The following is a 96,111-nucleotide window of genomic DNA, read 5'->3' on the forward strand; positions in this document are numbered from 1 at the left end:
AAGCAGGCCGAAGAACCGTCCATCCGGCTTGCGGCCAATATGTACACCACGATCTTTCGTGGCCTGCCCGAGCTGCTCACGCTGTTTCTCGTCTATTTCGGCGCGCAGATCGGCATCCAGAAGCTCGGCGTGCTCTTGGGTTTTGCCGGAACCATTGAAATCAACTCGTTTCTGGCCGGCATGTTCGCCATGGGCGCCGTGTTTTCATCCTATGCCAGCGAGGTTTTTCTGTCCGCATTCCGCGCCATCCCGCGCGGCCAGTATGAGGGCGGTTATGCCATCGGCCTTTCCTACGGCCAGACGATGTGGAAAGTGGTCCTGCCGCAACTGATCCGTGTCGCCCTGCCCGGCCTTTCCAACCTCTGGATGATCCTTTTGAAGGATACCGCGCTGGTATCCGCCATCGGACTGGCCGATATCCTGCGCCAGACCGGCGTCGCTGCGCGCGTGACCAAGCACGCCTTCCTGTTCTACGGCACGGCGTGCCTGATCTACCTGGTGCTCGCCATTCTCTCGTCCTTCGTGATCAATGCCATTGAACGGCGCACGACAGCCAGTGGAGTGCGGCGATGACCGAAAGCTTCCTCAACGCCCGCACGGCCGTCGTGTCGCGTCCGCCCGCCCCGGCGAAACGCTGGACACGGACACGGATCATCGGCCATGTGCTTGTCGCATTCTGGGCCGCGCTGATCATCGGGCTCCTGCTCGATCTCTATGCCGCCTGGGATATCGTGCTCATCCAGACCTATGGCCCGAAATACTGGCAGGGCCTCGTCACCACGCTGACCCTGGTGTTCAGCTCCATTATTTTCGGGGCCATCCTGTCGGTCCCCGTGGCCTATGGCCGGATGACCAAGAACAGGATCGGCTCGGCGATCGCCTATGCCTATGTCTATTTCTTCCGCGGCACGCCGCTGATCGCCCAGGTTTTCCTGATGTATTACGGCGTCAGCGAGTTTCGCGGTTTCCTCGAAACAATCGGGCTGTGGTGGTTCTTCCGCGAAGCCTGGTATTGCGGCTTCCTGGCCTTCGCGCTCAATACGGCGGCCTATCAGGCGGAAATATTACGGGGCGCCATCCAGAGCGTGTCGGTCGGGCAATGGGAAGGCGCGGCCTCCCTCGGCATCTCCAAATTCGTCACATTCCGCAAGGTCATCCTGCCGCAGGCGCTGATCGTTGCCCTGCGCCCCTACGGCAACGAGGTCATCCTGATGATCAAGGGGTCGGCCATCGTCGCCCTGATCACCGTCTACGATCTCATGGGCTACACCAAACTCGCCTATTCACGGACTTTCGATTTCCAGGCCTATCTCTGGGCCGCTATCATCTATCTGCTGCTGGTGGAAATACTGCGTCACATCTGGGACTGGATGGAACGCCGCATCACCCGCCATCTCATACGCTGATTCAACTGACCGAAAAGAAACAACGATGCTGAAAATCTGGGGCCGCGGTAACTCGACCAATGTCAAAAAGGCGCTTTGGGCGGCAGAAGAACTGTCGATTCCCTATGAAAACATTCCCGCTGGCGGTGCCCATGGCATTGTGGCCAGCCCGGAATACCGCGCCATCAACCCCAACAGCCGCGTGCCCGCCATTGAAGACGACGGCTTCGCCCTGTGGGAAAGCAACACGATCGTGCGCTATCTCGCGGCCAAATACGGTGAGGCCCGCCTGCTCATCGCAGACCCCGCCGCCCGCGCCAGCGCCGAGAAATGGATGGATTGGACGACCTCAAGCATAGCCGGCCCCTTCCGCGACGTGTTCTGGAATACCGTCAGACTTGCGCCCGACCAGCAGGATCACGCCGCCAAGGCCAAGGGTCTTTCCGAATGCAGCGCAATGTTCGAAATCGCCGATGCGGCGCTGGCTTCCCAGCCCTATCTCTCCGGGGAAGACTTCGGTGTCGGCGACATCCCGCTCGGCTGTTTTGCCTATGCCTGGTTCGAGATGCCGATCACGCGCCCCGATCATCCGCATCTGTTCGCATGGTATGAACGCCTCAAGGCCCGCCCGGCTTACCGGAAGGCCGTGATGATACCGCTCACCTGACCGGCTTACTGCGGCTTCAACCGCCAGATCCCCAGCAATCCGTCCTGATAGGCCTTTTCGTCCGTCGGGATAGTAATTCCCTGCGTATCGGCCCATTTCTGCGCAAAATCGCGATAATTGGCTGAAAACACATTGCCGGACTGGCCGGTGGTCTGGATATAGGTCGACCGGTTGAGATCGGCCAGATCGAACAGCCCGCGATAGCTGCTGCCATGGGTGGCGCGGTACGGATTGCTTTCATCCGTGAGTTGCGACTTGGCCCGGTCGAGCGTGAAAGCCCCGCCGGAGGCCGGTACGTCCACATTGAAGAGGCGGTCAAGCGGGCTGACCTGCGCAAACGGCCGGTGCGCTCCATAGGCATAGTGCAGCGCACCCCAGTTCCATTTCGAGCGGTCCGCGCCGAGGCGCCCGTCGAGATCTTTCAGGGCATCGGCCAGTGCCAGGGCAAGCACGTCACCGCAGCTTTCCTTCTCCGGCGTCCGCCCGTCGTCACACCAGTCGCGCGCCGGATTGGGCCCGAGCCAGCGCAGCATCGCCGATACCCGGACCTGCCAGTAGGTTGGGAATGCCTCGCCGAGATCATCCTCGACAATCCGTTTGGTGGCCGCGCGCAGCCAGGCATTGAACAGCAAGGGCTCGATGCGGTTGCGGTCCTCCACATAATCCCATTGGCTCAACTGTTTGAACGCGGCCTGATCGATGTCTTTTCGCCCTTCGATCAGCTTGAGCATCACTGGCCCCAGCACCGCATAGGCGTTGGAATAGGCATCGCCCTGCGCCTTGCGGTTGCTCTCCATCGATTGTCTGTCCGCGCCATAGATCAGCGCCTTGATCCGGTCCAGCCGCCATGTCTCGTCCCAGTCGAACGTCAGGAAATGCGGATAGGCGGCGTCCACCATCTTGGTATTGGCCGTGCCGATGACATTCTCCGGTGGATTATAGCGGCGGGGCAGCTCCTCATAGGGAATGGTGCCCTTCCAGTCATAGGTTGCATCCCAGCCCGGCGACGGCGCACGCCCCATGATCCGGTTGGCCGGATCGCGAACCGGCACCCTGCCCGGTGCGATCAGTCCGATATTGCCGTCGACGTCGGCAATCACGATCGATTGCATCGGCGTGACGAAATCGCGCATCCCGTTCTGGAAATCCGCCACGCTGGCAAAGTCCCAGAGTTTCAGGCCAGCCGATATGGTTCTGTCGTCCTCGGCAAGGGCGGTCCATGCCAGCGCTGCAACCGTGTTGTCAGGCAGATAATGATCAAGACCACGGTAATCCGCAGGCAGCACCGGCCCATGCCGCGTGACCAGCCGGTCGAAGGTCACATCACTGCCGCCCTTGACCTTGATGGTGACAGGCTGCTTGCGGAACGGCGCAAAGCCCTCCGGTGTCTGATATTCGTTGCGATTGGCCGGATTGATCCGTTCGACAAAAATATCCTGAACGTCGGCGCCGGTATTGGTGAAACCCCAGGCAATGCGATCATTGCGCCCCAGCAGAACCAAAGGCACGCCCGGAAGCGTCACGCCGACGAGATTCTTGCTGCTGCCATCGGCATTCTTCACCTCCAGATGCGCCAGGTACCAGACGGCAGGCGCCGTCAGCCCGAGGTGCGGATCGTTCTCCAGGATGGGCTTGCCGGTTTCGGTTTTCGCCCCGCCCACCACCCAGTTGTTCGATGCGCCGGTCGACATGACGGCGTTGAGCGAAGCAAACTGCTGTTCGGCTTGCAAAGCGCCTGTCCTGATCGGTCCGCTTGGCAGGCCCAGAAGCTGCTTCAGGTCCGGCAGCGGCGGCGGTGCGTCATCGGCCACGGGCGGCAAGAGATCGGTGATTTCCGCGTCCGTCATTCCCAGCCGGGCAAATTTGAGGCGCGAAACCTCCTGATCGATATTGGCCGCCAAGGTCACGGACATCATCTTCAGCGTCACGATCACATCGGCGGCTGTCCATTCATCCGGCTTGTAGCCGAGAATGACAAATTCAGGCGAATATTTCGAGGCGAACGGGCGCCCCTTGCTGTTGATGAAGGCGTTGATGCCGCGCACATAGGCATCGATGCGCTTGCGGTCGGCCGGATCGAGCGAAGCGACGGAGGCGGCAGCCGATTCATAGACGCCGAGCGAGCGCAGAAACCGGTCCGTGGAAACCGTCTTGTCGCCGAACATTTCTGACAGGCGCCCCTGCCCGGCCATACGGGTCACCTCCATCTGCCACAGGCGTTCCTGCGCATGGACAAAGCCGAGAGCGGTCAGGACATCCTCGACATTGCTGCCGACGATATGCGGCACCGCGTTCTTGTCCCGCGTCACCGTGACGGGCGCCGCAAGGTCCGTCAGCACCATCTCGCCGGTGGCCGGGGCCACCGAGCGCGCCAGCCAGACGTAACCCGCGCCTCCTGCGATCAGGGCGAGCGGTATGAGCGAAAAAACAATCCACAATAGGCCTTTGATGATCCGCCGCATTGTCCTAACCTCTCCCGCAATCCTTCGAACACATAGCCTATCTGACAGAGGAAATTACGGAATGGCAACAGTCACATTTATCGGTCTTGGCGTCATGGGTTACCCGATGGCGGGTCACCTGAAGACTCGGGGGGGCCATGACGTCACCGTCTTCAACCGCAATGGCGAAAAGGCGAAGAAGTGGGCTGATGCGTTTCAAGGCAACCATGCACCAACCCCCGGAGAAGCCGCTGCGGACAAGGATTTTGTCTTCTGCTGCGTCGGAAACGATGACGATCTGCGGGCTGTCACCACAGGCGAGAACGGCGCTTTCCATACGATGAAGAAGGGCGCTATCTTTGTCGATCACACCACCGCGTCGGCGGAAGTGGCGCGTGAACTCGATGCGGAAGCGCGCAAGCGCGGCTTCCATTTTCTCGACGCGCCGGTCTCCGGCGGCCAGGCAGGCGCTGAAAATGGTGTCCTCACCGTCATGGTTGGCGGCGAATCGGACGCCTTCGACCGGGCAAAGCCGGTCATCGAATCCTTTGCCAGAATGGTCGGCCTCATGGGCCCAGCCGGGGCGGGCCAACTCACCAAGATGATCAACCAGATCTGCATTGCCGGTCTGGTGCAGGGGCTGGCCGAAGGCATTCATTTCGGCAAGAAAGCTGGCCTTGATATCGAGAAGGTCATCGAGGTCATTTCCAAGGGCGCCGCAGGCTCATGGCAGATGGAAAACCGCCACAAGACCATGAACGCCGGCAAATACGATTTCGGCTTTGCCGTCGACTGGATGCGCAAGGATCTGGGCATCTGCCTCGACGAGGCCGACCGCAACGGCGCGCAGCTGCCCGTCACCGCATTGGTCGACCAGTTCTACAAGCAGGTGCAGACCATGGGCGGGAACCGCTGGGATACATCGTCCCTGCTCGCACGGCTGGAGAAATAGCCGGACCGGGACATCGGCCTGAGAGATCGGGCCGATTCCCAGGCAGCGCCTACCGGGCGCGCGAAATATGCGCCGCCAGATCAAGGCAACGGCAGGCATAGCCCCATTCGTTGTCGTCCAGGCGACGAGCTTGGTCAACCCGCCCTCGATCTGCATGCCGGCAAGCGCGTCGAAGATCGACGAATGCGGATTGCCGCGCATGTCGGTGGAGACGACGGGTTCGTCGCAATAGGCGAGAATTCCGGCCATCGCATTCGCCGCCTGCGTGCGGATCATCGCGCAGATGTCCTTGTAGGACACGTTTTCCCTGAGACGGCATGTGAGATCGATCATCGATACGTCAGACACCGGCACACGCACCGCCATGCCGTTGATCCGCCCATTCAATTCGGGCACCACCCTGCCGACCATGCGCGCCGCACCTGTTGTCGCAGGGATGATGTTCTCGAGGATGCCGCGCCCGAAACGCCAGTCCTTGCGCGCCACGCCGTCGACCGTGTTCTGGCTTGACGTTGTGGCGTGAACCGTCAGCATCAGCGCTTCTTCGAGCCCGAAAGCGTCGTTTACCGCCTTGGCGAGTGGTGCCACGCAATTGGTCGTGCAAGAGGCGTTCGAGACAATGCTCTGACCGGCATAGCCGGCCGCGTTGACGCCCATGACGAAGACCGGTGTGTCGTCCTCCGGCGGTGCCGAAAGCAGGACCTTGCCCGCACCTGCGGAAAGGTGTCCTTCCGCGGCTTTTCCTGTCAGAAACCGGCCGGTCGCTTCGATGACCAGATCGACACCCGCCTCGCCCCAGCCGATCGCGCCCGGCTCCCGTTCGCTGAACGCCCTGACCGTGCGGCCATTGATATCAAGCGCGCCGTCTGCGGCACTTATACTGCCCCGGAAACCGCCATGCACGCTGTCATATTTGAGGAGATAAGCAAGATGATCGGTTGGCAGCAGGTCGTTGATCGCCACGATCTCAACGTCGTCGCGCGCCATCGCGGCCCGCAGAACCGTCCGGCCAATGCGGCCGAACCCGTTGATGCCGATACGGATTTTGTCAGTCATCGATTGTCCCTTTTGTCCAGGCGGAGAAATGGCGCGCTTCTTCTTTGAAGAGGGATTGCTTTCCGTGCCGCTGAATTTTAGACTACTTCGCATAAAAATATTTGCAACGAATTTATTGCGATACGGTACAGAAATGAAAGAGAAGTCCGCCCGCGGCCGTCCGCGCCAATATGATGCCAAGGCTGCGCTCGGTGCGGCACTGCTCGAATTCCGGCATCGCGGCTACACCGCCACATCGCTCGACCACCTGTCGGAGGCGACGAAAATGGCGCGGCCAAGCCTTTATGCCGCCTTCGGCAACAAGCGCGCCATCTATCTGCGGGCCGTAGCCCATTATGTCGATGACAGTGCCGAGCGCTGGAACCGCGCCCTCTTTGGCGAACCCTCGCTGGCAAAGGCGCTCAATGACTATTTTTTGATGATTGTTGCCATCTATTCGGAAGGTGACGACCGCCCGCTCGGCTGCCCGGTGCTCAGCGTCATCACCGGCGAGGCCACAGCCGACCCATTGATCGGCGCCGAACTGTTTGCTGCTCTCGCACGCACCGACGCGCGTTTCCGCGACCGGATCGCGGCGGCGCGCGATGACGCCCAATTGCCTGAAGCGACCGACATCGATGCCATCGCCGACATGCTTGCTGCCCTGCAGCACAGCCTTGCACAGCGCGCCCGCGCCGGGACGATCCGGGCCGACCTTGAGCGCATCGCCCGCAACAGCATCGCGCTGATCCTCAAGGCCGCAGGCGCGACCACGGCGCCGTAGGCGCCATGACGGGCCTATGCGCCCGCAGCGATCAGGCCGATTCCTTTTCGATGCTCATGTAATCGAGCGGTAGTTCCGTCGTGTACTTGATCTGCTCCATGGCAAAGGCCGAGGACACGTCGCGAATGTCGATCTTGGCGATCAGGCGCTTGTACACGGCATCATAGGCGGCAATGTCAGGCACGACGACCCGCAGGAGATAATCGACATCGCCGCTCATGCGGTAGAACTCGACCACTTCGGGAAACTCCTGCACCACTTCGGAAAAACGCTTCAGCCATTCATTGTTGTGCGCCCCGGTACGGATCGACACGAACACCGTGACACGCGTATTGACGCGGACCGGATCAAGGATGGCAACGCGGCGCTGGATCACGCCATCCTCTTCCAGTTTCTGGATACGGCGCCAGCACGGCGTCGTCGACAACCCTACCTTCTTGGCGACATCAGCCACCGCAAGCGTTGCATCCTCCTGGAGGAGGCGAAGAATTTTTCGGTCGAGTCTGTCCATGATCTCTTGTCCCTTTGGAATGGGATACTTTATGGTCCGTAATTCCCCCACCGTACAAGAAAATTATTCTAAACTTTATAAATCTGAAAAAAATTTCATCCGTAAACCTGTCAAATTAGAATCCTGACCTTCTGCCGGAGCACAGGGAGAACGTTCTGCTCGAACCAGGGATTCCGCCGCAGCCAGCCGCTGTTGCGCCAGGACGGGTGCGGCAGGGGCAGAATGGCCGGTCCGGACGCCGCATCGAAATAGTCCTGCCAGTGAAAAACCGTATCGGTCATGCTGGCGCGCCGGCGCTTTCCCAGATGGTAGGCCTGTGCATACTGGCCGATTGTCAGGATAAGCTCGACTTGGCGCATGGCGGCGAAAACCCGGTCGTGCCAGACATGGCGGCACTCCCTGCGCGGCGGCAGATCGCCGCCATGCGCATCATAGCCGGGGAAACAGAACCCCATCGGCACGATGGCAAATTTGTCCGGATCGTAAAATGCGGCGCGATCAACCCCGAGCCAGTCGCGCAGCCGGTCGCCCGAGGGATCGTTGAACGGAAGTCCGCTGTTGTGAACCCGGATACCGGGCGCCTGCCCGCAGATGACGATGCGCGCGGTCTGCGACAGCACGCAGACCGGATTGGGCTCATGCGGCAAAGGCGGCAGATAATGTGGCGCATCCCGGCACAGGCGGCACGCCTTGATCTGCGCTGCAAGGACGTCAAGCGCTGCGGCTGGCATGCTCAGCGCCTCATGCCTTGGCACTCGGGCGGCTTGAAACGGCGTCGTACCAGCGTTTCACATGGGTGACATGGCCCGGCATCTCAATCCGGGCAGGCTTGAAGAAGTCGATGGCCACGAGCCCGGTAATATCGGCGATGGAATAGTCATCGCCCGCGATGAAAGCGCTGGTCGCAAGCTGCCTGTCCAGAATATCCAGGAATGCCAGGGCCTTTGGCTTGTTTGCTTCGCCCCATGCGGGAATTTGCGGCACCTCCCATTCGATCATCGCCGGGTGGATATGGCGAAAGGCCGCGGCAACGCTGGCAAACAGGTGCAGTTCCACCCGCCGCTGCCACATTTCCACCAGCGCCTTGCCAACCGCACCCCGGCCGAACAGGGCAGGTTCGGGATAGATTTCCTCAAAATAGCGGGAGATCGCCACGGACTCGGTGATGACAGTGCCGTCATTGAGTTCAAGCACGGGCAGACGCTGCATGGGATTGAGCGCGGTCACTTCGGCCGAGCGGTGCCCCAGCGCGCCCATGTCGACAGGCACGAGCGGCACCTCGACACCCTTCTCCGCCAAAAATATGCGCACGCGCCGCGGGTTCGGCGCCCGTCCTCCATCATATAGTTTCACCAGATCTCTCCCAATTTCTGACGCACCCAGTCATAGACGCCATTGACGATATCGGCCAGCCGGTTCCGCGCTTCCGGCGGTGTTTCGATGTCCTGCTGGTGCAGTTTCCGCCAATCCTGCGGCCTGTCGAAAGAACTTTTCCACAGACCCTTTCGTTCCGTCCGCGCCTGCATTTCCGCGTCGCGGTAGCCGCCATAGGCAACGGCCTGTCCGGTCTCGACCATGGCGCGGTTGAGATCGGCATCACCTGCAAAACAGGTAGCGAGATCGCGCCTGTACTTGTCCTTCCCGCTTGTCTCACAGCGGATGAACCGGCCATCGATCAGCCTGACCAGCGCCTGCCGCGCCTCCTGCCCGCAGGCATAGCCGCCCTGCCCTTCGCCGCAACGCTGGGCAAGTTCCGGCGCATCGATCCCCTTGAGGCGGACATGCTGCCCCGTCACGACCACCGTGTCGCCATCGATGACATAGGCCCTGCCGGTTATCTCCCGCACCTCGCGCGGCACCGACAACCGCGCCGCCAACAGCGCCACCAGAGCGAAGAACACCAGCATCAGCAGATAGTCGGCCAGTTTCCTCGCCAGCGAACGCGGCGGCTGCGCGGGACGCCTCCAGCGCTGGCGGTAGCGGCCAAAACGCCCGTTCATCGCAGCCTCACATCCATGCCGGTTGATTCTCCTCGCCGATTTGGCAGATTTGAAGGTCTTTTAATCATTTATGAATAGGCTTGCGATGCAATGCTGCCGGAGTGCAGACAAAACGGCGATCTGGAACGGGGCGCATGGCATTACTCGACGCAATCAGTGCAGACAAAAACATTGTTGACCGGCGAAAACTGCCGCGCAACAAGGATTTGTCCGTTGTGGTTCGCCGTGCCCGCGACCGTCTGATGGAACATGCGGGCATCAGGCATTTCGAACGCGAACTGCTGTTCATGCATACCCGCGCGCTGATCGTCAATGCGGCGATGCTGCCGCTGTTCATCACGCTGATCGCCGTGGCCGGCGTCCTCGCCGGCTTTGGCCGGGACGTGGTGGTCTGGGCCGGCATCACGATTGGCCTCTATGTGATCCTGGGCCTTCTCGCCCGCCGGCTTGAGAAAATCGGCATCACCAATGAACAGGTCAAGAACTGGCAGATCATCTATCTCGGCGGCCACTTCCTTACCAGCATGGGCTGGGCCTATTTTTCATTTCTGAGCTGTTCCACCTGCGGTATCAGCCTGTTTCCGGTCATTCAGGCGGTCGTCCTGATCCTGGCCATGGCCATCACCGCCATCATCTGCTCCGCCCTGCGCGCCGCCATTCTCGCGGCATTCACCGTGCCGGTCATCACCTACACGATCCTCGCCACGAGCCATCTGCAGAGCCCGATACAGGCGACGATGGTTGTCATGCTGTTTGCGGGGCTGGCCTTCTTCTATCTTGTGGCGACACGGCTCAACCGCTCGGTATCCGTCTCTCTTGCCCTGCAGGCGGAGAAGGATGCCCTGATTGCCGAACTTGAAACGGCCAACGCCATGTCCGACGAAGGCCGCCGCCGCGCCGAGGAAGCCAATCTGGCCAAATCCCGCTTCCTCGCCTCCATGAGCCACGAGTTGCGCACGCCGCTCAACGCCATCCTCGGCTTTTCCGAAGTCATGGCCAAGGAAGTGCTCGGGCCCATCCAGAACAGCACCTATCGCGAATATGCCGGGGATATCCATGCCTCGGGCGTCCATCTGCTCAATCTCATCAACGAGATCCTCGATCTGAGCCGGATCGAAGCCGGCCGCTACTCCATCAATGAGGAGCCGCTGCTCCTGACCGACATCGCCGAAGAATGCATCCACATGATGGATCTGAAAGCCCGCAACAAGGGCATACGGCTGCTGCCGCAATTCGAAACCGGCATGTGGCCGATGCAAGCCGATGAGCGTTCGCTGCGGCAGATCATCCTCAACCTTCTGGCCAATGCAGTGAAATTCACTCCGCAGAACGGTCGCATCGACATCAAGGTCGGCTGGACGGCGGGTGGCGGGCAGTATGTCTCGGTGCGCGACAACGGCCCTGGCATCCCGCCGGAGGAAATCCCGGTGGTCCTGTCCGCCTTCGGACAGGGCTCCATCGCCATCAAGAACGCCGAACAGGGCACGGGCCTTGGCCTGCCCATCGTGCAGGCGCTTGTGCACATGCATGACGGCGAGTTCCACCTCTTCTCCAAATTGCGCGAAGGCACGGAAGCGCTTGCGGTTTTCCCGCGCGCGCGGGTCCTGCAAAACATGGATTCCGCACCGAAATCCGCCGCCGCCAAAAAAGTCGCCTAAAACACTCAGGTTCAATTTATTGTCATTTGCGCGTTATACGGCACCCCGCCATTGCTGGCCCATTGCAACAGGTTCACATGGGGAAGCTTTATGAACGCAAATGGAAACAACCGTCCTCTGATCATTCCGGCCCTTGGCGGGATCTACACCGGCCTCGCACAAGTCTCGGAAACCCTTCTGCGCGTCATCACAGGCGGCGCGCTTGTCGTGCACGGTTCAGGCAAGATCACCAGCCCGTTCGGCGCCGTCGACATGGTCGAGGGGCTGGGCTTTTATCCCGGCGTGTTCTGGTCGCCCTTGCTGGCGGCGACGGAGTTTTTCGGCGGCATCCTGCTGGTGCTCGGTTTGCTGACACGCCCGGCAGCCTTCGCCACCACAATCGTGCTGGCCGTGACGGTCTATTTCCACTGGATCGTGCAGGGACAGGGCTGGGCAGGGTCGGAAAAGTCCATCCTGTGGACGGCAATCCTGTTCTTCTTCGTCATCCGCGGCGCCAGCAATCATTCGGTCGACGCAAAAATCGGCAAGGAATTCTAGCCGCCATTATACCACCGGCACGCGCCTCGCGTGCCGGTGGCATCGTGCCGTTCACTCAGGCGGCAAACCGCGCGATCACCATGCAGACGGCGGTGACCGCCAGCAGACCGGCTGCGATGCGGTGGGATATCTCCGGCCTTCTGCGCAATGCACCCTGCACACCCGCAGCGGCAATGGCGGTGAATATGCCGATCCCGAGAACCGTCTCCGAGCCCGACAGCCAGCTGCCGTGGTAAAGCACCAGCAGCGTGGCGCCGCTCAGAAAGGCCACGGTTGCCGCGCCCATTTGCGGCCGGAAGAACTGCTGGCTCCCCGCACCGCCGGTGCGCGCAAGCGTAAATGTCGACCCCGCCCAAAAGATTGATGACAAGACGTGAATGGCAAGCAAAATCATCAGAAAGACTGGCATGATGAACCTCCCTGTTGGTGATTGACGCGCTTGGGTACCTTGATGGACGCGTCCGGATAGTATATAGATATCTAATCATTCGATGTCAAAGGAATATGATGGAACCCGCACACACACCCATCGGATTGCTGCTGGCGCGCGCCGCCAAAACCGCCTCCCGCGCCTTCGATGACGCTCTGGCTGCAGAGGGCGGGTCGATACCGGTCTGGCTCGTCCTGCTGGCGCTGATGCGTGGCGGGCACCGGATGCAATCGGAACTGGCCGATGAGGTCGGCATCCAGGGACCGACGCTGACGCATCATTTGAATGGCATGGAGAATGCAGGTCTTTTGCTGCGCCAGCGCGCGCCGGACAACCGGCGTATCCACCGGATCGAGCTGACCGATACCGGGCGCGCCATGTTTCATCGCCTGCGGGGTGTGGCCATGGCCTATGATGCGCGGCTGCGCTCCGGCTTTACGGAAGTGGAACTGGACACGTTGCGGAATTTGCTGGAGCGGCTGGCGGCAAAGCAGGTATCCTGACATGGACCGCTTGAGGACGCCGCACTATGGCAAACCCAAGGGTCAATCTTCATTGCCCTTTGTTTGCTGATTGTGCATTCTTGATCGCGCCCGGTTAATCTGCCCGCCGTGATCCGTAATTTCTACTATCGGGAATAGAATGCGAATACCAAGCACAACCTTAAGCATGTAATTCTATGGATTTTCCGCCACGGACAGCAAAAACGGCGCAGGTTTTTCCAGGTTGCGCTTGAACTTCGCGTACTATTGTGAATTTGTAACTCTAGATTGCATATTACGACTGTTTTCCGACTGTATTTTTCGTTTCGACTGACACCTGTATTGGGAACAATGTTTATTGGAAGTTATATTTCATGTCTTTTCACGCCGCAGTTGCGACCGTATTCGCACGTTTGACGCGCAGCTTTAGATTTCGCAACCATCTCCTGCACAGTGGATGCGCCGCCTTGCTGCTGGCCGGGTCAGGGGCGATCGCGCGGGCTGACAGCAGAATTGTCGGCATGAACGATGTGCTGCGGATCAATGCCATTGACACAGCAGAGACCGTCACGGTCAATGCCGGCGGCCAGCTGGAGATTGAAGCTGAAGGCAAAGTCAGCGACGTCATCCTGAACGGCCGTTACACCGGCGCTGTCGGCGAAATCAACAATGGGGATGGTTATGCAGTGATCAGAGCCAAGGGAGCGGCAGAAAGCGTCACCATCAACATTGGCGGCAAGCTGGACGTCGAGGCCGGAGGACAAGCAGGCGACGTTACGGTGAATAGCGGCGATGTGTCTGTCTGGGGCAAAATCGGCACGAGCACGATCTATATGGGCGGCAAGCTCGCCGTCCTGACCGGAGGCATAGCCGACAACGTCATCGTGCACCAAGGCGGCCTGCTTGAAAGCAAGGGTAAAATCAACACGGTTACGATCGGTTCGGGCGGCTTGTTGCGGGTTCTGGCCGGGGGCGTCGTCGATGACATCACCGTGCACGGCGCGGGCGGCGCGTATATCACCGGCCGGATCGGAAAGAGCAGTGTCGATGATAAGGGCGTATTGAAGATCAAGGCCAAGGGAATGGCGGGCTCCATCACGGTCAATCCGGGTGGCAGGTTGAATGTCGAGACCAGCGGCGGGGCGGGCGATGTCACGCTGACCGGCGGCGCCTCAGATACCAATGCGAGCCATGCGGTTGTCAACGGCACCGCGGGCGACATCACACTCGGCGGGAACAGCACGCTCAGCGGCACCGGTCATATCCGCAATCTGCGGGTGCTTGCGGGCGGCACGGTTTCGCCGGGCAATTCGGCCGGGACATTGCATGCGGACGGCAATGTCCATTTTGACCAGCGCAGCACCTTCAATGTCGAGCTGTCGCCAGACCTGAGCCACTCGGACCAGCTGGCCGTAACCGGCAGTGCAACTCTGCTGGGCGGGGTGGTCGAAGTTCGCATGGAAGGCGCCGGGACATTGCTGAGCCAGGAGCAGAGCGAGAACCTCTTCGACAAACACTTTATCATCCTGACGGCCGAAAAAGGTGTGACCGGGCGGTTCGACGCTGTCTTTCCGCATTATAATTACATCACGCCGTCGCTTGCCTATACCGACAAGACCGTCAGCGTGACATTTGAGCTGACAGCCCCCGCCCGTCCCGAAACGGCAGAAAAACCGGCAGTCGCATTAACACCCGAACCGGTGGAAGCTGACGGCTTGAAAGTAGATCTGCAGGAGGCCGAAATCGCCCCTGCCGAGGCAAAGACACAACCGCGCGAGGAGCAGATCAAAAACATCGTTCTTGTCGATGCGGTCACGCCGAACCAGAAAAGCACCGGCCATGCTGTCCTGCAGCTTGGCCTCGGCAACCGCCTGCTTGACACCGTGCTGTTGTCGAAGAAGGGCGACGTGCTCAACTATGACGCCCTGTCGGGTGAAGCCCATGCCAGCCTGCGCGGCGCACTGTTGCAGGATGCCGGGCTGGTCAGCGCGGCAGCGTCCGGCCGGATACGCGCCGTGCCAACCACGGCGCTGTGGGGACAGGCCTATGGCGGATGGAGCCATGGCGCCAGCGATGGCAATGCCGCAGCCTATGACCGGAACACCGGCGGGTTCGTCACCGGTGTGGATTCTCTGATCGCCGGAACATGGCGGCTGGGCGTGCTCGCCGGTTACGGGTCGACATCGCTGCACGGCGCGGGGTCGTCCACCTCCGCCGACAGCTATCAGCTTGGAGTCTATGGCGGCACGGCCATCGATGCGCTGAGCTTGAGCCTCGGCACAGTGCTGGCGCATCACGCCATCGCCACACACCGTTCGGTGACCTTCGGTACGCTTGATGAGACGGAAAGTGCCGGTTATGCCGCCAACACGGTGCACATTTTCGGCGAGGCCGCCTATCGCATCGATACGGCCTATGCCGCCTTCGAACCCTTTGCCGCGGCCGCCTATACCCGTCTGAAGACCGATGGTTTTAGCGAGACCGGCGGTATCGCTGCCCTGTCGGCGCCAGCGGCAACGACAGAACTGACCACGACGACGCTGGGGCTGCGCGCCTCGCGCGCCTTCACGCTTGGCAATGCCACCACCGTCACGGCGCGCGGCATGGCGGGCTGGCGCCATGCCTATGGCGATGTGGCACCAGAGGCGCAGTTTGCCTTTGCCAGCGGCGGCGAAAGCTTTGCCGTCAGCGGCCAGCCGATTGCCGCCGACACCGCGCTCATCGAAGCCGGACTTGCCTTCGATGTCGGCAAAGCCACCACCATCGGCCTCACCTATACCGGCGCGTTTTCCGCCCGCGCCAGCGACAATGCCGTCAAGGCCGATTTGACGATAAGGTTCTGAGGCGGGAGCCGAATATCGGCTGTCAATCCCGGTTGCTGACACCCGCCTGGTCGAATGTCGCCATGCCGCTGTGGCAGAGCGCCGCCGCCTTGACGATCCCCGCCGCCAGCGCCGCGCCCGTCCCCTCGCCCAGCCGCATGCCAAGGTCGAGCAGCGGCTTCTTGCCCAGCTTTTCCAGAACCTTGCGATGGCCGGGTTCCGCCGAGACATGCCCGAACAGGCAGTGATCGATTGCTTCCGGGTTGGCCGCATGCAGGATCGCAGCGGCCGAGGTGGCGACATAGCCATCGATGATGACGGGGATTCGTTCCGCACGCGTCGCCAGGATGGCACCGGCCATCGCCGCGATTTCGCGCCCGCCCAGACGGCGCAGCACTTCCAGCGGGTCCTTCAGGTGCGCGCCATGCAGCGCCACCGCCGTGCGCACCGCTTCGGCCTTGCGCTTCATGCCGTCCGTGGTCGCGCCCGTGCCGGGTCCGACCCATTCCTCCGCCGTTCCACCATAGAGCGCATGGAAAATCGCCGCTGCAATGGTGGTGTTGCCAATGCCCATCTCGCCGATGCACAGAAGGTCCGTACCACCCGCGATGGATTCCATGCCGAAGGCCATGGTGGCGGCACAGGTCTTTTCGTCCATGGCCGCTTCTTCGGTGATGTCGGCGGTGGGATACTCCAGCGCCAGATCAAAAATTTTCAGGCCGAGATCATTGGCAATGCAGATCTGGTTGATTGCGGCACCGCCCGCCGCGAAATTTTCCACCATCTGCGCCGTCACCGACGACGGATAGGGCGAAACGCCCTTGGCGGTCACGCCATGATTGCCGGCAAAAACCGCCACCAGCGGCCGCGTCACCTGTGGACGCGAACGGCCGGTCCATGCGGCCAGCCACTCGACGATCTCTTCCATGCGGCCCAGCGCGCCCGGCGGCTTGGTCAGCGTCGAATCGCGCTTGCGCACGGCAGCGACAGCCGCCTCGTCCGGTCCGGGCAGGGTTTCGATGAGGGTGCGAAAATCGTCAAATGGCAGGCCAGTGGTCATGATATTCCTTGCAACCAAGTCTTCATGGCAAATTATCGATGCACGTCCTATAAGCTTTGGCAGACAAAACGCAAAGGCCATCGGGCGGCATTGAATGTCGCGCCCCCGGCCGCTGGCTTTGCTGAACGGGAACAGGTCATGGAACTGGTGAAGGAAACAATGCGGGCGCTGGCCTTTCTGTCGCGCTGGCCCGTCTCGCCGCAATGGTTCGAGAATTATCAGGGGTCACTGCACGACACCGTGCGCGGCTTTCCGCTGGCCGGGGTGCTGATTGCCCTGCCCGCCGCGGTGGTCATCCTTGTCGGACACACCCTCGACCTGCCGGAATTCGTCACCGCGCTGCTGCTGGTCACCGTCTCGATCATGGTCACCGGCGCGCTGCACGAGGACGGCCTTGCCGACGTTGCCGACGGCTTCTATGGCGGGAAAACCAGCGCACGGCGGCTGGAGATCATGAAGGATTCGGCCATCGGCTCCTATGGCACGCTCGCGCTGATCCTCTCCGTGCTTCTGCGCGTTGCCTTCTATATGGATATTCTCAGCGATCTCAGCCCCCTTGCCTCCATCGCCGTTCTGGTGGCAACGGAGGCAGCCAGCCGGGCCATCCTGGTCAAATTCTGGCAGATGCTCCCCTCCGCCCGCTCCGGCGGCGTTGCCGATAGCGCGGGCACGCCGACCGAAGACGCCGCCAATTTCAGCCTGATCATCGGCGGGGTCATTCTCGTGATCGGCTATGGCGCAGCCGGCGGAGCTTTTGCCGTGATTGTTCCCGCCTGCCTGGCCGGATTGGTGTTTTATGGTTTTGCAGCCCTCTGCCGCGACAAGATCGGCGGGCAGACCGGCGATACATTGGGCGCCATGCAGCAACTGGCAACGATTTCGCTTTTGCTCGGGCTTGTGATTGCGGTCTAACTGTACCAAATCTGGGATATGAGCACCATCGAGTCACCCTGCATCCTCGTCTGCGCCATCGACATGAAGACCGGCTATTGTTTCGGCTGCGGGCGCACGCGCGAGGAGATAGGCGCATGGCTGACGATGACGCCGGATGACCGCCGGACTGTCATGGCCGGCCTTGCCGCCCGTCTCGACAGCATCGAACGCCGCCCGCGCCGCGAAACCCGGCGCACCCGCATGGCCCGCGAAAAGGAGGGTGGCATCTGATGCCCCGCCTGTTCTGGATCATCATCGCCCTCATCGCCGGAACGACCCTGCTTCTCATCGCCAACACTGGCAGCGGCACGACGCTGGGGCTGGCCAATGACCAGTTCGCCCGCCTTGCCTATATGAGCATCTGGGGCATCGTGATTGCCGCGGGCCTGCTCGGGTCCGGCATTCCGCTCAGCCATTTCCTGCGCAATATGGCCATGTGGCTGGTTATCCTGATGGCCCTGGTTGCCGGTTACCAGTATCGCTATGAACTGCAGGACATCGGCCACCGCGTCACGGCGGGGCTCGTTCCCGGCAGCCCGGTTTCCGCAAGGGACGGCGATGGCGGCGTGACAGTGACGCTGGCCAAGGCGGAAAACGGCCATTTCGAGGTCAAGGGCTCGGTCAACAGCGCGTCTGTCAGCTTCATGGTTGATACCGGCGCGTCGTCCATCGTGCTCTCCTATGACGATGCGCGGCGGGCGGGCCTTAATCCGGACAAGCTGGCCTACAGGACGCCGATCATGACGGCGAACGGTTCTGCCACCGCTGCCATCGTCATGCTGGACGAAATCCGCATTGGCGCCATCGTGCGGCGCAACATCCGTGCCATGGTCGCGCAGGAGGGCCGCATGGACGGCAGCCTGCTCGGCATGAATTTCCTCAACACCCTCAGCGGTTTTTCCGTGCGCGGCGATCGCCTGATCCTGTCGGAATAGAACGCAATCAGGCGGCCTGATCAGCCGATCCGGCCTGCACGGCCGCATAGGCACGGCGGATGACGCCGCTGTCCGCATCCGGCCTGTTGGCTTCCGTCGACAGAATCTGGCGCCAGCGCCGCGCACCGGCCGCGCCGTGAAACATGCCGACCATGTGGCGGGCTATATGCGAGACGCGTCCGCCCTGCCGCACATGCGCGTCCGCATAGGCGCACATATGGTCGATGATCGCATCGACGGGTGCCGCCGGACGGGTATCGCCATAAATCGCCCTGTCGACGTCGGCGAGCAGCATGGGATTGTTGTAGGCGGCGCGGCCGAGCATGACCCCATCCACATGATTCAAATGATGAAGCGCTTCATCGAGCGTCTGAATGCCGCCATTGATCCCGATGAATTGACTCGGGTTTTGCCGCTTGAGCCGGTAGACGCGGTCATAATCCAGCGGCGGAGTATCCCGGTTCTCCTTCGGTGAAAGCCCCTTGAGCCAAGCCTTGCGTGCATGCACCCACAGGGCGTCCGCACCGGCCGCGAACACGCCGCCAGCCAGATCGTCGAGCGCCGGTTCGATATCCTGATCATCGACACCGATGCGGCATTTGACCGTCACGGGAATGGATACCGACCGCTTCATCGCCGCGACGCAGTCGGCCACCAGACCGGGCGTCTTCATCAGGCAGGCACCGAAGGTGCCGGACTGCACGCGGTCCGATGGACAGCCGACATTCAGGTTGATCTCGCGGTAGCCAAAGGCTTCCCCCACCCGCGCCGCCTCGGCGAGCTTGGCCGGATCGGAGCCGCCGAGCTGCAGGGCAACGGGATGCTCAGCGCTGGAAAAGCCCAGCAGGCGGTCACGGTTGCCGTGGATGGCCGCATCCGCGACGATCATTTCGGTGTAGAGCAAGGCATGACGCGTGAACTGGCGGTGCAGCGTCCGGCAATGGCGATCAGTCCAATCGATCATCGGCGCAACCGCAAAGCGGTTGTGCGTGTAGCCATTGTTCTGTTCAGCCATCATTGCCACGTCCGCATGCTCTCGATTGGTTGTCTGGTCTGCCAGCGCAATTCACGATTGCGCGGCGTGGCGGTCAAAGGGGCGGGATTTTCGCCGCCGCCGCCACGGTTTGCGCCGCCTCTCATAATGCCCGGCAGCCGTTTTGTCCACCGGAGCACGGCTTTCGCACAGCAGCGCCAGCAACCGGCATCGCAATCTTAGTAGCGTGATAAAACCGCAACAAGGTCTATCGAACCGCCGGTTCGGCATTTTTTCAGTTTTACACCGCCGTAAAAAACGGCCTAAAACAGATTTATCGATTTGGATGGAGGTTCTCGATGAACATCAAAGGTTTTCTTCTTGGCTCAGCAGCAGCATTGATTGCCGTTACTGGCGCCCGCGCAGCGGATGCTATCGTCGTGGCAGAGCCGGAACCAGTTGAGTATGTTCGCGTCTGCGATGCTTATGGCAAGGGCTTCTTCTACATCCCCGGCACTGAAACCTGCCTGAAGATTGGCGGTTATCTGCGTTACGACGTTGGCGCAGGCGACAACGTCTACAGCGGTGGCGAGTTCGGCACCTGGAACAAGCATCTGCGCACCGAAATCCGCTTCGATGCCCGTTCGGAAACCGAACTCGGCACATTGCGCTCCTACATCCAGACCCGTTTCGAATACACCAATGGCGTGAACAGCGGCGGCACCATTCCGCAGGCCTTCATCGAGCTTGGCGGCTTCCGCATCGGTGTTGCCGATGAAATCTTCGGCTCGTGGACCAATTATGCCGGCAACATCATCAATGACGATGTGATCAACTACAACAGCTGGGCAAGCAATCAGGTCAGCTATACCTATGCTGCGGGCAATGGCTTGTCGCTGATCGTCGCCGCCGAACAGGGTTCGACCAATGACGGCTATTCCGGCTATGTCATCGACAGCTACCTGCCGCACCTGATGGGCGGTGTGAAGTTCGAGCAGGGCTGGGGCGGCGTCAGTGCCATCGGCGGTTATGACTCCAATGTGGAAGAATTCGCCGGCAAGCTGCGCTTTGACCTCAAGTTCACCGACACGTTCTCGGCTTTCGTCATGGGCGGCTATCAGTCCGGCTACGACACCACACGCGTCAACCGCAACTTCCTTGCGCCATGGCATGGTGACTGGGCTGCCTGGGGCGGACTGGCCGCCAAGGTTTCCGACAAGGCAACCGTCAATGGCCTCGTGGGCTACGAATCGGAAGGCACCGTCGCTGCGGCTTTGAACGTTGCCTACGAACTCGTCCCCGGCTTCACGATCACGCCGGAAGTGAACTACACCAAGTTTGACGGCGACCGGAAGGACACCTCGCTGGCCAATGGCGGCAAGGATGATGCTTTCGGCGGCACGATCCGCTTCCAGCGCAATTTCTAAGGCGGCTGAAGAATAGAAAAACCGGGGGCTTGCCCCCGGTTTTTGCTTTTCTCGGTGAGTCTTGTTCAGATCTGCTCGGAAACGGCGGCAAATGCCGATGATTTCCTCAGCACAGCGACGAAGGCGCTGCCCGCAACGGCAACCTCGCCCGAATTGTCGATCATGACCGCATCGGAGGGATCGCACGGATTGGGTGCTGCCCGCATCAGCCGGCGCTTGATTTCCTCGGCATCCTCGCGGCCGCGCGCGGCCAGACGCTGCGCCAGAACCTCGGGCGACGCGGTAATGTGCACGACGATGAAGTTGGCATAGGACTGGCGCAAGGCGGGCAGCACGCCGCGCGACACATTGGCAATGGCCACTGCGCCCTGTTCCACCTTCTGATCCACCGAGACGGGCAAGCCATAGCGCAAACCATGCGCTTCCCAGCAATGGCAGAACGCCCCTGCCCGCTGCGCAGCCAGAAACTCTTCCTCACCCAGGCTGTCATGGTCTTCCGCATCGACCGTTGACGGCCGTGTCACCACGCGGCGCACGAAATGAAAATCCGGCTGACCGCGCAGCGCGTCGCGGGCAAAATCCATGATCGTGTCCTTGCCTGCGCCGCTCGGGCCGACAACGGCGACAAACACGCCGTTGCGCAACGGCGCCGATGCCGGGTTGAGTGCGCGCTCGATCGTTGCCGCTGCCATCAGACCACCCGGCGGCCTTCGCGCCACACCGTGCGGACGACCGGAATGTGCTCGTCAACGCGGACCCGCACCAGATCGGCGCGCTTGCCGATTTCGATGACGCCACGGTCGTCAAAACCAACCGCCTCGGCCGGGTTCTTGGTCACCAGCCGCACCGCATCCGGCAGGGTAATCCCCTCGACCACGTCGCTCAGGAAGAATGTCGACTGGATCAGGCTGAACGGAATGTAGTCGGAAGACAGGATGTCGAGGTGGCCATGTTCGACCAGCTCGCGCGCCGAGACATTGCCGGAATGCGAACCGCCGCGCACGACATTCGGCGCGCCCATCAGCACGGCAAGGCCCGCCTGCTTGGAGGCAGCCGCCGCTTCCAGCGTCGTCGGGAATTCCGCCACGTGGATGCCCTGCTCTACAGCCTCGTCCACATGGGCTGTCGTCGCGTCGTCATGGCTGGCGAGCACGATGCCGCGCTCGCGGCACAATTCGGAAATGGCTTTCCGGTGAGGTGCGGAATGGCGCGCCGATTCCTCCATGCGCTGTTCGCAGAACACGTTGAACTCGAGATCGGACAGCTTCAGCTTGCGCTGGTAGTAATAGGCATAGGTTTCCAGGTCGACGAACTGGCGCTGGCCCGGCGCATGATCCATCAGCGAGGCCAGCCGCACCCGGCTGTCATTGTCGAAGAATTTGAAGCCATCGAGACAATCGGCCACCGACACTTCGCAGCGCAGGTGGAAATAGTGATCGGCGCGCAGGCGATCCTGCTGCACGCTGTCTTCGATCGCGTCGGCCAGCTTGCGGATTTCTTCGGCGGACATATCAGCATCGCGGTCGAGACCGATGCGCAGCGCATCGAGCACCGTGGTGATGCCCGACGTGGCGATCTGGGCGTCATGGGCGAGAACCGCGGCAATCGGGTTCCAGCGCACGCGCGGACGCGGCGCATAATGGCCTTCCAGATGGTCCGTGTGCAGCTCGACAAGTCCCGGAATGAGATAGTCACCGTCAAAATCTTCACCGCCCGCTGCGGTCCCCGTCGAGATATCGGCAATCTTGCCGTCACGGATCAGCACGGACCCCTTGATGACGTCATTTTCGAGCACGATTTGCGCGTTGTTCAGGATCAATTCGGCGGACATGATCAGGCAGTCTTTCTTCTGTTGGTTCCGGCCAGCGGATGCAGCGAGTGAATTTCAAAGGGGAAGCCCGGCTCGGCTTCCGTAAACAAAGCGAGATTGTTGATTTCGACTGGCTCTTCGAGGACTGGCTCCAAGAATTCACTCAGAATACGTTCGATTTTGGGCCGGTCACGCTCGGGAACCGGACCAGTCAGGGTCATGTGGAAGCGAAAGTCCTCGAAAACATAGGGATAGCCCCATTGCTCCAGATTGCGGCGCTGGGCCGGCGACAGGTTTTCCGGGTTGCGGCGCTTGATTTCGGCTTCGCTCGGCGGCGCACGAAACCGGTCGAAAGCCACCGTCACGTCATTGGCCAGCTGGTTCAGCTTCTCCAGCGGTTCTTCGGGCACGAGGGCAAAAAAACCGTCAAGATTGGCGATGGTCAACTTGGGGATTTCCACCGGCTCGATCGAGGAGGCAAAATGCATGAGCGCCGAAAGAAGCTCGCGCTCTTCGATCCTCTCAGCCAGATGGAACGGCGCCTTCAGCGTTGCGTGAAAACCGTAGCGGCGCGCCGACTCCGTGAGCTGGGCAAAATCCTCATGCGCCAGATCGCGGATCTGCGGCGGCCGTACCGGCTGGCCGGTAAAGGCGTTGCGGCCAAGCCAGTTTGCAGCCACCTTCAATAGCGGGTCGGCCGATGGCGGCGTGAAATAGATTGCATAGCGCATGGATGATTCCTCTGGAACAGTCTCGCGTTACGCTTCAAATATGACAAGCCTTTGAACGTCGAGATTGAGAGCAAGTTTTATTTATTCGGAGCCATTCTGCCGGGTGAATAAAACTTGCTCTAATGTTGGTTCTTTCCGGTCAAACGCGAGCGCAGCGCATTCGATATGCCGTCAAAGATGAATATCACGACGAGGATCAGGACAACCATATAGGCAACATTGTGCCAGTTGGTGTTGGTGCGCATCGCTTCCCACAATTTCAGGCCGATGCCGCCCGCCCCCATGGCACCGATGATGGTGGCCGAGCGGGTGTTGGATTCCCAGAAATACAGCGCCTGGCTGGCAAAAACCGGCAATACCTGCGGCAGGACACCGTAGCGCTGCACATTGGCCGGCGACGCGCCGACGGATTTGACGCCCTCGCGCTGCTTGTCATCGATGTTTTCAAGTGTTTCCGAATAGACCTTGCCGAGCGTGCCGGTGTCGGTGAAGAAGATCGCCGAGATACCGGCGAGCGGTCCGGGACCGAAAGCGCGGGTGAAGAACAGCGCCCAGATCAGCATATCAACCGAACGCAGGAAGTCGAAGAAGCGCTTGGTGATCTGGTTGGCGAAGACATTCGGCGTGATGTTGCGCGCGGCTATGAAGGCCAGCGGAAACGACAGCAGCGATGCCATCAGCGTGCCCATGAAGGCCATGACGATGGTCTGCAACAGTTTTGTCCAGACATCGCCGTGCTGCCATGAGGAGTTGAACCAGATATTATCGAAGGCAAGCGATGCATTCGACATTTCGGGCTTGATGCGCTCGCCGCTGACGATCAGCGAGGCCACCTCGCCGAAGGATTTCCCCCAGAACGGCGAACTCGTATCGAAGACGAAATTCGCCCAGCCGAGGAACCGGCGGCTCACCACGACCCGCTGCGGAATGATGTCGGCCTGCCCGGCAAAGCCGAAACTCACCGTCACCTGGTCTTCCTTGAGGGTTGCCCAGCCCGGCAGCGGCCCCTGCGGCTTGGCGCCGTCTGCCGCCAGCAGCACCGTCAGGGTCTCGCCGCCCCGCGTGGCGATGACGCGCTGATCGTTGATGTCGAGCTTCTTGTCCGAACCGAAGAGGATGGCGACATTGTTGCCGTCCTTCACCACCCAGCTCGGGTTCGGATTGTCGCCCAGCTCGGAGAACCGGGGATAGCTGACGGTCGCGCCCGTCGGCCCCGGCCGAACCGTGGTCTTGATGGCATAGGACACCCAGTCGCGGGCATAGAGTTCGGCACGTTGCCACTGGCCGCTGGCAAGCACGGTGCCGATGGAAAAGAACCACCAGCAATAAAACACATAGGCCACGATGCCCGCCGCAATCAGCACAGGCATGAAACGGCGCCAGAACGGCGGGTTGAAAACGGCGGGATACCGGGTTTCGAAATCGGCAATGGTGTCGGCTGTGATAGCGCTCATGATAATATCCTAACCACCGGCAGTGAAGGCCTGCTCGCCAACGAGGCGGCGGCGCAGCCATGCGGAAAACTGATCCACGGCAATGATGGTGACGAACAGGAGCAGGATGATCGCCAGCGTCTTGGCCTGGTGACCGCGCCCGATGGACAGGCGCAGCTCCTCGCCGATACCACCGCCGCCAACGGCGCCGATGATGGTCGAGGCGCGCACATTGATCTCAAGCCGCAGCAGCGCATAGGACATGAAATTCGGCATGACCTGCGGCACGATGCCGAAGCCGACGCGCTCGAACCAGTTGGCGCCGACAGCGCGCAATCCCTCATCCGCCTTCATGTCGGCATTCTCGACGACTTCGAAGAACAGTTTGCCGAGCGCACCGATCGTGTGGATGCCGACGGCGAACATGGCTGGAATTGGCCCGAGCGACAGGATGGCGGCGAAGAAGCCGGCAATGACGATTTCCGGAAAGGCGCGCAGGATTTCCATATAACGGCGCGCGGCAAACCGGATGAAGCGGTTCTTCACGAGATTCTTGGCCGCCAGAAAGCAGATCATGAAGCCGAAGATGAAACCGGCGAGTGTCGCCAAAATCGCAATATTGAGCGTTTCCAGCATCTTGTAGAAATATTCGGGCATATAGAAGCTGCCGAAGAGATAGACCCGCCCTTCCGGGTAGTCGTACTTCAGGCTTCCGTCGAAATAGGGCGACGGCAGGTCGAACATGGCGCGCCAGACTTCCCATCCGTCGCGCGGGATCAGATCCCCGGCAAAATCGAAGAGATGCGGCAAACGGTCGAAAAACTTGCCTGCATTGGATTCATTGGCAAACCACAGCGACCCGGCAATCGTCACCAGCAGCCCTATGGCGATGATCCAGCTATAGGCACGGCGGCGGCCGGCAAGCTCCTGCCAGTGCCGTTCGATCTGGATGCCGTCGGACGACAACTCAGGGGAAGCGGTTCTGCTCATTGCACACGTCCTTCAAGGTGCCCGCAAACAAAATCACGGCCAGATCCGCAGAACTGGCCGTGATGATGCGTGACAGGCTTATCCGCCGATCTGCGCTTTGCGGGCGTCGATGATGGGCTGATAGAACTGGGTGTTGACCTCAGTATAGCTCTTGAAATCGCCGCCCATGGTGGCTGCGAAGCAGGCAGGATCGCTCTTCGGCAGGTCGAGCATGAAGGCCTTGAACTTGTTCTTCAGGTCGGCATCCAGCGAGGTGCGGATAACGATCGGGCCGTTCGGGATCAGCGGCGACTTCCAGAGTTCAACGAAATCCTTCATGTCGATCAGGCCCTTGTCGACCATCTTGCGCAGATTGCCTGACGTGTAGCCTTCATCGAAGGAACCGACGCCGGAGCCGAATGTCGTGCCGGCATCGAACTTGCCGTCCTTGACGGCGAGAACGAGGTTTTCATGGCCGCCGCCAAAACCGGTTTCGGAAAAATACTCCTTGACCGAGGTCTTGATGTCTTTCGGCAGCGAAGTCACCGGAATGAGGTAGCCGGACGTGGAATCCGGATCGGCAAAGCCGAGCTTCTTGCCCTTCATGTCGGCCAGCGTCTTGATGCCGCTGTCCTTGCGGGCAACCATGATCGAGTAGTAACCGGTCGCGCCATCGGTCTGGACGGTGGTCAGGATCGGCTCGACAGCCTTCGGATTGGTCAGATAGATTTTGGCAAAGCCAGAAGCGCCCAGTTCCGCATAGTCGAGGGTGCCGCCGAGCAGGCCCTGGATGACGCCATCATAATCCGTCGCCGGGAACAGTTTGACGTCCTTGACGCCGAGAACCTTTGGCAGCTTGTCGACGATGCACTGGTAGTTGCGCAGACGGTCTGCTTCGTTTTCGCCGCCGATGATACCGACGCGAAAGGTTTCAAGGTTTTCGGCACGAGCCATCGAGCCTGCAAACATGGCGCTGATTGCAATCGCACCCATAAGGGCTTTCTTAAGCAACATGACTATCTCTCCTGTCAAAGCTTCCAGAGTTTTTTATGTGGACTTGGGCCCGTTACGTGGGCAAGCCGATCCATTTGCTCTGCATTTTCCGGCCTGATGGCCGGAAAATGCTCAACGCGCGGCCAAAATGGCCTCTAATTCGGGGATGGGTGTCGGCGCATGGCGCGCAATGCTTGTCGATGTGATAGCTTCCGAGAAAGCATCCTTCAGGCCATCAGCACCATAGATGCGGCGGGCGGCAGCCTCGGTCAGATCGTCGGGTGTCCCGTCAAAAACCACCTTGCCGCCCTGCATGCCGATGATGCGCTCGCAGAAATGCCGCGCCGTATCGAGCGTATGCAGGTTGGTGATGACGGTAAGACCCTCTTTCTCATTGATATCACGCAAGGATTCCATCACCACCTGCGCATTGCGCGGATCAAGCGAGGCGATGGGTTCGTCGGCGAGAATGACTTTGGGGTTCTGCATCAGCGCCCGGGCGATGGCGACCCGCTGCTGCTGTCCGCCGGAGAGCGTTCCGGCCCGCTGCAGGGCGGTTTTGGCAATATCGAGCCGCTCAAGGGCGGCGATTGCCATGGCACGTTCTTCGCGTGAGAATATGCCGAGAAGGCTTTTGATGGTGGACCGGTGGTTCAGGCGTCCAAGGAGGACATTGGTCAGGACATCGAGGCGGGGAACAAGGTTGAACTGCTGAAAGATCATCGCGCAATCGCGTTGCCAGTTTCGCAGCGCCGAGCCGTTGAGCTTGGCCACATCCTTGCCGTCGAAAATGATCGACCCTTCCGAAGGGTCGATCAGGCGGTTGATCATGCGCAGCAGCGTCGACTTGCCGGCACCCGAGCGACCGATGACTCCGACCATCTGCCCCTGCGGGATTTCAACATTGACATTGTCGATGGCAATATTGCTGCCAAAGCGACGTGTCACGTTTTCAATCTTCAGCATAGGCCAATCCTTGTTGGTATTGCCCTGTCCTAAAGCCCTAGTGTGAAGGTGCGATGGCACTTTTGTTGCACTTACATGACAATTGTTGACAGCAGAAATCAGCCTGAATGTTTTTCGAGAAATGCCTCGATATCGAGGGCGCGAAAATCATCCAGAGCACCACGCAGGCGTGCATGATCCCAGTCCCACCATGCCAGTGTTTGCAGGCGTTCTGCCGTGTTTTTGTCGAAACGGTCGCGGATCTTGCGGGCGGGTACACCGCCGACAATCGTATAGGGATCAACATCGCGTGAAACGACCGCCCCTGCCCCGATCACCGCGCCATTGCCGACGGTAACACCGGGCAAAACCGTTGCGCCATGGCCGATCCAGACGTCATGGCCGATACGCACCTGATTGGTGCGGCGCCATTCAAAAAATGACTCCTCCGGACCCGCATCGTCCCAGTAGTCACCGGCACGATAGGTGAAGTGATGCAGCGTTGCCCGCCATGTCGGATGGTTGGTCGCGTTGATGCGCACGCTCGCCGCTATATTGGCGAACTTGCCGATCGTGGCGCACCAGACGGCACCGTCCTGCATGATGTAGGAATAGTCGTCGAGTTTCGTCTCGCTGATCCGGCAGCGCTCGGAAATCTCCGTATAGCGGCCGAGTTCGCTGTCCTCGACGTGCGCAGTCGCGTGAATGAGCGGTGTTGGGGAAAGCCGGGTCATGCCGCCTCGCTCTGCACGGCAAATGCAGTCACATCGATGATGCGGTCGGCCACGGCCTCGCGCACATCCTCGTCGTGGAAAATCCCGAGCATGGCGATCCCCGCCGCCTTCTTGCCGCGGATCATCGAAACGACCACTTCGCGGTTTTTGGCATCGAGCGAAGCGGTGGGCTCGTCCAGAAGCAGGATCGGGTGATCGGTGATGAAACCGCGCGCAATGTTGACGCGCTGCTGTTCACCGCCGGAGAAGGTGGCAGGCGGCAGCGACCAGAGGCGTTCTGGCAGATTGAGCCCGGCAAGCAGGGCCGCGGCCTTGTCGCGGGCTTCGGTGCGGTCGATGCCGCGCGCCACCAGCGGTTCGGCGACCACATCGAGCGCCGACACGCGCGGCACGGTGCGCAGGAACTGGCTGACATAGCCGATCATGTCGCGGCGCACGCCGAGAACCGTACGCGGATCGGCGGTGGCAAGATCGACCAGCCGGTCGCCATAGGGCACGATGATCTGGCCGTGATCCACGGCATAATTGCCATAGACCATTTTGAGGATCGAGCTTTTGCCCGCTCCGGACGGACCGCCGAGAACGGCGCATTCACCCGCCTTGATGGAAAACGAGACATTCGCCACCACGGGCAGACGGATACCGTCGCGCAGATGCATGGTGAAGCTCTTGGCGACATCGGAAACAACGAGAGGTGTTGGCATGATGCTAGACCTGCAGAATGGAGGAAACGAGAAGCTGGGTGTAAGGCGCCTGCGGATCGTCAAGCACCCGGTCGGTCAGACCGGTTTCAACGATATGGCCGTCCTTCATCACCATCATCCGGTGCGAGAGCAGCCGGGCGACGGCGAGATCGTGGGTGACGACGATGGCCGCAAGCCCGAGATCGCTCACCAGCCCGCGCAACAGATCAAGTAGACGCGCCTGCACCGACACGTCGAGACCGCCGGTCGGCTCATCCATGAACACGAGCCGGGGATTGGTGACGAGGTTGCGCGCAATCTGCAGGCGCTGGCGCATGCCGCCGGAAAAGGCGCGCGGCTGGTCATCGATGCGGTCGGAGGCGATTTCCACCCGGCCCAGCCAATCCGTCGCCGTCGCACGGATATTGCCATAATGCCGGTCGCCGATGGCCATCAGCCGCTCGCCAACATTGGCGCCGGCGGAAACGGTCATCCGCAACCCATCGGCCGGATTCTGATGCACGAAACCCCAGTCGGTGCGCATGAGAAAGCGGCGTTCCGCCTCGCTCAAGCGGTAGAGATCGCGGAACTGGCCGTCGCGCATGCGGTACTCCACCGAACCGGCCGATGGGGCAAGACGCGTGGCCAGGCAGTTGAGCAAGGTGGTCTTGCCCGATCCGGATTCGCCGACAATCGCCAGCACTTCGCCCGGCCACAGCTCGAACGAGACATTCTGGCAGCCGATGCGGCTGCCGTAGAATTTCGAAAGGTCCCTGACCTTCAAAAGGGGTGTATCGCTCATGATTATTCCGCTGCCTCCGCAGTATCTGCCGCCAGTGCACCGCGGTGCCCCTTGGCCTGCCGGTCTTCACAAAAATCCGTATCCGAACAGACGAACATGCTGCCGCCCTTGTCATCGAGAATGACCTCGTCCAGATAGCTGCCCTTCGCCCCGCACAGGGCACACGGCTGGGAAAATGTCTGGATTTCAAAGGGATGATCCTCGAAATCGAGGCTGACGACTTCCGTATGGGGCGGAACCGCATAGATGCGCTTTTCGCGCCCTGCCCCGAAAAGCTGCAATGCCGGGGACATATGCATCTTCGGATTGTCGAACTTCGGCGTCGGCGACGGGTCCATCACATAGCGGCCCTCGACCTTTACCGGATAGGCATAGGTGGTGGCGATATGGCCGTGGCGGGCAATGTCCTCATAGAGCTTGACATGCATCAGGCCATATTCTTCGAGCGCATGCATCTTGCGGGTTTCGGTCTCGCGCGGCTCCAGGAACCGCAGCGGCTCGGGGATCGGCACCTGATAGACGAGGATTTGTCCCGCCTGCAGCTGCGCTTCGGGAATGCGGTGGCGCGTCTGGATGATCGTTGCTTCAGCCGTTTTCGTGGTCACGCGGACATTGGCGACTTTCTGGAAGAAAGCCCGGATCGACACGGCATTGGTCGTGTCATCGGCACCCTGATCTATCACCTTCAACGTATCGTCCGGCCCAAGAACGGCGGCGGTCACCTGCACGCCGCCGGTGCCCCAGCCATAGGGCATTGGCATTTCGCGCGAGGCGAACGGCACCTGATATCCCGGAATGGCAATGGCTTTCAGGATGGCGCGGCGGATCATCCGCTTGGTCTGTTCATCCAGATAGGCAAAATTATAGGTCGCTAGATCGGTCATTCTGCTGCCTCTTTGGTTTCGACGCCGGCGAGCCGGTTGCGCTCATGTTCAGCGCGCATGCGCCGGATGAGATCGAGTTCGGCCTGGAAATCCACATAGTGCGGCAATTTCAGGTGCTCGACGAAGCCCGTCGACTGCACGTTGTCACTGTGGGAAATGACGAATTCCTCGTCCTGCGCGGTGGCGGTGATGTCTTCGCCCAGCTCCCTTGCCCGCAGGGCACGGTCGCACAGCGACATCGACATCGCCTTGCGCTCGCTCTGGCCGAACACCAGGCCGTAGCCGCGGGTGAACTGCGGCGGCTGCTTTGCCGATCCCTTGAACTGGTTGACCATCTGGCATTCCGTCACCCGGATGGTGCCGAGCGTCAGCGGGAAATCCAGCTCCGCGACTTCAAGTTCAACCTCGACCTCGCCGATGCGGATTTCACCGACGAAGGGATGGCTGCGGGCATAACCGCGCTGGGTCGAATAGGCGAGCCCCAGCAGAAAACCTTCATCGCCGCGTGCCAGCGCCTGCAGGCGCAGATCGCGCTCCAGCGGGAAGGTCAGCGGTTCGCGGGTCAAATCCCCGGCGACTGCGCCTTCCGGCAGCTCGCCATCTTCCTCGATCATGCCGTCATGGCCGAGAATATCGGTAACCCGCGGCGTGAAAACCTCCGGCTCATCACGCTGGCCGGGTGTTTCAATCGGTGCATCCACGGCAAGCTCAGGATCGAGCAGGCGGTGGGTGTAATCGAATGTCGGGCCCAGAAGCTGCCCGCCGGGAAGATCCTTGAACGTGGCGGAAATGCGCCGTTCGATCTGCATCTGCGCCGTTTCCAGCGCCTTGGTATAGCCGAAACGGGGCAATGTGGTCCGGTAGGCACGCACCAGGAAGATCGCCTCGATCAGATCGCCGCGCGCCTGCTTGATGGCGAGCGCCGCCAGTTCCGGATCGTAAAGCGAGCCCTCGGCCATGACCCGGTCGACGGCGAGCGACAGCTGCTCGACAATCTGGTCGAGCTGGACGGGCGCAACATCCCGGTCGCCGCGGCGCCGGTCGGCCAGAAGCTTGTGCGCATTGCGAATGGCGGCTTCACCGCCCTTGACTGCAACATACATGGTTCAGGCCTCCGTCTTCTTGATGCGCGTGGTGCGGGGCAGCGCGGCAAGCGCCCCCTTGCCGGCGAAGATCAGGTCGACACCGCGCGGGAAGGCCGCGCGGTTGGCGATCCATTGATCGATGAACATTTTCGGCAGCTGGCTGGGAGAGAAGGCCATGGAACCCTTGATCCCCGGCCCTTCCAGAACAAGCGTGTCCGCGCCGTCGAAACCATCGATCTGCAGGATCAGCGTGGTCGAACGGTCGGGATATTCCGACGTGCCGCGGCAGAAGGATTCAAGCGACGGCATGGTTGCCACATCGCTGATCAGGGCAAAATCCGCATCCGCCGGCTCACCGGTCAGTTCGAGACCCGTATGGAATTTCAGCCATCCGGTGCACGCCGCCGAACCGCTGATCGCCCGATCACACCACACGGTTGCGTCGTGATCGAACAGAGTTGCGGCAATCGACGCAGCCAGGGGAGTGAGCGGCGCAGGCGGCACGGCGAGATCATCAACCGCGACAATCCTGCCGGGATTGGCCATCGCATCCATCAGTGCGCGAAAAACGCTCTGCGCATTGAGCACGCTGTCGCTGAAACCGCCCTCGAAGATTTGTGTGTCCGAATGCATCAGTCGTCACCCCGTACCATTGTGAAAAAATCGACCTTGGTCGCAGCGGTCTCGGCGCGCTTCGACGTGCGGTCGCGTTCAAGACGATCGGCAATCGGCGCAAGCACCGCACGCTCCACCGCATCGCGGCACTCCGGCTGCTGCCACAGCGCATCGAAAACCGCGGCAAGCCGCACCTTCTCGCGGTGGCGGCCAAGCGCATAGGCGTGGCCGACGGCACCATTGCCGAGCCGCACCGTTGCGCGCGTCACGGTCGCCTCGCCCAGGTTGAACGGCGCGCCGCCGCCGCCGATACGGCCGCGCAGCATGACGAGGCCGGTCTCCGGGCCGCGCAGGGTTTCGACATCGGGCTTGTCGCCCCATCCGGCCCACAGGGCCGTAATTTCAGGCGCCGTCGCCTGCGCCAGAAGAGCCATGGCGGCCTTGCGCTGCAGATCCGGCGCGCTGCCGGTTTGCGTGGACTGTATATTTTCTTTGATCATTGACATCTCGCTCAGATTTGTCTATTTATCTATACAACTAGACAATAAACATACCTATAAATGCCGTCAATGACAGGAGCATGACAAAACGTGAAATCCGCGCGATTCATCACCCGCAACAGCGGCGTTGCCATCTGGCGGCAGATTGCCGACCAGATCCGCGGCGACATCACCGCGGGAAAAATGCCAAGCGGCGCCAAGCTGCCGCCGGAGGTCACCCTGGCCGAGCGCTTCGCGGTCAACCGCCACACCATCCGCAGCGCCATCGCCGCCCTGACCAAGGAAGGCGTGCTGCGCGCCGAACAGGGCCGCGGCACATTCGTGGCCAACAGCAGGAAACTGACCTACCGCATCGGCGAGCGGACGCGGTTTTCCGAAATCCTGTCGACGCAGGTGCGCGAGACCAGAGGCATATTGCTGGGGCACCGCATCGAGGACGCTGAGGGAGAAGTTGCCGCAGCCCTTGGCATGACCGGCGGCCAGGTGATCAGGATCGATTCCATGCACACGGCGGACGGCAATCCCGTTTCCTGCGCCACCGCATGGTTCGACGCGGCGCGGGTGCCCAATGTGGTCGAGGATTACCGGGTGTCAGGTTCCATCACCGCCGCCCTCAAGGCGGCCGGGATTGACGATTATCTGCGCAAATCGACCATCATCGCCGCGCGCCACGCGGATGCGGAGGATTTGCGGCACCTGCGCCTGTCGCCGGGCGCCATCGTTCTCGTCTCGACGGCGATCAATGTCGATATGGACGGCCATCCCATTGAATACGCCAGAAGCCGCTTTGCCGCCGACCGGATGGAGATCGCAATCGACGGCAAGTCGATGGTCTGACTAATCCGTCACCGACCCGCACCAGCCCGGCAGATAACCGGCGGCATCGCCCTTGGCTTCCTTGAGGGCACGGTTGAGAGCGGCGTCAAAATCCGATTCCACCGTCTTGCGGCCTATCCTGCGCCGCAGAAAATCCGCCCAGAGGAACTCGCTGAACGGCGTGGTGTCCTTGGCATAGCCGCCGGCACGGCGCAGCTCACCCGCAAGGCTGCGGAACGGATCGTCGTCGAGATCCTTGATCGCCTTGGGAATGGCCGCATAGTCACGGCGCTTGCCCTCCGCATCAAAGGGATGCATCCAGCCGCGATTGTCGAGAACCACCATGAACGCGTCCTTCTCGAGGGAAGACAGGTCGCTGACGACAGTCACGAGAATGTCCTTGACCCCCTCCTCATGCAGCGCGCGCGCCAGATGGTGATGGTCAATGACGTAATTGCGCCTGTTCGGTCCAAGCACCACCGGGATCATGTGCTCGCCGAGAAACTTGCCGCCCTTCTCGCCCTTCTGCTGGCGCCATTTCTTGCGTTTTTCATCCACTTCGCGCATCCCGACGGTGATCTGGGTCGGCCGCAGATCCTTGATCGCAACCGGCGTTACAATGGGTTCTCTTGCTCCGGATATCTGCATCATCGTTCCCCTTGGTTCGGTGCCAGTTTTCGGATGGCATCATCGACACTGTGAAAGATGTTGTCCTGTCCGAGCAAAGCGATAAGCCCGAACCGGGACAGGGCCTTCTGCGCCCGGACGGATTCCAGCCGGGCTATGGCAAATTTCACGTCGGCGTTCCGGCAGTAGTTTATCACGTCGGTCAGGGCTTGCGATGCCGTATAATCGATCTCGATGATGCTGCTGGCTTCAAGGACGACAAGGTTGAGCGCCGGTCCGCTCGCATCGATGGTGCTGCACAGACCGCGCTTGAAATCATCGGCATTGACAAAGGAAAGCGGCGCCTGGAACGCCACGACCAGCACACCGGGTATCTTCTCGCCGTCCTTGGCTGCGCCCGGCGGCCACCAGATCGAACTGCCGGGCACCTTTTCGAACTCGATGGGGCGGGCGCGCATCACAGCCCACAGGCCATGCAGCAGCGACAGCCCGATGCCGATGGTCACCCCCGATTCAATGGGCAAGGCGACGATCGCTGCCATGGTGATGAGGATCAGGCCGAATTCGCCTCGCGCTTCCCGGTAGACGGCGATGATCGTCGGCCAGCGGATGATCCTCTGGGCGACAAAGAGCAGGATGCCCGCCAGGGCAGCGTGCGGCACGCTCGCCAGCAGCTGGCCGCCAAACGCCACGAGCGCCAGGACAATCGCCGCCGCAATCAGGCCGCTGACCTGCGATGTCCCGCCGGTTTCCGTGACAATTGCCGTGCGCGGCGGACTGGCATTGACCGGAAAGGCGCCAAAAAGCCCCGACAGAATGCTGCCCGCCCCCACGCCGACGAAATCGCGGTTGACGTCAGGCGCCTCGCCGTTTTTTGCAACGAAGGAGCGCGTGGTGGCTGCCGTCTGCACCATCACCACCACCGCGACCAGCAATGCGAGGGGCAGCAGGCTGCGCAATTGCTCAAAACCGATTGTGGGCAGGGAAACATGCGGCAGGCTGTTGGGAAGCGGGCCGAGAACCGTCACGCCGCGGCTTTGCAGGCCGAGCAGCACCACCGCAAGGGTGGAGATGACAAGTCCCAGCAGCGCGCCGGGTATCCGCGCATTGATCCGCTCCGACAGGAACACGATCAGGAACACGCCTGCCCCGATGGCAACGCTGTACGGGTTGATCTGTCCGGCGCTGACAATGGTTGCCGAGACGCGCTGAAACACATCGCCCGACTGCGCGGCGATGCCCAGGAGGCCGGGCAATTGCGAGATGATGATGTGGATGGAAATACCGGCAAGAAACCCCGTCGTGACCGGCACCGACAGAAGATCGGCAATCCAGCCGAGCCGGAAAATGCCGCTTGCCACGACGATCAGCCCGACGAGCAAACCGAGTGCCGCCGCCAAAAGGCCGAATTCGGGCGAGCCGCTGGTGGCCAGCAATGCAAGGCTGCCGGCAAAGATCGGCGTGATGGTTGAATCGGCCCCGGCGGAGAGATGTCGGCTGGCTCCGAAGATGGCAAAGGCCAGCGAACCGGCAATGAAGGCGAAAAACCCGATCTCGGGGGCAAAACCGCCGAGACGCGCCGTTGCCATCTGCTCGGGGATGGCGATGGCCGCCAGCGTCAGGCCTGCAATGACATCGCCGTTGAGGTCAGACGGCCTCCATCCCGCAAGCGAGCGGAACGGCAGCCAGTTCCTGCCGCTTGTCACCGTGTTGGAGGCACCCGCCTGTTTCATTGAACGCCTCCATTGGATTGATGTGGTCTACCACATGGTTTTGGCTGCGCGTGCGGCCCATTCGCTGTCATAGGTGTCACCGCCCACGCGGTTTTCGCTCAGCGCCGCCAGCATCTGGCCCGGCGTCGGGAATTCCTTCGGCGAGCGGAATTTCTCCGGATTCCACAGTTCCGAGCGTATGAGGGCCCGCGCGCACTGAAAATAGGCTTCCTCGACTTCCATGACGAGCACGGAGCGCGGCGCCTTGCCATCCATGATGAAACTGTCCAGCAGCGCCTGATCCGTATCGATGAATGCGCGGCCGTTGACGCGGAACGTCGTGTTGAGGCCCGGTATGAGGAACAGCAGGGCAATGCGCGGATCGCGCACGATGTTGCGCAGCGAATCGATGCGGTTGTTGCCGCGCCGGTCGGGCATCATCAGCGTCCACTCGTCATGGATGCGGATGAATCCGGCCAGATCGCCGCGCGGCGAGCAGTCGAGCCCTTCCGGCCCGCTCGATGCGAGCGCCACGAAGGGCGAGCCCTCGATCAACGGGCGGTATTCCGGAATGATGCGGTCCGTCACCTTGGCGGTCGATGCCACCGCCACCGCCCCATTGCCGTAAATGGCTTCAAGTTCGTCAATTGTCGTAACGCGAGACAACGAAACCTCCTTCTGGATCGTTCAAATGCGTTTGCCGCCTAACATTGCACGATTAAGCTACGATGACATCAGGCATTTTTTACAAATGACACAGCTGCCGCACTCGTATATCAGTCGCACCGAATGCATGTAGAGGAGGTTTTCATGGGCGGGTTTGCAGCCATCGGCGAGTGTATGATCGAGCTGTCGGGAGCCAATGGCGATCAATGGCGCATGGGATTTGCCGGGGATACGCTCAACACCAGCTGGTATGTGCGCGCCCTCACCGACGCCGACTTTGCCGTCGATTACGTCACCGCCTTCGGCGACGATCCCTTCTCGCTCAAGCAGCGGACCTTTCTAGCGGAAAACGGCATCAACACCGCCCATAGCCCGGTTATAACAGGCGCACGCCCGGGCCTTTATGCGATCACGCTGACAGACGCCGAACGCTCCTTCACCTATTGGCGCAACGATTCCGCCGCCCGCCATCTCGGCGACGATCCGCATGCCCTGGCGCTCAGCCTCGATGGGCGCAAGATCATCTATTTCTCCGGCATCACCATGGGCATCTTGAGCCCGAAGAGCCGCCAGAACGTGCTGAACGCCGTCAGCAATGCGCGCCGGCAGGGCACGCTCGTCGCCTTCGACGCCAATTACCGCCCGCGCCTGTGGGAAAACGCCGAGACGGCCAAACAGGCGCTGATCGATGCCTATCACGTCGCCGATATTGCCCTGCCAACCTTCCCCGACGAAAATGCCCTTTTCGGCGACGCGACGCCGGAAGAAACCGCCGCGCGCATCGCCAGCTATGGCGTGCGGGAAATCGTGGTGAAGGATGGCACGGAACCGGCGCTCGTCGTCGCCGGCGACCAGCAAAGCCGCGTCCCCGCCGTCCGCGCCAATGCCGTGGACACGACCGGGGCCGGCGACAGTTTCAACGGCGGTTACATCGCCTCGCGTCTGGCCGGTCTTGAGCCGGTTGACGCCGCCGCCCGCGCCCACCGGGTCGCGGCGCGAGTCGTTGAGTTCCACGGCGCGCTGGCGCCGATGGGTGAAGCACGCAAGGCATTCAGCAGCTAGAGCGGTTTGCGACCACGCACCACGACCTAAACCTTGTTTTTCCTGAAGGTGTAGCGGGTCATCTGGCTGTATGTGTCGTCCGGCCGCAGGATCGACTGCGGAAAATACGGAAAATGCGTCGAATCCGGCCAGTTCTGCGCTTCAAAGCAGAAACCGGCATAATTGGCATAGGTCTGCCCCGTCAGGCCGAGCGGCGGCCGTCCGCCCAGCGTATTGGCCGCGTAGAACTGCACACCCGGCTCCGTGGTCAGCACCTGCATCTCGATATTGCTGCGCGCACCCTTGGCCGATGCCACCCATTGCAGCGGCCGGCGCTGGCTGGATACGCAGAAATTGTTGTCATAGACAACCTGCCTGCCGTCCTCTTCGCGCCGGATCGTCCGGTATGCGCGGAAATCATGCGCCGTTCCCGCCACGGGCAGGACGCGCCCGTCCGGAAGCAGGTCGCCATTGACGGCGAGGTAAGCCTCGGCGCCGATCTTGACCTGATGATCCAGCACGTCGGTCAGGCCGCCATCGTCGAGATTGAAATAGCTGTGATGCGCCAGATTGCAGATCGTCGGCTTGTCGGTCACCGCATCGAGGCGGATGGCCAGCGTCCCCTTGGATTCCAGCATATAGGTGCAGGTGATGGTCAGGTTGCCGGGAAAGCCCATCTCGCCATCGCCAAGCATGATCGTCAGCGTGACGTAGTCAGGACCGACGGTCACGACATTCCAGGTACGCCGCCCCGCCCCTGCATCGCCGCCATGGATGTTGTGGATGCCATGGAAATTGCGCTGCAGGGCAAAGGTCTGGCCGTCAATGACGAGTTCGCCATCGCGTATCCGATTGACCGTCCGCCCGATGGTCGCCCCGAGATAGGGCGAATGGGCGGGATAATCGGCGAAATCCCGATAGCCGAGAACCAGCGGATGATCGTGATCCCTGAGGCGCAGATCCTGGATGACTGCGCCCCAGGTCAGGATTTTGGCGGTCAGCCCGCCGCCGGAGATGGTGATGCGGTGAACTGCCTCGCCATCGGGCGTGTGGCCGAAAATTTCGGTATGCATCGGACTTACAGCCCCAGTCCGCCGACGCAGACATATTTGGTGTCGAGATAGTCTTCGATGCCCTGATGTCCGCCTTCCTTGCCGAGACCGGATTCCTTCAGGCCGCCAAACGGTGCTTCCACCGTGGTGATAATGCCTTCATTGACGCCAACCATGCCGTATTTCAGGCCCTCGGAAACCCGGAACACCCGTCCAAGGTCCTGCGTGTAGAAGTAGGAGGCAAGGCCGAACTGGGTGTTGTTGGCCAGATCGATCGCTTCCTGTTCCGTCTCGAATTTGTAGATGGGCGCTACAGGGCCGAAAATCTCTTCCGTGGTGAAGAGCATGTCCGGCGTGGCGTCGCCGATCACCGTCGGTTCGAAGAAGCTGCCGCCCAGCGCATGGCGCTTGCCGCCGGTCACGATCCGGCCGCCCTTCTCCTTGGCGTCGGCAATGAATTCCTCGACTTTGGCGACGGCCTTGTCATCGATCAGCGGGCCCTGCTGCGTCCCCGCATCGAGACCGTTGCCGACCTTCAGCTTGTCCGTTGCCTCAGCAAATTTCTCGACAAAGGCATCATAGATGCCGGACTGCACGAGGAAACGGTTGGTGCATACGCAGGTCTGGCCGGAATTGCGGAATTTCGCCGCGATGGCACCCTCCACGGCGCGGTTCAGATCCGCATCGTTGAACACGATGAACGGCGCATTGCCGCCCAATTCCATCGACACCTTCTTTACGGTGTCGGCCGCCTGCTTGATCAGGATCTTGCCGATCTCCGTCGATCCGGTGAAGGTGATCTTGCGCACCAGCGGATTGCTGGTGATCTCGCCCCCGATTTCCGAGGCCGAACCGGTGAGAATATTCACGACACCCTTGGGAATGCCGACTTCTTCGCACAGTGCGCCCCACACCAGGCCGGAATAGGGTGTCTGGGTTGCCGGCTTGACCACGGCCGTGCAGCCGGACGCCAGCGCCGGGCCGATCTTGCGGGCAAGCATGGAGGACGGGAAATTCCATGGCGTGATCGCGCCGATGACGCCAAGCGGCTCTTTCGTCACGAGAATGCGCCGGTCGGCCCACGGAGACGGCACCACGTCGCCATAGGTGCGGCGCGCCTCTTCCGCATACCAGAGGATATAGGCCGCCGACATGCCGATCTCGCCCTTGGCTTCGGTCAGCGACTTGCCCTGCTCCAGCGTCAGAAGCTCAGCCAGCGCGTCCTGATTGTCGAGGAGGGCATCGTGCAGCTTGCGCATCAGCTTGGAGCGTTCGAGCACGGATGTCTTGCGCCATGTCTTGAAGGCTTCGGCGGCGGCGTCGATGGCGCGCCGCGTTTCCGCCTTGCCGGAATTGGGGACGGTGCCGATCTTCAGGCCGGTTGCAGGGTTGATGACGTCAATCGTCTTGCCGGAATCTGCGGCCACCCATTCGCCATTGATCAGATTGGCCTGTTTCATGAACTGGCTGGATTTCTGCAACATCATGTTTCTCCCTGAAATGTAAGGCGGAGCGTTTGGTCCACTGATTTTGTGAGTTCCGTGAGCGGCGGCCCGGAATGGCGCCCGTGGCCGTCACCCTGCTCCTTTTTGGCAAAAGCTGCAACAGGCTTTGACTAACCGAAAACGTGCGTTGCGACGGTCACCCAGAACACCATTGTCACCGCCGACAGCGCCGTGGCAATGACCATGGAGTTGGAAGCCAGGGCCTCGGCTGTCCTGAACTTGGTCGCAATGAGGTACGAATTCACGCCTGCCGGCAATGCTGCCGACACCACGGCGATCTTGGCGGTAAACGGCGGCAGGCCGATGACCAGCGCCAGTGCCAGAACAATGGCGGGCATGATGAAAAGCTTGATCATCGCAATGACCAGCGACGCGGCGAGATGTCCGGATATGCCGAATTTCTTCAGGCCCATGCCCATGGCGAACAGCGCCACCGGCCCGGCAACGCTGCCCAGAAGCTGTACCAGCGCATCGACGACGGACGGCAGATGCAGGCCGGTCGAGCGCCACAACCACCCCGCGAGAATGCCGAGAACGAAGGGATTGCGCAGGAGGCTGCGGAAAAACGAAATGACGACCGTGCGCAGGCTCCCCTCTCCCTGGAACACGCCGTCCCGCCGCAGGGCGATCTCGTGCAGCGTGATCGAGGCGGCCATGACACTTGGCATGTGGATGGCGACGATCAGCGACAGGATGGCAAAACCCTCCTGGCCGTAGGCCCCGAGCATGAGCGGCATGCCAAGAAACACCAGGTTGGAAAAGGCGCCGGAAACCCCGGCGACGACCCCTGCCCGGTTATCCCGGCCAAAAACCACCTTGATCGCCAGATCGGACAGCGCCCAGGCGGCGGCAAGCCCGCTGAAATAGGCGGTCCACAGGCCCCACGGCGCCACGCCGTGAAAATCTGCCGTCGCCATGGTGCGGAACAGCAGCATGGGGGCGGCGATCATGAAAACGAACTCGGAAAGCCCGTCTCCCACCCGTTCATCGAGCAGCTTGAAGTGCGCCGCGGCATAGGCGACGGCAATCACTCCAAAAACCACGATGATCGTTTGAACGAGACCCATTGTCTCCGCAATAAGCCCGCCGCACCGGCCGTGCAAGGCAATCAAACTCCTTCACTTTATTTTTTTTGGCCAAAGCCCCATCTCCACTGCTAAGGAGAACGAATGTTGAAGCAATTGCGATTTTACGTCCTTACGTCACTCTCGCTCGTTCTGGGCGTATTCCTGTCCATTCCAACGGCATCGGCAACCGATGCAGCCTGGGCGAGGCTGGCTCGCGGCGGCTATACCGTTCTGCTGCAGGGTGCCGATGCGTCGGGCGCTTTGAGCCCCTCGACGGACACCTCCACCGGCTGCGCGCAGGTCCGCACGCTGTCCGACCGCGGCCATCAGCTGGCGCAGAAGCTCGGCGCCCGTTTTGCCGCAAAGGCGGTGCGAATCGACAAGGTCCTGACCAGCCCCGTCTGCAATGCGCAGGAAACCGCCCGGCTGGCGTTCGGTGCAGCACCCGTTGAAATTGTCAGCGCGCTTGGACCTTTGGCGGATGACGACGCGGCGAAACAATCGCAGATTGATCAAATTCGCGCCATGATTGCGGAATTCAAAAGTTCCGGCAATCTGGTAATGATGACCGACCGTGCCAATATAACGGCACTGACCGGCATTGTTCCGCGCCCGACGGAAGCGGTGGTGGTCTCGCCACCCGAAGCGGGTGAAACGGTTCATATTGCGGGCAGGATCATTTTCGACTGACGGCGGAATATGCTGGAGTAACAAGGGACAGGGCAATTCGGTCTTTCCCTTGGCCATGAAAAACGCTAGATACCGCGTCATCAGACATCAGTGCCCTTCCGGGGGCACCGGAAGCAAAAGGAAACTGAATTGACCTCAACATTTGACAAGGTCGCCGATATCATCGCTGAAACCAGTGAAATCGACCGCGATTCCATCACGCCGGAAAGCCACACGATTGACGATCTCGGCATCGATAGCCTTGACTTCCTCGACATCGTTTTTGCCATCGACAAGGCCTTCGGTATCAAGATCCCGCTCGAGCAGTGGACGCAGGAAGTCAATGACGGCAAGGTTCCGACCGAGGAATATTTCGTGTTGAAGAATCTGTGCGCCAAGATCGACGAACTCGTCGCCGCCAAGAAGGCCTGATTTCCGGATATCCATTCCAGTGGTCCGATTCTGACATTTTCGTTCCACTAGACTGATCCCATCCACCTAACCGGGTGCACCGTATAAGCGGTGTTGCGAGACAATGCAGAACAACACCGTCGTTATCACTGGCATCGGACTGATTTCATCCCTGGGTGAAGGCGCCGATGCCCATTGGCAGGCACTGAACGGTTCCGCCGGTCCGCGTATCGATAGCGAGACGTTCAAGCCCTATACGGTTCACCCGCTCGGTGAGGTCGACTGGAACAACCAGATCCCGAAGCGCGGCGATCAGCGTCAGATGGAGACCTGGCAGCGCCTGGGAACCTATGCTGCCGGCCTCGCCCTGCAGGACGCGGGCATCAAGGACGACGATGCCCTTTGCTCGACCATGGATATGGTTGTTGCCGCCGGCGGCGGCGAACGCGATGTCACCGTCGACACCCAGATTCTTGCCGAAGCGCGCGTGCGCAACGATCTCGGCACCATGCTCAACGAGAAGCTGACGACGGAACTGCGTCCGACGCTGTTCCTGGCGCAATTGTCCAACCTGCTCGCCGGCAATATTTCAATCGTTCACAAAGTGACCGGCTCCTCGCGCACATTCATGGGCGAAGAAGGTGCGGGCATTTCCGCGCTCGATACGGCTGCCGCGCGCATCCGCTCCGGCCAGAGCACGCATGCGCTTGTCGGCGGCTCCTACAATTCCGAACATCCCGACATGCTGCTCGGCTACGAACTCAACGGCATGCTGAAGGCCGACGGCTGGGCACCGCTCTGGCAGCGTGAAGGCACGTCTGGCGGCGGCATCGTCACCGGTTCCGGCGGCGCATTCCTCGTTCTGGAAAGCGCCGAGCATGCGGCCAAGCGCGGCGCCCGCGTCTATGCGGCCATCGACGGCATCTACAGCGCGCAGATCCGCCGCAAGCGCGAAGACCTGAAGGAAACCATTGCCAAGCTGGTCGGTGCTGCCAGCGCCGACAAGCCCGCCGGACTGATCGTATCCGGCGCAACCGGTGCGCACGGCATCACCGCAACGGAAAAGGCAGCGCTCGATGTGTTCGCCTCGGCCGCTGTGCGCGGCGTTGCCGGCAGGATCGGCCATCTGCGCGAAGCACAGTTCCCGCTCGCCGTCGGCCTCGCTGCCCTCAGCCTGTTTCATGGCGCGGTGTTCCCGCCCATCGATGCGGCGAATGAAAAGGCCGCCTCAGGCGGTCTCGACACGGCACTGGCGACTTCGATCGGCGCAACCCGGGGCGAAGGCGTCGCTCGCCTCGTCAAAGTTTGAGAGACTGGCACATGTCCAAATATACTGACCATCTAGGCCGCCCCCTCGTTGCCGTCACCGGTCTTGGCGTCGTCTCCTCGCTCGGACAGGGCAAGGAAGATAACTGGGCCGCGCTGACATCGGGCACATCAGGCATTCACACGATCACCCGTTTTGCCCTCGACAATCTGCGCACGCAGATCGCCGGTACCGTGGACTTCCTCAAGGAAAGCGACGAAGGCGCGTCGGCGCTGTCGGAAAAACTGGCCTCGCTTGCCGCCGAGGAAGCCATCGCGCAGGCCGGTTTCGACACGGAGAATTTCGGCGGACCGCTCTTCCTCGCCGCTCCGCCGGTGGAACTCGAATGGCGCAACCGCTTCGCGCTCGACGCATTGGTGAAGAGCGAGGGCGAGCCGGGCTATGACCTGCTTCTCGCCGCCTGCCGCCGCGGAACGCAGGAAGCCATGTTCCATACCACCGAATTCGGCTATATCGCCGAGCGCCTTGCCGACACGTTCGGCACGCGCGGCCTGCCGATCACGCTGTCGACCGCCTGTGCATCGGGTGCCACCGCCATTCAGCTCGGCGTCGAGGCCATCCGGCGCGGTGAAAGCGACCGCGTCCTGTCCATCGGCACGGACGGTTCGGTCTCCGCCGAAGCGCTGGTGCGCTTCTCCCTGCTGTCGGCGCTGTCCACCCAGAACAATCCGGCCCACAAGGCGGCAAAGCCCTTCTCGAAGGATCGCGACGGTTTTGTCATGGCCGAAGGCTCCGGCGCGCTGGTCATGGAATCGCTGGAATCAGCCATTGCGCGCGGCGCCAACATTCTCGGCATCATGCGCGGCTGCGGCGAAAAGGCCGATGATTTCCACCGCACCCGGTCGAAGCCCGATGGCTCGCCCGCCATCGGTGCGGTGCGCGCCGCGCTTGACGATGCGGGCATCAAGGAAGATGCGATCGACTACATCAATGCGCATGGCACCTCGACGCCCGAGAACGACAAGATGGAATATCTCGCGCTCTCGACCGTCTTCGGCGAGCGCATTTCCACGCTGCCGCTCTCGTCCAACAAATCGATGATCGGCCATACGCTGACGGCTGCCGGTGCGATTGAAGCCGTGTTCTCGATGCTGACCATCGGGACGGGTACCATCCCGCCGACGATCAACTACGACAATCCGGATCCCGCCATCGTTCTCGATGTGGTGCCCAATGTGAAGCGCGAAGCCAGCGTCTCCGCCGTGCTTTCCAGCTCTTTTGGCTTCGGCGGGCAAAATACGTGTCTTGTCATGACGGCAGAACCGCACTAATCCGGGGCCTGAATTAGGAAAACGGATATGCGCGCATTACAGCTGATTGAAGACCGCAAGCTCGAGATTGTCGACATTGCCCCCCCGCCCCCGCCCGGTCCCGGTGAAGTAACGGTCAATATCAGGGCTGTCGCGCTCAACCATATCGACGTCTGGGGCTGGCGCGGCATGGCTTTCGCCAAGCGCAAGATGCCGCTCACCATCGGCGCCGAAGCATCCGGCGTGGTCGATGCCATCGGTCCCGGCGTTGCCAATCTTTTGCCCGGCCAGCTCGTGTCGATCTATGGCGCGCAGACCTGCGGACTGTGCCGTCCCTGCCGCGAAGGCCGTGACAATCTCTGCGAGCATGTCTCCGGCGTGCACGGCTTCCATCTCGATGGTTTTGCCCAGGAAAAGGTGAACCTCAAGGCCCGCCTGCTGGTTCCCGCCCCTCCCGGTGTCGACGAGATCGGTGCAGCCGTTGCGCCCGTCACCTTCGGTACGGTCGAACATATGCTGTTCGACAATGCCAAGTTGGAGCCCGGCGAGACCATTCTCGTGCATGCGGGCGGTTCCGGCATCGGTTCGGCGGCGATCCAGCTCGCCAAGAAGATCGGCTGCACGGTCATCACCACCGTCGGCTCCGACGAAAAGATCGAAAGGGCCAAGGCACTTGGCGCCGATCATGTCATCAACTACCGCGAAGACCGCTTTGAAGGCGTCGTGCGCAAGCTGACCAAAAAGAAGGGCGTTGACGTCGTCTTCGAGCATGTCGGTGCCGATACCTGGGCCGGGTCCATGCTGTCGCTGCGGCGCGGCGGGCGCCTTGTCACCTGTGGTTCGACCTCGGGCGTTTCCACCAGCATGAACCTGATGATGCTGTTCCAGCAGCAGCTGAAGCTGCTCGGCTCCTTCGGCTGCCGCATGGAAAACATGGCCGATGCCATGCAGAAGATGGCGCGCGGTCTGGTCCATCCGGTCATCGACACGCAAGTCGGTTTCGATGATATCGATACGGCATTGAAGCGGATGGAAGGCCGGGACGTCTTCGGCAAGATCATCCTGCGCGTCAACTGAGCCGCGCATGAATCTGAAATTCAAACTTGCCCTGTTCCGCTGGGGCCAGAAGCTGAAGACATTCAACTACTGGCTGTCGGCGCATGCGATTTTCGGCGTGCTGTTCCTCCTGCGGCTGCTGCCGGCGAAGGCGGCAACCAATTTCATCGATGCTTCGGCACGCCGCATAGGCCCGCTGATGGGGCGTCATCGCGTCGCCATGACCAATCTGCGCCTGGCCTATCCGGAAAAACCGGAAGAAGAGCTGCAGCTCATCGCCCGCGACATGTGGAGCAGCATGGCCCGCCTCACCGCGGAGTATGTCTTTCTCGATGCAATCTTCGATTATGATCCGCACAGCGACACGCCGGGTCTGATCGAGGTGCAGGGCCGCGAAATCTTTGAACGCATTCGCGATGAGAGCGACCGCCCGCATATCTTCTTCACCGCTCACACCGGCAATTTCGAGCTGTTGCCGATCTGCGCCGCGACGTTCGATCTCAATGTCACCGCGCTGTTCCGCCCGCCGAACAATCCCTATGTCGCGAAGAAAATCCTCAGCGCGCGCCGCACCAATATGGGCCATCTCGTGCCGTCCAAGGCCGGTGCCGCATGGTCGCTGGCGAGCGTCCTCAACACCAATGGCAATGTCGGCATGCTGGTCGACCAGAAATTCCACCGCGGCATAGCCTCGACCTTCTTCAACCGCCCCTGCAAGACCAATCCGCTTCTGGCCAAGCTGGCACGGCAGTATGATTGCGATGTCTACCCGGCGCGCTGCGTCCGCCTGCCCGGCGGCCGTTTCCGGCTGGAACTGGAAGAAAAGATGGAGCTGCCGCGCGATGAAACCGGCGCGGTCGATATCGCCCGCACGGTTCAGCTGGTCAATGACAAGGTCGAGACCTGGGTACGGGAATATCCCGGCCAATGGATGTGGTTCCACAAGCGCTGGAACGCCTAAGCCGGCGGCACCCGCCGCTCGCACCATCAGTAATAATTCATCACCGCGTGTTTCGCCTCGGCGAAAAACAGCCAGCGCTCGATGAACAGCCCGAGGAGATGGGTGAGAACGGCAAGGGCCGTCAGGCACAGGCCGGGCACACCGCCAACGGCCATTGCCATCAGCAGCGCCAGAAGCGGCAACACAATGCCGCTGGCAAAGGCGATGACCCAGAGTTTTTCAGCGTGTTTGCGCGCAACGCGAAATCCCATTTCCCGGGTGAGATAATTGTCCAGCGCATGCGGGCGTTCGAGCAGCCGCACTTTACCGATACTGCCCAGTCCGGTGGCGCTTTCCGGTGTTGACAGCGGAACCAGCGTCCTTGCCCGCTTGCGCCAGACCATTTTTGCGGCAAGCGCCAGAAGCAGAAGCAGCAGCGCCAGAAGCTGCAGCGGCAGTCCGTTCGCTCCCAAAAAAAGGGCAGCCAGCAGTGCCCCGCCAGCAAGGGAAAACAGCAAGAAGCAGAGCGGTGTAAGCCGCGTATGCCAGGAATCCACGGTTTTCAGCGAGGCATAGATCATCGAGGTGCAATAGACGGTCACCAGCGCGCCGAGCACGGTGATCAGGCCGAGAATGCCATCCTGCCGGTTCATGAACAGGCAGAGAGCGGCGTTTGATGTCAGCGGCACGAACGTGGCAATCGCCATCACGCCTTCGCGCGACAGCCAGCTTGACCGCCATTGGCTCAGCGCCCGCCATGCGCGCTGCGGGTTGCCGAGATGCAGGAGCGATGACAGGAGCCCGGTGCTGATCAGCGCGAGGGCCGCGAGATAGGCGATTTTGGTGGTTGGAGCTGATGGGTCGAGAAACCCCAGCCCCAGCATGACGGCAAGGCCATAGCCAAGCCCCGACAGCGTGGTGAAGATAATGATCGAATAGGCCGGATGCATTCAGCGCATCCTCGGGGATGAATATTCACCCCCCTCTGTCCTGCCGATGTGATCTCCCCCCTTGTGGGGGAGATGGGCGGCAGGACAGAGGGGGGTGTCAAAAAACAAATGCATGTTCAAATCCGGTCCAGCGTTTTGTCGAGCCAGGCAAAAAAGCCGCGTGCGCCTTCGGTGTTTTCAGCGAGCGGGATCATCGGCGCGGCGCTGGCCAGCGATGTGCGGGCGCGCGGCGGCAGATATTTGTTGGTCGGCCGCGTCTCCTGCTCCGGCATCAGGTCAAAACCGCCCCGTTCCGCCACCATAACAGACACATGGGACGTGGGATCACCGAGATCGCCGTAGTGGCGGGCATTGGCCGGGCATGTGCGCACGCAGGACGGCACCCGGTCCTCCTGCTGCAGGGTTTCATTGTAGATGCGGTCGACGCACAGCGTGCATTTCTTCATCACGCCCGCCGCCAGGTCCATTTCGCGTGCCCCGTAGGCACAGGACCACGCGCACAGGCCGCAGCCGATGCACTTGTCCTCGTCGACTAGCACGATGCCATCCCCGGCGCGCTTGTAGGACGCGCCGGTCGGACAGACGGTGACACAGGGTGCATCCTCGCAATGCAGGCAGGATTTCGGAAAATGCACCACCCGCGCCTCGCCCGCCTCGCCGATCACCTGTCCGCCTTCAGGCACCACCTCAAAACTATGAATGCGGTTGAGAAAAGTGCCGGAAACATCGTCGCCATAGGGGTGCTGATCCGACAGCGCATTGCCATAGGCGCCGGTGTTCCACTCCTTGCAACTGATGACGCAGGCATGGCAGCCGACACAGACATCGAGATCGATGACAAGGCCAAGTTTTTTGGCACTGCGGGTTTGCGGCAGACTGGTCATGCCGTCCACTCCTGTCCGTAGCGTAGCTGGTCCACCGGTTCCGGCTGGCTGCCGGGCCGATGCAAGGTGCTGAAATGCGGCTCGCTCACCGCGTCCCCCGCCTCCGCCTTCTCGATGCGCACGCGCAAATCGTACCAGGCTGCCTGCCCGGTGATCGGATCGGAATTCGACCAGCGCATGCCGTCGGCTTTCGGCGGCAGCAGTTCATGGATGAGATGGTTGAGCAGAAAGCCCTTGGTCGCCTCCGGTGCATTTTTATCAAGCGCCCAGGCACCGCTGCGCTTGCCGATGGCGTTCCAGGTCCACATGGTCTGGCCGTTCACCGCGTCGGTACGCGCGATCTCGCACTTGATGCGTCCGTGATGCGACGTCAGCCAGACCCAGTCACCATCCTTGAGCCCCAGCTCATCGCAAATGCCGCCGGGCACATAAAGCGGGTTCTTGGTGTGAATCTGCCGCAGCCAGGCATTCTGCGAACCCCAGGAGTGATACATCGCCATGGGGCGCTGCGTGATCGCATGGTACGGAAAAGCCCCGGTATCGACACCCTGTTCCTCGAACGGCCGGTACCACAGGGGCAGCGGATCAAAACATTCGAGCAGCCGCTGCCGGTATTGTTCCGGTGCGACCGGCTGGCGGACGCCCAGCGCCGACAGCCGGAATTTTTGCAGCGTCTCCACATAGAGCTGGATCGTCACCGGCTGCGGCGTATCGAAGAAGCCCGTATCGATGGCGAATTGCTGGTAGGCGGCATTGTGATGCTTGAAATACAGCGCCTCCTCCGGGATATGCTTCATCCAGAAGGCGCCGTTATCGATATAGTTTTTCAGCTGGTCCGGGTTCGGCGCACCGCGCCCCTCACCGGCTCCATCCGTATCGCGCCAACCCGACAGCGGCCCGATGCCCGGCTTGCGCTGGTGATTGACGATGTAGTCGGCATAATCCTTGTACAGCGCCCCGCCCTGTGCATCGACGAAACCCGGCAATTTCAGTCGCGCACCCAGATCGATCAGCACCGACTGGAAACCGCGCACATTGCGGTCCGGCTCCAGCACCGGCCAGCGGATGGCATCGCAGGCAGCTTCCGGTTCGGAAATCGGCCGGTCGAGCAGCGAGATGCAATCGTGGCGTTCCAGATAGGTGGTGTCGGGCAGCACCAGATCGGCATAGGCGACCATTTCCGAGGAATAGGCATCGGAATAAATGATTTTTGGAATCTTGTATTCGCCGGTCGCCTCGTCGCGCGCTTCCAGCATCTTGATGGTGCCGCGCGTGTTCATCGACGAGTTCCACGCCATGTTCGCCATGTAGAGGAACAGCACGTCCACCGGATAGGGATCGCCCGCATGGGCATTGGCGATCACCATATGCATCATGCCGTGGGCGGACAGCGGCGCTTCCCACGAAAAAGCCTTGTCGATGCGCTGCGGCTTGCCATCCGCGTCGACCAGCAGGTCTTCCGGCCCGAGTGGATAGCCGAGATGCGGCCCGGCGAGCGGCTTGCCTGGTGTCACATGCTCCGCCCGTCCGTGCGGGCGCGGATGCGCCGTGGCCGGTTTCGGATAAGGCGGCTTGTAGCGATAACCGCCGGGGCAATCGATGGAACCGATGATGGTCTGCAGCACATGCAGCGCCCGCGCCGACTGAAAACCATTGGAATGGGCCGAGATGCCGCGCATGGCATGGAAAGTGACGGGGCGGCCGATCATCACATCGTGCTGCTCACCCTTCATGTCGATCCATGGCTGGTTGAGAATAATCTCCTCTTCGAACGCCACCCGTGCGATTTCCGCCGCCAGCCCTTTGATGGTTGCCGCCGGTACGCCGGTTTCAGCCGCGACGGCATCGGGCGCGTATTGCGGATCGAGATATTTTTCCGCCATCAGCCGCAGGACGCTGCGCACCCTGCGGCCTGCATCCGTGGTGAAATCGGCGTTGAGATCGGCGATATGTCCCGGCTCGTCAAAACGCACCAGCGCACCCGTCTTGCGGTCACGCACCAGCGCCTTGCCGAGATCGTCACGCAGGAACAGGCCGTGATCCTCCTTGCCCTCATCGTCGATCACCAGCCACGGCGCATTGGTGTAGCGCTGGAGATAATCGAGATCGATCTGGCCGTTGCGGAACAGTTCGTGAATGATGGCGAGGATCAGCAGCCCGTCCGTACCGGGCCTGATGCCGATCCAGTTGTCGGCCACCGCGGAATAGCCCGTGCGCACAGGATTGACCGAAACGAACCGCGCGCCGTTCTGCTTCAGCTTGGAAATACCCATCTTGATCGGGTTGGAATCATGATCCTCGGCGACCCCGAACAGCACGAACAGTTTTGTCTTGTCCCAGTCGGGCGCTCCGAACTCCCAGAATGCGCCGCCGATCGTGTAGATGCCCGCCGCCGCCATGTTGACCGAACAGAATCCGCCATGGGCGGCGTAGTTGGGCGTGCCGAAATTCTGCGCCCAGAAGCTGGTCAGGGCCTGCGACTGGTCGCGGCCGGTAAAGAACGCCAGCTTCTGCGGCGCGGTCTCGCGCACCGGCTGCAGCCAGTCGACGGCAAGCGACAGCGCCTCTTCCCAGCTGATTTCCTTGAACTCGCCCGAGCCGCGCGGGCCGGTGCGCAACAGCGGCGCGCGCAACCGTGCGGGCGAATGATGCTGCATGATTCCGGCTGAACCCTTGGCGCACAGCACCCCCTTGTTGATCGGGTGATCGCGGTTGCCTTCGATATAACGGACCTTGCCGTCCTTCAGATGCACATTGATGCCGCAGCGGCAGGCGCACATGTAGCAGGTTGTCTTGGCGATTGTGTCACCCACCGGCGCCGACAGGGCAATGTACGGTTCGGTATGCATGGGGTGATTGCCTCGCTTGTCACAGAATCCCTGTTTTATAAGAACAATTCCAATCTACCAAACACACTGATGGTCCGATTCTGACATTTGCACGACTTTGATACCAGCTACTCAGGCAAATGTCAGAATCAAAGGACCATCAGCAAGCATGTGTTTCTAGAGGAACTTTGAATTTGACATTCGCCTGATGCGCTTGATGTCCAATGAAGTGCGAATGTCAAATTTGTTCCTCTAGCGACATTGCACAGAGAAATCGCCACGATGCTACTGCCAAGAAGTTGCCTCTTGCCAAATCGTCGCCAAGGCTGATTTGATATACCAATGGATGAAAAACTCTCCCGTGCCATTGAAAAACGCCGTGACGATCTTGTCGCGCTGACCCGTGATCTCATACGCTTTCCCACGGTCAATCCGCCCGGCGAAGCCTACACGCCCTGCGCCGAATTTATCGCGCAACGGTTGAAGAAGAGCGGTTTCGAGACCCAGCTGATTCGCGGCGAAGGCACGCCCGGCGACACTGACCGCTACCCGCGCACCAATATCGTCGCACGCTTTGACGGCCGCACGCATGGCCAGACCGTGCATTTCAATTCGCATATCGACGTGGTCGATGCGGGCGAAGGCTGGACGGTCGACCCGTTCGAGGGCGTCGTCAGGGACGGCAAGGTCTATGGGCGCGGCGCCTGCGACATGAAGGGCGGGCTCGCCGCGTCGATCATCGCCGCCGAAGCCTTTCTTGAAGTCTATCCCGACTTTGCCGGCTCGATCGAGATTTCCGGCACGGTGGACGAGGAATCCGGCGGTTTCGGCGGTGTCGCCTATCTCGCCAGCAAGGGCTTTTTCTCAAAACCGCGCGTCGACCACGTCATCATTCCCGAACCGCTGAACAAGGACCGCATCTGCCTTGGCCATCGCGGCGTCTGGTGGGCCGAGATCGAGACCAAGGGCGAGATTGCCCATGGCTCCATGCCGTTTCTCGGCGATTGCGCCGTGCGCCACATGGGCGCGGTGCTCGACGCCTTCGAAAAGGAGCTGTTTCCGGCGCTCGACCGCAAGCAGACCCGCATGCCCGTGGTGCCGGACGGCGCCAAACGCTCGACCATGAACATCAATTCGATCCATGGCGGCCAGACCGATGATTATTCCGGCCTGCCCTCGCCCAATGTGCCGGATTCCTGCCGCCTGACCATCGACCGGCGCTTCCTGCTCGAAGAGGACATCGCCGAGGTCAAGCGCGAGGTGACGTCGATCCTCGACCGACTGCAATGGGAACGGCCGAAATTCCACTACAACATCCGCGACATCATGGAGGTGCAGCCGCTGATGACCGAGCGCGATGCGCCCGTGGTCACCGCCGTTGCACAGGGCATCCGCGACGTCTTCGGCAAGGAGCCGGAATATGTCATTTCGCCCGGCACCTATGACCAGAAGCACATTGCCCGCATCGGCCTGCTGCATGACTGCATCGCCTATGGGCCGGGGATTCTCGACCTCGCCCACCGGCCTGACGAATATGTGGGCATCGAAGACATGGTCGAATCGGCAAAGGTCATGGCGCTCGGTCTGAAAGTTCTGCTATCCGGTTCTATCTAGACCAATAAAAATATGCTGATCTGCATGGGGTTTACCGCAAAGATTTGGGGAGAGTTGAGTGAACACATTCTGGAAGTCGGCCCTTGCGGCCAGCGCGCTTGTCCTGCTTTCCGCCACCGCATCCCTTGCCGCCAAAACCGATCTCGTGCTGGGCGTCGTCTTGGAGCCGCCGCATCTCGATCCGACGGCCGGTGCGGCCACGGCGATTGGCGAAGTGGTCTACGCCAATGTGTTCGAGGGGCTGACGCGCATCAATGCCAAGGGCGAGGTTCTGCCCGCCCTTGCCGAAAGCTGGACCGTGTCGGAAGACGGCAAGGTCTACACCTTCAAGCTGCATAAGGACGTGAAATTCCACGATGGCACGGCCTTTGACGCGCAGGATGTCAAATTCTCGCTCGACCGGGCGCGGGACGACAAATCCGTCAATCCGCAAAAGCCGCTGTTCGCCGCCATCGATACGGTGGAGGTTGTCGATCCGCTGACCGTCAAGGTCACGCTCAAGCAGCCCAATGGCGATTTCCTCTACAATATGGGCTGGGCCGCCGCAGTCATCGTCGCGCCGGAAAGCGCCGATACCAACAAGGAAAAGCCCATCGGTACCGGGCCTTTCAAGTTTGACACCTGGGCCAAGGGCTCACAGATCGTCATCTCCAGAAATCCGGCCTATTGGGGCACGCCGGTTGCCCTTGATAAGGCGACGTTCCGCATCATCCCCGATCCGGCCGCGGCAACGGCCGCGCTGCTTGCCGGTGACGTACAGGCGTTTCCCGTCTTTCCGAGCTATGAGGCCGTGCCGCAGTTTCAGGCCGACCCGCGCTTCAAGGTGGTCATCGGCACGACGGAGGGCGAGACCGTCCTTGGCATGAACAACCAGAAGCCGCCCTTCGACAATCTCAAGGTCAGGCAGGCCATCGGCCACGCCATCGACCGCAAGACCCTGATCGACGGCGCCATGTTCGGCCTGGGAACACCCATCGGCTCGTTTTTTCCACCGCATCACCCCGCCTATATCGACCTGACGGCCGAGTCTGCCTATGACCCCGCACTGTCGAAGAAACTGCTGGCGGAGGCCGGTCATCCCAACGGTTTCAAAACCACGCTGAAACTGCCGCCTCCTGTCTATGCCCGGCGCGGCGGCGAGATCATTGCTGCGGAATTGCGTGAAATCGGCGTTGAAGCCGAGATCATTCCGGTGGAATGGGCGCAGTGGCTGGAGCAGGTGTTCAAGGGCCGGGATTACGACATGACCATCGTGTCGCACACCGAGCCGAACGATCTCAACATTTTTGCCCGCGACAATTATTATTTCAACTACACCAGCCCGGCCTTCCGCGAGGTGATCAAGCAGATCGAGGCGACCTCCGATACGGCCAAACGCACGCAACTCTACCAGCAGGCGCAGAAAATTCTCGCCGCCGATGCGCCGGTCGCCTTTCTCTTCCAGCTGCCGAAAACCGGCATTTGGGATGCCAAGGTCGAAGGACTGTGGGAAAACGGCCCCATTCCGGCCAATGACCTGACGGCCGTGAAATGGGTGGAGTGACGGGGTGATGGACCTGGGTTCTTTCACCCCCCTCTGGGCTGCCGCCCATCTCCCCCACAAGGGGGGAGATCAGTTTTCACAGCTGTTTCAATTGGTTCTGAAACGTCGAAAAGTAAGCAGATATGCCGATGCCGATGTGATCTCCCCCCTTGTGGGGGGTCCGAAGGACGGGCGAGACCCGTGGCTCGCCCCGGAGGCCGGCAGGACAGAGGGGGGTGAGCACCCCTATCCAGGGTCAAAGCGCCCATGCTGAACTACGTGTCGAAGCGGATTCTGATCGGCATCCTGACGCTGCTGGCCGCTTCCATCGTCGTGTTCATCGTGCTGGAAATCGTGCCGGGTGATCCGGCCCGGCTCATGCTTGGCATGAACGCCACCGAGGATGCCGTGCGGGCCCTGCAGCAGCAGATGGGGCTCGACCAGCCCCTGCTCGTGCGTTATTTCAGCTGGATCGGCGGGCTCCTCACCGGCGATTTCGGCAAGTCCTACACCTATTCGGTTCCGGTCCTGAATCTCATCTCCGAACGCGTCGCCGTTTCCCTGCCGCTGGCGCTCATCTCGCTGTTGCTGTCGACAATCATTGCCATTCCCGTCGGCCTGTTTTCCGCGTCACGGCGCGGCACAATGGCCGACAGCGGCACGATGGCGATTGCCCAGGTCGGCGTTGCCATTCCCAATTTCTGGTTCGCGCTGCTGCTGGTCTATGTCTTCGCCGTCAGCCTGCGCCTCGTTCCGGCGGGTGGCTTTCCCGGCTGGAATGCCGGTATCTGGGCCGGGTTCAAATCGCTGATCCTGCCCTCCATCGCGCTGGGCCTGCCGCAGGCTGCCATCCTTGCCCGCGTCACCCGTTCCGCGCTGCTCGACGTGCTTGGCGAGGACTATATCCGCACGGCCCGCGCCAAGGGCCTCACCCGCCGCAAGATGCTGTACCGGCATGCCCTGCGCAACGCCCTGATCCCGGTCCTGACCATTCTCGGCCTGCAGTTCGCCTTCTTGCTGGCCGGTACGATCATCATCGAAAATGTCTTCTATCTGCCCGGATTGGGCCGTCTGGTGTTCCAGGCCATCACTCAGCGCGATCTCATCGTGGTCGAGGGCGTCGTCATGCTGCTGGTTGCTACCGTCATTCTGGTCAATCTTCTGGTCGATCTCTCCTATGCGCTGGTCGATCCGCGCCTGCGGGGCCGCCCATGAGCGCGCCCACGGAATGGCAGGCCAATATCTCGAAAGCCTTTTCCAACCGGTCCTTCGTCATCGGCCTGATCATTACCGTCCTGCTGGCGTTGATGGCGGCGCTTTCCTTCGTCTGGACACCCTATGCCGTCGGTTCCTTCGACATTCTCGGCAAGCTGAAACCGCCGTCCGCGGCCCATTGGCTCGGCACCGACCATTTCGGCCGCGACATCCTGTCGATGATCATGGTCGGCAGCCGCAATTCCATTGCCGTTGCCTTTGTGTCGGTTGTCATCGGTGCCGGCATCGGCGTGCCGCTCGGCCTGTGGGCAGCGGCCCGCGGCGGCATCATCGACGAAGCCCTGATGCGCTTCAACGATCTCGTCTTCGCCTTTCCGGCCCTGCTTTCCGCTGTCATGATCACGGCCGTGTTCGGTCCCGGCGCGATCAACGCCATCATCGCCATCGGTATTTTCAACATTCCGGTCTTCGCCCGCGTCGCCCGCGGCGCGGCGCTGTCGCTGTGGCCGCGCGAATATATTCTGGCCGCCAGGGCAGCGGGCAAGAGCAGCCTGCTCATCACGGTCGAGCACATCCTGCCCAACATGATGAACATTCTTGTGGTGCAGGGCACCATCCAGTTCTCGCTCGGCATTCTGGCGGAAGCGGGCCTGTCCTATGTCGGCCTCGGCTCGCAGCCGCCCATGCCGAGCTGGGGGCGCATGCTGTTCGAGGCACAGACCATGATCGGCATGGCACCGCACATGGCGCTCTATCCGGGCCTCGCCATCGTCATCACCGTGCTCGGGCTCAATCTTCTGGGCGATGGCCTGCGCGATGTTCTCGATCCGAAAATGCGGCGGGAGCGGTCATGAACCTGCTTGAAATCAGCAAGCTGACCCTGCGCATCGGTGCGTTCGAGGCCCTGAAAGGCATCGACCTTTCGGTCAGGACAGGCGAAATCCGCGCGCTTGTCGGCGAATCCGGTTCAGGCAAATCCATGACGGCGCTGAGCATCATGAAGCTGCTGCCGGGCGGCGCGCGGACCGGCGGCCACATCCGCTTCGATGGCAACGATCTGCTCACAGCCAGCGAAGCGGACATGTGCCGCCTGCGCGGCAACGAGATCGGCATGGTGTTTCAGGAGCCGATGACCGCCCTCAACCCGGTCAAGACAATCGGCGAACAGGTGGCCGAAGGCATCAGGCTGCACACCGGCGCAACCCGCGCCATCGCCGAGGAACAGACGCGTGCCATCCTCGACCGGGTCGGCCTGCCCCCGGAAAAATTTCCGCTCAGCCGCTATCCGCATGAACTGTCCGGCGGCCAGCGCCAGCGCGTGGTGATTGCCATTGCCTGCGCGCTCAAACCCCGCCTGCTGATTGCCGACGAACCCACCACCGCGCTCGATGTCGTCCTGCAGGCACAGATTCTCGATCTCCTGCAAAGCCTCGTCGACGAGGAACGGATGGGCCTGCTGCTGATCAGCCACGACCTTGCCGTGGTCGCCGGCATGGCCCATTCGATCACCGTGCTGCGGCATGGCGAGGTCATGGACACCGGCGAAACCACGCAAATCCTGAGCGAACAGACGCATCCCTATACGCGCCAGCTGGCACAGGCATCGATGCACGTGCCGGAACGCACCCCGCACCACCTCGTGCATACCACGCCGGATGGGCCGTTATTGGCGATCCGCAACCTCACGCGCACCTATCCGGGGCGCCGCAAGGGACTGTTCGGCCGCGACCCGGATTTCCGCGCGGTGGACGACGTCACCTTCGATATCAAGCCGGGGCAATCCACGGCCCTTGTCGGGCGGTCGGGCTGCGGCAAGTCCACCCTCGCCCGCATGGTGCTCGCCCTTGACCATCCGACGGACGGCCAGATTCATTTCGCCGGGCGGCGCATCGACAAGCTGGCGCCGGACGATCTGCGCCCGGTGCGGCGCAACATGCAGGTGGTGTTTCAGGACCCCTACGGTTCCTTCAATCCGCGCCACAAGGCCGAGCGCCTGATCGCGGAGCCGCTCTATCTGCTCGACCGCGAATTGTCCGATGGCGAGCGGCGCGACCGGGTGCACCGCGCGCTGGAGCGGGTCGGCATCCCGCGCGCCGACAAGGACAAATATCCGCACGAATTCTCAGGCGGCCAGCGCCAGCGGCTCGCCATCGCCCGCGCCATCATCACCGAGCCGAAACTTATCGTCGCCGACGAGCCGGTGTCCGCCCTCGACGTGTCGATCCGCGCGCAGATTCTCGATCTCTTCGCCGACCTCAACGACCGGCTGGGCATCGCCTATCTGTTCATCACCCACGATCTCGCCGTAGCGCGGGCCATCACCGATACGGTCATGGTGATGTCGGAGGGCAAGATCGTTGAGCGCGGCAAGACGGAGGAAATCCTGCGCCAGCCGCTGTCGGATGCCGGCCGGGCGCTGGTCCGGGCCTCACCCGACCTGCACAAGGCCCTTGCCCGCCGGATCACCGAACAGGGCTAAAACAGTCCAAGAAAAAACAGAACGAGCAACACGCCCATGAAAAGCGCAGTTGCAACGCTGTAGACGCGCAGCGCCGCATCGATGTGCGCGGCACCGGCATCGCGATGGCCTGATCCGTTGAGCATCGGCTCGTTGGCAACCACGCCGCCATAGATGCGCGGTCCGGCAAGCGCGACATCGATGGCCCCGGCCATGGCCGCCTCGGGCCAACCGGCATTGGGCGAGCGATGCAGCCGCGCATCGCGCATCATCACGTCGAACGAGCGGGCGGCAGCCTTGCCGCCGTGCACGATCCATGCGGCCGCGGCGATCAGCAATCCGGTCAGGCGTGCCGGAATCCAGTTGGCGACATCATCGAGCTTGGCGGCAAACCGGCCAAAATCGCGATGGCGGTCATTGAGATGGCCGATCATCGAATCCGCCGTGTTCAGCATTTTGTAGGCGAGAAGCCCCGGCAGGCCGAGCAGCGCAAACCAGAAGGCCGGGGCAATGATCCCGTCTGACGTGTTCTCTGCAAGACTTTCAATCGCGGCGCGTGAAATGGCCGCCTCGTCGAGCACCTGCGGATCGCGCCCGACGATCATCGACACGGCACGGCGCGCGCCCACCAGCCCGTCATTGCGCAGCGCGTCGGCAACCCGCGCGACGTGCTCGCCCAGGCTTTTCTGCGCCAGGAATACGGCGACGATCAGCGCCTCGATCAGGCCGCCGAACGGCGGGATCATCGTCAGCGCCCAATGGATCAGCACGCCGATACCTGCCGCCGCAAGCAGCAAGGCAAGCATGGCGAGGAAACCGTTGCGGCGCTTTTCCTCGTCTGTATGTCCAGACCGGTTGAAACGCTTGTCGATGAAGGCGATGGTCTTGCCGAACAGCACAACGGGATGCGGCACCCGCTGCCACAACCAGTCGGGATCGCCGACATAACGGTCCGCCAGGAGGGCAAGAAACAGAATCAAAAGGTTGATTTCCATGGATGATTCGATCCCGTTGATTCAAAATCTCAGCTGCGCACAGCGTCCATTGCTATAACGGCCCGCTGCCGGAATGTCTCTGCGTCATTCTCATCCAATGGCAGGCCAAAGCGCAACCACTGCGGCGCATAGGCGAATTTGCGCACCAGAACATGCTGCGCGCACAAGGCCTCGAACAGGGCATGGGCGCGCCCATGCTCGACCAGAGCGAACAGATCGGTACCGGCGATTTCCTTCAGCCCCACCCCGGAAAAAACCGCGGAGAGACGCGTGCGCCGCCGGGTCAGGCGGGTGCTGAAGGCGCCGAGCGCCGACGTGTCGGTAAAGGCGTGCCGGGCAATCGCCAGCGCCGGACCGGACACAGCCCATGGCCCCATGCGCTGCGTCAGTTTCGCCGCAAGCAGCGGGCTGGTCAGGGCAAAACCCAGCCGCAGGCCGGCAAGGCCAAAAAACTTGCCGAAGGATTTGAGCACGATCAGGCCATCGCGCCCGCACTGCGCGGCAATGCTTGTTTCGGGATGCGGATCGGCAAAGGCTTCGTCGACGATCAGGAAACCGCCGCGCGCCTGCAAGGTCCCGGCCAGCGCCAGCAGCGTGTCCTTTGCAACGATGCGGCCGTCCGGATTGTTGGGATTGACGATGACGGCGACCCGGGCCGAATGCGGGATGGCGGAGACGTCAGCGCACGGCGTTACCGTCCAGCCAGCCCGCTCGAACGAGGACTGGTGTTCCTGATAGGTCGGACCGACGATGGCCACCTCGCCGCGATCCGTCAGTTCTGGCATGATCTGGATCAGCGCCTGCGTGCCCGGCGCAGCGGCAATGCCCGCGTCCGCCGAGGTGCGGTAATAGACGCGGGCTGCCGCGAGCGCCGCAGCCAGCAGGTTTTCATCGGGTAAACGGTTCCACAGGTCCGGATGCATGGACGGCAGCGGAAAAACCTCCGGATTGATGCCGGTGGACAGGTCGATCCAGTCTTCGCGCCGGCCGCCAAACCGGTCCATGGCGCGATCAAGCGCGCCGCCATGCTCAATCTGCATCATCCGGCCATATCGATCATGTGCATGTAGGACCCCGACACCGAGCCGACCCGCAGACCCGCCTCGCCGAGATCCCCGCCCAGCGCATCGCGGACGCGAAACAGCCGCGCGGCATCGCCTTCGCGCACAATGCTGGCATAGTGGAATTCATGCGCGGTGAAAGGAAACGGGAACGGCGAGGCCGCCAGCGGTTCGATCCGCCGGTAGCCCAGATGCATCCGGCGCTCGGCAAAGCTGGTTTGCAGCGGCAGCAGCCCGAGCATGCCATGGGTTTTCCCGGCGGCATCCTCGATGCTTTCGCCCAGCACCATGTAGCCGCCGCATTCCCCATAGACCGGGATGCCGCGCTGCGCCGCCTGGCGGATACCGGCGGTAAAATTGGCGGCGGCGGCCAACTGTGCCGCATAGAGTTCGGGATAGCCGCCGGGCAGATAGACCGCATCGCTGTCCGCTGCCGGAGCTTCGTCGTTCAGCGGCGAAAAGAAGCTGATCTGCGCGCCGCGCCGCCGCCAGCCATCGAGCAGATGCAGATAGGAAAAGGCGAAGGCATTGTCGCGCGCCACCGCAATGTGCTGGCCGAGCGGCGGCACCCGCGCAATATTGGCCATGGAGGCGGCGGGGCCCAGACGCCCGGCGATCTGCTGCAGCGCGGCAAGATCGATCTGCGCACCCATGACCGCGCCCGCATGGGCCATGAACGCATCGAGTTCGCAATGTTCCCCCGCCTGCACCAGCCCGAGATGGCGCTCCGGCAGATGCAGCCTCGGGTCGCGCGCGATGGCGCCCAGAACCGGAATGCCGACCGGCTGCAGTGCGGCGCGCAGCATGGCCTCGTGCCGGGCACTGCCGACGCGGTTGAGCACCAGCCCGGCAATCATCAAGGTGCGGCGGAAATCCCGGAAACCGCTGACCACGGCGGCGATCGAATGCGACTGCTTGGCACAGTCAAGCACCAGAATGACCGGCAGCGACAGGCGCACGGCAAGATCGGCCGCCGATCCCTTGCCATCCAGCGCGCCGTCGAAAAGCCCCATCATGCCCTCGACCACCAGCGTCTTGCCGCCTTCCGCATGACGCGATGCCAGGGCGCTGATCAGGTCCGGCCGCATGGCCCAGGGATCGAGATTGATGCAGGGCACATCGCTGGCCACGCTGTGATAGGCCGGATCGATATAGTCGGGCCCCGCCTTGGCGGGCGCAATCTTCACGCCGCTGTCGCGCAGCGCGCGCAGCAAACCCAGGGTGATCGTGGTCTTTCCGCTTCCCGATGCCGGGGCGGCGATGACAAAGCCCTTCATCCCGCATCCTTTTCGCGGCGTGTTCCCAGCGGATCGACCTGCAGGACGCGCCCGTCGAGAGCCCCCAGCCAGTCCAGCGCGTTGCGCAGCCGCACCACCTCGCCGATGACAACGATGGCGGGCGGGCGCAGTCCCGCCTGCTCCACCGCATTCTCGGCCTTTTCCAATGTCGTCTCCAGCACTGTCTGCGCGCCCGTCGTGGCATTGCAGACAAAGGCCATGGGTTCGTCCTTCGCGCGGCCCGCCGCCATCAATTTGGCGGCGATGACACCAATATGCTTCATCGCCATATACATGACGATGACGGATGAACCCTTGGCGATGCTCGTCCAGTCCATCGTATCGGGAATAAGGCCCGTCGCGTCGTGTCCGGTCAGGAAGGTCACGCTCTGGTTGGTCTCACGGTGGGTCACCGGAATGCCCGCATAAGCGAGCCCGCCAATACCCGCGGTGATTCCCGGCACGATGCGGAAAGGAATGCCGTGTTCGACCAGTGTCAGCGCTTCCTCGCCACCCCGGCCGAAAACGAAGGGATCACCGCCCTTCAGGCGCAGCACCCGTTTGCCGGCCTTGGCCAGTTCCACCAGGCGCAAGGAGATATCGCGCTGCTGCGGCGACGGCTTGCCGCCGCGCTTGCCGGCATATTCGAGTTCCGCGTCCGCACGGGCAAAGGAAAGGCATTCCTCGTTGACCAGCGCGTCATAGACAATGGCATCCGCCTGTTCGAGCGCATTGACCGCATGCAGCGTCAAGAGCCCAGGATCACCCGGCCCGGCCCCGACAAGCCAGACATGGCCCGCTTCGAACTTCGGCAATTTTGACGTCACTGCGCTCATCGCGCTCCCCGTATCTGTTGCATCGCGCATAGCATAATTTTCCGCATCGCAAGCATGAACTTATCGGAAAAATCATGCAACTCTATCCCAAGCTGGTCTATAAGACGCGCATGAGCGACGAACCCGATGCCGGATTGCGAAAACCAGACGATGCCAGCCCTGCCCCTCTGCGCCGGGGCTGGACCACGGGCGCCTGCGCCACCGCCGCAACCAAGGCCGCGCTGATTGCCCTGATCACGGGCGAGTTTCCCGATCCGGTCGCCATCATCCTGCCGAAGGGCGAGGTCCCCCATTTTCCGCTGGCGCTCGAATCAATCGGCGATGGCTATGCCATTGCCGGGATCGTCAAGGATGCCGGTGATGACCCTGACGTTACCCATGGCGCCACCATCATCTCCACGGTCTATCCTTCGGCCCCCGGCAGCGGCATTCAGTTTGTCGCAGGCGAAGGCGTGGGAACGGTCACCCTGCCGGGCCTGCCGATCCCGCCGGGTGAAGCCGCGATCAATCCCGTCCCGCGCGCCATGATGACCGCGATCTGCACGGAAATCTGCGCCCAGTACGACCTGCCCGCCGATCTTGTCGTGACGATCTCCGTGCCGGAAGGCGAGGAACTGGCCAAGAAAACCTGGAACCCGCGCCTTGGCATCATCGGCGGCATCTCCATTCTCGGCACCACGGGCATCGTCCACCCCTTCTCCTGCGCCGCATGGATCCACTCGATCCATCGGGGCATTGACGTATCGCGCGCCGCCGGGCTCACCCATGTGCTGGCGGCGACAGGCTCGACCTCGGAAGATGCGGCGCAGGCCATCTACGATCTGCCGGACATTGCGCTCCTCGACATGGGCGATTTCGCCGGGGGCCTGCTCAAATATCTGCGGGTCCACCCCATCGACAGGCTGACCATCGCGGGCGGCTTTGCCAAGCTGACCAAGCTGGCGCAGGGCGCGCTTGACCTGCATTCCGCCCGCAGCCAGGTCAGCATGGCATTTCTGGCCGACGAAGCGGAAAAACTTGGATTCGACAAGAACATGAGGGAGCGGATTCTGAATGCCAACACCGCGCAGGAAGTGCTTGAAATGACTCAAGGGCTCGGCATCGACCTGCCGAAATCCATCGCGGAAAAAGCGAAAGCCGTGGCGCTTGCCACTCTCAAGGGTGCGCCCGTCGAGGTGGAGATGATCGTCACGGACCGCAAGGGAACAATCCTTGCGCGCCTGTAACCGTCCCGTCCTCATCCTCGGCGGCACGGCGGAAGCGGTCAAACTCGCCGCTGCGCTCGTCGCCCTTGGCTACCGCACGATCTCATCGCTCGCGGGCCGCACCAGCAATCCCGGCAGGATCGACGGCGAGGTGCGCAGCGGCGGTTTTGGCGGCGCGGACGGCCTTGCCGCTTATATGCGCGCCCAAGATATCGCCCTGCTCGTCGATGCGACCCACCCCTTCGCCACGCAGATATCGGACAATGCGCGCGCGGCGGCGGATGCTACGGAGGTCCCCTTCGTCCGGCTGGAGCGGCCGGACTGGCAGCGCAAACCCGGCGATGCCTGGACCAGTGTCGCAAGCCTTGACGAAGCGGTTGCCGCCATTCCTGCAAAGGCGCGGGTGCTGCTGGCGCTCGGCCGCCAGCACATCGCACCGTTCTCCAGACGGCACGACATCCACTTCGTCGTGCGCATGATCGATCCGCCGGAAACGCCGCTGGACCTCTTCGATTTCGAGTTGGAACTGTCCAAACCGGGCAAGAAGGATGAGGAAGCGGCGTTTCTCACCGGCAAACGCCTCACCCATATCGTGTGCCGCAACTCCGGCGGCGCCGCATCCTATGCCAAGATCGCCGCGGCGCGCGAGCTTGGCCTTCCCGTCATCATGATCGAGCGGCCGCACCGCCCCGCCGGTCACACCCTGCCCGACACACCGGGCGTTCTGCGGTTTATCGAGGAAACGCTGGGCTCACTCCGGACGTGACCGCAAGGTATGGCTGTGGTCCTTGTGATAAAGCGCGGAATCGCGGAATGCATCCGCCGACAGGCCCTTGCCGACGAAGATCATGGCCGAGCGCGTCAGGCCCGACTCCCGCACTTTCCCGGCAATATCCGCCAGCGTGCCATGAACGAACTGCTCGTCCGGCCAGCCGACGCGGTAGGCCACGATGACGGGGCAATCGGCGCCATAGAGCGGCGTCAGATCGGTCTCGATCCGTTGGAGATTGCGGATGGAGAGGTGAATGACAAGCGTCGCGCCGGATTTGCCCAATGTCACGAGATCCTCGCCCTCCGGCATGGCCGAGGACTTCATCGAGGTGCGGGTGAGAATGATGGTCTGGCACACCTCGGGAACCGTCAGTTCCTTTTTCAGCGCAGCAGCGGCAGCGGCAAAGGCCGGAACGCCCGGCGTCACGTCGTAGTCGATGCCAAGCGCATCGAGGCGGCGCATCTGCTCGGCCACCGCGCCATAGATGGAGGGATCGCCGGAATGCACCCGCGCCACGTCCTTGCCTTGCGCATGCGCCAATTCGAATTCGGCAATGATCTCGTCCAGCGTCAGCGACGAGGTATCGACAACCCGCGCGTCCTCCGGCACTTCGGCCACCATTTCCGGCGGCACCAGCGATCCCGCATAGAGGCAGACCGGGCAGGACTGGATCAGTTTCAGGCCGCGCACGGTGATGAGATCGGGGGCGCCGGGCCCGGCACCAATAAAATGAACCGTCATTGTCTATCTCTTTCTTGCCAATGCAGCCGTTGCATGGGCGGATTTTGTCTTGCCGATCACCAGCGCGCCATCCGGTCCCGCAGCGACAAGCGCTGCCGCTTCCGCGACGCCGTGGCTGCCTGTCAGCTCGAAGACGCGCCGGGAGGGGTTGGCAAGGCGGGGCGTTTCCCGTTCCAGGGTTGCCGCATCGAAGCACAGGAACGGCAATTGCCAAAGCGCGGCAAGCGCTACCATCGCCGGTTCATCCGCGCGGGCATCGAGGGAATAGATGCCTGCGAGATCCCGAGGCTCTGCTGCGGCTGCATGCAGGACAGATTCGGCGAGGCTACGCAGTTCCGCCGGATCGCATCCCCGCTCGCATCCAAGGCCCAGCGTGTAGCGGGCAGCGCTCCCCGGCTCTTCAATCATCAATGCTGCTTGTGAAGCTCTTCCGGCGTCACGCCCAGGAGATCGGCGGTGCGGCGGATGAGATTGGCTTCCTTCGGATCAAGATCGTCATCGGCATTGGCGATGGTCAGCAGGTGCCGCAGCAGCATGACCTTGCGCTCGAACGGCACATCGGCAAAAGCCAGCGCCGCCTGCTCGCTGGAGGTCTCGTAACCGAAATCCTTCAGATAGTCGGCCACTTCGCCGAATTCGTCGGGCGCGATGCCAAAATCATTGGAGGCAATGCGCAGGATTGCCGCATATTCCGACTTTTCGGTCTTGCCGTCAGCCAGCGCCACATGCATCAGAAGCAGCAGCTCCGCCGTCAGGACCGGGTCATCGGCAACCTTCTGCACGGCGCTCTTGGTGCCGAGAAATGCGGTGATGCGATCAAAGATGCTCTCGCTCATTGTACCCCCAAAACTGTGTTCACGCGATAGATCGCAGCCCCGGCGGCTGAATTCAAGTGCGCAAACAACACACCAGAATGCGATTCGCACAAGCGGATTGGCTCAGCATTGAAATGTTCTCGCCAAACCGGAAATTGTCTCTATGGTCCGGCACGTTCTCCAAAGAGTCTCCCGCCATGTCCGCCTTCTTCGACAATATTCCCGTGCTTCTGATCATCGCCGGCTTTGCCGCCGGTTTCATCGATTCCATTGCCGGCGGCGGCGGTCTGATCACCGTACCGGCCCTGCTTCTGGCCGGTCTCTCGCCGGTGGAATCACTTGGAACCAACAAACTGCAATCGCTGTTCGGCTCCACCTCGGCAACCATAGCCTATGCCCAGAAAGGCCATGTGAACCTGAGAAAACAGCTGCCATCGGCGTTCATGTCGTTTCTCGGTGCGGTGGCGGGCGCCCTCCTTGCCGGCTTTCTGCCCGGCGACGTCCTGCGCGCCTTCCTGCCGGTCTTGCTCATCGCCATCGCGCTGTATTTTGCCCTGAAGCCCAACATGGGCGATATCGACCGCGCCCACCGGATGACGCCGTTCCTGTTCGGTCTCGCAATCGTTCCGCTGATCGGATTTTATGACGGCGTGTTCGGACCGGGTGCCGGTTCGTTCTTCATGCTCAGCTTTGTCTCACTGGCCGGTTACGGCCTGCTGAAGGCGACGGCCCACACGAAACTGCTCAACCTCGCATCCAATCTCGGCGGCTTCGCCACCTTCGCCTTTCTCGGCGTCATCAACTGGAAGGTCGGCCTGTGCATGGGTGTCGCCCAGTTCATCGGCGCGCGGGTCGGCGCGGGGCTGGCGATGAAGAACGGCGCAAAAATCATCAAGCCGCTGCTGGTGATCGTCTGCCTGGCTCTGGCGACAAAGCTGCTTCTGGACCCGAGCAATCCCATCCGCCTGTGGCTGGCCACGCTGCTTTAGCAGCAGCGCGGTGCAGCGGGCATGAACATCGCCTTTAAAACTCGATGCCCTTCTGCGCCTTGATGCCGGAACGGAACGGGTGCTTGATCATTTCCATCTCGGTGACGAGATCGGCAAACTCGATGAGTTCATCCTTGGCATTGCGCCCGGTGATGATGACATGTTTCATGTGCGGCTTCTGCTTGAGCACATCGATGATTTCCTCCACCGGCAGATAGTCGTAGCGCAGGGCGATGTTCAGCTCGTCGCACAGGACAAGGTCGGTTTCCTCATCAAGGATCAGTGTTTTCGCCTGCTCCCAGGCATCGCGGGCCATGGCGATATCGCGGGCGCGGTCCTGGGTTTCCCAGGTAAAGCCCTCACCCATGGCCGAGATGGTCACCTGCTCGGGGAATTTCTCCAGAACCCAGCGCTCACCGGTATCCCACGAACCCTTGACGAACTGGATCACGCCGATCTTCATGCCGTGGCCGAGTGCCCGAAACACGACGCCGAAACCAGCGGTCGACTTGCCCTTGCCCTTGCCGGTATTGACGATGACCAGTCCCTTTTCATCGGTCTTGGTGGCGAGAATCTTGTCGCGCACCACCTTCTTCTTGCGCATCTTGTCGGCGTGGCGCGCGTTGACTTCCTCTTCGGTCAGGTTCAACAGTTTCTCTGATTTTTCAGCCATTTGGCGTCTCCTTCCGAATCATTGTCTCAAGCGGCAAGCGTGCCGAGTTCATAGCGCGCCGAATTCGAGCGCGGGGTCCAGAAGCCGCGCTCCACGGCCTCCTCCAGCTTTTCGGCGATATCCCGCAGCGCATGCGGGTTCTTGTCTTTCAGGAATGTCCGCACATCCTCGTCCATCAGGAACGCCTGATAGACCGCTTCGAAATGGTGGGTGCGCACAGCGCCTGTCGTCGCGGCAAAGGCAAAGAGATAATCGACCGTCGCCGCCATCTCGAAGGCGCCCTTGTAGCCATGGCGCATCACCCCGGCGATCCATTTCGGATTGGTCACCCGGCCGCGCACGGTGCGCCCAATCTCTTCCTCGAGCGTGCGGATCACGGGCTTTTCCGGGCGCGAATGATCATTGTGGTAGATGGCCGGACGGTCGCCCGACAGCTGCTCGACCGCCGCCGACATCCCGCCTTCGAACTGGTAATAATCGTCGGAGTCGAGCAGGTCGTGCTCGCGGTTGTCCTGATTCTGCACCACGGCCTCGACAGTGCGCAGCCGCTCTTCGAGCAGACCGCGCTCCGCCTTGCCCTCTTCCCCCGCGCCATAGGCATAGCCGCCCCAGACGAGCCATGCCTCGGCAAGATCGTCGCGCTTGTCCCAGGCCTTTTCATCGATCAGCGTCTGCAGACCGGCACCATAGGCGCCGGGCTTGGACCCGAACACGCGAAAACCCGCCCGCTGCTTTGCCGTCTTTTCATCGGCTCCCTCCGCTACAAGCCGCGCCTGTTCGCTGCGCATGCGCAGGGCGATGGGATTGTCTTCCGCATCCTCAGGCAGTGCGCCAACCGCCCGCACCGCCGTGTCGAACAGTGCAATCTGGTCGGGGAAGGCATCGCGGAAAAAGCCGGATATGCGCAGGGTCACGTCGACGCGTGGACGGCCAAGCACGGCAGGCGGGATGATCTCGTATCCGGTGACGCGCCGCGAGGCCATGTCCCAGACCGGTTTGACGCCGATCAGGGCCAGCGCCTGCGCAATATCGTCGCCGCCGGTGCGCATGTTCGATGTGCCCCAGGCGGTCAGTCCCAGCGAGGTCGGCCATTCGCCATGATCTTGCGTGTAGCGGCGGATCAAGAGTTCGGCCGATTTCAGCCCGAGTTCCCATGCGGCCGGTGTCGGCACGGCGCGGCTGTCGACGGAAAAGAAGTTGCGCCCGGTCGGCAGCACATCGGGGCGGCCGCGTGTCGGCGCGCCGGAGGGTCCCGGCGCAATGAAACGGCCGTCGAGCGCCGTCATGAGCCCGGTCATTTCGGCGGCGCCGCAGGCCATCACAGCCGGATGCAGGGTCGTGCGGATACCGTCCAGAACCGTATGCGTTGCCTGCCATTCAGCCGGACAGGCGCTGTCACCGGCCACCAGCTTGGCGGCCAGCAACTCGATACGCTCCACCGTATCGCCGGCAATACGCCACGGATCGTTGGCGACGGCGTTCAGAATTGCGGGCCGTTCCGCATTCCAGGGCGCAGCCATGTCGCAATCCAGCGGATCGAAACCGGCAAAGCCGAGATCAGCGGCGATGGCGCGCTGCAGGCTCTGATCGGCGCCAACGCCCGAACCGCGCGGCACACGCGCCAGCGCGACCACCAGATCGGTCAGCAGGCGCCCCTCCGGCGACAGGCCGAAAATATGCAACCCGTCGCGGATCTGCATTTCCTTGAGATCGCAGAGATAGGCATCGAGTTTTTGCAGGGCGAGATCGTCGGGATCGTGATCGTGAATGCCCGCATCGCTGTCGAGACCGATATCGCGCACGAGATCAAGGATTTGCACCTTGAGGCGCACGAGCCGGCGCGGATCAACCCCGGATGCCTCGTAATATTCGTCGACCAGCGCTTCGAGGTCCTTCAGCGGCCCATAGCTTTCGGCCCGGGTCAAAGGCGGCGTCAGGTGATCGATGATGACAGCGGCGGAACGGCGCTTCGCCTGCGTGCCTTCGCCCGGATCATTGACGATGAACGGATAGATATGCGGTACCGGCCCCAGCACCGCCTCGGGAAAACAGGTTTCCGACAGCGCCAGCGCCTTGCCCGGCAGCCATTCGAGATTGCCGTGCTTGCCGACATGCACGATGGCATGCGCATCATAGACACCGCGCAGATAGGCATAAAAGGCGAGATAGCCATGCGGCGGCACCAGATCGGGTGAGTGATAAGTGTCCTTCGGATCGATATTGTAGCCGCGTGCCGGCTGGATACCGACGAGAATGCCGCCGAACCGGCTGAGCGGCAGCGCAAAGCCGCGGGCCGCATCGAGGAAGAACGGATCACCATCCGGCGCACCCCAGCGCGCCGTGACCTTCTCCTGAATCACCTGGGGAAGCGATTGAAAGAAGCTGTTGTATTGATTGAGCGAAATCGTCTCGCGGATGGCGCGCCCTTCGCTGGCGGCATTGGTCGGCCCGGCCATCAGATGGTTGATCAGCGCTTCGCCATCGGCAGGCATACCGGCGATATCATATCCGGCATCGCGCATGGATTTCAGCACCTGCCATGTACCCGCAGGGGTGTCGAGCCCGACGCCATTGCCAAGCCGTCCGTCCCGGTTGGGATAGTTGGCCATGACGAGCGCAACGCGGCGCTCATTCGGTTTGCTTGTGCGCAGCCGCGCCCAGTTCGCCGCGAGATCGGCAACGAAGGCGATGCGGTCGGCCTGCGGTTCGTGCATGACGATATTGGCCTGCACCGCCTCGTCGAAATGCTGCGCCGACTTGAATGAGACGGCGCGCGACAAAACCCGGCCATCGACTTCCGGCAAGGCAACATTCATCGCCAGATCGCGGGCGGAAAGGCCCTGATCCGACTGGCGCCACTGCTCGGCGCTGGAGCCGGAGAAGATGACCTGCAGCACCATTGCGCCATCATGTTCAAGCACCGTCGGCTTGCGCGCGGAGCCCGGCGCAGACACGGCAAATCCCGTGGCATTCAGCACCACGGCGGGCGGCGCTTCGGCAAAAATGCTCTCCAGCGTGGCGATGGACACCGGGTCTTTCAAACTCGACACGAACACCGGCAGCGGATTGAGCCCCCTGGCACGCAGCGCATCGAGCAAAGCGGCAACGGGCTGGGTCTGGCCGCTCTGCACCAGCGCCCGGTAGAAGCAGATGGCAATGACAGGCGCGCCGTCCGTCCAGTCACGGCGCATCTCCTGCAGCGACGGCGCCGCCTTGCCGGGCCACCACAACCCCGCCTTGAGCAAAGGCGCCGCTTCCTGCGGCTTCTCGCCGGAAGAAATCAGGGCCGCGCAATAATCGAGGAAGCGCTGGGCATTCTGCGCCCCACCCTCCAGCAGATAATGCCAGAGCGCATCGCGATCAGGCCGGGCGACCGTCGAAAACCGGTCGAGCCCCGGATCTGGCTTGTCGTCTCCCGGCAGCACCGCAAGCTGCACCTTGTGGTTGACCGCGCAGGCATGCAGCGCTTCGAGACCATAGGGCCAGTAGCTCTCGCCGCCGATCACCCGGACGACGATGAGCCTGGCATGGCGCGCTGTCCGCTCGACATAGGCATCGACGGACATCGGATGCGACAGGCTCATCATATTGGCAAGGCGCAGCGAAACCGCGCCATCCCCCTGCCGCCGTGCGGCGGCAAGGCTGGCCAGTTCCGTATCGGCGGCGGACAGGAACAGCACATCTCCCGGCGTCTGGCCGAGGTCGATGGCCTCGGTGCCTTCAGCGATGGTGCCTTTCTGGGCAAGCAGGAGATGCATTCAATATCCTATCGTCAGGCAGCGGCAGCGGCTGTTACCGCCGATGTAATGGCGTCATTGTCGATGTCGTGCAGTCCGATGACGACGAGGCGCGTCTGCCGCTCTTCGCCCGGGTTCCATGCGCGGTCGAAGTAATGCTCGATGCGCGTGCCGACCGCCTGCACCACCAGCCGCATCGGCTTGCCGGGAACATCGGCAAAGCCTTTCAGACGCAGGATGTCATGATCGGCAATCACGGTTTTCAGCTTCTCGACAAAGCTCTTGGGTTCAGTCACCGGACCAAGCCCGACAACAAAGCTCTCGAACTCGTCATGATCGTGCTCTTCGCCCGCTTCATGGTCCATTTCATGGTGCGACTTGCGGTTGGCGATATCCTCTTCGGTGCCAACGCCGAGGCCGAGCAGCAGTTCGTTGCTGAGCTTGCCGAAGCTGGCCGGGACCATGTTGAGCGCGCGCGACGAGCGGCTCTGCACATCGCCGCGCACGCCATCGAGCTGCGCGTCGCTGATCAGGTCGCTCTTGTTCAGAACGATCAGGTCGGCGGCGCGGATCTGGTCCTCGAACAGTTCTTCGAGCGGGCTGTCATGGTCGAGCGATTCGTCCTGGATGCGCTGGGCATCGACCTTGTCGTGGTCATCGGCAAAGCGGCCTTCGGACACGGCGGAAGCGTCGATCACCGTGACGACACCGTCAACCGTCACCTGCGTCTTGATCTCCGGCCAGTTGAAGGCGGCAACCAGCGGCTGCGGCAGCGCGAGGCCCGAGGTCTCGATGACGATATGATCCGGACGGTCAGGACGGTCGAGCAGCTTGGTCATGGTCGGGATGAAATCATCGGCGACGGTGCAGCAGATGCAGCCATTGTTCAATTCGATCACATCCTCGTCGCGGCAGGCTTCGATGCCGCAGCCCTTGAGCAGGCCGCCATCGACGCCAAGATCGCCAAACTCGTTGATGATCAGCGCGATGCGCTTGCCATTGGCATTTTCGAGCAGATTGCGGATCATCGTGGTTTTGCCCGAACCGAGAAAACCGGTGATGACTGTTGCTGGAATCTTCTGACCCTGCATATTCCTATCCCTTCATGGTGAGCGGCAGCCCGGCTGCCACGAAATAGACTGTTGCCGCGGCCTGCGCCACGGCCTGATGGAGACGTCCGGCATGGTCGCGAAAATCGCGCGCCATGCGGTTCTCCGGTACGATACCGAGACCCACTTCGTTCGAAACCAGAACGATCGAGCCCGGAAGTTTTGGCAGCGCTTGCACCAGTTGCCGCGTCTCGGCGGTGATGTCGCGCCCGGCCATCATCAGATTGGTCAGCCAGAGCGTCAGGCAATCGACGAGGATCGCCTTGCCCGCGGCGGCAGCCCCTTGCAGGGTGTCGACCAGATCGAGCGGTTCTTCGATGGTGTGCCAGGATGAACCGCGCTGCGCCTTGTGCAGGTCGATGCGCACCGACATTTCCTCGTCCCAGGACCTGCCGGTTGCGAGATAAACGGGGTCAAGGCCGGAAGCCATGATCAGGCCTTCGGCAAAGCTGGACTTGCCCGAGCGGGCACCGCCGAGAATGAAGGTCACGCCGTGATTCAGCTGGGGCATCGCCGTCACTGCAATCGCGATGATCCGTCAGGTACGATCAAGCGGAATGCGGGCGGGGAAACGAGCGCGTATACAATGCGAGCAGCCATAACAACCTCCGTGCTGGGCCTGAAGGGACACGACCCTTCGGTTCTTGGGCAGGATTGCCCCGAGCGTTTCCTGGGAAACGCTCTATGACTGGCAGGTCTCCTGGCTCGCGGGTCACAGGATGAATGCCGCCTTCCCGGTTTCCCAGTGGCTGCCTTCTGCATATGCGTCAGGCTTTGCATTGATCCTCGCCGCTCTACAGTCGCGGGGTCGGCTGCGGTGGGGTCGCCCTTGAGGGTACAACCGTCGCATTCCCTTTTGATCCCTTGGCCTTTGGCCAATATGGGAACCAATCATGGCTGGGACGTTATTCATCCCCCACGGGAAATGTCAATGGAATGCGCGCGGTTTGCTTAGGGAGCGGCACATGCGAGCAGCGCATCCACATCCAGCACTGTTTCAAGCTCGGCGGCGATACTGTCGAGCGCGGCATCGACCCCGGCCTTGTAGTCGAATGCCTCGGCGGCAATGCCCATCGTGCCCAGAAGCGCGGCGCGAAACCGGTCTGCCCCGAAAAGCCCGTGCAGATAGGTGCCGAACACCTTGCCATCCGCCGATATGGCGCCGTCGTTGACGCCGTTGATGCGCACGGCCGGGCGCGAACAGTCCGGGCCGGTCGTCCGGCCCAGATGAATCTCGTAGCCATCGAGCGGCAGGTCGAACGGCAGCGACTGCGCCGCCACATTGCGCACGGTCTTTTCCGGCTCCATCACCGTATCGATATCGAGATGCCCGAGCCCTGCCGTCTCCGTCACGCTGCCTTCGATGCCGTCGGGATCACGCACGGTTCTGCCCAGCATCTGGAACCCGCCGCAGATGCCGATGATATGGCCGCCGCGCCGCCGGTGCAGGTCGAGATCCCTGTCCCAGCCGTTCTCGCGGAAGCGCAGGAGGTCGCCGATGGTGGACTTGGAACCGGGAATGATGACCAGCCCCGCATCGGCGGGCAGGCGTTCGCCGCTGCGCACCATCACCACATCCACCTGCGGTTCGGCCATCAGCGGATCAAGATCATCGAAATTGGCGATGCGGTCGAGCACCGGCACGGCGATCTTCAGCGCGCGGCCCTCGCCCTTCACCAACCGTTCCAAGACGACGGAATCCTCGGCCGGCAGCCGGGCCGCATCCTTCAGCCATGGCACCACGCCGAATGACGGCCAGCCGGTGAACTGCGTTATGGCTTTGAGGCCATCGTCGAACAGCGAGACGTCGCCGCGAAACTTGTTGATGATGTAACCCGCGATCATCTCGCGGTCTTCCCTTTGCAGGATTGCATGGGTGCCGACGAGCGAGGCGATCACCCCGCCGCGATCGATATCGCCGACCAGAACGACAGGCACATTGGCGCGGATGGCAAAGCCCATATTGGCGATATCACCGGCCCGCAGGTTGATTTCGGCGGGAGACCCCGCCCCCTCGACGATGACCAGATCGGCGCCCTCACAGACAATGTCCCACGACGCCATAACAGCATCGAGCAGCTGCGCCTTGAATGCCTGGTAATCGCGCCCCTTGGCCTGTCCCCAGACTTTCCCCTGCACGATGATCTGGCTGCCGGTCTCCGACTGCGGTTTCAGGAGCACCGGATTCATGTGCACCGAGGACGGCACGCCGCAGGCAACAGCCTGCAGCCACTGCGCCCGCCCGATCTCGCCGCCATCGTCGCTGACCGCTGCATTGTTCGACATGTTCTGCGGTTTGAACGGGCGAACCGTCAATCCGCGGTTGCGCGCAAGCCGGCAAAGTCCGGCCACCAGGACGGATTTACCAACATCTGACCCTGTTCCCTGCAACATGATTGCGTGCGTCATGGGCTTTGAGTAGCGGATATGTCTTTCTCTTCCTAGCCCCCGGCAAAACTGATCTGAATCGTTGCGCGGCCCCGCGCTTGCGATAGAGTGGAAATCAAGAGGAATACAGGGAGGTTATCATGGATGCGGTCGTTGATACGGCGTCCGGCCAGTTCGAACTCAATGAGGATCAGCTGGCCATTCAGGACATGGCGCGCGCCTTTGCGGCGGACCGCGTGGCGCCGAACGCGCTGGCCTGGGACCGGGACAAGCATTTTCCCGCCGATGTGATTCGCGAGACCGGGCCGCTCGGCATGGGCGGTATCTACACCAGGGAAGAGTTCGGCGGTTCGGGACTGAAACGCCTGGATGCGGTGCTGATCTTCGAAGCCCTGTCTGCCGCCTGCCCGGCTTTCTCCGCCTTCATCTCGATCCACAACATGGCGACATGGATGATCGATCTCTACGGCAATGACGAACAGCGCCAGCGCTTCGTGCCGCAGCTGACCTCGATGGACTGGCTGGCGAGCTATTGCCTGACCGAGCCCAATTCCGGCTCGGATGCCGCAGCGCTCAAGACCCGCGCAGTGCGCGACGGCGACCACTATGTCCTCAACGGCGCCAAGCAGTTCATTTCAGGCGCGGGCGATACCGACCTTTACGTCACCATGGTGCGTACCGGCGAGGATGGCCCCAAGGGCATTTCGACCCTGATCATCCCGAAGGATGCGCCCGGCCTGTCCTTCGGTGCCAATGAACACAAGATGGGCTGGAACGCCCAGTCCACCCGGCAGGTGATTTTCGACAATTGCCGTGTTCCCGTTGAAAACCGGCTCGGCGCGGAGGGCGACGGCTTCAAGATCGCCATGGGCGGGCTCGATGGCGGACGTCTCAACATTGCCGCCTGCTCGCTCGGCGGTGCGCAGTCCGCGCTCGACAAGGCGGTCGGCTATGCCTCCGAGCGCAAGGCGTTCGGCAAGGCGATCAACCAGTTCCAGGCGCTGCAGTTCAAGCTGGCCGACATGGAAACCGAGCTTTCCGCCGCCCGCGTCCTGCTCTACACCGCCGCCTCGAAGCTTGACCGCAAGGCGCATGACGCATCGAAATGGTCAGCCATGGCCAAGCGCTTCGTCACCGATACCGGCTTCAATGTTGCCAATGATGCGCTGCAGATTCATGGCGGCTACGGTTATCTCCACGATTACGGCGTGGAGAAACTGGTGCGCGACCTGCGCGTCCACCAGATTCTGGAAGGCACCAATGAAATCATGCGGGTGATCATTTCCCGCTCGATGATGGGCCGCTGAGCCACACCGCATCCGATACACAAAATACTATCAGGGAGAATGCTGCGATGACGACAGTCGCTTTTATCGGTCTTGGCCATATGGGCAACCCCATGGCCGCCAATCTGGTCAAGGCAGGCCATACGGTGCTGGGTTTTGATCTCCTGCCGGACAATCTCGAAACCGCCAGCACAAACGGCGTGACCATTGCTGCCAGCGCCGCAGCGGCGGCCGCCGGAGCCGATGTCGTCATCACCATGCTGCCCGCAGGCAAGCACGTCCTGTCGGTCTATGAGGAGATTGCCGGAAAGGCCAAACCGGGTGCGCTGTTCATCGATTCCTCGACCATTGACGTCGATTCCGCCCGCAAGGCGCACGACGTCGCCAAAGCCCATGGCCTGCTCTCCGTCGATGCGCCGGTCTCCGGCGGTATCGGCGGCGCGGCGGCGGGAACCCTGACCTTCATGGTGGGCGGCGCAGCCGATGCGTTCGCCGTTGCCGAACCGGTCCTGAAGCCCATGGCAGGCCGCATCGTACATTGCGGCGAGCCCGGCGCCGGTCAGGCCGCCAAGATCTGCAACAACATGATCCTCGGCATTTCCATGATCGGCGTCAGCGAAGCCTTCACGCTCGCGGAAAAACTCGGCCTGTCGCATCAGGCGCTGTTTGACGTCGCCTCGACCTCGTCGGGCCAGTGCTGGTCGCTGACCACCTATTGCCCCGTCCCCGGCCCCGTGCCGACATCGCCTGCCAACAACAGCTACAAGCCGGGCTTCGCCGCCGCGCTGATGCTGAAGGATCTGAAACTGTCGCAGGAAGCCGCCCGCAGTGTCGGCGCCGCGACGCCGCTCGGCCAGCACGCGGAAGAAATCTACGCGGCCTTCGGCGCCGCCGGAAACGAAGGTTCGGATTTCTCCGGCATCATCAATTACCTGCGCGATGCCACGCGCGAAGGCTGACCGCACCGGCAAAGCTTTGGAAATTTCCAAAATTTAGATTTGCTTAAGCTCTCGCTAACCTCGCGGTAACGATGTCCGGTTAAAACTTTGCATGGAGCAGACAAGACCCTGCTTCATGCTCCGGATCAGGTACTGCGTACCGGGGCTGTAATCTCTGCCAGCGTATTGTACGGCAGAAAGCCATGCGTCATTTGGCAAAAAACCGCACTGCTCCTCACGGACAGGGCGGTTTTTGACTTGGGTCTTCATCAGACAAGAGCACAAAGAAAAACCGCCGCCCTGACCGGACAGCGGTTTCAGAAAGCCTGCGGCGTCTGGACGATCAGCCGGCCGAACGGGTCCAGATGAAGGAAACCGCCGATGCGATGCCGCTCCTGGCATTGCTGGATGGCGCATTGCGCTTTTCCGTGGCATTCCAGGCAATGTGGACGCGATTGTTGCGATTGAAGATGTAAAGCATTTGGGCACCTGAAGGGTAAAACGTCTGTTGCCGCTCAAATGCGCTTTTTGCCTAAAGTTTGATCACGTTTTTTCGTCATGGCGTGTCGCATTTACAGCAACGACCTGTGCAAATTTGCATGGCAGCTATGCTTAAATGCGGCTTCGGCCGCCACAATTGCTGGCGTTTCGCGCAAAGCACCAGCAAAATCAACGATGGCGCAGACAGCAAAGCCGAAAACCTGCCTTAATTCAGCCTCCGCCGCTCAAACGCTTGTAATTGGCCCGCAGTGTTTTCCGGCCGGGCCGCAGTGCCGCCCGTGTCGCTTTATCGACGGTGGCCTGGGCAATGGCGGCGGGCGACTTGCCGCTCCACACATCCAGCCAGAAGGTCGCTGCCGAATTGATCACCGACAGCTGCGCCGCGACGACGCCATTGGTTACGGCAGCCATTTTTTCGGTGACGGCCCGCGTCGATTCCGGCTTGGAAGACGTCTCCGTCATCCCCTCGAGCATCAGCATCGGCAGACGCATGGCGATGACCATCGACGCCATCTGCATGTCATGGGGTGTACGGCTCTTCGTCGGAGACTTCATGGTTTGGGCCCTTTGCGTTTGAACGCCGCATCAACCGGCGGTTTCAGGGCATTGTACCACAGATGGAATGCAGTTCTGTTTCACCGACAGTGGAGGGTTCAACCCCGGATTGCGGCTGACGACCGGGAAAAGTCCATTGGAATTCCTTCACAGGAAAATCCGGCGCTTAGAGCCAGTAAAACCGGGAAAAACCGCAGGACAGTGAATGAATTGATGAAGAAAAATCACCTAAAGCATTGATATTTCATCATCCGGCTTGTTACACTTCCCCCATGAACATTGTGACATTCGGCTTCACAATTGGTTTTCCCGCGTCGTTAAATCGACAGGTGCTGTCGCGATATACCGCATTAATTCCATGAAACCATTGCATTCTGATACGATAAGGATGCCAAATGGCACGCAAGCGAACAACTGGGTAAGGCAGTACCAAGTTAAGATTCGTACCGGGTGAACTGTCAAAACGAGTGGGAGACAAAACTGATGAAGAAGCTGCTTGCTTCAACTTTACTGGCCGCAGGGTTTTTCGGCTTTGCCGGAGCCGCTTCGGCTGCAGGATGCGGTTCGGTTACCATTGCCAATATGAACTGGCCATCGGCGGAAGCCCTGGCCAATCTGGACAAGCTGGTCCTGACCGCAGGTTATGGCTGTGATGCGGAACTGGTTGCCGGCGACACGGTGCCGACCTTCACATCGATGATCGAAAAAGGACAGCCTGATATCGCGCCTGAAGGCTGGCTCAATTCCGTTCGTGAGCCGCTTGAAAAGGCAGTCAAGGAAAACAAGCTGGTTTACGCTGCGCCCGCCATCACCGAAGGCGGCACGGAAAGCTGGTGGATCCCCAAATATTTCGCCGATGCGCATCCGGATATCAAGACGATCGCCGATGCCATGAAGCATCCGGAGCTTTTCCCGTCGCCGGAAGACCCCAAGAAGGGCGCCGTGTTCAACTGCCCGTCGGGCTGGGCCTGCCAGATCACGACGACCAATTTTTACAAAGCCTATGAAGGCGACAAACACGGTTTCACTCTTGTTGATACCGGTTCTGCCGCTGGCCTCGACGGCTCGATTGCCAAGGCCTATGAGCGCAAGGAGCCCTGGCTCGGCTATTACTGGGGCCCGACCGCGATCCTTGGAAAATACCCCATGGTCAAGCTCGACAACGGCGTACCGTTTGACGAGAAGGAATGGCAGCGCTGCACGACCATTGCCGATTGTCCGGATCCAAAGCCGAACGGATGGGCAAAATCCGACATCTACACCATCGTCACCAAGAAATTCGCCGACAAGTCGGGGCCTGCTTTCGATTATCTGAAGCAGCGTCAGCTTTCCACGGTCGAGTTCAACAAGCTCCTCGCCTGGATGGTCGATAATCAGGCAACCGGCGAAGACGGTGCAAAATACTATCTGAAGAACAACGAAGCCACCTGGTCGAAGTGGGTTTCTGCGGAAGCCGCTGAAAAGATCAAGGCCGCGATCAAGTAACCGATGGATGCGGCGGAGACCTGCTTCGCCGCATCGCACCATCCCGAATGGGCCGAACGTTGCCGCGTCCGGTCGCGATGGTCATTTGATGACCCACAAAGAAGGGGACGCACCATATGGATTGGTTCTACTCATTCCCGAAAATGAATGACGAGACACTCCGCAATTTAAAAAAAGCCATGGATGAAGGCTTCAAGGCTTTCACCCGCAGTTACGGCGATGTGATCGAGTCATTTTTCCAGCCGCTGCAATATTTCCTGATCCAGGCCGAAAAATTCATGACGACGACGCCCTGGCCGATCATGGTTCTCCTGATCGCCGGCATTGCCTGGCTCGCCAGCCGCAACTGGAAGATCGTGGCCGGAACGGTCATCACCCTGCTCCTGATCGGCTATTTCGATATGTGGAGCGATGCGATGAAGACCATCGCGATGATTTTTGTCGGCACTGTCGTCTCCGTCGTCGTCGGCATTCCCATCGGCATCATCATGGCGCGCTCCGACGGCTTCCAGCGCATCGTCAATCCCATTCTTGACGTCATGCAGACCATGCCGAGCTTCGTCTACCTCATTCCCGTGGTCATGCTGCTCGGCATCGGTAAGGTTCCCGGCCTCATCGCGGTGGTGATCTACGCCATTCCGCCGATGATCCGCCTGACCAATCTCGGCATACGGCTCGTTGACAAGGACGTGCTCGAGGCCGCCGATGCCTTCGGCTCATCGAGCTGGCAACGCCTGAAGAACGTGCAGATCCCCCTCGCCCTGCCCACCATCATGGCCGGTATCAACCAGACGATCATGATGGCGCTCGCCATGGTGGTCATTGCCTCGATGATCGGCGTCCAGGGTCTCGGCCAGCCGGTCCTGCGCTCGGTCAACGGCCAGTTCTTCTCGCTCGGACTTTTCAACGGTCTTGCCATTGTCGGCATTGCCATCATTTTTGACCGCGTCAGCCAGGCCTATGGCATGCGCCTTCAAAAGCACCAGGAGGTGGTTCATGGCTGATCGTTCCGTTCAGGGCGCCGGTATCCAGATCAAAAATCTCTACAAGATTTTCGGCCAGAAACCGGGAGCTTACGTCGATGCCGTCAAAAAGGGCATGACCAAGACCGAACTCAATGAAAAGCACAACCACGTGCTCGGCCTGCGCGATATCAATATCGATATGCCCGCCGGCTGCATCCAGGTGGTCATGGGTCTCTCGGGTTCGGGCAAATCGACGCTGATCCGCCACATCAACCGGCTGATCGATCCGACGGTCGGCGAGGTCATCATCGGCAACGCCGATGTCTGCAAGATGAACCAGAACGACCTGCGCGAATTTCGCCGCCACAAGACAGCGATGGTTTTCCAGAAGTTTGCGCTGCTTCCCCACCGCACGGTGCTCGACAACACGGTCTATGGCCTGGAAATCCAGGGCCTGAGCCGGGCAAAGCAGGAAGAACAGGCCCGCCGCTGGATCGAACGGGTCGGCCTGAAGGGCTTTGAGGAGAATTATCCCAACCAGCTGTCGGGCGGCATGCAGCAGCGCGTCGGCCTTGCCCGCGCGCTGACCAATGACGCGCCCATCCTGTTGATGGACGAAGCCTTTTCCGCCCTTGACCCGCTGATCCGCATGGACATGCAGTCCGTGCTTCTCGACCTGCAGAAGGAAATCAAGAAGACCATCGTGTTCATCACCCACGATCTTGATGAAGCGCTGCGGCTCGGCGACCGGATTGCCATCCTGCGCGACGGCGAGGTGGTCCAGCAGGGCACCGGACAGGATATCGTGCTGAAACCTGCCGATGAGTACATTTCAAGCTTCGTCAAGGAAGTGAACCGCGGCCGGGTGATCATGGTGGACACCATCTCGACCAAGGGCGACGGTTCGGCCAATGCCGGCGGCGTGACGGTCAAGACCGGCACGATCCTTGAGGAAGCGGCCAAGACCATGACCGACGCCAACCAGCAGCACGCAACCGTTGTGGACGAGGCCGGCAAACCGCTTGGCGTCATCAGCATGAACAACCTGATCCAGGCGATGGTCACCCCCATCAGCCATCTGACCCATCAGGCGGCGGAGTAGGCGCTCTCACCCCCCTCTGGGCTGCCGCCCTCCGGGGCGAGCCACGGGTCTCGCCCGTCCTTCGGCCCCCCCACAAGGGGGGAGATCACATCGGCATGAACGCTTTTGCGTTGTTTTCAATGTTGAAGACTGGCTGAAACAGCAATGACAGCTGATCTCCCCCCTTGTGGGGGAGATGTCCGGCAGGACAGAGGGGGGTGAAAGACCCCCATCACAAAAAAATCACACCAACTTATCCACGTTCTCCCAACCTCGCTTATTCTCATTCCTGTCCTTTCCGGCGGGAATGCTTCCGGAAACCTTCGAAAGTCGGGAAAGGATCGGCGCTTTGGCTTCACGAGGGAAAAAACCTCGTGCGGCCGGGGAGGTTTGGCCCAATGGTGAAACATCGGGCAAAAACCTGAAAACGCCGGGGCGGGTGGTCCTTGGATCGCAAGCATAGCATACAGCATACCCCAAGACCCGCGTTCCAAGGACCGCCCGTCATTCTCCTCTCTCAACAGCCAGACGCATTTGCGGGCGTGGCAAGGGGAACAAACGGGCTGCGCAGGCGCGCGCCCTTTTCCGCCCATTTCACCCGTCCGCCAGCCATGTCGCTTCCCTTGCGCTCGGCGTCGCTCAGGCCGCGCACGATTGCCGCGTCTGTGGCGATAGTGGCACCATCGCAAGTGAAGGGCATGAGCTATGAGTGAACCGGCAGCAGACATCGAAATCCCCGCAACGGCACGCGATCACGGCCGGCGTGGCGGACGCTCCCGCCCCCGCAGCGTTGAAAGCGGCGCCTTCGACCAGCCACCGTTCCGGCAGTTGAAAATCCCGTTCACGCCGACAAAAATCATTTCCGACGACGAGCTGGAATCGATCCACAACGCCTCGCTGCGCGTGCTGCAGGAGATCGGCGTCGACGTGCTGCATGATGGCGCGCGCGAGATCATGAAGACGGCAGGCGCCGATGTGCGCCCCGGCTCCCAGCGCGTGCATTTCGACAAGGACATGATCCTCGACTATGTCAGCCATGCGCCGTCGGAATTCACCCTGCATGCGCGCAATCCCGCCCACAATGTACGCTTCGGCGGCAACAACCTGATTTTCGCACAGATGGGTTCGGCGCCCAATTGCTCCGATACGGACAATGGCCGCCGCTCCGGCAATCAGGCGGATTTCCGCAACTTCGTCAAACTGGCGCAGATGCACAACATCATCAACACCACGGGCGGCTATCCCGTCGAGCCGATCGACATTCATCCCTCGGTGCGCCACCTCGAATGCATCCGCGATCTCGCCACACTCTCCGACAAGGCCTTCCACATCTATTCGCTCGGCAAGGAACGTAATCTGGATGGCATCGAGATCGCCCGCCTCGCCCGCGGCATCAGCCAGGAGCAGCTGCAGAACGAGGCCTCCTGCTACACCATCATCAACACCAATTCGCCCTTGAAGCTCGACGTGCCGATGATGGAAGGCATCATCCATATGTCGGGCAATGGCCAGATCGTCATCGTCACGCCATTCACGCTGGCGGGCGCCATGGCGCCGGTGACCATCGCCGGGGCGCTGGTGCAGCAGAACGCCGAAGCGCTCGCCGGCATCTCCTTCACCCAGATGGTCAAAAAGGGCGCGCCGGTCGGCTATGGCGGCTTCACCTCCAATGTCGACATGAAATCCGGGGCGCCCGCTTTCGGCACGCCCGAATACATGAAGGCGCAGATGGTCGGCGGCCAGCTTGCCCGCCGCTACAAGATCCCCTACCGCACCTCCAATGTCTGCGCCGCCAACACGGTCGACGCGCAGGCGGCCTATGAATCCGTCTTCTCCCTGTGGGGCGCGATCCAGGGCGGCGGCAATTTCATGCTGCATTCCGCCGGCTGGCTGGAGGGCGGCCTGTGCTGCTCCTATGAAAAGATGATCCTCGATTTTGATCTGCTGCAGATGGTGGCCGAGTTCCTGACCCCGCTCGACCTGTCGGACGACGCGCTCGGCATCGAAGCCATGCGCGATGTTGGCCCCGGCGGCCATTTCTTCGGCACCGCTCACACCCAGTCGCGCTACAAGACGGCCTTCTACGCGCCGATCCTTTCCGACTGGCGCAATTACGAGACGTGGCAGGAGGCCGGTTCACCCACGGCCATCGAGCGCGCCAACCGGGTCTGGAAGGAACGGCTTGCCACCTATGAGAAGCCCGCCATCGACCCGGCGATCGAAGAAGAGATCAATGCCTTCGTCGCCCGGCGCAAGGCTGAAGGCGGCGCGCCGACGGATTTCTGACCGCCGCACCGGACTCTAACGCACAACACGTTGAATCACATTTTTACACATGAGGCATAAGTGAATGAAATCGCACGTTAAAGCAGTGGTCATTGGCGGCGGCGTAGTCGGATGCTCGGTCCTCTACCATCTCGCCCGCGCCGGCTGGACCGATGTCATGCTGATCGAACGCTCGGAGCTGACATCCGGTTCATCCTGGCATGCGGCAGGCGGTTTCCACACGCTGAACGGCGATCCGAACGTCGCCAAGCTGCAGGCCTATACGGTCAGCCTCTACAAGGAAATCGAGGAACTCTCCGGCCAGTCCTGCGGCCTGCACCTGACCGGCGGCGTGATGATGGCTGACAGTCCCGAGCGCATGGATTTTCTGCGTCTTGCCCATGCGCGCGGCCGCTATCTCGGCATGGACACGGAACTCATCACCCCCTCCGAAGCCAAGGCCATGTTCCCGCTGATGGACGAAACCAACTTTGTCGGCGCCATGTGGGATCCTGTCGAAGGCCATCTTGACCCGTCCGGCACCACCCATGCCTATGCCAAGGCCGCCCGCAAGCTGGGGGCTGAAATCTCCCTGCGCAACCGCGTCGTCGAACTGACGCAGGAGGTCGACGGCACCTGGAACGTGGTCACCGAACAGGGAACCGTGAAGGCCGAGCATGTGGTCAATTGCGGCGGCCTGTGGGCACGCGAAGTCGGCCGCATGGTGGGGCTCGAACTGCCGGTTCTGGCGATGGAGCACATGTATCTCCTGACCGAAGACGTTCCGGAAGTGATGGAATTCAACCAGTCGACCGGGCGCGAGCTGATCGGCGTCATGGATTTCAAGGGCGAGATTTACACGCGGCAGGAACGCAACGGCATCCTGCTCGGTACCTATGAAAAGGCGGCCAAGCCATGGTCGCCGGTCAACACGCCATGGGATTTCGGCCATGAACTGCTGGCCCCGGATATCGACCGCATCGCCCCGTCGCTTGAAGTTGGCTTCAAGCATTTCCCCGGCATCGAAAAGGCCGGCATCAAGCAGATCATCAACGGCCCCTTCACCTTCGCGCCGGATGGCAACCCGCTGGTCGGCCCTGTCCCCGGCCTGACCAATTACTGGACCGCCTGCGCCGTCATGGCCGGGTTCAGCCAGGGCGGCGGCGTCGGCCTCGCGCTTTCCAACTGGATGGTGCACGGCGAACCCGGCTTCGACGTCTGGGGCATGGATGTCGCCCGCTTCGGCGAATGGGCCACGCTGCGCTATACCAACGCAAAAGTGCGCGAAAACTATTCGCGCCGCTTCTCCATCCGTTTCCCCAACGAGGAACTGCCCGCCGCACGGCCGCAGCAGACGACGCCGCTCTATGACACCATGCTGGCGCAGAACGCCGTCATGGGCGATTCCTGGGGTCTGGAAACCCCGCTCTGGTTCGCCCCGAAGGGAACTGAGGCTAGGGATATCGTTTCCTACCACCGCTCCAACGATTTCGAGCATATCGGCAACGAAGTCCGCGCCACGCGTGAGCGGGTCGGCGTCACCGAAATCGCCAACTTCGCCAAATACGAAGTCACCGGCAGCGGCGCGGAGGCCTTCCTGTCGCGCTTGATGACCAACACGATGCCGAAAGTCGGGCGTCTGGTCCTCACCCCCATGCTGAACGAGAAGGGCAAGCTGATCGGCGATTTCACCATCGCCAAAGCAGCCGAAGACCGCTTCCTCATCTGGGGCTCATCCGCCGCCCAGCGCTACCACATGCGCTGGTTCCAGAAGCACCAGCCGAAAGACGGGTCGGTGCATATCCACCGCTTCGACCAGACGCTGGTCGGCCTGTCCATTGCCGGACCGAAAGCGCGCGACCTGCTTGCCAAGCTTGTTGACGAAGACGTGTCCAACACCGCCTTCCGGTTCATGGATTTCCGCGAAATGGCGGTCGGCGGCGCGCCGTGCAAGGTCAACCGCATTTCCTATACCGGCGATCTCGGCTACGAAATCTGGATGGAACCGGCCTATCAGCGGCTGGTCTACACCGCCATCAAGGCTGCGGGCGAGGAATTCGGTATTGTCGATTTCGGCATGCGCGCCCTGCTCTCCATGCGGCTTGAGAAGAATTTCCCGACCTGGTTCCGCGAACTGCGCCCGATCTACGGCCCCTATGAAGGCTCGATGGATCGTTTCATCAAGCTCGGCAAGAACGACTTCATCGGCCGCGAGGCGGCGGCGCAGGAAAAGGCCGAATTCGATGCCGGGACCAGCAAGAAGCTGCGGCGGGTCTCGCTGATCATCGATGTGCCTGATGGCAATGGCGCTGCCGATGTCATGGGCGACGAGCCGATCTGGGCCAAGGTCAGCAAGGATTACGGCGTCGTCGAGGCCGGACACGGCATCGGCGCACCGCGCTTCAACGATGCGGGCGCGGTCGTGTCCTTCGAGGGCGACAAGGGTGCGGTGCAGGGTGAATGGCGCGTGGTCGGCTGGGTCACATCGGGCGGTTACGCCCATTATGTCGGCCATTCCATGGCGCAGGGCTATGTACCCGCCGAGCTTGCCGACAACGAGAATGCCGGGCTGTTCGAGGTCGAGATCTTGGGTCTTCGCCGCGCCGCCCGCATCAACATCGAGCCGCCCTTCGATCCATCCGGTGCCAAAATGCGCGGGTGATCGGACCACGCACGATAGATATGCAATGTGGATCTAAACAGCCACACCTTCAAACGCCGAGACAAAGGGCAGGCCCTTGCGCCTGCCCGTCCAGCCCACGACAATGAGGGCGCTGGCGGCTTCGTGGTGACGCTGGGCGAGCGCCCACGACTTGCAGTCGATCGCGGCGATATCGGCGCGGCCTGACGCCACCGCCTCGATGGACAGGCGGTGACCGCCGGTCTCGACAAGCCGCGCGAACAGTGCGAACCCCTCACCCTGCAGCGCCAGGTCGCGCTCCATGGCAAGATAGCCCGACATGGAATCAGGACTGTTGAAGGCAAAGCGCTTGCCCCGCAGGCGATCCACCGGCAGCACCGGTTCACCGCCACGCGGTGCCGCAACCGCCAGCCCCTCGCCCCGGCGCATGACAAGCGCGCTGGAATAGAACGCCTCGTCGCCGCCCGCCACGCCGGAATAATCGTCCTGCCCCGCCACATGCACATGCGCGGCAAGGCCGAGCTCCATCGGTCCCCAGCAGGTCTGGGCGAGCAGCAATGCCGGATGGCGCCACAGCGCCGGCAGGTCGAGTTCATCGGGCGGCAGCGTCGCCGGATCGGGCGCAATCACCGCGCCCGAGGCATCGCGGATTCCGCCGGGAACGGGCGGCAGGTCGCCATTGCGCCGCGTCAGGTAATCCGGCGCATCGAACCCCCTTGCCCGCAGCCTGTCGCGCAGGACAATCCACTGCGCATCCACTTCGGCGCGCCGTTCCGGCCAATCATACATCGGCAAGGCTGCAATAGGGGTCATGCGGGGATGTTACTCTGTCGGAGGTTCGGCGGGAATAGGCACGCTGGTGCCGCCCTGCAGGGAAATGCCGTGACGGCGCGGATGAAAAGCCCGGGCCGTTGCCGGTTCACGCCGCAGCACCGGATGCACGACCTCTTCCTTGCTGCGGAAAGCATAGGCGCGCAGGATCTCGAAATAGTTGCGGAAGACATAGCCGCCATTCATGGCCTTCCACTCTTCACGTTGCTCGCTGTAGAGCTTCGGCAGCTTGTACCACGGAACCGTCGGCCGCTTGTGATGGACGAAATGCAGGTTGTTGTTGAGGAACAGCAGCGCCAGCGGCGATGTCTCGACGATGATCGTGCGGCCATCCGGACGCTCGGACCATTGATGCTCGCAATAGGTGCGGATGGCGATGATCGACAACCCGGCATAGGCCGATGTCACGGCATAGAGCCAGAGCGGAATGCCGAACCCCAGCAACAGGGCAACCAGAACGACAAGCCCGGCAGCATGCGACAACCAGGCATTGCGTACCTTGCGGTCGCCGCCCGAAATCAGCCTGGCCTCGCTGATGAGGAAGCCTATCACCATGAGAACCGGCCCGATGACAACCCGGCCAATGAGCGTATTGTTCCAGCGCAGCAGGGTTTTCAGGATGCCCGGCAGCTTATCCCAGTCGCCCAGCGCCCGGTAATAGCTCTCCGGATCGTCATAGGGATCGGTCAGCCGCTCATCCGCATGGTGCTTCAGGTGCAGATGCTTGTAACGGCGATAGGGATAGAACAGGCCGAGCGGCAAAGAGACGAGAAGTTCGTTCAGCCAGCCGCTGCGCGTGGGATGTCCATGCAGGGCTTCGTGCTGCAGCGAGGAGTGAAACGCCACCGCCACCGCCATCAGCGCCAAAGCCGCGAATGGCATGGCGGGATAGAGGTATGCGCCGGCCGCGAACCACAGTCCGTAGCAGACGAACATCAAGCCGATGGTTGGCCATTCGATGCCGGGGTGCTTGCGTTCCCGGCCGGTTTTGTCAGTTGGTTCTGTTGTATGTGCTTCTGATTCCATGATTTTCATGGTCTCACTGTCCAAAACTGTCAGCAATGATATTATTGTGAGAAACCGTTGATTTTGCGCACCAAATCTTGCATTTGTTGTACTCAGTAAACAAAGAGGCGGAAAAATGGACAAACGCGATCTGTCGCGCCTGTTTCAGGAGCGGATCAGGAGCCTGCTCAACCGCAGCGGCGACAACCAGTCGTCCTTCGCGGCAGCGGTCGGCATCGACCGCTCCGCCCTCTCCCAGCTCCTGTCCGGCCAGTCCACCCGCCTGCCGCGCGTGGAAACGCTGCTCAACATTGCCGAGCGCTATGCGGTGTCGCTGGACTGGCTGCTCGGCCTCAGCCAGGACGAGGGCATCATCGGCGAACTGCGCGCCAGCATGGAGATCGAGGAAGGCGTCGACGGCTTCGAGCGGACGCTGCTGGTCCGCTGGCATGCGGAAGCCTCGGGCAGCAAGATCCGCTATGTCCCGGCCCGCATTCCCGACCTCCTGCGCACCCAGGCGGTGATCGCCTACGAGACATCGCTGGTGCACCGCGATCCCGTCACCCAGATCGCCGAAACCGCGTTCCGGCTGGATTACAACCGCCAGCCCGGCACGGACATGGAAGTGTGCATGCCCTACCAGACCCTGCGCGATTTCGCCAAGGGCGGCGGCATCTGGGGCGACCTGTCGCGCGATATCCGGGAAGAACAGCTGCAACGGATGAGCGCGCTGATCGACGAGCTCTACCCGTCCTTCCGGCTCTATCTGTTCGACGGGCGCGAGCGCTTCTCGGTGCCCTATACCGTCTTCGGCCCCTACCGCGCCGCAATCTTCGTCGGCGAGATGTATCTCGTCCTCAATACAACGGAGGCGGTCTTGACCATGCAGCGGCATTTCGACGGGCTGATCCGCGTGGCAAAGATCAACGCCCACGAGGTTGCCGCCTATGTCTCCGCGCTCAAGGCCGAATGATGCGTCAGCGCTTGTCGCAAATGAAGATTGACCACATATAAAGACTTCCTTATATCGTTATCTAAATAGCACCAAAGGAACGCGCCATGACCACAGCCAATCCGCTTGCCGATCTTCTTGCTGAAAAAGGTGTCCTTTTGGCTGACGGCGCGACCGGCACAAACCTGTTTGCCGCGGGCCTGGAGGCCGGTGAAGCGCCCGAACTGTGGAATGAAGCCCAGCCGGAAAAGATCATTGCCCTGCATCAGGGCTTCGTCGATGCCGGGGCTGACATCATCCTCACCAATTCCTTCGGCGGCACGCGGCATCGCCTGAAGCTGCATCACGCGCAGGACCGGGTTTTCGAGCTGAACAGGAAGGCCGCCGAGCTCGCGCGCACCGTGGCCGACAAGGCCGGGCGCAAGGTGATTGTCGCCGGATCGGTCGGGCCGACCGGCGAACTGCTGGTGCCGCTTGGCGCGCTGACCGAAGAGGATGCCGTTGCCGCCTTCACCGAACAGCTGGAAGGCCTGAAGGCCGGCGGCGTCGATGTCGCCTGGATCGAAACCATGTCGGCGCCCGGCGAGATCCGTGCCGCTGCAGAAGCTGCCGTCAAGGTTGGCCTGCCCTATGTCTATACCGGCTCCTTCGATACGGCGGGGAAGACCATGATGGGCCTGCCGCCGAAAGATATTCACGCGGTCGTCGACGGGCTTGCCGCGCGCCCTGTCGCGGTGGGCGCCAATTGCGGCGTCGGCGCCTCGGATATCCTCGCTTCGCTGCTCGACATGTCGGAAGCCGATCCGCAGGCCACCATCGTCATCAAGGGCAATTGCGGCATTCCGGAATTCCGCGGCGCGGAGATTTTCTATTCCGGCACGCCGGAACTCATGGCCAATTATGCGCATATGGCGATTGACGGCGGCGCAAAGATCATCGGCGGCTGCTGCGGCACCTCGTTCGTGCACCTGGCCGCCATGCGCAAGGCACTCGACAGCCATGTCAACGGCACCCGGCCGACGGTGGAGACCATCATCGAAACCATCGGGCCGATGCGCAACAAGCTGTCCGCCCATGCCGATGACCTGCCCAAGCGCGAGCGCCGCGGCCGCCGGGGCTGAGATCGGGCCATTTGGCATGTGAGACAAAAATGGCCGGGAAATCCCGGCCATTTGCTTTTCAACCATGCAACTACCTTATTTCTTAGCTTCCAGCGCATCGGCCAGCCGCACCAGCGACAGGAATTCGCTGCGATAGCCAAAGGCATCGTCGCCGCGCGATCCCGCGCCGAGCTTGGCAATGTCGGCATAGCTGTAGGTCGCCAGACTGTCCGTCCCGCGCAGCTTTTGACCGAAGGCGGCAACGGCCGTCGAGAACCGCACATCATCCGATGCGGCTGCCGAAACCTCATTGGCCTTTGTCACCGGCGTCGTGATCAGCTTGCTCACATCTTCGTTCGGCAGCTTGTAGCGGATCTTGAAGAAGGCATATTCATCCGATCCCGCTTTCGCATCGGCAGTTGCTGCATTGGGCTTGGCGTAGCGCAGGTCATCGGTCAGCACGGCCGGACTGTTCTTCGGCGTGATCTCGTAAATGGCCGTCACCGTATGTCCCGAACCGATTTCACCGGCATCGATGCGGTCATTGTTGAAATCCTCGCGCTTGAGGGCACGGGTTTCGTAGCCGATCAGCCGGTATTCCGCCACCACAGCCGGATTGAACTCGACCTGGATTTTCACATCCTTGGCAATCGGAAACAGCGTCGAGGTTGCTTCCTGCACCAGCGTCTTTTCCGCTTCGGCCAGCGTATCGATATAGGCGGCGGTGCCGTTGCCGTTCTGCGCCAGAACCTGCATCATCTCATCGTTGTAATTGCCCTCGCCGAACCCGAAGACCGACAGGAACACGCCCGATTTGCGCTCATCCTCGATCAGTGTCTTCAGCTCATCGTCGCTGGACTGGCCGACGTTGAAATCGCCGTCGGTGGCCAGCATCACGCGGTTGACGCCGTCCTTGACGAAATTGGCCTTGGCGAGGCGATAGGCCTCCTTGATACCCGCTTCGCCCGCCGTCGATCCGCCCGCCTCCAGCCGGTTCAATGCGTCAAAGATTTTTGCCTTGTCCTTCACCTCCGTCGGTTCCAGTACGGTTCCGGCATTGCCCGCATAGGTGACGATCGACACCTTGTCCTTCGGGTCGAGCTTGCCCACCAGCATGTGGAAGGCGGATTTCAGCAGCGGCAGCTTGTCCGGCTCATCCATCGATCCCGAGACATCGATCAGGAACACCAGATTGGCGCGCGGCTTTTCCGCCGGGATGACGTCATAGCCCTTGATGCCGATATGCATCAGCTTGGTGTTCTGGTTCCACGGGGTGGGCGTTACGGTGATCGTGGTGTTGAACGGCGTCTCGCGGCTCTGCGGCCCTTTCCAGTCATAGGGGAAATAATTGATCATCTCCTCGACGCGCACGCTGTCGGGATCGGGCAAGGCACCGTCCTTCAGCGAACGGCGCACCATGGCGTAGGAGGCCGTGTCCACATCGATCGAGAAGGTCGACACCGGATCATCGGCCACGCGCTTGACCGGATTGGTATCGAACCGCTGCACCCGGTCGCCCGAGGATTGCTGCGGCGCAATGGCGGCCTCGCTATCAAGCTTGGTGAAGCTTTGATTGGCCATGGGAGCCGGTGCAGCGAGGCTGTCCTGCGCCATTTCCACGGCAGGCGCGGGCATGGGGGCCGCGGGAACGGGCTTTTCCGCCGCCTGCCCGATGGTTTTCGAACTGCTGAGCGCTTCAACCTGCCCGGCAAGCGGCGCCCGCTTGACAGGCAACGGGCTCGGCGCGGCCGGTTCAACCGTTGGCAGGGGCTTCGGCTCGTCAACCTGCGGCGGCTGCGCCGCTATGGTGACGGGAGCCTGCTGATCCCCCGCCAGCATGCGCGGGTCGTGCATCATGTTCCAGGAGACATACCCCGCAATCGGCAGGATCAGCAGGCCGCCGAGGGCCGATGTCGACAACAGCAATTTCTTTTCCATCGTTTCACTCCACAATTGGGTTGCGATGGAACTGAGACGCCGGATAAATCCGCTTCCTTGGGTCTGCACTGCGGTATTTTTTGCATCGGCAGTGTCGAACGCCCGCATGGCCGCCTGCAGCGCGGCGCGCTTGGCCGCATCGGATGGCGGTGGCGGCGTCATGCGGCCGAGCTGGTTCAAGTCTTGATCGTCGGTCATGTCAAAAGCCCTCCGGCGCGCGCAGGATGCGCTTCAGCCGTTTCTTGGCATCGTGGATGTGCCACGAAACCGTGGCTTCGGCGCAATCGAGCACTTGGGCTGCATGCGCATGATTCAATCCCTCCCCATAGACCAGCAGGACGGCGTCCGCGGTCTTGTCAGGCAATGTCTTGACCGCCGCCCACAGCGCGTTGACACCGGCCTCGGCATCCGCGCCATCGGCAACCGGTGCATCGTTGAGCAGCTCGCGGTGATAGGCTTCGGCCTTGCGCTTTTCCCGCGCATGACGGCGCAGGTGATCACGCGCGGCATTCAGCGTCATCCGGTAGAGCCAGGTCCGCAGCAGACCCTCGCCGCGCCACTGGCGGATGGCACTGCCAAGCTTGATGCAGACATCCTGGGCGATATCCTCCGCATCGTTGCGGTTGCCCGACCAACGCCAGGCAATGCGGTGGATGAAGTCGTAATTCTGCTCGATCAGAAGCCCGAATGCGCTGCGATCCCCCGCGCGCGCCTGCGCCACAAGGGTTGAAACATCCGCCATGTCATCCGTCAAACGGGAAGTGTCCAAAATGCCTGTCACCCTGTTCATCGCAGCTTTGACGATGCGATGGCGTCAATCCTTGGGTGAAAAAATGCAATCAATCAAAATATTTTTTGGCTGGCGTCAGGCGGAGGCGAATGCCGCCATGTGAAAGCGCTGCTGTTCCGGGGTATAGGCGTGTTCGCGGCCAACGGGACAGGCCAGCCGGGCAAGACAGCCGCCATCCCTGCAAAGCGCGCCCTCCGGCACCGCAAGATGCCCCCGGCAGCGGTCCACAGCAAAGCCGGTCCCGTCGAAAGCATCGACTGGACAGGCATGCAGGCAGGGCTTGTCGATGCAGCTATCGCAGAGATGATTGTTCAAGGGAACAGCGGGAAAACCGATTGCCCTGTCAAACAGCAGCGCGCCGCGAAACGCCTGCCAGAGCCCATATTCGGGATGAATCAGCAGCCCCAGCGGCGAAGCAGACAGACTTTCCGCCCGCTTTGCCCATTGCTGGAAAGGCAGATAGGGCTTGTCCGACGGAAACACCGCCTGCCCGCCGAGTTTGTCCGCAACCTGCGTCAGCACCGCCTTGGACCATGCATCCAGCGGATCGGGCTGACCGCTGTGTGCCTGCCGCCACCGTGTAAAATGCGGCCAGATCGATGAACCGAAATGGCCGGCGAGAACAACGCTGCGCGCTGCAGCGCCGTGGTGCAGGCCGGGCGCCGTCTCACCGGGTCCAAACACGAAACCGCCGCGCGGAACGAGACCATGCGGTTCCAGCGCGGCGGTGATCTGGTCGAGGAGCGGATCGGCAACAATCATCCGGGGCCTGGACCCTTCACAGCAGAGGCCCAGACGTCCTGATGGATCAGACTGGCCACTTTAGCCCGGCCGTCCTCGGGCTTCTTTCAGGTGAATGCGTCGGGCATCGACGCCTTCTTCTTGGCGATGAATTCCTTCAGCGATTCGTCGATGGCCGGATCGAGATACGGCGCCTCGTAGCTTTCGAGCCAGCGCCGCGCCAGCTCGTTGCCGCGCTGGTCGGCACGTTTTTCGCCTTCGGCCAGCCACTGCTCGTAGGAATTGTTGTCGGCAATGTTGGAGCGGTAGAACGCCGTCTGGAAATTCGCCTGTGTGTGGTCGCAGCCGAGATAGTGGCTGCCCGGCCCCACCTGGCGGATGGCATCCATCGCCTGGCCGTTCTCCGAGAGATCGACGCCCTCGGCGAATTTCTGCGCCATGCCGAGTTGGTCGATGTCCATCATGAACTTTTCATAGGAAGAGACGAGACCGCCCTCGAGCCAGCCGGCCGAATGCAGCACGAAGTTTGTCCCGGCCAGCAGCGTCGAGTTCAGTGTATTGGCGCTTTCATAGGCCGCCTGCGCATCGGAAACCTTTGAGGCGCAGAGCGAACCGCCGGTGCGGAACGGCAGCCCGAGACGGCGCGCCAGCTGTGCAGCGCCGTAGGAGACCAGCGAGGGTTCCGGCGTGCCGAATGTCGGCGCACCCGACTGCATCGAGATCGACGAGGCGAAGGTGCCGAAAATGACCGGAGCGCCCGGACGGATCAGCTGGGTGAAGGAGGCACCGGCCAACACTTCCGCCAGAACCTGCGTCAGCGTACCGGCAACGGTCACCGGGCTCATGGCGCCGGCAAGAATGAACGGCGTGACGATGCAGGCCTGGTTGTTGCGGGCATAGACCTTCAGCGCGCCGACCATGGTTTCATCGAAGACCATGGGGGAGTTGGCATTGATCAGGCTGGTCAGGACCGTGTTCTGGTCGAGATAGTCCTCGCCGAAGACGAGCTTGCACATGGCAATCGTGTCTTCCGCCCGCTCGGGCGCGGTGACCGAGCCCATGAACGGCTTGTCGGAATATTTGATATGCGCATAGACCATGTCGAGATGGCGCTTGTTGACGGGCACGTCGACCGGCTCGCACACGGTGCCGCCGGAGTGGTGGATCGACGGCGCCATATAGGCAAGCTTCACGAAATTGTTGAAGTCCTCGATGGTCGCATAGCGGCGGTTGCCTTCCAGATCACGCACGAAGGGCGGCCCGTACACCGGCGCGAACACCGTGGCCTTGCCGCCGATCTGGACAGACCGTTCGGGATTGCGGGCATGCTGGGTGTAGATCGAGGGCGCTGTCTTCAAAAGCGACCGCGGAAGCCCCTTGGGGAAATGCACCCGTTCGCCTTTGACGTCGGCGCCGGCTTCGCGCCAGAGCTGCAGGGCTTCCGCATCATCGCGGAACTCGATACCGACCTCTTCGAGAACGGTATCGGCATTGGCTTCGATCAGCGCCAGCCCTTCCTCATCCAGCACTTCATATTCGCGAATCTTGCGGGTGATAAAGGTGAGCGACTTGCCGGGGCCGCCGCCGGAACGGGCGGCGCGGCGGGCGGCAGC

The 96,111-nt window shown here is 61.6% G+C and carries 91 protein-coding genes, 1 pseudogene and 1 riboswitch (1 of these 93 cut by a window edge); of the genes and pseudogenes, 39 read left to right on the forward strand and 53 right to left on the reverse strand.

All coding sequences use genetic code 11. The annotated features are described in order from the left end of the window. The 3 genes in view from ACTJJ7_RS18435 to ACTJJ7_RS18445 are tightly spaced (at most 25 nt apart) and all read left to right on the forward strand, a layout consistent with a single transcriptional unit that may run on beyond the window. On the forward strand, window positions 1–573 hold the 3' portion of the coding sequence (locus ACTJJ7_RS18435) for an ABC transporter permease (protein WP_105732374.1). The gene continues 138 nt to the left of window position 1, outside the view; the window shows 573 of its 711 coding nt (coding positions 139–711); its start codon lies beyond the left edge, outside the window; it ends in the stop codon at window positions 571–573. Next, window positions 570–1,406, forward strand: a complete 837-nt coding sequence (locus ACTJJ7_RS18440) for an ABC transporter permease (RefSeq protein WP_105732373.1) — start codon at window positions 570–572, stop codon at window positions 1,404–1,406. The genes ACTJJ7_RS18435 and ACTJJ7_RS18440 overlap by 4 nt, the downstream gene beginning before the upstream one ends. A gap of 25 nt (window positions 1,407–1,431) precedes the next feature. Continuing rightward, complete coding sequence (locus ACTJJ7_RS18445) at window positions 1,432–2,052, forward strand: glutathione S-transferase family protein (protein ID WP_130270240.1); 621 nt, start codon at window positions 1,432–1,434, stop codon at window positions 2,050–2,052. Between the two features lie 5 nt (window positions 2,053–2,057). Here the strand turns inward: ACTJJ7_RS18445 and ACTJJ7_RS18450 are convergent, their stop codons facing one another. Beyond that, complete coding sequence (locus tag ACTJJ7_RS18450; protein ID WP_440968419.1) at window positions 2,058–4,514, reverse strand: penicillin acylase family protein; 2,457 nt, start codon at window positions 4,512–4,514, stop codon at window positions 2,058–2,060. Window positions 4,515–4,575: 61 nt separating this feature from the next. Between ACTJJ7_RS18450 and ACTJJ7_RS18455 the strand changes: the two genes are divergently transcribed. Then, window positions 4,576–5,445 carry an NAD(P)-dependent oxidoreductase gene (locus tag ACTJJ7_RS18455; protein ID WP_440968420.1) on the forward strand — a complete coding sequence of 290 codons (870 nt, stop codon included), beginning with the start codon at window positions 4,576–4,578 and terminating at the stop codon, window positions 5,443–5,445. Window positions 5,446–5,574: 129 nt separating this feature from the next. Here ACTJJ7_RS18455 and ACTJJ7_RS18460 read toward each other — a convergent pair. Next, a pseudogene (locus tag ACTJJ7_RS18460) lies at window positions 5,575–6,594 on the reverse strand (type I glyceraldehyde-3-phosphate dehydrogenase); the annotation flags it as partial. Between the two features lie 40 nt (window positions 6,595–6,634). Here ACTJJ7_RS18460 and ACTJJ7_RS18465 point away from each other — a divergent pair. Next, complete coding sequence (locus ACTJJ7_RS18465; protein ID WP_440968421.1) at window positions 6,635–7,264, forward strand: TetR/AcrR family transcriptional regulator; 630 nt, start codon at window positions 6,635–6,637, stop codon at window positions 7,262–7,264. Between the two features lie 31 nt (window positions 7,265–7,295). On the opposite strand, the gene ACTJJ7_RS18470 is transcribed toward ACTJJ7_RS18465, so the two are convergent. The 4 genes from ACTJJ7_RS18470 to ACTJJ7_RS18485 form a co-directional block, all read right to left on the reverse strand. Then, complete coding sequence (locus tag ACTJJ7_RS18470) at window positions 7,296–7,775, reverse strand: Lrp/AsnC family transcriptional regulator (protein ID WP_105732368.1); 480 nt, start codon at window positions 7,773–7,775, stop codon at window positions 7,296–7,298. Window positions 7,776–7,885: 110 nt separating this feature from the next. Then, a complete protein-coding gene (locus ACTJJ7_RS18475) occupies window positions 7,886–8,506 on the reverse strand; it encodes a uracil-DNA glycosylase family protein (protein ID WP_105732367.1) in 621 nt (206 codons plus the stop codon). Window positions 8,507–8,516: 10 nt separating this feature from the next. Next, entirely contained in the window at window positions 8,517–9,128 is a 612-nt protein-coding gene (locus tag ACTJJ7_RS18480) for a glutathione S-transferase family protein (RefSeq protein WP_440968422.1), read from the reverse strand. Then, window positions 9,125–9,775, reverse strand: a complete 651-nt coding sequence (locus ACTJJ7_RS18485) for a thermonuclease family protein (protein WP_440968423.1) — start codon at window positions 9,773–9,775, stop codon at window positions 9,125–9,127. The genes ACTJJ7_RS18480 and ACTJJ7_RS18485 overlap by 4 nt, the downstream gene beginning before the upstream one ends. Window positions 9,776–9,909: 134 nt before the next feature. On the opposite strand from ACTJJ7_RS18485, the gene ACTJJ7_RS18490 reads away from it, so the two are divergent. Both ACTJJ7_RS18490 and ACTJJ7_RS18495 read left to right on the forward strand, forming a co-directional pair. Continuing rightward, on the forward strand, window positions 9,910–11,433 hold the full coding sequence (locus ACTJJ7_RS18490; protein WP_105732364.1) for a sensor histidine kinase: 1,524 nt from the start codon (window positions 9,910–9,912) through the stop codon (window positions 11,431–11,433). 90 nt (window positions 11,434–11,523) lie between these two features. Then, on the forward strand, window positions 11,524–11,970 hold the full coding sequence (locus tag ACTJJ7_RS18495) for a DoxX family protein (RefSeq protein ID WP_440968424.1): 447 nt from the start codon (window positions 11,524–11,526) through the stop codon (window positions 11,968–11,970). A 55-nt stretch (window positions 11,971–12,025) separates the two neighbouring features. Here the strand turns inward: ACTJJ7_RS18495 and ACTJJ7_RS18500 are convergent, their stop codons facing one another. Continuing rightward, window positions 12,026–12,379 (reverse strand): hypothetical protein, encoded by a 354-nt coding sequence (locus tag ACTJJ7_RS18500; RefSeq protein ID WP_440968425.1) that lies wholly within the window; start codon window positions 12,377–12,379, stop codon window positions 12,026–12,028. Between the two features lie 95 nt (window positions 12,380–12,474). Between ACTJJ7_RS18500 and ACTJJ7_RS18505 the strand changes: the two genes are divergently transcribed. Continuing rightward, window positions 12,475–12,903: a MarR family winged helix-turn-helix transcriptional regulator gene (locus ACTJJ7_RS18505; RefSeq protein ID WP_440968426.1), complete on the forward strand. Its 429-nt coding sequence runs from the start codon at window positions 12,475–12,477 to the stop codon at window positions 12,901–12,903. Window positions 12,904–13,403: 500 nt separating this feature from the next. Next, window positions 13,404–15,725: an autotransporter domain-containing protein gene (locus ACTJJ7_RS18510; RefSeq protein WP_440968427.1), complete on the forward strand. Its 2,322-nt coding sequence runs from the start codon at window positions 13,404–13,406 to the stop codon at window positions 15,723–15,725. A 22-nt stretch (window positions 15,726–15,747) separates the two neighbouring features. Here ACTJJ7_RS18510 and cobT read toward each other — a convergent pair whose 3' ends face one another. Then, window positions 15,748–16,767, reverse strand: a complete 1,020-nt coding sequence (cobT, locus tag ACTJJ7_RS18515) for a nicotinate-nucleotide--dimethylbenzimidazole phosphoribosyltransferase (protein WP_105732359.1) — start codon at window positions 16,765–16,767, stop codon at window positions 15,748–15,750. 21 nt (window positions 16,768–16,788) lie between these two features. Between cobT and ACTJJ7_RS18520 the strand changes: the two genes are divergently transcribed. From ACTJJ7_RS18520 to ACTJJ7_RS18530, 3 genes are read left to right on the forward strand one after another with little or no spacing between them, the layout of a single operon-like run. Beyond that, complete coding sequence (locus ACTJJ7_RS18520) at window positions 16,789–17,676, forward strand: adenosylcobinamide-GDP ribazoletransferase (RefSeq protein WP_440968428.1); 888 nt, start codon at window positions 16,789–16,791, stop codon at window positions 17,674–17,676. Between the two features lie 18 nt (window positions 17,677–17,694). Continuing rightward, entirely contained in the window at window positions 17,695–17,928 is a 234-nt protein-coding gene (locus ACTJJ7_RS18525) for a DUF1289 domain-containing protein (protein WP_440968429.1), read from the forward strand. After that, a complete protein-coding gene (locus tag ACTJJ7_RS18530; protein WP_440968430.1) occupies window positions 17,928–18,632 on the forward strand; it encodes a retropepsin-like aspartic protease family protein in 705 nt (234 codons plus the stop codon). The genes ACTJJ7_RS18525 and ACTJJ7_RS18530 overlap by 1 nt, the downstream gene beginning before the upstream one ends. A 7-nt stretch (window positions 18,633–18,639) precedes the next feature. Here the strand turns inward: ACTJJ7_RS18530 and dusA are convergent, their stop codons facing one another. Next, window positions 18,640–19,650, reverse strand: a complete 1,011-nt coding sequence (dusA, locus tag ACTJJ7_RS18535; RefSeq protein WP_440968431.1) for a tRNA dihydrouridine(20/20a) synthase DusA — start codon at window positions 19,648–19,650, stop codon at window positions 18,640–18,642. Window positions 19,651–19,964: 314 nt separating this feature from the next. Between dusA and ACTJJ7_RS18540 the strand changes: the two genes are divergently transcribed. Next, the gene (locus ACTJJ7_RS18540) at window positions 19,965–21,032 is read left to right on the forward strand and encodes a porin (protein ID WP_440968432.1); all 1,068 of its coding nucleotides are present in this window, start codon (window positions 19,965–19,967) and stop codon (window positions 21,030–21,032) included. Window positions 21,033–21,097: 65 nt separating this feature from the next. Here ACTJJ7_RS18540 and phnN read toward each other — a convergent pair whose 3' ends face one another. The 14 genes from phnN to phnG form a co-directional block, all read right to left on the reverse strand. Continuing rightward, the gene (phnN, locus tag ACTJJ7_RS18545) at window positions 21,098–21,727 is read right to left on the reverse strand and encodes a phosphonate metabolism protein/1,5-bisphosphokinase (PRPP-forming) PhnN (RefSeq protein ID WP_105733084.1); all 630 of its coding nucleotides are present in this window, start codon (window positions 21,725–21,727) and stop codon (window positions 21,098–21,100) included. After that, on the reverse strand, window positions 21,724–22,863 hold the full coding sequence (locus ACTJJ7_RS18550; protein WP_105732353.1) for an alpha-D-ribose 1-methylphosphonate 5-triphosphate diphosphatase: 1,140 nt from the start codon (window positions 22,861–22,863) through the stop codon (window positions 21,724–21,726). The genes phnN and ACTJJ7_RS18550 overlap by 4 nt, the downstream gene beginning before the upstream one ends. Window positions 22,864–22,865: 2 nt before the next feature. After that, the gene (locus ACTJJ7_RS18555; protein WP_440968433.1) at window positions 22,866–23,573 is read right to left on the reverse strand and encodes a DUF1045 domain-containing protein; all 708 of its coding nucleotides are present in this window, start codon (window positions 23,571–23,573) and stop codon (window positions 22,866–22,868) included. Between the two features lie 119 nt (window positions 23,574–23,692). Continuing rightward, the gene (gene phnE, locus ACTJJ7_RS18560; RefSeq protein WP_440968434.1) at window positions 23,693–25,027 is read right to left on the reverse strand and encodes a phosphonate ABC transporter, permease protein PhnE; all 1,335 of its coding nucleotides are present in this window, start codon (window positions 25,025–25,027) and stop codon (window positions 23,693–23,695) included. 9 nt (window positions 25,028–25,036) lie between these two features. Continuing rightward, on the reverse strand, window positions 25,037–25,996 hold the full coding sequence (gene phnE / locus ACTJJ7_RS18565) for a phosphonate ABC transporter, permease protein PhnE (RefSeq protein ID WP_105732350.1): 960 nt from the start codon (window positions 25,994–25,996) through the stop codon (window positions 25,037–25,039). A gap of 78 nt (window positions 25,997–26,074) precedes the next feature. Next, window positions 26,075–26,986, reverse strand: a complete 912-nt coding sequence (phnD, locus tag ACTJJ7_RS18570) for a phosphonate ABC transporter substrate-binding protein (RefSeq protein WP_105733083.1) — start codon at window positions 26,984–26,986, stop codon at window positions 26,075–26,077. A gap of 114 nt (window positions 26,987–27,100) precedes the next feature. Next, window positions 27,101–27,934, reverse strand: coding sequence for a phosphonate ABC transporter ATP-binding protein (gene phnC, locus ACTJJ7_RS18575; protein WP_130270207.1), 834 nt, complete (start codon window positions 27,932–27,934; stop codon window positions 27,101–27,103). 98 nt (window positions 27,935–28,032) lie between these two features. Next, a complete protein-coding gene (locus ACTJJ7_RS18580; RefSeq protein ID WP_105732348.1) occupies window positions 28,033–28,647 on the reverse strand; it encodes a DapH/DapD/GlmU-related protein in 615 nt (204 codons plus the stop codon). Next, window positions 28,644–29,351, reverse strand: coding sequence for a phosphonate C-P lyase system protein PhnL (gene phnL / locus ACTJJ7_RS18585; RefSeq protein ID WP_130270203.1), 708 nt, complete (start codon window positions 29,349–29,351; stop codon window positions 28,644–28,646). Before phnL ends, ACTJJ7_RS18580 begins: the two co-directional genes overlap by 4 nt. 4 nt (window positions 29,352–29,355) lie before the next feature. Further along, window positions 29,356–30,132, reverse strand: a complete 777-nt coding sequence (gene phnK, locus ACTJJ7_RS18590) for a phosphonate C-P lyase system protein PhnK (RefSeq protein WP_105732346.1) — start codon at window positions 30,130–30,132, stop codon at window positions 29,356–29,358. A gap of 2 nt (window positions 30,133–30,134) precedes the next feature. Further along, entirely contained in the window at window positions 30,135–31,016 is an 882-nt protein-coding gene (locus tag ACTJJ7_RS18595) for an alpha-D-ribose 1-methylphosphonate 5-phosphate C-P-lyase PhnJ (protein ID WP_105732345.1), read from the reverse strand. Then, the gene (locus ACTJJ7_RS18600) at window positions 31,013–32,119 is read right to left on the reverse strand and encodes a carbon-phosphorus lyase complex subunit PhnI (RefSeq protein ID WP_105732344.1); all 1,107 of its coding nucleotides are present in this window, start codon (window positions 32,117–32,119) and stop codon (window positions 31,013–31,015) included. Before ACTJJ7_RS18600 ends, ACTJJ7_RS18595 begins: the two co-directional genes overlap by 4 nt. A gap of 3 nt (window positions 32,120–32,122) precedes the next feature. After that, on the reverse strand, window positions 32,123–32,734 hold the full coding sequence (gene phnH, locus ACTJJ7_RS18605) for a phosphonate C-P lyase system protein PhnH (protein WP_440968435.1): 612 nt from the start codon (window positions 32,732–32,734) through the stop codon (window positions 32,123–32,125). Beyond that, the gene (phnG, locus tag ACTJJ7_RS18610; protein WP_130270187.1) at window positions 32,734–33,222 is read right to left on the reverse strand and encodes a phosphonate C-P lyase system protein PhnG; all 489 of its coding nucleotides are present in this window, start codon (window positions 33,220–33,222) and stop codon (window positions 32,734–32,736) included. The genes phnH and phnG overlap by 1 nt, the downstream gene beginning before the upstream one ends. An 84-nt stretch (window positions 33,223–33,306) precedes the next feature. Here phnG and phnF point away from each other — a divergent pair, with 84 nt between their 5' ends. After that, entirely contained in the window at window positions 33,307–34,053 is a 747-nt protein-coding gene (phnF, locus tag ACTJJ7_RS18615; RefSeq protein ID WP_105732341.1) for a phosphonate metabolism transcriptional regulator PhnF, read from the forward strand. On the opposite strand, the gene ACTJJ7_RS18620 is transcribed toward phnF, so the two are convergent. From ACTJJ7_RS18620 to ACTJJ7_RS18630, 3 genes are read right to left on the reverse strand one after another with little or no spacing between them, the layout of a single operon-like run. After that, complete coding sequence (locus ACTJJ7_RS18620; protein ID WP_130270725.1) at window positions 34,054–34,674, reverse strand: ParB-like protein; 621 nt, start codon at window positions 34,672–34,674, stop codon at window positions 34,054–34,056. It abuts the gene before it with no gap. A 5-nt stretch (window positions 34,675–34,679) separates the two neighbouring features. Beyond that, window positions 34,680–36,392, reverse strand: a complete 1,713-nt coding sequence (locus tag ACTJJ7_RS18625; RefSeq protein ID WP_440968436.1) for a SulP family inorganic anion transporter — start codon at window positions 36,390–36,392, stop codon at window positions 34,680–34,682. Between the two features lie 27 nt (window positions 36,393–36,419). Continuing rightward, on the reverse strand, window positions 36,420–37,037 hold the full coding sequence (locus tag ACTJJ7_RS18630; protein ID WP_440968437.1) for a pyridoxamine 5'-phosphate oxidase family protein: 618 nt from the start codon (window positions 37,035–37,037) through the stop codon (window positions 36,420–36,422). Between the two features lie 144 nt (window positions 37,038–37,181). Between ACTJJ7_RS18630 and ACTJJ7_RS18635 the strand changes: the two genes are divergently transcribed. Continuing rightward, the gene (locus ACTJJ7_RS18635; RefSeq protein ID WP_440968438.1) at window positions 37,182–38,099 is read left to right on the forward strand and encodes a sugar kinase; all 918 of its coding nucleotides are present in this window, start codon (window positions 37,182–37,184) and stop codon (window positions 38,097–38,099) included. Window positions 38,100–38,125: 26 nt separating this feature from the next. Here the strand turns inward: ACTJJ7_RS18635 and ACTJJ7_RS18640 are convergent, their stop codons facing one another. The 3 genes from ACTJJ7_RS18640 to ACTJJ7_RS18650 all read right to left on the reverse strand — a co-directional run bounded on the left by ACTJJ7_RS18640 (window position 38,126) and on the right by ACTJJ7_RS18650 (window position 41,702). Further along, the gene (locus ACTJJ7_RS18640; RefSeq protein ID WP_440968439.1) at window positions 38,126–39,151 is read right to left on the reverse strand and encodes an aldose epimerase family protein; all 1,026 of its coding nucleotides are present in this window, start codon (window positions 39,149–39,151) and stop codon (window positions 38,126–38,128) included. A gap of 5 nt (window positions 39,152–39,156) precedes the next feature. After that, window positions 39,157–40,614 carry an NAD-dependent succinate-semialdehyde dehydrogenase gene (locus tag ACTJJ7_RS18645; RefSeq protein ID WP_440968440.1) on the reverse strand — a complete coding sequence of 486 codons (1,458 nt, stop codon included), beginning with the start codon at window positions 40,612–40,614 and terminating at the stop codon, window positions 39,157–39,159. A gap of 131 nt (window positions 40,615–40,745) precedes the next feature. Beyond that, window positions 40,746–41,702 (reverse strand): AEC family transporter, encoded by a 957-nt coding sequence (locus ACTJJ7_RS18650; RefSeq protein WP_440968441.1) that lies wholly within the window; start codon window positions 41,700–41,702, stop codon window positions 40,746–40,748. A gap of 102 nt (window positions 41,703–41,804) precedes the next feature. Between ACTJJ7_RS18650 and ACTJJ7_RS18655 the strand changes: the two genes are divergently transcribed. The 6 genes from ACTJJ7_RS18655 (at window position 41,805) to ACTJJ7_RS18680 (ending at window position 47,376) form a co-directional block, all read left to right on the forward strand. Next, window positions 41,805–42,392, forward strand: a complete 588-nt coding sequence (locus tag ACTJJ7_RS18655; RefSeq protein ID WP_130270177.1) for a histidine phosphatase family protein — start codon at window positions 41,805–41,807, stop codon at window positions 42,390–42,392. A 129-nt stretch (window positions 42,393–42,521) separates the two neighbouring features. Continuing rightward, window positions 42,522–42,803, forward strand: coding sequence for an acyl carrier protein (locus tag ACTJJ7_RS18660; protein ID WP_105732333.1), 282 nt, complete (start codon window positions 42,522–42,524; stop codon window positions 42,801–42,803). Between the two features lie 103 nt (window positions 42,804–42,906). Continuing rightward, a complete protein-coding gene (locus ACTJJ7_RS18665) occupies window positions 42,907–44,091 on the forward strand; it encodes a beta-ketoacyl-ACP synthase (RefSeq protein ID WP_440968442.1) in 1,185 nt (394 codons plus the stop codon). A gap of 11 nt (window positions 44,092–44,102) precedes the next feature. Next, entirely contained in the window at window positions 44,103–45,380 is a 1,278-nt protein-coding gene (locus ACTJJ7_RS18670; RefSeq protein ID WP_105732331.1) for a beta-ketoacyl-ACP synthase, read from the forward strand. 27 nt (window positions 45,381–45,407) lie between these two features. Beyond that, complete coding sequence (locus ACTJJ7_RS18675) at window positions 45,408–46,436, forward strand: zinc-binding dehydrogenase (protein WP_440968443.1); 1,029 nt, start codon at window positions 45,408–45,410, stop codon at window positions 46,434–46,436. 7 nt (window positions 46,437–46,443) lie between these two features. Next, window positions 46,444–47,376, forward strand: a complete 933-nt coding sequence (locus tag ACTJJ7_RS18680; protein WP_105732329.1) for a lipid A biosynthesis lauroyl acyltransferase — start codon at window positions 46,444–46,446, stop codon at window positions 47,374–47,376. 26 nt (window positions 47,377–47,402) lie between these two features. Here ACTJJ7_RS18680 and ACTJJ7_RS18685 read toward each other — a convergent pair whose 3' ends face one another. From ACTJJ7_RS18685 to ACTJJ7_RS18695, 3 genes are all read right to left on the reverse strand, one after another. After that, window positions 47,403–48,305: a dimethyl sulfoxide reductase anchor subunit family protein gene (locus ACTJJ7_RS18685; RefSeq protein ID WP_440968444.1), complete on the reverse strand. Its 903-nt coding sequence runs from the start codon at window positions 48,303–48,305 to the stop codon at window positions 47,403–47,405. Between the two features lie 116 nt (window positions 48,306–48,421). Then, window positions 48,422–49,189, reverse strand: coding sequence for a 4Fe-4S dicluster domain-containing protein (locus ACTJJ7_RS18690; protein ID WP_440968445.1), 768 nt, complete (start codon window positions 49,187–49,189; stop codon window positions 48,422–48,424). Beyond that, entirely contained in the window at window positions 49,186–52,038 is a 2,853-nt protein-coding gene (locus ACTJJ7_RS18695) for a molybdopterin oxidoreductase family protein (protein WP_440968446.1), read from the reverse strand. The genes ACTJJ7_RS18690 and ACTJJ7_RS18695 overlap by 4 nt, the downstream gene beginning before the upstream one ends. Before the next feature lie 321 nt (window positions 52,039–52,359). On the opposite strand from ACTJJ7_RS18695, the gene ACTJJ7_RS18700 reads away from it, so the two are divergent. From ACTJJ7_RS18700 to ACTJJ7_RS18720, 5 genes are all read left to right on the forward strand, one after another. Then, window positions 52,360–53,631, forward strand: coding sequence for an acetylornithine deacetylase/succinyl-diaminopimelate desuccinylase family protein (locus ACTJJ7_RS18700; protein ID WP_105732325.1), 1,272 nt, complete (start codon window positions 52,360–52,362; stop codon window positions 53,629–53,631). A gap of 58 nt (window positions 53,632–53,689) precedes the next feature. Beyond that, entirely contained in the window at window positions 53,690–55,174 is a 1,485-nt protein-coding gene (locus ACTJJ7_RS18705; RefSeq protein WP_130270165.1) for an ABC transporter substrate-binding protein, read from the forward strand. Window positions 55,175–55,420: 246 nt separating this feature from the next. Continuing rightward, entirely contained in the window at window positions 55,421–56,368 is a 948-nt protein-coding gene (locus ACTJJ7_RS18710; protein WP_440968447.1) for an ABC transporter permease, read from the forward strand. After that, window positions 56,365–57,222, forward strand: coding sequence for an ABC transporter permease (locus ACTJJ7_RS18715; protein WP_440968448.1), 858 nt, complete (start codon window positions 56,365–56,367; stop codon window positions 57,220–57,222). The genes ACTJJ7_RS18710 and ACTJJ7_RS18715 overlap by 4 nt, the downstream gene beginning before the upstream one ends. After that, on the forward strand, window positions 57,219–58,847 hold the full coding sequence (locus ACTJJ7_RS18720) for an ABC transporter ATP-binding protein (protein WP_440968449.1): 1,629 nt from the start codon (window positions 57,219–57,221) through the stop codon (window positions 58,845–58,847). The genes ACTJJ7_RS18715 and ACTJJ7_RS18720 overlap by 4 nt, the downstream gene beginning before the upstream one ends. Here ACTJJ7_RS18720 and cbiB read toward each other — a convergent pair. Genes cbiB through cobA form a run of 4 tightly spaced genes read right to left on the reverse strand, consistent with a single transcriptional unit; the run spans window position 58,844 to window position 62,995 of the window. Next, the gene (gene cbiB / locus ACTJJ7_RS18725) at window positions 58,844–59,821 is read right to left on the reverse strand and encodes an adenosylcobinamide-phosphate synthase CbiB (RefSeq protein ID WP_440968450.1); all 978 of its coding nucleotides are present in this window, start codon (window positions 59,819–59,821) and stop codon (window positions 58,844–58,846) included. The genes ACTJJ7_RS18720 and cbiB overlap by 4 nt on opposite strands. A 29-nt stretch (window positions 59,822–59,850) precedes the next feature. After that, a complete protein-coding gene (gene cobD / locus ACTJJ7_RS18730; protein WP_105733081.1) occupies window positions 59,851–60,861 on the reverse strand; it encodes a threonine-phosphate decarboxylase CobD in 1,011 nt (336 codons plus the stop codon). Then, window positions 60,861–62,159, reverse strand: coding sequence for a cobyrinate a,c-diamide synthase (locus ACTJJ7_RS18735; protein WP_105732318.1), 1,299 nt, complete (start codon window positions 62,157–62,159; stop codon window positions 60,861–60,863). Before ACTJJ7_RS18735 ends, cobD begins: the two co-directional genes overlap by 1 nt. Next, window positions 62,156–62,995, reverse strand: a complete 840-nt coding sequence (gene cobA / locus ACTJJ7_RS18740) for a uroporphyrinogen-III C-methyltransferase (protein WP_105733080.1) — start codon at window positions 62,993–62,995, stop codon at window positions 62,156–62,158. The genes ACTJJ7_RS18735 and cobA overlap by 4 nt, the downstream gene beginning before the upstream one ends. Before the next feature lie 110 nt (window positions 62,996–63,105). On the opposite strand from cobA, the gene ACTJJ7_RS18745 reads away from it, so the two are divergent. Together ACTJJ7_RS18745 and ACTJJ7_RS18750 are read left to right on the forward strand one after the other, a co-directional pair. Continuing rightward, on the forward strand, window positions 63,106–64,221 hold the full coding sequence (locus ACTJJ7_RS18745; RefSeq protein WP_440968470.1) for a cobalt-precorrin-5B (C(1))-methyltransferase: 1,116 nt from the start codon (window positions 63,106–63,108) through the stop codon (window positions 64,219–64,221). Continuing rightward, on the forward strand, window positions 64,208–64,966 hold the full coding sequence (locus ACTJJ7_RS18750) for a cobalt-precorrin-6A reductase (RefSeq protein WP_130270155.1): 759 nt from the start codon (window positions 64,208–64,210) through the stop codon (window positions 64,964–64,966). The genes ACTJJ7_RS18745 and ACTJJ7_RS18750 overlap by 14 nt, the downstream gene beginning before the upstream one ends. Here ACTJJ7_RS18750 and cobM read toward each other — a convergent pair. Genes cobM through ACTJJ7_RS18765 form a run of 3 tightly spaced genes read right to left on the reverse strand, consistent with a single transcriptional unit; the run spans window position 64,952 to window position 66,549 of the window. Next, the gene (gene cobM, locus ACTJJ7_RS18755; RefSeq protein ID WP_440968451.1) at window positions 64,952–65,713 is read right to left on the reverse strand and encodes a precorrin-4 C(11)-methyltransferase; all 762 of its coding nucleotides are present in this window, start codon (window positions 65,711–65,713) and stop codon (window positions 64,952–64,954) included. The genes ACTJJ7_RS18750 and cobM overlap by 15 nt on opposite strands. 3 nt (window positions 65,714–65,716) lie before the next feature. After that, window positions 65,717–66,121, reverse strand: a complete 405-nt coding sequence (locus ACTJJ7_RS18760; protein WP_440968452.1) for a cobalamin biosynthesis protein — start codon at window positions 66,119–66,121, stop codon at window positions 65,717–65,719. Beyond that, the gene (locus ACTJJ7_RS18765; RefSeq protein WP_105732314.1) at window positions 66,121–66,549 is read right to left on the reverse strand and encodes a TerB family tellurite resistance protein; all 429 of its coding nucleotides are present in this window, start codon (window positions 66,547–66,549) and stop codon (window positions 66,121–66,123) included. Before ACTJJ7_RS18765 ends, ACTJJ7_RS18760 begins: the two co-directional genes overlap by 1 nt. A 176-nt stretch (window positions 66,550–66,725) precedes the next feature. On the opposite strand from ACTJJ7_RS18765, the gene ACTJJ7_RS18770 reads away from it, so the two are divergent. Further along, window positions 66,726–67,517 carry a TSUP family transporter gene (locus ACTJJ7_RS18770; RefSeq protein ID WP_440968453.1) on the forward strand — a complete coding sequence of 264 codons (792 nt, stop codon included), beginning with the start codon at window positions 66,726–66,728 and terminating at the stop codon, window positions 67,515–67,517. Between the two features lie 34 nt (window positions 67,518–67,551). Here ACTJJ7_RS18770 and cobO read toward each other — a convergent pair whose 3' ends face one another. From cobO to ACTJJ7_RS18795, 5 genes are all read right to left on the reverse strand, one after another. Next, window positions 67,552–68,190 (reverse strand): cob(I)yrinic acid a,c-diamide adenosyltransferase, encoded by a 639-nt coding sequence (gene cobO, locus ACTJJ7_RS18775; protein WP_130270147.1) that lies wholly within the window; start codon window positions 68,188–68,190, stop codon window positions 67,552–67,554. Window positions 68,191–68,216: 26 nt separating this feature from the next. Beyond that, a complete protein-coding gene (gene cobN, locus ACTJJ7_RS18780) occupies window positions 68,217–71,948 on the reverse strand; it encodes a cobaltochelatase subunit CobN (protein WP_440968454.1) in 3,732 nt (1,243 codons plus the stop codon). A 14-nt stretch (window positions 71,949–71,962) separates the two neighbouring features. Next, a complete protein-coding gene (gene cobW / locus ACTJJ7_RS18785; RefSeq protein ID WP_105732310.1) occupies window positions 71,963–73,018 on the reverse strand; it encodes a cobalamin biosynthesis protein CobW in 1,056 nt (351 codons plus the stop codon). Between the two features lie 4 nt (window positions 73,019–73,022). After that, window positions 73,023–73,547, reverse strand: coding sequence for a bifunctional adenosylcobinamide kinase/adenosylcobinamide-phosphate guanylyltransferase (gene cobU / locus ACTJJ7_RS18790; RefSeq protein ID WP_440968455.1), 525 nt, complete (start codon window positions 73,545–73,547; stop codon window positions 73,023–73,025). 162 nt (window positions 73,548–73,709) lie between these two features. Further along, a riboswitch (cobalamin riboswitch) is annotated at window positions 73,710–73,943 on the reverse strand. A 44-nt stretch (window positions 73,944–73,987) separates the two neighbouring features. After that, window positions 73,988–75,445, reverse strand: coding sequence for a cobyric acid synthase (locus tag ACTJJ7_RS18795; RefSeq protein ID WP_440968456.1), 1,458 nt, complete (start codon window positions 75,443–75,445; stop codon window positions 73,988–73,990). 119 nt (window positions 75,446–75,564) lie between these two features. Here ACTJJ7_RS18795 and ACTJJ7_RS18800 point away from each other — a divergent pair, with 119 nt between their 5' ends. Together ACTJJ7_RS18800 and mmsB are read left to right on the forward strand one after the other, a co-directional pair. Further along, a complete protein-coding gene (locus tag ACTJJ7_RS18800) occupies window positions 75,565–76,731 on the forward strand; it encodes an isobutyryl-CoA dehydrogenase (protein WP_440968457.1) in 1,167 nt (388 codons plus the stop codon). Window positions 76,732–76,760: 29 nt separating this feature from the next. Next, window positions 76,761–77,669 (forward strand): 3-hydroxyisobutyrate dehydrogenase, encoded by a 909-nt coding sequence (gene mmsB / locus ACTJJ7_RS18805; protein ID WP_440968471.1) that lies wholly within the window; start codon window positions 76,761–76,763, stop codon window positions 77,667–77,669. A 322-nt stretch (window positions 77,670–77,991) separates the two neighbouring features. Here mmsB and ACTJJ7_RS18810 read toward each other — a convergent pair whose 3' ends face one another. Both ACTJJ7_RS18810 and ACTJJ7_RS18815 read right to left on the reverse strand, forming a co-directional pair. Further along, window positions 77,992–78,129: a hypothetical protein gene (locus tag ACTJJ7_RS18810; protein WP_158531234.1), complete on the reverse strand. Its 138-nt coding sequence runs from the start codon at window positions 78,127–78,129 to the stop codon at window positions 77,992–77,994. Window positions 78,130–78,359: 230 nt separating this feature from the next. Next, window positions 78,360–78,704, reverse strand: coding sequence for a hypothetical protein (locus tag ACTJJ7_RS18815; protein WP_130270133.1), 345 nt, complete (start codon window positions 78,702–78,704; stop codon window positions 78,360–78,362). 483 nt (window positions 78,705–79,187) lie between these two features. Here ACTJJ7_RS18815 and ACTJJ7_RS18820 point away from each other — a divergent pair, with 483 nt between their 5' ends. The 3 genes from ACTJJ7_RS18820 (at window position 79,188) to ACTJJ7_RS18830 (ending at window position 82,256) form a co-directional block, all read left to right on the forward strand. Beyond that, a complete protein-coding gene (locus ACTJJ7_RS18820; protein ID WP_440968458.1) occupies window positions 79,188–80,189 on the forward strand; it encodes an ABC transporter substrate-binding protein in 1,002 nt (333 codons plus the stop codon). A gap of 116 nt (window positions 80,190–80,305) precedes the next feature. Further along, window positions 80,306–81,193 carry an ABC transporter permease gene (locus ACTJJ7_RS18825; protein ID WP_440968459.1) on the forward strand — a complete coding sequence of 296 codons (888 nt, stop codon included), beginning with the start codon at window positions 80,306–80,308 and terminating at the stop codon, window positions 81,191–81,193. Continuing rightward, window positions 81,186–82,256 (forward strand): quaternary amine ABC transporter ATP-binding protein, encoded by a 1,071-nt coding sequence (locus tag ACTJJ7_RS18830; protein ID WP_440968460.1) that lies wholly within the window; start codon window positions 81,186–81,188, stop codon window positions 82,254–82,256. Before ACTJJ7_RS18825 ends, ACTJJ7_RS18830 begins: the two co-directional genes overlap by 8 nt. Window positions 82,257–82,752: 496 nt before the next feature. Here ACTJJ7_RS18830 and ACTJJ7_RS18835 read toward each other — a convergent pair whose 3' ends face one another. Then, window positions 82,753–82,935 carry a hypothetical protein gene (locus ACTJJ7_RS18835; protein ID WP_130270131.1) on the reverse strand — a complete coding sequence of 61 codons (183 nt, stop codon included), beginning with the start codon at window positions 82,933–82,935 and terminating at the stop codon, window positions 82,753–82,755. Between the two features lie 5 nt (window positions 82,936–82,940). Between ACTJJ7_RS18835 and ACTJJ7_RS18840 the strand changes: the two genes are divergently transcribed. Both ACTJJ7_RS18840 and ACTJJ7_RS18845 read left to right on the forward strand, forming a co-directional pair. Beyond that, window positions 82,941–84,521, forward strand: coding sequence for a trimethylamine methyltransferase family protein (locus ACTJJ7_RS18840; RefSeq protein WP_440968461.1), 1,581 nt, complete (start codon window positions 82,941–82,943; stop codon window positions 84,519–84,521). A 64-nt stretch (window positions 84,522–84,585) separates the two neighbouring features. Continuing rightward, complete coding sequence (locus tag ACTJJ7_RS18845) at window positions 84,586–87,162, forward strand: GcvT family protein (protein WP_440968462.1); 2,577 nt, start codon at window positions 84,586–84,588, stop codon at window positions 87,160–87,162. A 33-nt stretch (window positions 87,163–87,195) separates the two neighbouring features. Here the strand turns inward: ACTJJ7_RS18845 and ACTJJ7_RS18850 are convergent, their stop codons facing one another. Both ACTJJ7_RS18850 and ACTJJ7_RS18855 read right to left on the reverse strand, forming a co-directional pair. Beyond that, window positions 87,196–87,954 (reverse strand): phosphate/phosphite/phosphonate ABC transporter substrate-binding protein, encoded by a 759-nt coding sequence (locus tag ACTJJ7_RS18850; RefSeq protein ID WP_440968463.1) that lies wholly within the window; start codon window positions 87,952–87,954, stop codon window positions 87,196–87,198. A gap of 9 nt (window positions 87,955–87,963) precedes the next feature. After that, on the reverse strand, window positions 87,964–88,998 hold the full coding sequence (locus ACTJJ7_RS18855; protein WP_440968464.1) for a fatty acid desaturase: 1,035 nt from the start codon (window positions 88,996–88,998) through the stop codon (window positions 87,964–87,966). Between the two features lie 115 nt (window positions 88,999–89,113). Between ACTJJ7_RS18855 and ACTJJ7_RS18860 the strand changes: the two genes are divergently transcribed. After that, the gene (locus ACTJJ7_RS18860; RefSeq protein ID WP_105732295.1) at window positions 89,114–89,950 is read left to right on the forward strand and encodes a helix-turn-helix domain-containing protein; all 837 of its coding nucleotides are present in this window, start codon (window positions 89,114–89,116) and stop codon (window positions 89,948–89,950) included. An 86-nt stretch (window positions 89,951–90,036) separates the two neighbouring features. Further along, window positions 90,037–91,050, forward strand: a complete 1,014-nt coding sequence (gene bmt, locus ACTJJ7_RS18865; RefSeq protein ID WP_105732294.1) for a betaine--homocysteine S-methyltransferase — start codon at window positions 90,037–90,039, stop codon at window positions 91,048–91,050. A 75-nt stretch (window positions 91,051–91,125) separates the two neighbouring features. Here bmt and ACTJJ7_RS18870 read toward each other — a convergent pair whose 3' ends face one another. Together ACTJJ7_RS18870 and ACTJJ7_RS18875 are read right to left on the reverse strand one after the other, a co-directional pair. Next, window positions 91,126–93,165, reverse strand: coding sequence for a vWA domain-containing protein (locus ACTJJ7_RS18870; RefSeq protein ID WP_440968465.1), 2,040 nt, complete (start codon window positions 93,163–93,165; stop codon window positions 91,126–91,128). Window position 93,166: 1 nt separating this feature from the next. Next, complete coding sequence (locus tag ACTJJ7_RS18875) at window positions 93,167–93,709, reverse strand: RNA polymerase sigma factor (RefSeq protein WP_440968472.1); 543 nt, start codon at window positions 93,707–93,709, stop codon at window positions 93,167–93,169. A 28-nt stretch (window positions 93,710–93,737) separates the two neighbouring features. Between ACTJJ7_RS18875 and ACTJJ7_RS18880 the strand changes: the two genes are divergently transcribed. Continuing rightward, the gene (locus tag ACTJJ7_RS18880) at window positions 93,738–93,860 is read left to right on the forward strand and encodes a hypothetical protein (protein ID WP_440968466.1); all 123 of its coding nucleotides are present in this window, start codon (window positions 93,738–93,740) and stop codon (window positions 93,858–93,860) included. Here ACTJJ7_RS18880 and ACTJJ7_RS18885 read toward each other — a convergent pair. Both ACTJJ7_RS18885 and ACTJJ7_RS18890 read right to left on the reverse strand, forming a co-directional pair. Beyond that, on the reverse strand, window positions 93,833–94,519 hold the full coding sequence (locus ACTJJ7_RS18885) for a hypothetical protein (protein WP_440968467.1): 687 nt from the start codon (window positions 94,517–94,519) through the stop codon (window positions 93,833–93,835). The genes ACTJJ7_RS18880 and ACTJJ7_RS18885 overlap by 28 nt on opposite strands. A gap of 86 nt (window positions 94,520–94,605) precedes the next feature. Then, window positions 94,606–96,111: trimethylamine methyltransferase family protein (locus ACTJJ7_RS18890; RefSeq protein ID WP_440968468.1), on the reverse strand; the 1,506-nt coding region annotated here is incomplete at its 5' end.

This window comes from Phyllobacterium sp. 22229, assembly GCF_052056495.1.
Taxonomy (GTDB): domain Bacteria; phylum Pseudomonadota; class Alphaproteobacteria; order Rhizobiales; family Rhizobiaceae; genus Phyllobacterium; species Phyllobacterium myrsinacearum.

What these genes read in the sequence shown, in the direction of transcription:
- ACTJJ7_RS18550 (WP_105732353.1), bottom strand. Translation starts at nt 22,863, where the DNA reads ATGTCCGCCGAATTGATCCTGAACAACGCGCAAATCGTGCTCGAAAAT.
- ACTJJ7_RS18540 (WP_440968432.1), top strand. Translation starts at nt 19,965, where the DNA reads ATGAACATCAAAGGTTTTCTTCTTGGCTCAGCAGCAGCATTGATTGCC.
- ACTJJ7_RS18880 (WP_440968466.1), top strand. Translation starts at nt 93,738, where the DNA reads ATGCCTGTCACCCTGTTCATCGCAGCTTTGACGATGCGATGGCGTCAA.
- ACTJJ7_RS18680 (WP_105732329.1), top strand. Translation starts at nt 46,444, where the DNA reads ATGAATCTGAAATTCAAACTTGCCCTGTTCCGCTGGGGCCAGAAGCTG.
- phnE (WP_440968434.1), bottom strand. Translation starts at nt 25,027, where the DNA reads ATGAGCGCTATCACAGCCGACACCATTGCCGATTTCGAAACCCGGTAT.
- cobD (WP_105733081.1), bottom strand. Translation starts at nt 60,861, where the DNA reads ATGCAGATTGAGCATGGCGGCGCGCTTGATCGCGCCATGGACCGGTTT.
- ACTJJ7_RS18555 (WP_440968433.1), bottom strand. Translation starts at nt 23,573, where the DNA reads ATGCGCTATGCAATCTATTTCACGCCGCCATCGGCCGACCCGCTATTG.
- ACTJJ7_RS18495 (WP_440968424.1), top strand. Translation starts at nt 11,524, where the DNA reads ATGAACGCAAATGGAAACAACCGTCCTCTGATCATTCCGGCCCTTGGC.
- phnG (WP_130270187.1), bottom strand. Translation starts at nt 33,222, where the DNA reads ATGTCAATGATCAAAGAAAATATACAGTCCACGCAAACCGGCAGCGCG.
- ACTJJ7_RS18505 (WP_440968426.1), top strand. Translation starts at nt 12,475, where the DNA reads ATGATGGAACCCGCACACACACCCATCGGATTGCTGCTGGCGCGCGCC.
- ACTJJ7_RS18860 (WP_105732295.1), top strand. Translation starts at nt 89,114, where the DNA reads ATGGACAAACGCGATCTGTCGCGCCTGTTTCAGGAGCGGATCAGGAGC.
- ACTJJ7_RS18690 (WP_440968445.1), bottom strand. Translation starts at nt 49,189, where the DNA reads ATGACCAGTCTGCCGCAAACCCGCAGTGCCAAAAAACTTGGCCTTGTC.
- ACTJJ7_RS18850 (WP_440968463.1), bottom strand. Translation starts at nt 87,954, where the DNA reads ATGACCCCTATTGCAGCCTTGCCGATGTATGATTGGCCGGAACGGCGC.
- ACTJJ7_RS18530 (WP_440968430.1), top strand. Translation starts at nt 17,928, where the DNA reads ATGCCCCGCCTGTTCTGGATCATCATCGCCCTCATCGCCGGAACGACC.
- ACTJJ7_RS18810 (WP_158531234.1), bottom strand. Translation starts at nt 78,129, where the DNA reads ATGCTTTACATCTTCAATCGCAACAATCGCGTCCACATTGCCTGGAAT.
- ACTJJ7_RS18715 (WP_440968448.1), top strand. Translation starts at nt 56,365, where the DNA reads ATGAGCGCGCCCACGGAATGGCAGGCCAATATCTCGAAAGCCTTTTCC.
- cobO (WP_130270147.1), bottom strand. Translation starts at nt 68,190, where the DNA reads ATGGCTGAAAAATCAGAGAAACTGTTGAACCTGACCGAAGAGGAAGTC.
- ACTJJ7_RS18470 (WP_105732368.1), bottom strand. Translation starts at nt 7,775, where the DNA reads ATGGACAGACTCGACCGAAAAATTCTTCGCCTCCTCCAGGAGGATGCA.
- ACTJJ7_RS18440 (WP_105732373.1), top strand. Translation starts at nt 570, where the DNA reads ATGACCGAAAGCTTCCTCAACGCCCGCACGGCCGTCGTGTCGCGTCCG.
- ACTJJ7_RS18675 (WP_440968443.1), top strand. Translation starts at nt 45,408, where the DNA reads ATGCGCGCATTACAGCTGATTGAAGACCGCAAGCTCGAGATTGTCGAC.
- cbiB (WP_440968450.1), bottom strand. Translation starts at nt 59,821, where the DNA reads ATGGAAATCAACCTTTTGATTCTGTTTCTTGCCCTCCTGGCGGACCGT.
- ACTJJ7_RS18830 (WP_440968460.1), top strand. Translation starts at nt 81,186, where the DNA reads ATGGCTGATCGTTCCGTTCAGGGCGCCGGTATCCAGATCAAAAATCTC.
- ACTJJ7_RS18600 (WP_105732344.1), bottom strand. Translation starts at nt 32,119, where the DNA reads ATGTATGTTGCAGTCAAGGGCGGTGAAGCCGCCATTCGCAATGCGCAC.
- cobA (WP_105733080.1), bottom strand. Translation starts at nt 62,995, where the DNA reads ATGAGCGCAGTGACGTCAAAATTGCCGAAGTTCGAAGCGGGCCATGTC.
- ACTJJ7_RS18465 (WP_440968421.1), top strand. Translation starts at nt 6,635, where the DNA reads ATGAAAGAGAAGTCCGCCCGCGGCCGTCCGCGCCAATATGATGCCAAG.
- ACTJJ7_RS18835 (WP_130270131.1), bottom strand. Translation starts at nt 82,935, where the DNA reads ATGCCCTTCACTTGCGATGGTGCCACTATCGCCACAGACGCGGCAATC.
- cobM (WP_440968451.1), bottom strand. Translation starts at nt 65,713, where the DNA reads ATGACGGTTCATTTTATTGGTGCCGGGCCCGGCGCCCCCGATCTCATC.
- ACTJJ7_RS18685 (WP_440968444.1), bottom strand. Translation starts at nt 48,305, where the DNA reads ATGCATCCGGCCTATTCGATCATTATCTTCACCACGCTGTCGGGGCTT.
- ACTJJ7_RS18720 (WP_440968449.1), top strand. Translation starts at nt 57,219, where the DNA reads ATGAACCTGCTTGAAATCAGCAAGCTGACCCTGCGCATCGGTGCGTTC.
- ACTJJ7_RS18490 (WP_105732364.1), top strand. Translation starts at nt 9,910, where the DNA reads ATGGCATTACTCGACGCAATCAGTGCAGACAAAAACATTGTTGACCGG.
- ACTJJ7_RS18520 (WP_440968428.1), top strand. Translation starts at nt 16,789, where the DNA reads ATGGCAAATTATCGATGCACGTCCTATAAGCTTTGGCAGACAAAACGC.
- ACTJJ7_RS18445 (WP_130270240.1), top strand. Translation starts at nt 1,432, where the DNA reads ATGCTGAAAATCTGGGGCCGCGGTAACTCGACCAATGTCAAAAAGGCG.
- ACTJJ7_RS18765 (WP_105732314.1), bottom strand. Translation starts at nt 66,549, where the DNA reads ATGAGCGAGAGCATCTTTGATCGCATCACCGCATTTCTCGGCACCAAG.
- ACTJJ7_RS18475 (WP_105732367.1), bottom strand. Translation starts at nt 8,506, where the DNA reads ATGCCAGCCGCAGCGCTTGACGTCCTTGCAGCGCAGATCAAGGCGTGC.
- ACTJJ7_RS18820 (WP_440968458.1), top strand. Translation starts at nt 79,188, where the DNA reads ATGAAGAAGCTGCTTGCTTCAACTTTACTGGCCGCAGGGTTTTTCGGC.
- ACTJJ7_RS18670 (WP_105732331.1), top strand. Translation starts at nt 44,103, where the DNA reads ATGTCCAAATATACTGACCATCTAGGCCGCCCCCTCGTTGCCGTCACC.
- ACTJJ7_RS18485 (WP_440968423.1), bottom strand. Translation starts at nt 9,775, where the DNA reads ATGAACGGGCGTTTTGGCCGCTACCGCCAGCGCTGGAGGCGTCCCGCG.
- ACTJJ7_RS18655 (WP_130270177.1), top strand. Translation starts at nt 41,805, where the DNA reads ATGTTGAAGCAATTGCGATTTTACGTCCTTACGTCACTCTCGCTCGTT.
- ACTJJ7_RS18625 (WP_440968436.1), bottom strand. Translation starts at nt 36,392, where the DNA reads ATGAAACAGGCGGGTGCCTCCAACACGGTGACAAGCGGCAGGAACTGG.
- ACTJJ7_RS18695 (WP_440968446.1), bottom strand. Translation starts at nt 52,038, where the DNA reads ATGCATACCGAACCGTACATTGCCCTGTCGGCGCCGGTGGGTGACACA.
- ACTJJ7_RS18645 (WP_440968440.1), bottom strand. Translation starts at nt 40,614, where the DNA reads ATGTTGCAGAAATCCAGCCAGTTCATGAAACAGGCCAATCTGATCAAT.
- phnH (WP_440968435.1), bottom strand. Translation starts at nt 32,734, where the DNA reads ATGCATTCGGACACACAAATCTTCGAGGGCGGTTTCAGCGACAGCGTG.
- ACTJJ7_RS18885 (WP_440968467.1), bottom strand. Translation starts at nt 94,519, where the DNA reads ATGATTGTTGCCGATCCGCTCCTCGACCAGATCACCGCCGCGCTGGAA.
- ACTJJ7_RS18580 (WP_105732348.1), bottom strand. Translation starts at nt 28,647, where the DNA reads ATGACCCGGCTTTCCCCAACACCGCTCATTCACGCGACTGCGCACGTC.
- ACTJJ7_RS18735 (WP_105732318.1), bottom strand. Translation starts at nt 62,159, where the DNA reads ATGAAGGGCTTTGTCATCGCCGCCCCGGCATCGGGAAGCGGAAAGACC.
- ACTJJ7_RS18710 (WP_440968447.1), top strand. Translation starts at nt 55,421, where the DNA reads ATGCTGAACTACGTGTCGAAGCGGATTCTGATCGGCATCCTGACGCTG.
- ACTJJ7_RS18875 (WP_440968472.1), bottom strand. Translation starts at nt 93,709, where the DNA reads ATGGCGGATGTTTCAACCCTTGTGGCGCAGGCGCGCGCGGGGGATCGC.
- cobU (WP_440968455.1), bottom strand. Translation starts at nt 73,547, where the DNA reads ATGCCCCAGCTGAATCACGGCGTGACCTTCATTCTCGGCGGTGCCCGC.
- ACTJJ7_RS18650 (WP_440968441.1), bottom strand. Translation starts at nt 41,702, where the DNA reads ATGGGTCTCGTTCAAACGATCATCGTGGTTTTTGGAGTGATTGCCGTC.
- ACTJJ7_RS18795 (WP_440968456.1), bottom strand. Translation starts at nt 75,445, where the DNA reads ATGACGCACGCAATCATGTTGCAGGGAACAGGGTCAGATGTTGGTAAA.
- ACTJJ7_RS18760 (WP_440968452.1), bottom strand. Translation starts at nt 66,121, where the DNA reads ATGATTGAAGAGCCGGGGAGCGCTGCCCGCTACACGCTGGGCCTTGGA.
- ACTJJ7_RS18815 (WP_130270133.1), bottom strand. Translation starts at nt 78,704, where the DNA reads ATGAAGTCTCCGACGAAGAGCCGTACACCCCATGACATGCAGATGGCG.
- ACTJJ7_RS18825 (WP_440968459.1), top strand. Translation starts at nt 80,306, where the DNA reads ATGGATTGGTTCTACTCATTCCCGAAAATGAATGACGAGACACTCCGC.
- ACTJJ7_RS18845 (WP_440968462.1), top strand. Translation starts at nt 84,586, where the DNA reads ATGAAATCGCACGTTAAAGCAGTGGTCATTGGCGGCGGCGTAGTCGGA.
- ACTJJ7_RS18525 (WP_440968429.1), top strand. Translation starts at nt 17,695, where the DNA reads ATGAGCACCATCGAGTCACCCTGCATCCTCGTCTGCGCCATCGACATG.
- bmt (WP_105732294.1), top strand. Translation starts at nt 90,037, where the DNA reads ATGACCACAGCCAATCCGCTTGCCGATCTTCTTGCTGAAAAAGGTGTC.
- phnE (WP_105732350.1), bottom strand. Translation starts at nt 25,996, where the DNA reads ATGAGCAGAACCGCTTCCCCTGAGTTGTCGTCCGACGGCATCCAGATC.
- phnC (WP_130270207.1), bottom strand. Translation starts at nt 27,934, where the DNA reads ATGCTGAAGATTGAAAACGTGACACGTCGCTTTGGCAGCAATATTGCC.
- dusA (WP_440968431.1), bottom strand. Translation starts at nt 19,650, where the DNA reads ATGATGGCTGAACAGAACAATGGCTACACGCACAACCGCTTTGCGGTT.
- ACTJJ7_RS18800 (WP_440968457.1), top strand. Translation starts at nt 75,565, where the DNA reads ATGGATGCGGTCGTTGATACGGCGTCCGGCCAGTTCGAACTCAATGAG.
- phnK (WP_105732346.1), bottom strand. Translation starts at nt 30,132, where the DNA reads ATGAGCGATACACCCCTTTTGAAGGTCAGGGACCTTTCGAAATTCTAC.
- ACTJJ7_RS18855 (WP_440968464.1), bottom strand. Translation starts at nt 88,998, where the DNA reads ATGGAATCAGAAGCACATACAACAGAACCAACTGACAAAACCGGCCGG.
- ACTJJ7_RS18500 (WP_440968425.1), bottom strand. Translation starts at nt 12,379, where the DNA reads ATGCCAGTCTTTCTGATGATTTTGCTTGCCATTCACGTCTTGTCATCA.
- ACTJJ7_RS18840 (WP_440968461.1), top strand. Translation starts at nt 82,941, where the DNA reads ATGAGTGAACCGGCAGCAGACATCGAAATCCCCGCAACGGCACGCGAT.
- ACTJJ7_RS18635 (WP_440968438.1), top strand. Translation starts at nt 37,182, where the DNA reads ATGGGCGGGTTTGCAGCCATCGGCGAGTGTATGATCGAGCTGTCGGGA.
- ACTJJ7_RS18770 (WP_440968453.1), top strand. Translation starts at nt 66,726, where the DNA reads ATGTCCGCCTTCTTCGACAATATTCCCGTGCTTCTGATCATCGCCGGC.
- cobN (WP_440968454.1), bottom strand. Translation starts at nt 71,948, where the DNA reads ATGCATCTCCTGCTTGCCCAGAAAGGCACCATCGCTGAAGGCACCGAG.
- ACTJJ7_RS18640 (WP_440968439.1), bottom strand. Translation starts at nt 39,151, where the DNA reads ATGCATACCGAAATTTTCGGCCACACGCCCGATGGCGAGGCAGTTCAC.
- ACTJJ7_RS18510 (WP_440968427.1), top strand. Translation starts at nt 13,404, where the DNA reads ATGAACGATGTGCTGCGGATCAATGCCATTGACACAGCAGAGACCGTC.
- ACTJJ7_RS18700 (WP_105732325.1), top strand. Translation starts at nt 52,360, where the DNA reads ATGGATGAAAAACTCTCCCGTGCCATTGAAAAACGCCGTGACGATCTT.
- phnL (WP_130270203.1), bottom strand. Translation starts at nt 29,351, where the DNA reads ATGCCAACACCTCTCGTTGTTTCCGATGTCGCCAAGAGCTTCACCATG.
- ACTJJ7_RS18870 (WP_440968465.1), bottom strand. Translation starts at nt 93,165, where the DNA reads ATGACCGACGATCAAGACTTGAACCAGCTCGGCCGCATGACGCCGCCA.
- ACTJJ7_RS18455 (WP_440968420.1), top strand. Translation starts at nt 4,576, where the DNA reads ATGGCAACAGTCACATTTATCGGTCTTGGCGTCATGGGTTACCCGATG.
- ACTJJ7_RS18745 (WP_440968470.1), top strand. Translation starts at nt 63,106, where the DNA reads ATGAGCGACGAACCCGATGCCGGATTGCGAAAACCAGACGATGCCAGC.
- cobW (WP_105732310.1), bottom strand. Translation starts at nt 73,018, where the DNA reads ATGCAGGGTCAGAAGATTCCAGCAACAGTCATCACCGGTTTTCTCGGT.
- ACTJJ7_RS18450 (WP_440968419.1), bottom strand. Translation starts at nt 4,514, where the DNA reads ATGCGGCGGATCATCAAAGGCCTATTGTGGATTGTTTTTTCGCTCATA.
- ACTJJ7_RS18665 (WP_440968442.1), top strand. Translation starts at nt 42,907, where the DNA reads ATGCAGAACAACACCGTCGTTATCACTGGCATCGGACTGATTTCATCC.
- ACTJJ7_RS18595 (WP_105732345.1), bottom strand. Translation starts at nt 31,016, where the DNA reads ATGACCGATCTAGCGACCTATAATTTTGCCTATCTGGATGAACAGACC.